Source organism: Ochrobactrum sp. RH2CCR150 (genome assembly GCA_014138095.1).
Lineage (GTDB): Bacteria > Pseudomonadota > Alphaproteobacteria > Rhizobiales > Rhizobiaceae > Brucella > Brucella gambitense.
The window spans coordinates 460,895-576,237 of sequence record JACGXE010000002.1 but is presented as its reverse complement, the minus strand read 5'-3'; the positions used below and the strand labels follow the sequence as shown (position 1 = coordinate 576,237).

The following is a 115,343-nucleotide window of genomic DNA, read 5'->3' as shown; positions in this document are numbered from 1 at the left end:
AGTTCTAAAGATCATGATGAGAACCAATTGATCTCGACTGCTTTTGGGATAACATTCCGCTATCCCTTCCTCTGATGAATCGTTCCCCATGACCGACACAGCTGCACCCGCTTCCGTCACCGTTCGCCCGTTTCAACAGAATGATCTGGAAGGCGTTTTCTCCGTCATTCTGCCGATCCAGCAGGAAGAATATGGCATCGCTATCACAGCGCAGGACCAGCCTGACCTGAATGCCGTCGACAGTTTCTATCGATCTGGCGCCTGAGAATTCTGGGTTGCGGAGCATGACGGACAGGTCGTCGGCACAATCGCGCTCAAGGATATCGGCAACAATGAAGCCGCCTTGCGGAAAATGTTCGTCGCTGCGCCCTATCGCGGTTCCGGCATCGGCACTGCAAGTAAACTGCTGTCAGCCCTGCTCGTCCACGCGGGAGAAAACAACATTCGCCGCATCTATCTTGGAACCACCGACAAATTTCTCGGCGCGCACCGCTTCTATGAGAAGAACGGCTTTACCGAAGTGGAGCGCAGCACCCTGCCCGAAAGTTTTCCCGTCATGGCCGTGGACTCGAAGTTTTATGCGATCACGCTATATTAGATCCATGCTCTATATTCGACCATGATCGAGAATAGCATGTTTTAAGCTTCGATCGTCGCAGATAACTTTTCAAGAAAAGAATTCTTCCTATAGAAAATCCATAAAAATTCCGCGATTGCTCAAGCAACGACACGAAATTGACGGATTATCAAACTTCTTGCAATTGCGATTAAACACAATATCGCACGTAAATTATTTTCGGCAAGAAAGTGCAATGGTCTTGTGCAGCGTAATACGTAACAACTTATGTCAGGAGCAACCGCAGCAATCACCCATTCAAATGGAGGAACGTTTGGCAAGCTGCTTTGACATGACTATGCAATGAAGAGAGGATGACAGCCATGGTCCCTAATCCGAAGACCAATCGTGCTGAAGCGCAAGAGGCCCAGCCTCGCATAGTGGTGAAGGCGCCCAGAACACGCGGTCCCAGCCCCGAAAAAACCGCGCGAACCCGCAAAATGATCATCCGGTCTGCGATGCGGGAGTTCCTCGACAAGGGCTATGCCAACGCGACCATGGCCGGTATCGCCGAGCGCGCGAGCCTCGCGAAAGGCACCGCTTATCGCTATTTCGACACGAAAGAGGACCTCTTTGCCGGTATCGTCCGCGATATCGTCACCAACCCGCTTGGCGAAATTGAAAACTTTCCCATCCGGCCAGACGAGCGGGTTTCCGACTATTGCAAACGCACGATGATCCCGGTGATGCGAACCATTGAAGACAAGGGACGCGCAACCGTGGCGCGGCTTGTACTCGCTGAAGGCCACGCCTTTCCCTATCTCACGGAAGTTTATCGCACCAAAGTCTACGAGCCGTTTCTGGAACGGATACGCTGGCTGATCGACGTGGCCGAAGAACGCGGCGAGCTGAAGGGCACTATCCTGAAAGCCTATCCCCACCTGCTCACCGCGCCCGTGTGGATGGGCATTGTCCATAACGGCCTGCTTGGACAGGACAACCTGATCGACACCGCAACCATGTTCGAGGCGCAGGTCGATCTTTTGTTCACCTGACGGGCGTCAAAAAACATTACGAAAAATTTATTTCGATATATCTTGTTTTTCGATATATCGAGATTTATCTTGTGGTCATGACAAACACAAGAAATGGCGATCCGGATCGCCGTCCAGAAAATCCGGAACAAGAAGAAACCCACCATCGTCACGGACGCCATGGCCACCATGGGGGCGATCATTGGGGCGACCCCAGAGGCGGGCGTTGGGGAGGTCCTTTTGGTGGACCTGGCCGTCATCGCGGCGATCATCCCCACGCCGAACACCCATTAGGCGAGCATGATGAACGTCGAGGCGAACGGCGTGGTGGCCGAGGCGGTCACCGTCGCGAACGCATCTTCGACTATGGCGATTTACGCCTGCTCGTCCTCTCGATGATCGCCGAACGGCCCCGCCACGGTTATGAGTTGATCAAGGATATCTCCGAACGGTTGCAAGGCGTCTATACGCCAAGCCCCGGCGTGATTTATCCGACACTCTCATGGCTCGAGGATATGGGTTACACCGTCACCGAACCGGGTGATTCAGGCAAAAAGCTCAATCGCATCACGGCGGAAGGCGAGGCCTTTCTGGTCGCGAACCGCGCCGCTGCCGATGCTCTGTTGAGCAGAATAAACAGCTTTGCCGAACACAATGGCGGCATGCCGCATGAGGTCATCCATGCGCTGAAAAGTCTGAAGGCGACCGTTCGTCAAAGACTGCATCGTGGTCCAATGGATGCCGCAAGCGCCGAAGCAATCGTGGCTGCTCTCAAGGAAGCCACGCGGATTGTGGAGGAAAGCTGATGAATGCTCCCCTTTCGACCAGTGCTGCCGCGGAATCCGCGGCAGCTATCGCGACCACTCACGCCAGCCGCTATTTACAGCAGCTTGCCAAGCACTTTGCGCATAAGCTGCCGGTCACCTTCGATCCGGAGGCGGGACAAATCAGCTTTCCCATCGGCGAATGCCGGTTGCGCGCCGATGACCAATTTCTGCATCTTGCCCTTACCTCGCCAGACCAGCCTTCGCTGTCGCAATTGCAGGATGTCGTCGAACGGCATCTGGTGCGCTTTGCCTTCCGCGAAGAGCTTGCCATCCAGTGGCGCAAGCTGACTGTTGGCGAGCATATGCTGGACAAGAAGGTACAGGCTGTCCTCGATGAATATCATGCGCGTCAGCGTGAGGAGCGTGATGAGCCCCGCATCGAAGCGACAGGCGGCCGCGATGGCGGGCAGGATATGCGCATGCGCGCTATCGGTCCCGACACGGGACGTTTTCTCAACACGCTGGCGCGAAGCCTGCACAAGCCGACTATCCTCGAAATCGGCACCTCGTTCGGCTATTCAGGCATCTGGCTCGGTGAAGCGGCGCGCGCCACCGGCGGCAAGCTGATCACCATGGAGCTCCACAGCTACAAGTCCGACTTTGCAAAGGAAATGGCAACGAAGGCTGGTCTGGCCGACCATATCGATTTCAGGATTGGCGATGCCGTCGCGATGATCGAAGCGCTACCGGAAAAGGTCGACCTTGTTTTCCTCGATCTTTGGAAAGACCTGTACGTTCCGTGCCTTGAAGCTTTCTATCCGAAGCTCAATAACGGCGCGATTGTCGTGGCGGACAATATGATCCGACCCGGCGGTGAAAATCTTCAACGCTATGGCGAAGCCATCAGGGCCAAGCCGGGCATCGGCAGTGTGCTTCTGCCAATCGGCACCGGACTTGAAGTCAGTCGCTTCGAAGCCTGATACGAAATAGCCCGCTATATGCCCGCCTTCTCGGCGGGCATAACATTTTAATCCCAGCCGCGATCCCAATCGGGCTCGCCGCGAAAACACTCCGCCAGATAGTCAACCAGAGTTCGCACCTTGATCGCCAGATGGCGCGCTGGCGGATAGACCGCATGAATGCCAAGCGGCTTGCTTTCAAATTCTCCCAAAACGCGCTGAACCCGCCCTTCGCGGATGGATGGACCGGCGATGAATGTCGGCACATGCGCAATGCCCAATCCGGCCAGCGCCGCATTGAGACAAGCCTCGCCATTGGAAAAATGCAAACGGCCTGTGACATTGACCGCCTCGGCATCGCCCCCGCTCTGCGGCGCGAAACGCCAGACATAGGGATCGCGGAAATTCGTATCGATTATGCAGCTATGCTGTGTCAGATCTTGCGGGTGAGCCGGCGCTCTGTGCTCGGCGAGATAGGACGGCGCGGCAACAAGAACCACCCGGGCATCGCATAGCCTGCGGGCAATGAGGCTGCTATCGAGCGGCTTACCGATCCGCACCCCGATATCGAACCCCTCATCAACCAGACTGACAACGCGGTCTGAAAAGCTAACATCGATCTGGATATCGGGAAAAGACTGCGCAAATTTCAGCAATACTGGCGTCAGCCTCAAGGTGCCGAATGACATCGGCGCTGTCAGCCTAATACGCCCGGTGGGGGCACCCGATGCGTTGCGCGCCGAGGCTTCGAGCGCGTCAAAGTCCTGTAACAGACCCTTCATGCGCTCATAATAGGCGTATCCAACCTCGGTCGGCGACAAGGCGCGCGTGGTGCGCTTGATAAGCTGAACGCCAAGATCAGCCTCCAGCCGTGATACGAGTTTGGATGCCTGACCGCTGCTTGTACCAAGCCGCTGCGCCGCCGCAGAAAAACTGCCCGTATCCAGCACAGCAACAAACATGCGCTCGCAATCAAGCCGATCCATTGATTACTTCCATTCCAGCTGTTTTCCGTCTCACAAGGCAGGAAAATAGCTTAATCTGGAAATTATCCAAGCTTCAAAACAGACCGCAAGAACGCGGCAGCCATGACCGCGCCTTCAGACGATATCGTATGCCCGACGCCGCGCAGAATATGGCAGGTGGAGTTCACACCGATACCGGCAAGGCGCGCATTTGCGCTTTCGGATTCGCTTGCCGGAATGACCGGATCGGCGCTGCCATGCACCAGCAGGGCCTGTGTCGCAAGTGTCGGTGTGAAAGGTTCCGGCGAAGCCAGTCTGCCGGAAAAGGCAACCACGGCGGCAACGGGCCAGCGACCCGAAACAAGCGCATCAAGCGACATGATCGCGCCTTGGGAAAAACCGACGAGCACTACACGGTCGAGCTTATCGGTAAAGCCATGCTCGCCAATGATCCGCGTCAGAGTTTCATCAAAAGCCGCACGCGCCTCGACAATTCGCTGCGGGCGATTGGCGGGCGTAACACCGCTGACGCTGAACCATTGACGCCCATTACCGCCCTGATCGAAGAGAAAGGGCGCATCCGGTGCTGCGAACGCCGCGCCGGGCAAGGCATCGGCCCAGAACTCGCCAAGCGAAGCGAGGTCCGCCCCGCGACTGCCGACACCGTGGAGAAAGATAATCAAAGAATGCATCTGTCTGTCATTCACTTTCAAATGTGAACCGGAGCCAACCCCGGCAAATCTGGCCCAAGCGGCACAATTCCGGTGGGGTTCAGCGCCTTGATGGAATAGTAGCCGCGCTTGATGTGATCGATATTGACCGTTTCGCGAATGCCGGGAATATCCAGAATGCGCGTCAGCCAGATGCTGAGCGCGGAGTAGTCAACCAGCCGCCGCAGATTGCACTTGAACAGGCCGTGATAGGCCGCATCGAAGCGCACCAGAGTAACGAACAGGCGGATATCCGTTTCGGTGAAGCGATCCCCGAACAAGAATGGTCCATCGCCTGAAAGGCGGGTTTCCAGCTCGTCCAGCGTGCGGAACACATCGCGGAAAGCTTCATCATAGGCAATCTGCGTGGTGGCAAAACCGGCCCGATAGACGCCATTGTTCAGGCTTGGATAGATATGCTCGTTCAGCGCATCGATTTCCGCACGCAAAGGCTCCGGGTAAAGGTCGACATCGTTATTGGCGAGATCGCCAAAGCCGGTATTGAACATGCGGACAATATCGGCAGATTCATTATTGACGATGGTTTTCGTCTTTTTGTCCCACAAAACCGGCACGGTGGCGCGTCCCGTATAGTGGGTGTCGGCTTTGGTATAAAGCTCATGCATATAGGTCGCGCCGTTGAGGCTATCACGGTTGGAACCCGGATAGTCACCGAAACGCCAACCCTGATCCGTCAACGCTGGCTCCACGACGGAGATTGAAATGAGCTTATCCAGCCCTTTCAGCTTTCGCGCGATCAGCGTGCGCGACGCCCAGGGACAGATATAGGCGACGTAGAGATGGTAGCGGTCGGGCTCGGCTTTGAAGCCCGCCTCGCCGGTCGGACCCGCGCTGCCGTCCGGGGTGACCCAGTTACGGAAGCCGGAAATCTGGCGCACGAAGCCGCCTTTTTCATCCTTGGCCTGGACCGGTTGCCAGTCTTCAGTCCATTTTCCGTCTACGAGCATGGCATGTATCCTTGATGATCGGGGGAAGTGCGGAGAGGAGCATAGGCCACCTCCCCGCATTGCGGAACAGTGCGTTTTGTTGTCAGTTTGCGGATGCGCCCGGCTTCAACGCAAAAGCGCCGTTGCCTGCAAGCGCCACCACGGCAAGACCGACAATCCAGAATGCCGGGAATTCCCAACCGCCATTGGCATTGGTGAAGAAGAAGCCGGCTGCGCCGTGGACCGTGAAGATCGCACCGAGCAGGATCGGGATCAGAGCAGCCGCCGCAACACGCGGATAGACGCCGATGATCAGCGCGACGGCACCGATAATTTCCCAGAGGATGGTGACATAGGCGAACCAGCCCGGCAGGCCGAGCGATCCGAAGAAGGCAGCCGTTCCGGCAGGGGTGAAGACGAAGAGTTTCAGACCCGCATGGGCCAGGAACAGAATGCCGAGTGCGAGACGCAGAATGAAGATCGCATAAGGCGCGGTACGATTGTCGATCACGATGAACCTCGTTTCAAAACAGTGATTGTTGAAACGGACAATCTCAAAAAAAGCGCTCGTTGATTAGTCGGGCAGAATGAAGCTAACTCCTTCCAATTTGGAAGGAATAACCAGACTTCGTGGATAATTTCCCCATAGTAAGGCGTAAAGGCACGTTTTTGACGTGCCCTAAAGCCCTTTCCAGAGACATGTGAAATCGATCAGGCGACGATCTGCAACTCGGTACAAATCCGGTTACGGCCCAGATCCTTGGCGCGATAAAGCGCGGCGTCGGCACGACGGAAAACGGTCTCAAACCCGGAATCAGCCGCCGTGAGGAAGGCGATACCCGCACTCGTGGTCGTGCTGAATGGATCGCGTGTCGTGTCGAACGAGGCAGCCGCGAAAGCCTTGCGAATTTTATCAGCAGTCGCGAGAACATTCACATTGGAGGTCTGCCGCAGGATAAGCACGAATTCCTCACCGCCGATGCGCGCAATAATCGCGCCCTGACCGGCATGGGCACGGATGATGCTTGCGAATTCCAGCAATACGCGATCCCCGACCGTATGACCGTGACTGTCATTGATCGACTTGAACGCATCCAGATCGAACACAATCACAGAATCGCCCGCACGCATCTCATCGACCGCCAGACAGTCGTAAAGCGCCCGGCGGTTGAGCAGGCCCGTCAGGCTGTCGGTGCGCGCTTCATTGGCATGACGCCGCGCAATACGCGATTGCGTGAAGGTCAGCGATAGCGCCCCGATGCCGGTAATGCCGATGAGCGCCATGATGGCATTGAAATCTTCAGCCAGATTGCTCGGCAGGCTGGTCATCACCCATTGCTGTTGAAAGACAATGACGGAACCGCACAGGAAAAACGAAACCGCTGTCAGCAGATAGAGCGTCATCATACCGACCACCGGAACCGGGGCCTCGTGATAGACCGAGCCATATTCCTTGGCCGTGATGTAGAGCAGAAATGCCGCGACAAAATTGAAGGTCGCGATGCCAACGCCCACGAAGCCTAACAGGATGGGCAGCACAACAATGCCAATTGCGACGATGGACAGCAAAAGGAGAAAACCTGTTGGCACCCGTCGGGCCGAAATCTGCTTTGCACCAACGAACAGAAAAACGAAACCGACGGTCATCAGGCTGAAAGCGATCACTGTAGAGGGAACGAGAGCGAGAAGACCCGAATAGCTGAGCACTGCGCCAGAGCCGAGCAGGATCATGCCCAGGCAGCCCCAGAGCAGGAACTTGTCCAAACGGTTCTGGTACCAGACGCTCAAAATCGTTAGCGCCACCGCAAGCGAACATAAGCCCGCTGCGAAAAATAGCGTGTTTTGGTCTAGCTCCAAGATTTAGCTCCGCACCCCTTAAAGCGCGTTCTGAACTGACCAAGTCAGACCGGCGCTCCAGCCACTTTTTCTCGCACACATTCTTCCCGGCAACCGCGTCTCGCAGTTTTCGACATGTGCTCTCGCCCATACAGACCCAGGAGTTTAGCGGCAGAACGTCAAAGAATCGATACTTACTTATTTAAGCTAAGGTCAAATTCTTACTTTCCTTGCAGGACTGGTTAAAATTCTTTACTTAATCTCGCGCGCTCTGCATACGCCGGAAGCGCATTCCTGGGCGTCCCGACTTCAATCTTTTCAATGGGTTTCAGTTGTTTCCGGATATTCAGCTGTTACAGCACGAACGTCCCGAAACCGTTGCCTCACTCATCTGAATCAAGGTCGAAACTACCTGAACAGGTGCCCCACCATCAGCGTCCGAGACTGCTGCGCGCAGTATCATGATAATTTCTATTGAAAATTATTACAGAAATTGCGTAGAAATTAGAAAAAATTACCACGAACGCAACCAGCGGTCCCGATAGAACGGAACCAAATAGTACGCCTGCTACACAGGCCCTTTATATAGAATGCGAGTACCCGCCATGTCGGATCATAACCCCAACTCTCTTTCCCCAAATCGTCGTCAGTTTTTGCTTGGAGCAGGCAGCGCGCTGGCGCTTGGTGCGACCGCCAATTTCTGGATGCCCGGTCAGGCGCGCGCACAGGACGCCGCGCCGCGCAAGGGCGGCCATCTGATCATGGGTCTCGACACGGCATCCAGTTCTGACCGTCTCGATCCGGCCTTTTATCCCGAAGCCTACATGTATTCGGTGGGTTTCCAGCTCTTCAACACCCTGCTTGAGCCGACGCCGGATGGCCGTCTCTACGGCGCGCTCGTCGAAAGCTGGGAAGCAACCAAGCCGGATGCATCGCAGTGGGTTTTCCGTCTCAAGAAGGGCATCCAGTTCCACAATGGCAAGGAACTGAAGGCCGAAGACGTCATCTACTCGCTGAACCATCATCGGGGCGAAAACAGCAACTCCGGCGGTAAGGGCTTTCTGCTCGCTGTCACGGAGTTGAAGGCGACCGATCCTTACGAAGTGACGATCACGCTCGACAAGGGCAATGCCGACTTCCCGGCAGCACTGACCGACGTGCATCTCGGCATTACGCCGCTCGATGCGGATTTCGATAAGGGCATCGGCACCGGCGCGTTCATTCTGGAAGATTTCCAGCCAGGCGTTCGCGCGCTGACGCGTCGCAACCCAAATTACTGGGCGCCGGATCGCGCCAATGTGGAATCCGTCGAAACCATCGCCATGAGCGACGCGACCGCCCGCATGGCGGCGCTGCTGAGCGGACAGGTGCATGTCGTCAATCGCGTCGACGCTCGTTCGGTAGGTCTCGTTTCATCACGTCCCGGCGTGCAGATTCTGAAAACGCCGGAAAACACCATGTACTGCCTGCCGATGCGGGTCGATACAGCGCCCTTCGACAATAATGATGTGCGTCTGGCGCTGAAATACGCCATCGACCGCGAAGAACTGCAGAAGAGCATTCTGGGCGGCACCGGCTCGATTGGTAACGACAACCCGATTTCGTCGTCGAACCCCTATTACTCCAAGGATATTCCGCAGCGCGCCTATGACCCCGAAAAGGCGACGTTCCACTTCAAGAAGTCCGGCTATAGCGGCAATATTCCGCTTGTCGTTTCGGAAAACGGTTTCCCCGGCGCGGTCGATGCGGCTCAGGTCTATCAGGCCGCCGCTGCCAAGGCCGGTATCACCATCGACGTGGAACGCGTCCCATCTGACGGTTACTGGGATGAAATCTGGCTGAAGCGTCCGTTCGTCGCCTCCAACTGGGCCGTTCGCCCGACCGCCGATGCGATGCTGTCGATGATCCTACAGTCGGACGCACCGTGGAACGAAACCGCCTGGAAGAACGAAGCCTTCGACAAGCTCCTTGCCGAAGCCCGCGTTGAACTGGACGAGGAAAAGCGCAAGAAAATCTACCATGACATTCAGGTCATCATGGTGGATGAAGGCGGCGAGATCATCCCGCTCTTCGCCGATAATCTTGCTGCCGCAACCGACAAGATCAAGGGCTTCACCCCGACGCCGTCCGGCGGCGATATGAGCGGCTATCGTCTGGCCGAAAAGATCTGGTTCGAAGAATAGTCGGGTCTGATTTAACAGCTTCAACGCTTTCTTGAGCCAAGGCCTCCTTGCTGACACATCAGCAAGGAGGCCTTTTCCGTTTCCCCAGCTCGCTTCCGTTACGACAGCAAACGACTTGCCCATCAAGCGTGTGTTTGCTTCTGCTAATGCAGGCGCTGATCTCGATTCGGAGCCGATTGGAATTGAGGGGCTTTACATGAAGATTAGTCTTGCACTGGCAGTGGCGGCATTTGCACCGCTACCCGCGATGGCGAATTGTATTCCGCCGTGGCAGACGCAATTTGCCTGCAATATTCCGGATCGCAACGCCCGCGCCGAGTTTTGTCGCATTGCCGACACCAAGGCCAATCCGGGCAAGAAGGAAGCCTATTACAGCTATGCGACCGGCTCTGGCCCGACAGAGCTTTATTTCGAGACTGACAACACCCTGTTCTCGACCAAAGACACCAATATCAATCATCCGACCGACATAACGATGGCGATTGGCTATGCGCGCGGTGACTATGTCTATGCTTTCGTCGTGACGGAAGACAACCGCATTCCAGACCGCATAAGGGATGCGGAAGTGCGCGTTTATAAAACCATCGACGCCTTTTCAAACGACAAGAAAGACACGGAGATCATGCGGCTTTATTGCGAGTCCGCCTCCATTCTAGCCGACCGCGACAGCATTCGACCCTGACGGGACCCTTATCTGCCCCGCATCTGCTCACCGGCGTTCTTGGCAAAACGCAGGTTCCAGAAAGTCGCTGTCAGCGAAATGCCGGTCACGACGAGAAATGCTGTCGAGAAATCGGACATGACGGGCACGTCGTGGGCATGCAAATTCACGGATGCATGAAGAACCAGCGCCGCCACGCAAACACCGACTGACAGCATGAGCTGCTGGAAGGTCGAATAGAAGCTGTTGGCCGAGCTCATCCGCTTTGCGTCCACCCTGTCATAGGCCACCGTGTTGTAAGCGGTGAACTGGAACGACATTGAAAAACCAGACATGGCAAGCACGATAAAGATCAGCCAATGCGGCCATTCCGGGGTGAAGAATGCGCAGATCGCATAGCTGCACGCGGAGAATATGCCATTCACCACCAGCGATTGCCGGAAGCCGAACCGCCGGATGATCCGCGGCGCAAAGGCTTTCATCGCCAGAGCGCCAAGCGCGGTCGCAAGCACCATATTGCCCGCAGCCACAGCCGACAGGCCGAAACCAATCTGAAGCATCAGCGGCAGCAGGAACGGGTGGGCACCCTGCGTGATGCGGGTGATCGACCCCGCAATCATCGATGTCCCGAAGCTTTCAATCCGCATCAGCGAGAAATCGAGCATTGGTGCGGGATGACGGCGCGAATGGACAATTGTGGCAACGCCGAAAACAACGCCAACGACAAACAGCTTCAGCGCGAGGTTCCCTTCCCCCGGATTGCTCGCCGTTTCCAGGCTGAACAGCAAAGCGCCAAGCGCTATCCCCGACAGGATCAGGCCTACGAAATCGAACGGCTCGCGCGTTTCGCTTTTATATTCACCGATATAAAGCGACACGAACACCATGCCCAGAATACCGATTGGCACATTGATGTAGAAAATCCAGCGCCAGTCCAGAAATGTCACGAACAGACCGCCAAGCGGCGGCCCGAGAATAGGGCCCATAAGCGCGGGCACCAGCATCCACGACATGGCCGCAATGAGATCCTTGCGTTCCACCGAACGGATCAGCACCAGACGGCCGACCGGCAGCATCATCGCGCCGCCTGCGCCCTGCAACAGCCGGGCCGCGACCAGACATGGCAGGTTTGGCGCTTGCGCGCAGAGCACGGAACCCAGAATGAAGATTGCAATCGCGAAACGGAAAACCGTGCGCGTGCCGAAGCGGTCGGCGATCTTGCCACTTGCCGGGATGAAAATCGCGAGACTGAGCAGATAGGAGGTCAGCGCAACACTCATTGAAGGCGCACCGACGCCAAAATCACGCGCCATGGTCGGGAGCGCAGTGGCCAGAATGGTTGCGTCGAGCTGTTCCATCAGCATCGCACTGGCAACAATCAGCGCAATGATACGAAAATTGCTCTTGCCCTCCGAAGCTGCGGCTTCGGCGGTTGAACTCTGGCTCTCGAGGCTGATACTCATGGCTATTCCAGCTCAGCAGGCAATAAACGGGCGACCGCCATCACATGCTGATGGCGGAGATTTCACGAACCTGGCTTATCTATCCGGGAAAGGTGATGCGCGCCTTTTGGAGATATCCATGCCGCAAACGACGGTCGGCTCAAACGAAACTGCGAGCAATAAACAATCTTGCTGACCGTTGACGGCATATATCACAGATAGCGGCAAAACAAAGCCGCTCAAGAGAATTTGACTTCGGATTCATTTATGGATCAGGGCGTTGTCGAGCTGGTGGTGCGTTTGAGCGACAGGCTCCGCTCCCGGAACATGGAGAAGAGACCCGCGCTGACAACAATGAAAGCGCCAGCGATGACGTTCCACGTCAGGGTTTCGTGGAAAACCAGCGTCGCGATAAAAGCGCCGATGACCAGCTGGAGATAGGTCAGCGGCTGCACCTCGCCTGCTTCCAGAATGTCATAAGCACGGATGAGGCAATAATGGCTGGAAATGCCACAAACGCAGAGCGCCGCCATCCAGAACCAGTCATGCGGTGCGATGGGCACCAGATAAAAGACACCCACGGCCGTGAGCACCACGACGCCGCCGATCCCCGTATAGAAGAAGCTGGTCATGGCGTCGTCGTCGCGGCTGACCGCACGCGTCGCAACCGCATAGATCGCGAACATGAAGGTTGCAGCGACGGAGAACAGAATATTGGCGTCGAAATGGGCCTTGACCGGATTGATGATCAAAAGCACGCCGCACAGGCCGACGATGATCGCCGTCCAGCGACGCCAACCAACTTTTTCGCCGAGAAAGGGCACAGATAGCATGGTGACCAGCAAAGGCGCGCCTTGAAACACAGACTGCGCCATGGCCATTCCGGCGCGGCTGAGGCCGAAGATGAAGGTGACGATTTCAGCAGCCAGGATCACGCCGCGAGTGATCTGCAGAAAGGGGCGTTTCGTGGATGCCGCCTTGGCAATGCCGCCAGAGCGAATGGCCAGCAGAATAACAAATGCGGCAAAAACCCAATAACGGATCATCGTGATGAAGATCGGCGAGTAATGCGTGCCAAGATATTTCGAAATGCCATCCTGCACCGCGAAAATGGTAACCGCGAGGATTGTGAAGAAGTAGCCTTGGCTCTTGGGGGTCATGCGCCATACTCGAAGCCACCCGAAACGGGCGACTGTCTGTCTTGAGGGGAATGACTGTGAGTAATCCGAACTTCGTTGGATTACTACAACAAAGCCCATTATTTTTCGCAAGCAACCGCGATTAAACGCGGTTTAGCTCACTTTTTCCGTTGAGGAAGCCTTACGCGCTTATCTCGCTCGAATAGCTTGCCTTTTGTACCGCCTGTCCGGTCAGGCACGGAGCGAATGTTGCAGCCTGTCGCATGATGTGCACGCGAAATAAGGAACCGACCCTGTGCGGGCCGGTTAACTCACCGCTGCGGGGCAAGCTAGAAAGTGAGACTACGACATGAAAAAGGCTCTTATTCTTACAACGGCAGCGTTTCTTGCGACCACCGGCCTCGCCGTCGCGCAAGATGCCGTCATTATCGAAGTGCCCCAGTCTGCACGTGATTATGTTATCGCCCATCCCGTTGACCCGGTCGTCATTCAAGATGATGTCGGTGAAGGTTATGTCGTGCCGGAGGCTGTTGTCGTGCGCCCTATCCCCGACAATCCGGACTTCGGCTATATCTATGTGAACGGTGAACCGGTTATCGTTTCGATGCAGAACCGTCAGGTGATCTATTATAACGAAGCGCCCAATGCAGGGCCGCCCGTACCCGTCGTACCGGACGATGTGGTCACCTTCGTGGAAAACAATCCGACACAACCAATTGCCATTGATGGCGATGTGACAGAGGGCATCGTGATCCCGGAAGATGTACCGCTGATGGCCGTCCCTGATCAGCCGAAATATTCCTATGTCTATATCGATCAACGTCCAGCGCTCGTGGAGCCGCAGACGCGCCGCGTTATCTGGGTGAAGTAACTCGCCTTCGATCCCCGCGCTTCCAAGCGCGGGGATTATCGAGTCTCAACCTGTTTTCGGCGACATCACGAACCGGCCCCCTAATCCTCTGCCGCCTTTATCGAAGTCTTTGGCCGCATCCACCGGATAAGCCTCGCGTTCTGCGGCTGGCGGCGTTTGGCCAACCACTTGCCCCACCCCAAACGGCGCACCTGCTCACAGCATACAATCATTAGCGACTTGCGCGATTACGCCCACATAAAATATAGATAATTTAAGAATCATATCTATTAAAATTGGGATGAGCAGCTATATGATTGAGATTAATGAGATAATCAGCGAAAAACAGGCCCCTGATTCAAGCGAACAACAAACCGAGTCGCTCAATCTTGCTAGAATTATCTATAATTTGCCATTCATACAGCTCGTCTTCCGCGCTCAGGAAATACACCGACAGCATTTCGATCCCGACGCCATTCAGATGAGCAGGCTGCTTTCGATCAAGACGGGCGGCTGTGCGGAGGATTGCGGCTATTGCAGCCAGTCGGCGCATTATCCAACCGGATTGAAGGCTTCCAAGCTGATGGAAGTCGAGCGTGTGCTGTCGGAAGCCCGCAAAGCGCAGGAAGGCGGCGCAACGCGCTATTGCATGGGTGCGGCATGGCGTAGCCCCAAGGACCGCGACATGGACATGCTTGTCGCGATGGTTGAGGGCGTCAAGGCAATGGGCATGGAAACTTGCATGACGCTTGGCATGCTGTCGCCCGAACAATCGGCCCGTCTCTCCGATGCCGGGCTCGATTATTACAACCACAACATCGACACGTCCGAACGCTTCTATCCCGAGATCATCACCACCCGCACTTTTGCAGACCGGCTGGAAACACTGGCAAATGTCCGCGATGCAGGCATCAAGGTGTGTGCAGGCGGCATTCTCGGCATGGGCGAAACCGTAGACGACCGCATTTCGATGCTGGTCACGCTGGCCAATTTGCCGACACCGCCCGAAAGCGTGCCAATCAATATGCTGATCCCTATTCCCGGATCGCGCCTTGCCAATGCCGAGCCAATCGACCCGTTCGATTTCATACGCACCATCGCGCTGGCCCGCATTCTCATGCCCACATCTTATGTGCGGCTCTCCGCGGGTCGCACCGACATGAGCGATGAAATGCAGGCGCTTTGCTTCTTTGCCGGAGCCAATTCGATCTTTGTCGGCGACACGCTGCTGACTGCCGACAATCCCGGCGAAGATCACGACAGCGCACTGTTCCGGCGGCTGGGCCTCAAGCCGATGACCCTGGAGCAGTTGCGTTGAGCGACCCGGCATTGGCCCGCTATCGGGCAACACTGGACGGCCTCGAGCGGAAATCCCGGCTGCGCGCCCTCTCTACGCAAACGGGCATTGATTTCACCTCGAACGATTATCTGGGGCTCGCCAACTCACCGCGCCTTAACGCCGCTATCACTGCCGCGCTCGACCGGGGCGTTCCGGTTGGCGCAGGCGGATCGCGGCTGCTGCGCGGCAACCATATCGAGCATGAGGCACTGGAAGCGGAAGCCGCAGCCTTTTTCGACGCTGCGAAGGTGCTGTATTTCGGCAGCGGTTTCGCGGCTAACACGGCGCTGTTCGCGACCCTGCCACAGCGCGGCGACCTGATCGTCTGTGACGCACTGATCCATGCCAGCGTCCATGAAGGAATTTCATCCAGCAAAGCGGACAACGTTTTTGCAGCGCACAATGATGTCGGTGCTTTCGACACGGCAATCAGCGACTGGCGGCGCAAGGGCGGCAAGGGACATCCGTGGATTGCCATCGAAAGTCTCTATTCCATGGATGGTGATACCGCCCCCATCGCAGAACTGGCCGCACTGGCAGATCGCCACGACGCATTTCTGGTCATCGATGAAGCCCACGCCACGGGCATTTATGGCTCGCAAGGACGTGGACTGGCGGCAGACCTCGAAAATCGCGACAATGTGCTGGTATTGCACACATGTGGCAAGGCGATGGGTTTGTCCGGCGCGCTGCTGCAATTGCCCGCCATGCTTGGTGACTATCTGGTCAACCGCGCCCGCAACTTCATCTATTCGACTGCACCGTCGCCCTTGATAGCGGCGGGTGTGCGTGAGGCATTGCGCATGATTGCTGACGAGCCAGAGCGTCGCCAGCGATTGCAAGACCTGACCGGCCTTGCCGGATCACTCGCGGCTTCGCTTCTGGGCCTCAGGCCGAGCGGCTCGCATATTATGCCGATCCTGATCGGTGACAATTTTCACGCCATGCGTATTGCCGAAGCGATGCGCGCCGAGGGGTTCGATATCCGGGCGATCCGCCCTCCGACCGTGCCGGAAGGAACCGCACGGCTCAGACTATCCATCACGCTTAATGTCAGTGAAAGCCAGATCCGTCAGATGTTCGACCGGCTTTCCATTGCAATGGGACAAGACAGACCATGACAACGCGCTTCGTCGTCTCCGGCACGGATACCGGCATCGGCAAGACGGTCTTTTCAGCCGCCCTCACCGCTGCCCTCGACGGTTACTATTGGAAGCCGGTGCAATCCGGTCTGGACGAGGAAACCGATAGTCAGGCGGTCGCACGGCTTGTCGGCCTGCCTCCAAGTCGTATCTTGCCGGAAGTCTACAAGCTCTCGGCACCGCTTTCACCGCATCAGTCGGCAGCGCTGGACGGCAAGGCGATTTCCGCCGATGCATTCGCCCTCCCCGCGACGGACCGCCCGCTGGTGATCGAAGGCGCGGGCGGCTTGCTGGTGCCGCTCTCGGACGATCTGGTTTTTGCCGACATATTCGCCCGGTGGAAAATTCCGGTCATTCTCTGCGCCCGCACCAATCTCGGCACGATCAATCACACGCTGCTGTCCGTCGAAGCGCTAAAGCATCGGCGCACGCCCCTATGCGGCATCGCCTTCATCGGTGACGAGAACATAGAAACCCAGCGCATCATCGCGAAAATGAGCGGGGTGCGCATTCTTGGTCGCCTGCCGTTCCTGCCCGAGCCTGGCGGAAACGCGTTACGACAAGCCTTTGAGGACAGCTTTGATCTGAGCCGTTTCGCGGAGGTATGGGCATGAAGCGGCAGACTGTCTGGCACCCCTTTACCCAGCACGCGCTGGAACCGGAGATGCAACGCATCGTATCGACTGAGGGCGCTTATCTGGTCGACGAAAGCGGCAAGCGTATCCTCGATGCAATCTCCTCCTGGTGGGTCATCACCCATGGCCATCGGCACCCGGAAATCATGCAGGTGATCCGCAGCGCGACGGAGAGCTTCGATCAGATCATTTTTGCCGAATATTCCCATGCACCTGCCGAACAACTGGCGGAAGGGCTGATTGAAATCGCGCCGCCCGGCCTACACCATGTCTTTTATTCGGATAGCGGTTCGACAGCGGTGGAAGTCGCGCTGAAAATGGCGCTCGGCTATTTTCACAATACCGGCCAGGTGCGCGACCGTATCGTGGTGATGGAACACGGCTATCACGGTGACACCATCGGCACCATGTCCACCGGCGAGCGCGGCGTTTTCAATGCCGCCTACGAACCTTTGCTGTTTGGCGTTGACCGGCTGCCCTTTCCGGAAAAGGGCAACGAGCAGCGCACGCTCGACATGTTTGAGGACCATTGCAGGTCAGGCCGCGTAGCGGCGTTGCTGATCGAACCGCTTATTCTCGGTGCGGGCGGCATGAAAACCTATCGCCCTGCCTTGCTGACGGCGCTGAAAGAAATCGCCGAACGTTTCGGCTGCCTGCTGATCGCCGATGAGGTGATGACCGGCTGGGGACGAACCGGAACGCTTTTTGCCTGCGAGCAGGCACGTATCACACCGGATATTATGTGCGTCTCCAAGGGACTGACCGGCGGGGCGCTACCGCTGGCGGCAACGCTCTGCACCTCGGCGATCTTCGATGCGCATCTTTCAACCGACCGCCGCAAGACCTTCTTTCACTCAAGCTCCTACACGGCCAACCCCATTGCGTGCGCCGCCGCCGTCGCCAACCTGGAAGTCTGGCGACAGGAACCCGTGCTCAGCCGCATTCGGTCCATCGAGGAGTTTCACGAACACAATCTGACACGATTTGCCGGAGACCGGCGCTTTGCGAATATCCGACAGGCGGGAACGATTGCAGCGCTTGACGTTGTCGTGCCCTCTGGCGGCTATCTCGCAGAAATCGGCCAGCACATGCGCAAACTGTTTCGTGAGCGCAACTTGCTGATCCGCCCGCTTGGCAATGTGCTTTATCTGATGCCGCCCTATTGCGTGACCAGCGCCGAATTGGCTCATATTTACGATGCGGTGGACGAAGTGGCCTCCATCGTGACGGGGCAACCGCAATGAGCCTTTGCCGGTCCTCCCGTATGGTCGGTTTCGGCCATGCCGTGCCTGAACGCTGCGTCGAGAACCGTGAGATCGAACAACAGCTCGGTCTGGAACCGGGCTGGATCGAACGCCGCACGGGCATCCGCACGCGCTATTGGGCAGGCGAAGGCGAAACTTTGAGCGGGCTTGCGTCCAAGGCTGGAGACATGGCGCTGGATAGTGCCGCCATTGCCCGCAAAGATGTTGCGCTGACTTTGCTTGCCACATCGACGCCGGACCATCTGCTGCCGCCGTCAGCCCCTCTGCTGGCGCACAAGCTCGGTCTTGCGCGGTCGGGCGCGATAGATCTGGCGGGAGCCTGTGCGGGCTTTCTTTATGCGCTGACGCTCGCCGACAGCTTTGTACGTGCGCATAACCGTCCGGTACTTGTGGTCGCGGCCAATATTCTGAGCCGCCGCATCAACCCGGCGGAGCGTGCAAGCGCCGTCCTTTTTGCCGATGCGGCAGGAGCGGTGATGCTCGCACCGGACGCAAACCCGCAACGCGGGTTCCTGTCCGCCGACCTGTCGTCAGACGGAAGCGGTTATGATTTGATTTCGATTCCATCCGGCGGTAGCAACCGGCCATTCTCGCCCGACATGGCGCCTGAACAATTTCTGATGTCGATGCAGAATGGTCGCGAAGTGTTTTCCCGTGCGGTCGATCTGATGACCGCCACCTCCAGAAATGTGCTGGAAACGGCTGGCATCGAAGCGACCCGCATTGACCGTTTTGTACCGCATCAGGCCAATGCGCGCATGTTCGATGCTGTTGCGCATAATCTGGACATCGATCCGGCTAAAACAGTGCGGACTATCGCGACCTACGGTAACTCCTCCGCTGCGACCATTCCGCTGTCGCTCTCGGTCGCCAATGAAACGCGACCCTTTGCAGAAGGCGAGACCTTTTTGCTGACCGCTGCGGGCGCCGGTATGATGGGCGGCGCAGCGGTCTATCTTGCCTGAGTCCCAGCTTAGGATTGCACAGTCTTCGCTGGAACGGCCTTATGTTCTTCCTGTGGAGCGGCGGCCTTGCGCGCCACAAGACTGTAGACCACCGGCACCACAAAGAGCGTCAACAGGGTGCCGAAGGACATACCGCCGACAATCACCCAGCCGATAGCCTGACGGCTTTGCGCGCCAGCACCGGTTGCAATGGCCAGCGGAATAGCACCGAGCACCATTGCGCCTGTTGTCATGAGGATCGGACGCAGACGCATCACAGCCGCTTCCGTGACCGCATCGGCAATGTCGCGCCCTTGGTCACGCATATGATTGGCGAATTCGACAATCAGAATGCCGTGCTTGGTGATAAGTCCCACCAGCGTGACCAGACCGATCTGGCTGTAGACATTCATGCTCGCCCCCGCAAACCAGAGCGCGAGCAAGGCCCCGGCTATCGAGAGCGGAACCGTGAGCAGAATGATGAACGGGCTGACAAAGCTTTCAAACTGGGCCGCCAGAACCAGATAGATGAACAGAATGGCCAGACCGAATACGAACAGAATGCTCGAATTGGAGCTGGTGAAATCGCGAGACTCCCCTTCCAGATCGTACTGGGCATAGGTCGGGAACATCTCATTGGCAGTGCTTTGCAGATAAGTCAGCGCCTCACCCAGCGAATAATCGGGAGACAGACCAGCGCTGATCGTCGCCGAGCGTAACCGGTTGAAACGATAGAGATTGGCTGGCTCGACACTTTCCTTAACGGTTACGAGATTGGACAGCGGGATAAGCTGCCCGGACGAGCCGCGCACATTGACGATGTTGATGGAATCCGGCGTGGCGCGGTCGCTGGCGTCAAGCTGGACAAGGACATCCGATTGTTCGCCGTCCCGGTCGATGCGCGTAACCTGACGGCTGCCGAACATGGTTTCCAGCGTATGGCCAACATCCGAAACCTGCAGACCCGCCTCACGGATCTTCTCGCGGTTCATGTTGATTTCCATGCGTGGCTTGTTGAGATCGAGGTTCGATTCAACATTCACCAGACCGGGGTTTTCCTTGATTTTCTCAACAAATGCGGTCGCGAGCTTGTTGAGGTCGTCGTAGCTGGACGAAGACTGGATCACAAACTGAACCGGATTATTGGCCCCGGCTCCGCTGCCGCGCGTCGTCGTCAGGGATGGCATATTGAACCCGAAGGCGCGCATACCCGGGATGGCGCTCATCTCCGGACTAATGGAGCGAATGATTTCCTGCTGGCTGCGGTCGCGCTCATCCCAGTCTTTCAGCAGCCCGAACGCACCAAAACCGGTAACCTGCTGTGCGCCATAAACCGAGAAATAAGTGCTGACCTCCGGAATGCTGGCCATGATTTCTTCAGCGGTCTTGCCGTAGCGTTCCGTAAATTGAAGTGTTGAACCTTCCGGAGACGTGCCTGCCATGCGAATGACCCCACGGTCCTCAACCGGAGCAAGTTCGCTTGGCAGATTGACATAAAGGAACCCTGCCAGAACCGCAGTTGCGGCAGCGCCAGCCAACACAATCAACTTGTTGCGCATGGCAAGACCGAGCACGCGCCGATAATGCTCGTTGAGACGATCGAGAAATCCTTCCAGAGCGCGTGATATCCGACCCTGATTTTCATTGTGACGCAACAGCTTGCCGCACATCATAGGCGTCAAAGTCAGCGCTACGAAGCCGGAAACCAGCACCGCCCCAGCGAGCGTCAGGGCAAACTCGATAAACAATTGCCCGGTTCGACCTTCGGTGAATGCAATCGGCACATAGACCGCCGCCAGCGTAAGCGTCATCGCGATGACGGCAAAGGCGATTTCTCCCGTTCCGGCAATGGCTGCCTGTATCGGGGTTTCCCCTTCTTCAATGCGCCTATGCACATTTTCCAGCACGACGATAGCATCATCCACCACCAGACCGATGGCCAGCACCATAGCAAGCAGCGTCAGTGTGTTGATACTGAAGCCGAAAGCAAACATGATTGCCAGCGTCGTGATAAGCGAAACCGGTATCGTCACGATGGGAATAAGGCTTGCGCGCACCGAACGCAGGAAGAAGAAGATCACCATGATGACGAGAACAATCGCCTCGCCAATCGTGTGGAAGACAGCCTCGATCGAGCGATCAATGAAGATCGACGTGTCATAAGTGACATCGGCCTTCATTCCGGTTGGCAGACTTTCCTGAACAGTCGGCAGCACGGCGCGCACGGCATTGGCAACCTCAAGCGGATTGGCGGTTGCCTGTTTCACCACACCAATCGAGACGGCTGTTTCGCCTTCCTTGAAGGTTGCCTGCCGCTCGTCGGCTGCACCCAGTTCAGTTCGCCCTATATCACGCAAGCGCACCGGATAACCGTTCACGACATTGATGATGATGTCGGCAAATTCTTCGGGCGTCGTCAGCGCCGTATTGGCAAGGAGCGTAAACTCGCGTTCCTTACTTTCAATACGCCCGGCGGGTACTTCGACATTCTGGCTTTCAAGCGCCGTTTCGACATCCTGAACCGTCAGGCCATAACCGGCCAGCTTGCGGGCATCAATCCAGACACGCATTGCATATTCACGCGCACCGAGAATGCGGGCTTCCGAAACGCCGGGCAAGTTCTGGATGCGATCGACAACCGTTCGATTGAGAACGTCAGTGATTTCAAGACCGGAATGGCGGTCGCTCGTGAAAGCGACATACATGATGGGCTGCGCATCCGCTTCCACCTTGGCGACAATTGGCTCGTCAATCTCATCGGGGAGATTGCGCCTTGCGCGGGACACGCGATCGCGAACCTCTGCGGCGGCCACTTCGGGATCGGTACCAAGTGTAAAGCGCACGGTGATAGCGCTTGTTTCAGCACGGCTCGTCGAGGAAACGACATCGATGCCGGCAATACCGGACAGCTGGGTTTCCAGAACCTGCGTGACCTGGCTTTCCACGATTTCGGCATTGGCGCCCGAATAGGTCGTGGAAACGGAAACCGTCGGTTCTTCGACATCCGGATATTCACGGGTGCTCAGTCGCTCATAGGACACAATGCCGAGCAGCACGAGAACGAGGCTAAGGACCGTGGCGAAAACCGGTCTGCGGACGCACATTTCCCATATGGACATCAGACCGAGCCCCCCGCAACTGCTTCCTGAACGCGAATTTTGGCTCCGTCTTGCAGTTTCTGCTGGCCCGCCGTCACCACGCGCGCATCCTTGTCGATGCCCGTGACGATCTCGACCATACCGTCAAGACGCTGCCCCAGCGTGACCGTAACAACTTCGACCGTATCGTCAGCATTGATGCGATAGACAGTCTGGGTTTCACCGCTCGGCACAATGGCGCTTTCCGGTACCAGCATCGCATCTGCCTTGGTGCCCGTGGTGACATTAACGCGAACGAAAAGCCCCGGGCGTAACTTCAGGTCGGGATTGGAGATCAAGGCGCGCATACGGATGGAGCGGCCGGTTTCATCGACAGATGGCTCGATGGCATAGACCTGCCCCTGAAACGGCTGGTCTGGCAGCGCATCGGCCACCACCGAAACCTGTTGCTGGGGTGAGATACTCGCCAGTGCCACTTCGGGCAGCGAAAACTCTGCGACCAATGGATCAATCTGATCGAGCCTGGCAAGATTGGTCGTACCCGCCGTTACATAAGCGCCAACACTGACAGAACGAAGACCGACCACGCCGTCGAACGGCGCTTTGATCGAAGTCTGCGCGAGCTGCGCTTCGGCAAGCGCCAGAGCAGCTTCCGTATTGCGCAGGTTCGCTTCCGCTTCTTCCAAAGCCTGCGTCGCGCTAATACCGCGCTTCGACAGAGCTTCGGTACGTTCGAAAGTCGACCGCGCAAGAACATTTGCTGCACGGGCCGACTGCACGGAAGCGTTCAGAATGGAGGTATCGAGCTGAAACAGAACGCTGCCTGCCTCAACGCGCTGGCCTTCCTGGAACAGAATTTGATCCACACGTCCGCCGATTTCCGAGGCCAGTGTGACCGATTCTTTCGCCCGCAGGCTACCAACAGCCGAGATAATACTGTCCAGATCGCGGGTTTGCACCGCAGCTGCTTCAACCACAGTGGCTTTTGGCTGCGCGGGAGCAATGGACGCCGTGGTCGTCTCAGCGGATGTTTCTTGCGTACCCCGCCATGCAAAAAAAGCTGCGATCAACGCCAGTCCCAATACAAGAACTAGTATACCTCGTTTCCTAAGTTTCATATGCTAGCCTTTCCGATGGGCCGGGCCGTGCGTTTGCGTCCCGGACCACCCAGCCGGGCCACACGGGGCAATGTTAAATATTAGCTTTCATAATATTTTACTTTACTGTAAAGTAAAATTAATCTTCTGTAATGTCAGAGTCTTGGCGTGCAGAGGAGGGAATGGGAGGGGTCAAAAAAAGCATGGATAGAAAAACAAACGTGAGCACCGAAACGGTTCTCGATGCTACACGTAAAATGCTGTCGAAGTACGGCTCGGCGGTTAGCCTCGAGCTGGTGGCCGCAGAAGCGGGTCTCACGCGACAGACACTCTACAACCGCTTCGGCAGTAAGCAAACTCTATTGCGCGCTGCATTCGATGATTTGCGGCAGCAAATTCATACCCGTCTCGATGATGCGCCATGGAACTCCACACCAGAAGTTCTCCTGCCAGTGATCGCGCGCATTGTGGCGGATAGTTTTCTGGATCTCGCAATGGCCAAGCTATTGCGCGCGATGATTCAGGCCGTGGAAGATATTCCGGAAATCGGCACCAGCCTCAGATCGGATCGAACAGGACAAGTTCTCCAGAAGCTGACCGAATATTTGCAGACCAAAACTGAAGCAGGAGAGTTCCACGTAGCCGACGCGGAAACTCAGGCCATGCTTTTTCTCGGTAGCATCAGCGGCTTTCTTTTTCCCCGCTTGCTACTCGGTACGGTCACGCCCGACGAAGAGGTCAACCAAAGGTTGATCGACACGTCCATCGCAAGCTTTCTCCGCATGTGGCGAAGTGCGGAGTAATGTCTTCCCAAATCGCCAACCCACCCTAGATGAAGCTCCCCAACAAGCCCCAAAAACGAGGCCTCCCCCCAATGAAAACCTCCATTATTGCCGCTTGCCTTGCCTCACTCCTCGGCGCAGTTGCCGTTTCCGCGCCCGCCTTTGCGCAGCAAACGCGCGACATCGCCAAAGAGGAAGCCAACCGTAAAATCGTGCTCGAGTTTTACGATGGCGTCTTCAACAAACATGAGGTGGAAAAATACTCCGAAGTGCTCGCCGAAGATTATATCCAGCACAATCCCGGCGTGCCGGATGGGAAAGCGCCTTTCGTGAATTTTTTCACCCAGCGCTTCAAGGATAATCCCCAGGCCACCGCGCGCATCGTACGCAGCGCTACGGATGGCGACCTCGTCTTCCTGCATCTCCAGTCAAAGATGAACGAAGCAGACCGCGGTCGCGCCATCGTCGATATTTTCCGCGTTGATAACGGCAAGATCGTCGAGCATTGGGATGTCATTCAGGCTGTTCCGGAAACAGCCAAGAATAACAACACGATGTTCTAAACTTTTCGGTCAGAACCGCGTCGGAAGCCAGCCATATCGGCTGGCTTTTTCAGTTTCACGGCATTCCCCCGACAAAAACTGTTCTTGTCGTCCGCTTCTGGCTTGTTTCCTTCAAAAAGCGATCCTACGATATCCCAATTCACCGGCCCACTGCGCCCTTCCCCAACAGATCAGCAGCAGTCACAGCGTATCAACGCTCGCCGGTGCCATGGGTTATAGTCGAAAGACACACGAATTAAGGACTTGAGAAAATGACCGACAAGCAGGCCTCGAAGGCAATGTGGACCTATTACAAGGGCGAGTGGCGCGAAGGCGACGTGCGCATTCTGGGCGCGGCTTCGCATGCGACCTGGCTCGGTTCTGCGGTGTTCGACGGTGCACGCCTGTTCGAAGGCGTCACGCCGGACCTCGACCGTCATTCGGCCCGCGCCAATGATTCCGCCCGTGCGCTCGGTCTGGAGCCGACGCTTTCAGCCAATGATATTGAAGCATTGGCGCTGGAAGGCTTGAAGAAGTTCGCCCCCGGCACAGATGTTTATATTCGTCCCATGTACTGGGCCGAAGAAGGCGACAGCAGCACGGTTGCACCGCTTGCGTCCTCGACAGATTTCGCCTTGTGCCTCGAAGCCATTCCGATGGTCGAGCCGAAGGGCTTCACCATCACCACGACCTCATTCCGTCGCCCCTATCTGGAAGTGATGCCGGTCAACGCCAAGGCGGCCTGCCTCTACCCCAACAATGGGCGCATGCTGCTCGAAGCCAAGGCCAAGGGCTTTCACAATGCAATCGTGACCGATGTGCTGGGCAATGTCGCGGAAACGGCGACCTCCAACATTTTCTTGGTTCGCGGCGGCGAAGTCTTTACGCCGGTTCCAAACGGCACCTTCCTCAACGGCATCACGCGCCAGCGCGTCATTGGGCTGTTGCGCGCGGCAGGCGTGACTGTGCATGAGACGACGCTTAAAATCGAGGATTTCCGTGAGGCAGACGAGATCTTCTCGACCGGCAATATGAGCAAGGTTGTGCCGATCATCGGCTTTGATGATCGCAAGTTTGAATACGGAGCCGTCACCAAGCGCGCCCGCAGCCTCTATTGGGAATGGGCGCACGCCTGATTTCCTGCAACGATATTCCACTTCCATAATACTCCGGGTCGTTCTGGCCCGGAGCCTTCCCTGACCGCGGCAGACGCATGATCGAACATACACCCCTGTATCTGGCAGTCGCTATTACCGCGGCGTTTCTGGTTGGCATGTCGAAAGGCGGCCTTCCCTCGGTCGGAACGCTCGCCGTTCCGCTGATGGCGCTCGTCATCTCGCCGGTCACAGCGGCAGCTTTGTTACTGCCGATCTATGTCATCAGCGACATGTTCGGGCTCTACCTTTATCGGCATCATTATTCAGCGCGCAATCTCGCCATCCTCACGCCAGCAGCCATTGTCGGCGTCGGCATTGGCTGGCTGTTCAGCTCGCATCTATCCAGCACTTTCATCGGCTTTCTGGTCGGGCTGGTGGGCATTCTGTTCTGCCTCAATGCCTGGATCGGCGCCCGCTATCGCAGGAAGGCCCGCAAGGCCGATATTCCGGGCGGTGCCTTCTGGGGCATTCTCACCGGTCTCACTAGTTTCGTATCGCATTCCGGTGCTCCGCCGTTTCAGATGTATGTCCTGCCGCAGCATCTGGAAAAGCTCGTCTTCGCGGGCACATCGACCATCCTCTTTGCCATCGTCAACGCCGTGAAGCTCGTTCCGTACTGGCAGTTGCAGCAGTTTTCCAATCTCGACCTGTCGATGGGCCTCTGGCTGATCCCTTCTGCAGTGATCGGCACTTTCGCGGGTGCCAAGCTGACACGGCTTCTGCCGGATGGGCCCTTCTTCCTGCTCGTGCAACTGACGCTGTTCGGGCTTTCCATCAAGCTGATAGCCGATTGGGTCATGCCGTATTTCTTTGGTTGAGACGCTTTCGCAGTTCTTGCCAGATGCCTTCGCTTCCGCCACCATGTGCGCGAAAGTAAGGGGAGGATGTGCGAGTGGCAGACGCGGATGCGATCATCATCGGCGCGGGGCTGGCCGGTTTGGCCGCAGCGAACGAACTGACCAGCGCGGGCAAAACCGTCATCCTTCTGGAACAGGAAGGCGAGAACTCCATCGGCGGTCAAGCCTTCTGGTCGCTGGGCGGCCTGTTCATGATCGATACCCCGGAGCAGCGCCGTCTTGGCATCAAGGACAGTTTCGACCTCGCCGCACAAGACTGGTTCGGCTCGGCGCAGTTTGACCGACCCGAAGATCTTTGGCCCCGGAAATGGGCCGAAGCCTATCTGCAATTCGCGACCGGTGAGATGCGACCATGGCTGCGCAACCTCGGCATGCGCTGGTTTCCCGTTGTCGGCTGGGCAGAACGTGGCGGCGCACTCGCCCACGGGCATGGCAACTCGGTGCCGCGTTTTCACGTCACATGGGGCACGGGCCCAGGCGTCGTAGCCCCATTTGAACAACGGCTGCGAGACGCAATGGCGAAAGGCCTTGTTACGCTGAAATGCCGCCACCGCGTCAGTCAGATCACCAGCGCGAACGGACGCATAACCGGCGTTTTCGGTGAAGTGCTCGCCCCTTCGACGGTTGAACGCGGTCAGCCATCTTCCCGAGAAGTTATTGGTGAATTCGCATTTGGCGCTGACAACGTTATCGTAACGTCCGGCGGTATTGGCGGCGATCCGGAGCGCGTGCGCCGGGCATGGCCGCGCGAGAGGCTTGGCAATCCGCCGAAGGAGATGGTGCTGGGCGTTCCAGCCTATGTGGACGGGCGCGGCATCGATATGGCGGTAGAGGCAGGCGGACACGTCATCAATGCTGATCGCATGTGGCATTACACCGAGGGTTTGCGCAACTGGAACCCGATCTGGCCCAATCATGGCATCCGCATCCTGCCCGGACCATCGTCGATGTGGTTCGACGCACGCGGCAACCGACTGCCAGCTCCCTATCTTCCCGGCTTCGATACGCTCGGCACACTCAAGCACATTCTCTCCACCGGCTATGACTATTCCTGGTTTATTCTGACCGAAAAGATCATCCGCAAGGAATTCTCACTGTCCGGTTCCGAGCAAAACCCGGACCTGACCGGCAAAAGCTGGAAATTGCTGCTGAAAAGCCGTCTCGGCAAAGCCCCGCCGCCTGTCAAAGCCTTTATCGACAACGGTGCGGATTTCATAACCGCCAAGACGATTGAAGAGCTGGTCGCGGGCATGAACACTTTGAGCGGCGAAAAACTGCTCGATGTGCGACGCATTCGCGACCAGATCGAAGCGCGGGACCATGAAGTGGTCAATCGTTACACGAAGGACGCGCAGATCATGGCGATCCATAATGCGCGTGCCTATATTGGTGACAGGCTGACGCGCGCCGTACCGTTGCATGCGCTGCTCGATCCGGCCAACGGCCCGCTGATCGCCGTCAAGCTGCATATCCTGACGCGCAAGACGCTGGGCGGCCTGCATACCAATCTCCAGTCGGCAGTTCTGGGCGAGGATGGCGAGCCGATCCCTGGCCTTTATGCGGCGGGCGAAGCTGCCGGTTTCGGTGGCGGCGGCTATCACGGCTATAATGCGCTGGAAGGCACATTTCTTGGCGGCTGTATATTTTCCGGGCGGGCGGCAGGCCGGGCAGTCGCTTCGATCTGAATCGTGAGGTAGCTTCCAAAAGGGCCGCCAACCAACTGATTTAATGTAATTTTCAGCCGTATCGTCTTCAACGAAGACCAATACGCGTTATGCTTTTTTCTATATGAGATTTTTATATCCCGGCCGGTTTCCCTGTCTCGAAACCCTATGCCGTAAGGTCACATAATCCCTGTATGGCAAAAAGCCTTCACAACAGGGAGCCCCGCAAGGGGACGAAATTATGGACATCGCCGTCCTGGCAATCGGCCTCGGCTTCTTCGCTCTGCTCTTCGGCTATCTGCGCGTCTGCGAAAAGCTTTGAGGGCGTAACATGCTGATCGAATACATCGCCGGCGCTTTGGTCGCCATCTTCATCGCGATCTATCTTCTTTATGCGCTCATTCGACCGGAGCGGTTCTGACCGGCCCCACGAATAGCGGCCCTGCAGGGGCTTGGGAAAAACCATGACAATCAATGGATGGATACAGATCCTCGTCTTTTGCGGGATCATCATTCTGCTCGTAAAGCCGCTTGGCGGTTATATAACGCGTGTCTTCAACGGCGACCGGACATTCCTTTCGCCGGTTTTCGTGCCTGTCGAACGCGGGCTATACCGTCTTGCGGGCACAGGCGAGCGCGAGGAACAGCACTGGACGAGCTACACCGCCGCCATGCTACTGTTCAATCTGGCCGGGTTCCTTCTGCTTTATGCCATGCAGCGGTTTCAGGGCGCATTGCCCTTCAACCCCATGGGCATGAGCAATGTGCCTGCCGATCTCGCCTTCAACACCGCCACCAGTTTCGTCACCAACACCAACTGGCAAAATTACGGCGGCGAAAGCACCATGTCCTATCTGACCCAGATGGCCGGACTGACGGTGCAGAACTTCGTCTCGGCTGCAACAGGCGTGGCAATCGCAATGGCGCTTATCCGAGCTTTCTCGCGTAAATCGATGAAAACGCTCGGTAATTTCTGGGTCGATCTCACGCGCTGCACGCTCTATATCCTGCTGCCGATCTGCATCGTGATGACGCTCGCCTTCGTCGCGCTTGGCGTGCCGCAAACGCTTGGCGCATATACGCAGGCCACGACGCTTGAAGGCGCACGGCAGGTCATTGCGCTTGGGCCAGTTGCCTCCCAGCTGGCGATCAAGATGCTCGGCACCAATGGCGGCGGCTTCTTCAACGCCAATTCCGCACATCCTTTTGAAAACCCGGACGCCATCTCCAACATGATCCAGATGGTTGCGATCTTCGCCATCGGCGCATCGCTAACCAATGTTTTTGGCCGCATGGTCGGCAATGAAAAGCAAGGCTGGGCTATTTTTGCGGCCATGGGCGTGCTGTTCGTCGCAGGCGTGGCCATCTGCTATTGGGCAGAAGCTGCGGGTAACCCGCTGATCCACGCGCTCGGCATCGACGGCGCGAATATGGAAGGCAAGGAAGCCCGCTTCGGCATCGCCATGTCCGCCCTTTTCGCCGTGGTCACAACTGCCGCATCCTGTGGCGCGGTGATTGCCATGCATGACAGCATGATGGCGCTTGGCGGCATGATCCCGATAATCAACATGATGCTCGGTGAAATCATCATTGGCGGTGTCGGCGCAGGTTTTTACGGCATCATCCTGTTCGTCATCGTGGCGATTTTCGTGGCTGGTCTGATGGTCGGTCGCACGCCTGAATATCTGGGCAAGAAAATCGAGGCCAAGGAAGTCAAGATGGCGATGCTGGCCGTACTCTGCCTGCCGCTGTCGATCCTCGGCTTTACGGCAATCGCCTCCGTCATTCCGGCAGGCTTGAGTTCCATTGCCAATCCGGGACCGCACGGCTTTTCGGAAATCCTCTATGCCTATACGTCGGGCACCGCCAATAACGGCTCGGCATTCGGCGGGCTCTCCGGCAACACGCCCTGGTACAACATCACCATCGGCCTTGCCATGCTGATGGGGCGCTTCCTCGTCATCGTTCCCGCCATGGCCATTGCCGGATCGCTGGTCGCCAAGAAAATCGCGCCGCAATCGGCGGGCACCTTCCCGACCTATGGTCCTTTGTTCGTGGGCTTGCTGATCGGCGTCATTCTGGTTGTCGGCGGGCTGATCTTCTTCCCCGCGCTGGCGCTGGGACCGATCGCCGAACACCTCGCTTTGATCCAGGGAAAGACCTTCTGATGCTGAAACCGTCGAGTTGCATTCTGTCGATCCTTGCCGTGATGCTCATCCTGTTTCTCGCCATCCGGCTGATCTGAGCGTCCGCTTCGCAAAACATCTACTGGAGCCTCGTTATGAGCCAGTCCAAATCCGCGAGCATTCTCGATGCCCGCATCCTTATCCCGGCGGTTGGCGATGCCTTCCGTAAACTGAATCCGAAAAGCCTTGCCCGAAACCCGGTCATGTTCGTCGTGGCCGTCGTTTCGGCCCTCACCACGGTGCTGCTTGCAAAAGACATCGCGACCGGTGGGGCCAATGTCGGCTTTTCATCGCAGATCGTGCTGTGGCTCTGGTTCACGGTGCTGTTTGCCAATTTTGCCGAAGCGGTTGCCGAAGGGCGCGGCAAGGCGCAGGCGGAATCGCTGCGCCGCACGCGCACCGAAACGCAGGCCAAGCTTCTGAACGGCGACAGCAAGACCGATTACAAAACCGTCGCCGGAACCAGCCTCAAGGTCGGCGATATCGTTCTCGTTGAAGCGGGCGACATCATCCCGTCCGATGGCGAGGTGATCGAGGGGGTGGCTTCAGTCAATGAAGCCGCCATCACCGGCGAATCCGCACCTGTCATCCGCGAATCCGGCGGCGACCGTTCCGCCGTCACCGGCGGCACGCAGGTCCTGTCCGACTGGATCGGGGTGCGCATCACGGCGGCTCAGGGCTCCACCTTCATCGACAAGATGATCAGCCTTGTGGAAGGCGCCGAGCGCCAGAAAACCCCGAATGAGATCGCGCTCAACATCCTGCTTGCGGGGATGACGCTGATCTTCGTTCTGGCTGTGGTGACGATTCCAAGCTTCGCGACCTATGCAGGCGGTTACATCCCGGTCATCGTTCTGGTTGCCCTGTTTGTAACGCTGATCCCGACCACCATCGGCGCTCTGCTATCGGCTATCGGCATTGCGGGCATGGACCGTCTTGTGCGCTTCAATGTGCTGGCCATGTCGGGCCGGGCGGTGGAGGCGGCAGGCGATGTCGACACTTTGCTTCTCGACAAAACGGGCACGATCACGCTCGGCAATCGTCAGGCAACCGCCTTCATGCCGGTGACAGGCATCAGCGAACAGGAACTGGCCGACGCCGCACAACTGGCCTCGCTTGCCGATGAAACACCGGAAGGTCGTTCCATCGTGGTTCTGGCCAAGGAAAAATACGCCATACGCGGTCGCGACATGCAGAGCCTGCATGCGACTTTCGTACCCTTTACCGCACAGAGCCGCATGAGCGGTGTCGATATCGACGGCTCGTCCATCCGCAAGGGCGCTGTGGATGCCGTGCTAAAACATGTGGGCCAGAACCGTGCGACCGAAGAAAAGGTCACCCATGAACTGCAAGCCACTGCCGATACGATTGCAAAATCCGGCGGCACGCCGCTGGCCGTGGTCAAGGATGGCAGGCTGCTTGGCGTCATCCATCTCAAGGATATCGTCAAGGGCGGCATTCGCGAGCGTTTCTCCGAACTGCGGCGCATGGGCATCCGCACGGTGATGATCACCGGCGACAACCCCATGACCGCAGCGGCTATTGCGGCTGAAGCAGGCGTGGATGATTTTCTGGCGCAGGCAACGCCGGAAAACAAGCTGGCGCTGATCCGCGAGGAACAGGCCAAGGGCAAACTCGTCGCCATGTGCGGCGACGGCACCAATGACGCGCCTGCCCTCGCACAGGCCGATGTGGGTGTCGCCATGAATACCGGCACCGTGGCGGCCCGCGAGGCAGGCAATATGGTCGATCTCGACAGCGATCCGACGAAACTCATCGAGATCGTTGAAATCGGCAAGCAGCTTTTGATGACACGGGGCGCGCTGACGACCTTCTCCATCGCCAACGATATCGCCAAATATTTCGCGATCATTCCGGCTATGTTCCTTGCGTTCTATCCGCAGCTCGGCGCGCTCAACATCATGAACCTTGCCACGCCGCAAAGCGCCATTCTCTCGGCCATCATCTTCAACGCGCTCATCATCGTGGCGCTGATCCCGCTTTCGTTGAAGGGCGTGAAATACAAGGCTGTCGGCGCAGGCGCCCTGCTCTCGCGCAACCTGCTCATCTACGGCCTCGGCGGCGTCATCGTTCCGTTCATCGGCATCAAGGCCATCGATATGGCCATCGTTGCCCTTGGCCTCGCATAAGGATTTTCACCCATGTTGAAGCAACTTCGCCCCGCATTGGTCATGATCGTCGCGCTTACCGTGATCACCGGGTTCATCTATCCGCTCGGCATGACCGGCATTGCCCAGGCAATCTTTCCGCAACAGGCCAATGGCAGCCTGATCGAGAAGGATGGAACGGTCATCGGTTCTGAACTAATCGGCCAGAATTTTGCCGGCGACCGTTATTTCCACGGTCGCCCATCCGGCGCAGGCAAGGATGGCTACGATGCATCCAGCTCGGGCGGCTCCAATCTCGGCCCCACCAATCCCGCTTTGATCGAACGGATCAAGACCGAGGCGGAAACTTTGAAACAGACAACGCCTGACACCGCGATCCCTATCGACCTCGTGACCACCTCGGCCAGCGGCCTCGACCCGCATATTTCGCCGGACGCCGCCCTTTATCAGATACCCCGTGTCGCCAAAGCACGAGGCATCAGCGAAGCCACGTTGCGCGGCATTGTCGAGCAGCAGGTGGAAGACCGTGAGCTCGGATTTCTCGGTGAACCTGTGGTCAACGTCCTGAAACTCAATCTTGTTCTGGACAGAACCGCAGCTAAATAAAGTAGAATACGGGCGGCGCAAACGATGCCGCCCGCTTCGCAGGAGCATTATCATTGATGTCGGACGTCATTCGCGCTGACAACACACGGCCCTCTCCCGATGCCCTGCTCGAACAGGCGGAGCGCGAAACGCGTGGGCGCCTCAAGATTTTTCTGGGCGCGGCACCCGGTGTCGGCAAAACCTATGAAATGCTGATGTCCGGCAGAGCGCGCGAGGCCGATGGCGTCGATATGGTGATCGGCGTGGTCGAAACCCACGGCCGTCGTGACACTGAAGCCTTGGTGGACGGGCTGGAAGTCATCCCCCGCGCCCTTGTTGCCTATCATGGCCACGAACTGGAAGAGATGGACATCGACGCCGTGCTGGCACGCCGTCCGCAGCTGGTTCTGGTGGATGAACTTGCCCATAGCAATGCGCCGGGCAGCCGTCACCCCAAGCGCTATCAGGATGTCGAGGAAATCCTCGCGCAGGGGATAGATGTCTACACCACGCTGAATATCCAGCATGTCGAAAGCCTGAACGATGTGGTGGCGCAGATCACGCGCATTCGCGTTCGCGAAACGGTGCCGGATAGCATTATCGACCGCGCCGACGATATCGAGCTGATCGACCTCACGCCCAGCGATCTCATCAAGCGGCTCAACGATGGCAAGGTCTATCTTCCCAAGACGGCCAAACGTGCAATCCGCAACTATTTTTCGCCCGGCAATCTGACGGCGCTCCGCGAACTGGCGCTGCGACGCACCGCGCAGCGGGTAGACGAACAGCTTCTCACCCATATGCGCGCCCACGCCATCGAAGGTCCGTGGGCCGCGGGCGACCGTATTCTCGTTGCCGTTGATGAACGGCCACGCAGCGCATCGCTGGTGCGCTATGCGCGCCGTCTGGCCGACCGGCTGCGCGCGCCCTGGGCGGTCATTCACATCGAAACGCCGCGCTCTGCCAATATGTCGGAGGATGAAAAGGACCGACTGTCGGCAACCATGCGCCTTGCCGAACAGTTGGGCGGCGAACCGATCATCATTCCCGGCCAGTCGGTAGCGGAAGACATTATCCGCTATGCCAGCACACATAATTTCACGCAGGTGGTCGCCGGAAAATCCGCCAAGCCGCGCTGGCGCGAAATTGTCGAAGGCTCGGTCGGGCACGACCTGATCCGCCGTGCAGGCGCCATCGATGTGCACATCACGGCAGGTATAGATCAGGAGGCGGCCAGCACCGCCCGCAAGGTCAAGACCGCCGCACCATCGGCAAGCCTGCAAATTCTGCCCTATGCGATTGGCACGGCAGTCGTCGCAGCCGCGAATGGCGTCGGGCTGCTGCTCGACCAGTTTCTTGATGTTCGCAGCATAGCGCTGGTCTTCGTCGTCGGCGTTCTCGGCGTTGCGGTTACGCTTGGTCTATGGCCTGCGTTGTTCGTTTCCATCATCAGCGCCTTCGCCTATAATTTCTTCTTTCTGCCGCCGCTTTACACGCTGTCCATCGCGGACCCGGAAAGCGTGGTGGCGCTCGTCTTCTTCCTCCTTGTCAGCTTTGTGGCCAGCAATCTGGCAAGCCGCGTGCAGCGTCAGGCGGCATCGGCACGTCAGCGCGCGCGAATGACCGAGGATCTCTATCTTTTCAGCAAGAAGCTCGCGGGCACCGGCTCGCTGGACGATGTGCTTTGGGCAACGGCATTCCAGATCGCATCCATGCTGAAAGTGCGTGCGGTTATCCTGCTGCCGGAGCGAGAGAGCATCGCAGTGCGCGCCGGATATCCGCCGGATGACACACTCGACGATGCCGATATCGCCGCTGCCCATTGGGCTTGGGAGCACAATCTGCCCGCTGGACGTGGTGCCGATACGCTGCCCGGCGCACGCCGTCTTTACCTGCCGCTGCGCACGGCACGAACTTCGGTCGGTGTCATCGGTCTCGATAATGACCGTCAGGGACCGATCCTCACGCCCGAACAGCAACGACTGTTCGAAGCGCTGGCCGATCAGGCCGCCATCGCCATCGAGCGCGTGCAGCTGGTGGAAGACGTCGAGCGCGCAAGGCTTGCTGCCGAAACCGACAAGTTGCGCTCCGCGCTTCTGACCTCGATCTCGCACGACCTGAAAACCCCGCTGGCGGCCATCATGGGCGCCGCGACCACATTGCGCGAATATCATGGTTCCTTGCCCGCTGAAGATCAGGCCGATCTCTATCAAACCATCGTGGACCAGTCGGAACGCCTCAATCGCTTCATCGCCAATCTTCTCGACATGACCCGCATTGAAGCCGGGGCTATGGAGCCCAACCTCTCTCCGCATTATGTCGGCGATATCGTCGGCGCTGCCTTGCACCGCGCCGCAAAAATTCTTGCGCGTCATGCGGTTCGCGTATCAGTGCCCGCTGATCTGCCGATGCTGCGGCTGGATGCAGTTCTGTTTGAACAGGTTCTGTTCAATCTTCTCGACAATGCCGCGAAGTACGCGCCGGAAGCCTCTGAAATTGCTATTGAAGCGCATATCAGCGGCACGCGGCTCGTTCTGGAGATCGCCGATCAGGGGCCGGGCATTCCCGCCGATGACCGGGAACGGATTTTCGACAGCTTCTATCGCGTTCGCAAGGGTGATCACGTGCAGGCAGGCACGGGGCTCGGCCTGTCCATCGCGCGCGGTTTTGTCGAAGCGATGGGCGGCACCATTTCCGCCCGCAACCGCAGCGACCACGACCATAATCGGTCTGGCGCGGTCTTCGTCATCTCACTGCCGCTACCATCTGGCGACGCTGAAACGGAAACAACGCAATGAATACGCAAAGCGTCAAAGTGCTGATTGTCGATGACGAACCGCCGATCCGCAAGCTCCTGCGGGTCGGGCTGACCACCGAAGGTTACACGACCGTTGAAGCCGCCAATGCCATTGAGGCGATGGAGAAGATCGAGGCTGAAAGCCCTGACCTTGTGCTGCTCGACCTTGGTCTGCCGGACATGGACGGCCATCGGCTCTTGCTGCAATGGCGGCAGGAAGGGCGCAACCTGCCCATCCTCATTCTTTCAAGCCGCACCGACGAGGTCGGCATCGTCAAGGCGCTGGAACTCGGCGCTGATGATTATGTGACCAAGCCCTTCGGCATGCGCGAACTTGCGGCTCGCATCCGCGTTGCGCTCCGTCACAAGCTGCAACAGCAAGGCGAAAAGCCGATTTTCCAGAGCGGCGGCCTTTCGGTTGATCTGGTGCGGCGCATCGTCAAGGTCGATGGCAACGACATCAAGCTGTCGCCCAAGGAATATGACATTCTCCGCCTTCTGGTGCAGCATGCGGGCAAGGTCCTGACCCACCAATATATTCTCAATCAGGTCTGGGGTCCGGCGGCAGATGTACAATATCTGCGCATTTATGTGCGCCAGCTTCGCCAAAAGATCGAAGCCCTGCCCGACCAGCCGCAATATATTCTCACTGAAACCGGTGTTGGCTATCGCCTGCGCGAAGCGGACGCCCTATAATCAGAAAGACGCTGAGAAAACCGGTAACGGAGGTATTCGATGGTCGAGCTGACGAACAATCTGGACAATCTGGAATTCATTATTGCGAAGGCGCGCGAATATGACGTGCAGGTGCCTGCAGTGGATGAAGATTCCGGGTCCAATCCCGGTGACGACAGAGACGTCGATATTCTCGATGCTTCGCTCGACAATCCGACCCGGAAAGAGCTTTTCGCCGCCATCCGCTCCCTGAATGAAGACCAACGCATCGAATTGCTTGCCTTGATGTGGGTTGGACGTGGCGATTTTTCGCCCGAGGAATGGGACGAGGCCCTGTCCACGGCAAGCGACCGTCATAACGGGCGCGAGGCAAAATACCTGATCGGAACGCCGCTTCTGGGCGACTATATCGAGGAAGGCCTTGTGTCGCTCGGCATCGATGTCGAAGCTTACGATAATGAATAAGAAAAATTGATGATCCCATCCGTCCTTCTGTTTTGACGCTGCCATATCCGGGCATTAAGGTTGCCCGCAAATGCATGCCGGTTCGATTTGGATCGGCTTGTAGAACAACATATGGGAATTCAAAAAACGACGGAGGAAAGCGCCATGCTTCAGAAGAACCTGGTTCAGAAAACGGATTTTTACATCGACGGCGCCTGGCGGGCTCCAATCGAGGCCAAGAGCATCGAAGTCATCAATCCGGCCAATGAAAAGCCCTATGCGGTGATCTCGGGCGGTTCGGCTGCCGATATCGATCTCGCCGTAGCTGCTGCGCGCAAGGCATTCCCGGCTTGGGCCGAAACGCCGGCGAAAGAGCGTATCGCCTATATCCGCCGTATCGCTGAAATCTACGATTCCCGCATGGATGAAATGGCCAAGGCCATTTCGCACGAAATGGGTGCGCCGATCACGCTTGCGCGTGAATCGCAGGCTGCCGTTGGCGTGTCACACATCAAGGCTTTTGTCGCTGCCTTCGAGAATTTCGAGTTCGAAGAAATTCTTTCTCCGAAATTTCCAAACCAGACCATCGTGCATGAACCTATCGGCGTTTGCGGCCTGATCACCCCGTGGAACTGGCCGATGAACCAGATCGCGCTGAAGGTTATCCCTGCGATTGCCGTTGGCTGCACGGTTGTGCTCAAGCCGTCCGAAATCGCGCCGATGTCGGCGATGCTGTTCGCCGAATTTGTCGATGCAGCCGGTCTGCCAAAGGGTGTGTTCAACCTCGTCAATGGTGAAGGCCCGGTGGTTGGCGAAGCCCTGTCGCAGCACCCGGATGTGGACATGATGTCCTTCACCGGCTCGACGCGCGCAGGCACGGCGGTTTCCCGCGCTGCCGCAGCGACCGTCAAGCGCGTGTCGCTCGAACTCGGCGGCAAGTCGCCGAACATCGTCTTTGCCGACAGCGATCTGGAAAAGACCATCCAGCGCAGCCTTGCCCATTGCTTCGAGAACACAGGTCAGTCCTGTAATGCGCCGACGCGCATGCTGGTTGAGCGCTCGGTCTATGACAAGGCCGTCGAATTCGCAAAGAAGGTGACCGAAGGCACCAAGGTCGGTGATCCTGCGGAAGAAGGCGACCATATCGGGCCGCTTTCCTCGTCGATCCAGTTCGAGAAGGTCCAGAAGCTCATCCAGAAAGGCATTGACGAAGGCGCACGCCTCGTTGCTGGCGGCACGGGCCGTCCGGACGGCTTCACGGAAGGCGATTTCGTCAAGCCGACCGTCTTCGCCGACGTAAACAACGACATGACCATCGCACGCGAAGAAATCTTCGGACCAGTGCTGGCCATGATCCCGTTTGAAACGGAAGAAGAAGCCATCGCCATCGCCAATGACACGCCTTACGGTCTGGCCGCCTATATCCAGACCGGCAGCCCGGAACGCGCCAAGCGCGTTGCGCGCAAGCTTCGCGCCGGCATGATCCAGATCAACGGCACGTCCCGCGCTCCGGGCAGCCCGTTCGGCGGATACAAGCAGTCGGGCAATGGTCGCGAAGGTGGTAAGTGGGGTCTTGAGGACTTCATGGAAGTGAAGCTCATCAGCGGCTGATCGTTACCAGCAAATGTGAAAAATGAAAAAGCGCCGCTAAGCGGCGCTTTTTCTTTATAAAACTTGCTCTTCGGGCCGGAGGATCAAGCAACCGGCGTGGATGGCAACAAGGCTTGCAAAGCATCGTAACACGCCAGCACCGTTTCCATTTGCGCGGTGTGGCCTTTGACAAAAGCGCTGCCATAGATCGTCTCATCCGGATATTCGGTGATGAGCGTCAGCGGTACCGTATGGCGATCATCGACGCCGACAAGGCACGGGAAGCCGTTGATGATGCGGAAGCCCGTTTCGCCTGCATGTTGCTCGAAAAGCTTGATCTGGGCATTGTTATAGGCAACCAAGCCGTCAATGGCGGCCAGATGTTTCGTTACGCGGTCGATCAGTTCTTCCGCTTCCTTTTCCCAGGAGGCATGGTGGCGGATGATCAGGAAAAAGCCCTTCGGCAGCGTCCACATGGCGAAGGAACGCGGCACATAGCCGGAGAGCGGGCGCGTCCATTCATGCGACGGATAACCGTGCAGGTTGACGTGTAGTTTTGCGTCCGTCCGCTTTTCCGCCTCGACGCGAATGGCCTTTTCGTAAAGCCCCTCACCGCTGCGATATTCCAGATCGTCACCGAGCGCCGTATAACGCGCGGCGTGATGCATGTGATGCGGCTGAAGTGCGCAAAGCCGTTTGTGTATCTCGTATCCGTCAGGGTTTTCCTGCGGGGAGATTGTGAAATGCGCGCCTTCGCGCGCCGCAAGCCGGTTGGCTGCGCGCAACGCCCCGACAACACCCGTCGTCTCATTGGCATGCTGACCGGCGCTGATCATCATCGCGGCATCGCTGCCGTTGCGATACGTCGCGCGCACCGTTCTTCCAGAACGGGTTTTCGCTTCAAATGGCTCGCCGCCCAGTCTGGCGATTTCACGGCGGATCTGATCGGCGGAAAGCGGCGCTTGCGCCGTTTCCAGAACTTGCTCTGCCGTCAATGCATCATCGGTGGAAAGCGGTCGTGTTTCCACTTTGACGGAAGGTTCGGCATCGCGGAAGCGGACTTCCGGTACAATCTGGCCCGGTTGCAAGCCACGGTCGCCAACCGGGCGACCCGACTTTTTCTGAAAAACTTCCAGCAACGAGAAATAGATATCCTCGTGCATGGCTTCGGTGAGGCTCAGCGTCTCCTCATCATAAGGCAGGCGGCGGTCGGTGATTGGCAGGCTGACGGCGATGTTCAGCTCATCGAAATAGGGTTCGCCGCGCTTCCAGTCATGGGCGGCGATGGTCGAAACCGTGTCGTGAAAGAGCTTTTCATAGGATGTCTCATAGCGCGCGCTTTCGGTCTTGCCGTCCTGTGTGACCGTCAGCCAGCCGGTTGGCGAGACCAGCGTTTCGCCGATGAAATCCACATGCACGCGGTTGGGCGCGAAAACGCGATGACTTTGGCTATGGCCATCGGCGAAGACCAGATCGACTTCATAATGAAAATCGTCTTTGCCCGAAGCTGCGAAATTAACTTCCGCCTCTGGCAGAAGCGCCGACAAGGGGTAGGTTTCGAGCAGGAAACGGTTCTGTACGCAGGCCTCATGACGCGGATAGCGGATCACCGCCGACTTCAGAGCCGCGCCATCCACTTCCTCCAGAAAGAAATGCAGGAGCGGCTTGTAAGCCGAATGCAGCCGTGCCTCGACGCCTGCTTCACGCAACTTCGTTTCGGCGGCAAAGCGGCTTGGCTGATCATCGAACAGCCATGCTTCCACCGTCGCGCCGCGCATTTCCGGTTTTAGAAAGTGTTCGACGAGCGCATGAACGGTGCGCGGATAGGTTTTCTCAAAAAGCACTCTCATCGGGAAGTCCTGCCAGTTGGGTCGAGGCTGTCACGCAGCCAGTCGCCAAGAAGATTGAGACCAAGCACGGTGAAGAGAATGGCGAGGCCCGGGAAAATGCTCACCCACCATGCGGTCTGGAGATAGGTGCGACCGTCGGCCAGCATGCCGCCCCAGCTTGGAATGGTCGGATCAACACCGAGGCCGAGGAAGGTCAGGCTCGATTCCAGCAAAATATTGTTGGCCACATTGAGCGTCATCAGCACGATGACCGGACCGAGCAGGTTCGGCAGCAGATGCTGGAAGATGATGCGCCAATCCTTCACACCGATGGCGCGAGCGGACAGGATGAACTCACGCTCGCGCAGCGACAACACCGAGCCGCGCACCAGTCGCGCATATTGCACACATTGCGAGACGATCAGCAAAATGATGGTGTTGAACAATCCGCCGCCCAGAATGGCCATGACCGTGATGGCAAGCAGGATGAACGGCATGGCCAGCTGAACGTCGACAAAGCGCATCAGCGCCATGTCCCAGAAGCCGCGATAATAGCCGGCGACGAGACCCATGATGGTGCCGATAACCACAGAGCCGATCACCGAAACGAAACCGACAAACAGCGAAATCTTGCCGCCTGTGATAACCCGCGCCAGCACGTCACGACCCAGCGGATCGGTGCCGAAAACATGGGCGGGATTGACGAATGGCGGCGTCAGGCGCGCCAAGAGATCAATCTTGTTGGCGCCGCCCGGAAACAGATAGCCAGAGAAAATTACTGCCAGACAAATACAGCCGGTCAGCACGACGCCGACAATGAATTCGAGGCTCGCAAAACGCGAAAACAGAACGGATGAGGTTTTGGTTGTCATGGGTCCTACTCCGTGCGGATACGCGGATCGACAAGGCCATAGGCGATGTCCACGAGAAGATTGACGCCGATGATCAGCATGGAAAGGATCGCGATGGTGGCCTGCAGGACAGGATAATCGCGCCCGGCAACGGCGTCGAAGGCCAGCGTGCCCATGCCCGGCCAGTTAAACACGCGTTCCACAACGACGATACCGCCGAGAAGACCGCCAAACTGAAGGCCGAGATAGGTAATCAGCGGAATGGCGCAATTTCGCAGCGCATGCTTGTAGAGCACCTTGTTCTCGCTCAAACCCTTGGCGCGCGCCACCATGATATATTGCGATTGCAGCGTTTCCAGCATCGCCGTGCGCACAAGGCGGACATTGGTAGCGGTCAGGATGATGCCCATGGTGAGCGCGGGCATGATGAAGCTTGCAATGCCGCTCATGCCGCTTGGCGGCAGCCATTGCAGCGTGATGCCGAACAGCAGAACCAGCATGGTCGCCAGCCAGAAGTTCGGGAAGGACAGACCCACCAGCGAACAGATGCGGATGAGCTGATCTGCCCATTTTCCACGCGACACGGCGGCCTTGATGCCAAGTGGCACGGAAATCACGATGGATACGAACAGGGAGGCAAAGGCCAGCATCAGCGTGGCGGGCAGAGCGCCTGCTACAAGTGTTGAAACCGGCGTACCGCCAAGGAAACTGCGGCCCAAATCCATGGTGAACAGTCCTTTGAGGAACTGCCAGTATTGAACGAAGAACGGCTGGTTGAGGCCGAGACCTTCGCGGATGCGTGCGAGATCGGCTTCGGTGATGCTGCCAGCGCCTTGCGTCAGCATCAATGCCGGATCGCCTGTCAGGCGGACCGCGAAAGCGACAAGCAGCGTCATCGCGACAAGCACGAACAACGCCTGCAAAATTCGTTTGATCAGAAATCCGGCCACCAGTGCGCCTCCGAAATGCTGCGGCAAGCCGGTCATATCCGGCTTGCCGTATTGTCATTCTTGCTTACTCGACAGTGACGTCCGTCAAACGCAGACGGCTGTCAGGCACCGGCACGAAGTTCTTCACGCGCTTGTTGACGCTGAAGATTGCCTTGAGGTTGTAGAGCGGCATTTCCAGTGCGCGGTCGGCTGCGTAATGCGCGATTTCCTGCAGCAGCTTCTCACGTTCACCGCGATCAATAACCGAGCGCTGCGCTTCCAGCATCTTGTCGAGCTTTTCGTCCTTGTCGTACGGGTTCCACTTTTCGCCCGAATGGTACATGGAATAGGCGGTGTTATCGTAGTCGAAGGTCCAGCCGCCCCAGGCCTGCTGGAACATTGCGCCGGTCTTGCCCTGCGGGATGATATCGTTCAGCAGAACATTGGTGTCGTAAGGCTTGATGGTTGCATTGACGCCGACCATCTGCAGGAAGCTTGCGATGGCCTGCGCCACTTCATTGAAGCTTGCATCCTGACCGCGCACGTCGATCTGCACATTTGCGCCGGGCTGAACGCCCGCTTCTTCGAGCAGCTTCTTCGCGCCTTCCGGATCGTAAGGCAGCGGCTTCATGTTCGGGTCGAAACCGAAGGACAGCGAACCCTGGAAGCTTGCAATCGGCTCTGCCTGACCAGCCAGAATGGACTGGATGATCGCATCGCGGTCAACCGCCATCGTCAGCGCCTTGCGCACGCGCTCGTCCTTGGTGATGCCGTCAGCCGTGTTGAAACGCAGCGCATAGACCGTCGGGCCTGCCGTTGTGACGAGTTCCAGCTTCGGATCGCTCTGAATGGTGGGGATCATACCAATCGGAATGGTCGGTGGAATGACCAGATCGACGCGACCAGCCTGAAGTTCGGCAACAGCGGTCGAAGGCTCGGTGATGAAGCGGTATTCGAGTTCGGAGAGCTTTGGTGCGCCGCCCCAATGATCAGCAAAAGCCTCAAGCTTGATGTTGACCTTCGGCTCATAGGACACGAATTTGAACGGTCCGGTGCCGACCGGATGGGTGTTGAAATAGTCGTCGCCCTTTTCCTGAATATATTTCGGCGGAACGATCATGCCGCCATAACCAGCCAGCTTGGTGATGAGGACCGGGTCCGGCGCCTTCAGATGGAAATCGACAGTCTTGTCGTCGATGACTTCCACCTTTTCGATGGCGATATAGTTGGAACGCTGCGGGCCTTTCGCGCCCTCGTCACCGAGCAGGCGATCAAAGGTGAACTTGACGGCTTCGGCATTGAACGGCTCGCCATCGTGGAACTTGACGTTCTCACGCAGATGGAAGCGAATACGCTTGCCGTCGTCCAGCTCATCCCACGAGGTTGCAAGCGCCGGAACGATCTTGAGATCTGGACCGCGATAGACAAGACCGTCGAAAATGTTGGTAGCAACAGAAGCCCAGTTGACGAGGAAAGTGTCGATCGGATCCCAGCTGCCCGGGTCCTGCGGCGACGAAACGGTCAGCTTTCCGGCAGCCAAAGCCGGAGCAGATGCAAACACTGCCGCCGAGAAAGCGGAAGCCATGAGAACGGCTTTAAGTGTCTTCCTTATCATTGTTTTTTCCCCTTTGGGTTTCTGTTGAACTTTATGCGTCAGGCGGTTTCGGCCACGAAATGTCCAGCTGCGACCTCGCGATGGCGATAGATCGGCGGCTTGTCATCAATCCGGCGCGTCGTGCTTGGAATTTCACCTTCCAGCGCAGGCCGGTTGGTGCGCGCCGACGGATCGGCAATCGGCACCGCCGAGAGAAGCCGCTTCGTGTAGTCATGCGACGGTGTTTCAAAAACCTGCTGCCGTGAGCCGAGTTCCATGATCTGGCCAAGATAAAGAACCGCAACGCGATGGCTCATCTTTTCGACCACCGCCATGTCGTGGCTGATGAAGAGATAGGCCAGCCCCTGTTCTTTCTGCAGGTCCATGAACAGGTTGATAACCTGCGCCTGAATGGAAACATCAAGCGCCGACAGGGCTTCATCTGCGATGATCAACTTTGGCTTGGAGGCGAGCGCCCGCGCGATGCAGACGCGCTGGCGCTGACCGCCGGAAAACTCGTGCGGATAGCGCTTCGCGTGCTCCGGGCCGAGGCCAACCCGCTCCAGCAATTCCGCCACGCGCGCATTGATTGCCTTGTCATTGTCGAGAAGACCATGCGTACGGATGGGTTCTGCAATGGAAAAGCCAACCGTCTTGCGCGGGTCGAGCGATGCAAACGGGTCCTGGAAAATATACTGCACTTCGCGGCGCATGGCGTAGCGCTCGGCTGCGCTCATGGCCGAATAGGCCTTGCCGTTGAAACGGATATCGCCGGAAAGCGGCGTCTGCAATTGCTGGATGGTGCGCCCAATGGTCGATTTGCCGGAACCGGATTCACCGACCAGCGCCAGCGTTTCGCCTGGATAAATATCGAAGGCGACTTTCGAAACTGCGTTGCAGACATGGGTCACCTTGCCGAACAGGTTCTTCTTGATCGGAAAGCGCACGTAAAGATCGTCCACGGAAAGCAACGGCTTGTCGCTATAACGCGCCGTGTCCTGAATGCGCTCCTCACCCGTCAGAACAGGCACACCGTCGCGCATGGTCATAACCGGCATCCGCTTGGGAAAGGCTTCCCCCGTCATGCTGCCAAGCTTCGGCACTGCCGACAGCAGCGTCTTGGTATAGGCATGTTGCGGCTTCGAAAAAATCTGCCCGACCGGGCCCTCCTCGACCTTCTTGCCCTTCCACATGACGACCACGTCATCAGCCATTTCCGCCACCACGCCCATATCGTGCGTGATGAAAATAACCGCCATTTCAAGCTCTTGCTGCAAATCCCTGATAATGTGCAATATCTGGGCCTGAATGGTCACATCGAGCGCCGTCGTCGGCTCATCGGCAATCAGCAGTTTCGGGCGACAGGCAAGCGCCATGGCGATCATGACGCGCTGGCGCATACCGCCGGAAAGCTGATGCGGATAGCGCTTCATCAGACCTGCCGCATCGGGAAGTCGCACCATTTCGAGAAGCCGCGTCCCTTCGGCAAGCGCTGCCTGCTGGGTCATGCCCTCATGCAGCATCAGCACTTCGGATAGCTGGTTGCCGATGGTGAAAACCGGATTGAGCGACGTCATCGGCTCCTGGAAGATCATGGCGATCTCCTTGCCGCGAATGCCCCGCATTGTCTTCTGATCGGCCTTAAGCAGATCGCGTTCGCCAAACAAAATACGGCCGGACGGGAATTTCGCACCGCTCATATCGGCAAGCCGCATGATGGAAAGCGACGTGATGGACTTGCCCGAACCGGATTCGCCCACCACAGCCAGCGTGCGACCGGGATAGACCGAGAAGCTCAGATCGTCAACGACACGGCTCGCACCAAATTCGACACTGAGGCCATCGACGGTCAGCAGAGGTTTTGAAACTGGTTCGCTCAACTCGGTTCCGCTCAAACTTTCAACCCTCTTAAAGTGTGATGGCAGACCGCGTGGCCTGATTGAATGCACCGGACATGAAACGCAGAAGGGCAGCCACTTCGGAAAGCGTTTCTTCCGAAGGGCGCGCATTGGCGGTGGAATCGACCAGAAGCCGCTCGCGAATCTGCGCATAGCGCGCGCAGGCGTCCGCGCCCTTGGCGGTGATCTTCACCGTCTTTTCCTTTGCCGCCTTGCCCGTCGTCAGCAAGCCCGCATTTTCAAGCTTGCGAATGGCATAGGTGGCAATATGCGTGTCTTCAATGTCGAGAACGAGGCAGATATCGGCAAGCTTCTTCTCGCGATCACGATGGCGGATCGAATGGAGAATCAGCACTTCGATGGGAGACAGTCCCGGCAATCCCGCCGCAGCCATGCATCGAACCATCCAGCGCGAAAAGGCGTGCGATGCGAGAATGAGGCCGTATTCAACCTCGGACAGGCCGGGCGAACCGCCTTCAGCCAGATGCGCGGATGAGACAATGGGGCCGATCGAGGCAACCGGGCGCAAATGCTTGGGCAGCGTGACTTCATCGAAGCCAGCCTCCTGCATTTCGTCTCCGATGTTAGGCTCTTCCTCAGAAGCCTTATCTTTACCCATTTTGACGCTCCCGCTTTTATGTGAATTTTATGTCATCATCTTATCGACATTTTGTCAATAAAATGTGACTATCAATTTCAGAAGTGTTTTCAGAATACACAACTCAATGCATCTGGAATTTTGTGTGAGGGAGCCAGCGATGAGCGGAACGGGACGCGGAGTATGGGACTTCTGGATCGACCGCGGCGGTACGTTTACGGACGTTATCGGGCGGGATCCGCAGGGCCAGCTCCATGCACGCAAGGTTCTCTCCGAAAACCCGTCTGCCTATAAGGATGCCGCCGTTCACGGCATTCGTCTGCATCTGGGCCTCAAGACCGGCGAAGCTGTTCCCGCCGGAATCATCGGCGAAGTTCGCATGGGCACCACGGTCGCGACCAATGCGCTTCTGGAGCGTAAGGGCGAGCGGCTGGCCCTTGTCACCACCAAGGGTTTTCGCGATGCGCTGCGCATTGGCTATCAGGAGCGCAAGAACATCTTTGCGACCGAAATCATCAAGCCGGAAGCGCTTTATGAAAAGGTCGTGGAGCTGCACGAACGCGTTCAGGCAGACGGCACAGTTGAAGCGGCGCTCGATCCCTCCGAGGCCGAAGCTGCACTGGTTGCATTGAAGGAACAAGGCTACAAATCCGTCGCCATCGCCCTCATGCATGCTTATAAGTTTCCCGCGCATGAGGCTGAAATTGCTCGCATTGCACGCGGTCTCGACTTCGAGCAGGTTTCTGTCAGTCACGAAGTTTCGCCGCTGATCAAGCTGGTCGGGCGTGGCGACACGACGGTCGTTGATGCCTATCTGTCGCCGGTTCTTCGCCGTTATGTTGCGCAAGTATCCAATGAGCTGGATGTCGAGCGCACCGGCGCGCGCGTCATGTTCATGATGTCATCGGGTGGTCTCACGGCAGCCGATCTGTTTCAGGGCAAGGATGCCATCCTGTCCGGCCCGGCAGGCGGCGTTGTCGGCCTCGCCCGTACCGGCGAAACGGCAGGCTTCCCGAAAGTCATCGGCTTTGACATGGGCGGCACCTCCACGGACGTCGCGCATTTCGATGGCGAATATGAACGGGCCTTCGAAACGGAAGTTGCCGGGGTGCGCGTGCGTGCGCCCATGATGCTGATCCACACCGTTGCCGCAGGCGGCGGCTCGATCCTGCATTACGATGCCGGACGTTTCCGCGTCGGCCCGGATTCGGCAGGCGCCAATCCCGGCCCGGCCTGCTACCGCAATGGCGGACCGCTCGCCGTCACCGACGCCAATGTCATGCTGGGTAAGCTGTTGCCGGAATTTTTCCCGCCGATCTTCGGTCCCGAACAGAACCAGCCGCTCGATGTGGAACGAGTGCGTGAACTCTTTACCGCGCTCGCAGCCGAGATTGGCGATGGCCGTTCGCCAGAAGCAGTTGCCGACGGCTTCATCCGCATTGCGGTCGCCAATATGGTCGAGGCTATTAAGAAAATTTCCGTCCAGCGCGGCTATGATGTGACGCGCTATGCGCTCAACTGCTTTGGCGGCGCGGGTGGTCAGCACGCCTGTCTCGTCGCTGATGCGCTTGGCATGAAGAATATTCTTCTTCATCCGATGTCCGGCCTGCTTTCCGCCTATGGCATGGGTCTGGCCGATATTCGTGCCACCCGTCAAAAGGCGCTCGGCGTCGCGCTCGATCCGGCTGCCCCCGCTGCCCTGAAGGAGCTGGGTGAAGAACTGGCGCAGGAATGCGTTGCCGAACTTCTGACCCAGGGTATCGAGGCCGCAGCCGTGCAGCGTCATCTGCGCGCCCACATCCGCTATGCGGGCACAGACACTGTGCTCTCCATTGAGGCCACCTTCCCCGCTGAGGACAATACCAACCGTCTTCGCGCCGAGTTCGAGGCGGCCCATAAGCGACGTTTCGGCTTCATTGCTGAGAACAAGGCTCTCGTTATCGATGCCGTGGAAGTCGAAGCCGTTGGCGGTGGTGCAGGCGAGACCGAAAGCGCCCAATCGCTCGACAGCGATCTGGAGGCTGAAACCGCCAAGCGGACCCGCTTCTTCTCGCAAGGCGCGTTGCACGATGCGGGCGTGGTCCTACGCGAGCAGATGCAGCGCGGCCAGACTGTAACCGGCCCGGCGATCATCATTGAGAAAAACCAGACTATCGTTATCGAAGATGGCTGGCAGGCCCGCCTGACCGCCCATGACCACGTGGTGCTGACGCGCATCAAGGCGCTGCCCGTGCGCACGGCCATTGGTACCGAAGCCGATCCTGTCATGCTGGAGATTTTCAACAATCTCTTCATGTCCATTGCCGAGCAGATGGGTGTGACGCTTCAGAACACCGCCTATTCAGTGAACATCAAGGAACGTCTGGACTTTTCCTGCGCGGTTTTCGACGCAGCAGGCAATCTTGTTGCCAATGCGCCGCATATGCCGGTGCATCTCGGTTCCATGGACGCATCGGTTGCCACCGCCATCCGCGAAAACAGCGACATCAAGCAGGGCGATGTGTTCCTCATCAACGCGCCTTATAATGGCGGCACCCATCTGCCCGACCTCACTGTCTGCACGCCGGTTTTCGATGACGATAATCGCGAAATCCGCTTCTGGGTCGCAAGCCGTGGCCACCATGCGGATATTGGCGGCATTGCTCCGGGCTCCATGTCGCCGCTTGCTGTCAATATCGAACAGGAAGGCGTCTATATCGACAATTTCAAGCTGGTGGATCGCGGCACCTTCCGTGAAGAGGCGCTCGCCGCTCTGCTGACTGGCGCCACCTACCCTGTCCGTAACCTGACGCAGAACGTCAACGATCTGAAGGCGCAGATCGCCGCCAACGAAAAGGGCGTTGCCGAACTGAAGAAGATGATCGGTCTTTTCGGCGAGGATGTCGTGAAAGCCTATATGGGCCATGTTCAGGACAACGCCGCCGAAAGCGTGCGCCGCGTGCTCGACAAGCTGCCGGACGGTCACTTCACCTATGAGATGGATCAGGGCTGCGAGATCGAGGTGCGCGTCACCATCGACAAGGAAAAGCGTGAAGCGACCGTCGATTTCACCGGCACGTCTGAGCAGCGTTCCGACAACTTCAATGCGCCGGAACCAGTCACCCGCGCGGCTGTGCTCTATGTCTTCCGCGTGCTGGTCGAAGGCGACATTCCGATGAATGCGGGCTGCCTGCGACCAATCAGGATCGTTGTGCCGGAAGGTTCAATGCTCTCGCCGCAATATCCGGCGGCAGTCGTGGCAGGCAATGTCGAGGTCAGCCAGGCCGTTACCAACTGCCTGTTCGGCGCGACCAAGGCGATGGCCGCCGCACAAGGCACCATGAACAATCTGACCTTCGGCAATGACGAGTATCAGTATTACGAAACCATCTGTTCCGGCGCGCCCGCCGGTCTTGGCTTCAACGGTGCCGATGCCGTGCACACACATATGACCAATTCGCGCTTGACCGATCCGGAAATTCTGGAAACCCGCTTCCCCGTCTTGCTGGAAGATTTCCATATTCGCGAAAATTCCGGCGGAAAGGGCAAATGGTATGCTGGCGACGGCACCAAGCGCACGATCCGCGCATTGAAGACGCTGGAATTCGCCATTCTTTCCGGCCATCGCCGCGTAGCGCCGTTCGGTCTGGAAGGCGGCGAGGCCGGTCAGACCGGCCGCAACGAAGTGCGCCGTAAGGACGGTTCGGTCGATGTGCTCGGCAATTGTGACCAGACTGTTCTGGAAGCAGGTGAAGCCTTCACCGTCATCACGCCGACCGGCGGCGGTTTTGGCAAGCCGGAGTAAATCGTTCTCCTAATCAGCCGTTTCATCTAAAAGTGAACCGCCGCCAGCTAAAATTCTGGCGGCGTTTTACGTTCCGACGTAGCAAAATCGCCCCACGGATAAGTGGCTAGCGAACGCTTTTTCCGCCCTTCCGATCCACACCGGAAAATGTTAGAATTATTCACCCAAATTATTCCAATAATTAGGAACACATCCTAATAATTATGCCTTAATGGTCGTTTTGGACGCATCTTTAGAATTAAATTTCTGCGATCAATAGAACATCAACCAGTTCACGGATACCGAAAATGAAATTCGCTCAGATCATCGCTACCGCAGGCATCATTCAGGCAGCTCTCTTCACCGGCGCAATGGCTGGAGAAAATCTCGACGCCATCAAGTCGGCGGGCGTTCTGAAGATCGGCACCGAAGGCACCTATGCGCCTTTCACCTATCACGACAAGGACAACAAGCTCGTCGGCTTCGACGTGGAAATCGGTGAAGCCGTGGCTGCCAAGCTCGGCGTCAAGCCGGAATTCGTCGAAGGCAAGTGGGACGGCCTGATCGCCGGTCTCGACGTCAACCGTTATGATGCCGTCATCAATCAGGTTGGCATCACCGAAGAGCGCAAGAAGAAGTTCAACTTCTCCAACCCTTATATCGTTTCCAAGGTTGTTCTGATCGTCAACGACAACAACGACACGATCAAGGATTTTGCCGATCTGAAGGGCAAGAAGTCGGCACAGTCGCTCACCAGCAACTACGGCAAAATCGCCAAGGAAGCCGGTGCGGAACTCGTGGCCACCGACGGTTTCGATCAGTCGATCCAGCTGGTTCTGACGGGCCGCGCTGATGCGACGCTCAATGACAGCCTGTCCTTCCTGGACTTCAAGAAGCATCAGCCGAAGGCTCCGGTCAAGATCGTGGCCGAGAAGGAAAACGCTGACGCTTCGGGCATCATCGTTCGCAAGGGCGACGACGATCTCGTTGCAGCGATCAACAAGGCGCTGGATGACATCAAGGCCGACGGCACCTACGACAAGATCGCACAGAAGTATTTCGGTCAGGACGTTTCCAAGTAAGCTCCTGAGCGCCGGAAATAGAGAAGCCGGAACGGGATTCCGGCTTCTTTTTTGTGTATGTAGAAATTTATTCCCAATAAATTTTCAAGTTCGCTTTCCATAAACTGTATAAGATGAGTGAACGTACCTTTCCGGTGCCTGATCATCTCGGTTTGAACCGACACTGCTTTTCGTTCAAAGGAGCCGAACCCGGTGCCTGACTGGCTACAACTCATGATCGAGTCGCTACCGACCCTTCTCTGGGCGGGGCTGATCTTCACCATTCCGTTGACCTTGCTATCCTTCATCTTTGGTCTGGCGCTGGCTCTTTTGACAGCGCTCGTCCGGCTTTTCGCTCCGGTCTGGCTTTCGTCGATTGCGCGCTTCTATGTCTGGATATTCCGTGGCACGCCGCTGCTGGTGCAGCTTTTCGTGATCTTCTATGGCTTGCCGAGTATGGGCATCTATCTCGATGCATTCCCGGCGGCGCTTATCGGCTTCACGTTGAATGTCGGCGCCTATAGTTCGGAAATTATCCGGGCAGTGATCTCATCGGTGCCCAAGGGCCAATGGGAAGCCGCCTATTCCATCGGCATGAGCTGGCGTCAGGCATTGATCCGCACCGTGTTGCCGCAGGCGACCAGAATCGCCGTGCCACCGCTTTCCAACACGTTCATTTCACTTGTGAAAGATACGTCGCTCGCCGCCGCAATCACCGTGCCGGAGCTTTTCCAGTCGGCACAGCGCATCGTCGCCACGACCTACGAACCGCTGATCCTCTATATCGAAGCCGCGCTGATCTATCTGGCGCTGAGTTCGATTCTGTCTGCCCTTCAGGTACGGCTTGAGCGACGCTTCGGGCGTTATGGCGGCACGCTGGAGACAAACGCATGATCGAGCTGAAACACATCGTAAAGCGTTTTGACGACGCTGTGATCCTGAACGACATCAATGTCACCATCTCTGAAGGCTCGGTGACAGCTCTCGTCGGCCCGTCAGGCGGCGGCAAGAGCACGCTTCTGCGCTGCATCAACCTGCTTGAAGTGCCCACGTCCGGCAGTCTGTCGCTGGGTGGGCAGACGCTGACGTTTGAGCCGGGACGTAAGCCAAGCTGGCAGGCGATCCAGTCCATCCGCCGCCAGACCGGCATGGTGTTCCAGAATTTCCAGCTGTTCCCACATCAGACGGCGATCCAGAATGTCATGGAAAGCCTTGTCACCGTGTTGAAATGGCCAAAGGCCAAGGCCCGCGAACGCGCCATGGAGCTGTTGCAGAAAGTTGGCATGGCGCATAAGGCCGACGCCTGGCCGTCGACCCTGTCCGGCGGACAGCAACAGCGCATCGCGATTGCCCGCGCTCTGGCGCCTTCGCCCCGCGTGTTGTTGTGCGACGAACCCACCTCGGCGCTTGATCCGGAACTCGCCTCGGAAGTGGTGGATGTGCTGAGCAAGCTTGCCAAGGAAGGCACGACGATGGTGATCGCCACCCACGATCTGCGCCTCGCCTCCAAGATTTCGCAGAATGTGGTGTTTCTGGAATCAGGCAATATTGTCGAAACCGGCTCTGCACACGATGTTTTCACGCGCCCGTCCCGTGAGCGCACCAAGCAGTTTGTGGCGACCATCAACGCCGCGCATAGTTACGATATCTGACCGACCATTTTGTCTTTCAGGAAAGGGCTTTCGCATTTGCGAAAGCCCTTTCGTTTTTTGCCTTATCGCAATTCATACGATCTTTTCGAAATTTTCCGCCGAGTCTCACCGGCCTGCCCCTTGGTAAAAGAGAAAACCGCTGTTACATTAAGGGCAACGTAATAAATCAAGCGTCCTGCTTGCGTCCTTTTGGTTCGCGCGGCGCTTATAAGGATCAGTACCTTGAAAAACCCCGAGGAGCGCCCCGTAGAAAAGGCGCAACAAGGGGCGTCCGGCGGACAATCGGGAAATGCTCAAGCCCGGAATCCGTCGACTAACGGCAAGCGCAAACCGCGCAAGGAAGCCGTTGCAGAAGCCGGGAATGTGCGTAGCGCACCCGATTCAGGACGCCCAAAGCCGCAAAGTGAAGCGGATGACAAGGGTTCCGGCAGCCAGCGGAAGCGTGCGCGCCGTCGTCACCGTGGCAAAGCGGCACGGCGACCGGAAGCGGCTGTTGCGCAGAAAGCTGCTGAAGATACCACTCTTCTGGAAGCCAAGTCCCCCGGCAAAATTTCGAATCGCCGCAGGCGCGCCCGCAAGAAGAAGCAGGCGCAGCAGCAGAACAATGCCGCACCGCGGACAGCCGAAAATACCGCCAAAAGTGCGCACGAAACGCCGCGTCGTGACAATCACGCGCAAGCATCGTCGCATGCCAAGCGGAAAAACGGCGCTGCGCAGCCGCCACGACACAACCACGCCGAAGCACCGCTTTACGCAGCGCTTGATCTTGGCACGAACAATTGCCGCTTGCTGGTCGCATCGCCGACCCGGCCGGGGCAGTTCCGCGTCGTGGATGCGTTTTCGCGGATCGTACGCCTTGGCGAAGGGCTGAGTGCTACCGGCAGATTGAGCGACAACGCCATGCAGCGCGCTATCGAAGCACTCAAGATCTGCCGCGACAAGCTGGCCGGCAAGAAGATCCGCCGTTCGCGCCTGATCGCGACCGAGGCTTGCCGTGCGGCTTCGAACGGCGAGGAGTTTCTGGAGCGGGTGCGCGAAGAAACCGGGCTTGAACTGGAAATCGTCGATCGCCAGACAGAAGCGCGCCTTGCCGTTTCCGGCTGCGGAACACTGGTTGCACGCGAAACCGAAGCGGTCGTTCTGTTCGATATCGGTGGCGGTTCCTCTGAAATCGCGCTGATCGACGTTTCGCAGCGTCGGTCTCCGCGTCTTGCCGAACATATCATGGCATGGACCTCCCTGCCCGTGGGCGTCGTGACGCTTGCCGAGCGTTTCGGTGGACGCAATGTCACGCAGGAAAGTTTCGAGGCGATGGTTGATCACGTGACCGAGCTTCTGTCCAGCTTTGCCGAACGGCACTGCCTTGGCCAGCTCGCTACAAGCCCGCGTTTCCATTTGCTCGGCACATCCGGTACGGTTACCACGCTGGCGGGTATTCATCTGGGGCTCGAACGCTATGACCGTCGCCGCGTCGATGGCATGTGGATGGGCTCGGAAGACGTGACGCAGATGACGAGCCGCCTTCTGTCCTGGGATTTCGACGCGCGCGTTGCAAATCCTTGCATCGGTGCAGACAGGGCCGATCTGGTGCTTGCAGGCTGCGCCATTCTCGATGCCATCCGCAAGGTCTGGCCAAGCGAAAAACTTCTGGTGGCGGATCGCGGCTTGCGTGAAGGCATCCTGACCGAACTAATGTCGCGCGACGGCGCATGGCGGCACAATCGCGCGCAATTGCGCCAATAAATGCGCTGTTGGCGCTAGAACAGGCAACTGAAAATGAGCAAAGCAGGCGGAAACAAGGGCGGCACGAAGACGGGCGCCAAAACTGGTGGGCGCGGTGGTGCAGGCACCAGCAATCTGCACGTGCGCGTGAAGAAAAAGGCTGGCACGATCAAGGAATCGTCGCGTCGCTGGCTGCTGCGTCACCTGAATGACCCCTATGTGCACAAGTCCAAGCAGGACGGCTATCGCTCGCGCGCGGCCTACAAGCTGATCGAAATCAACGATCGCTATGATCTGCTCAAGAAGGGCCAGAAGATCATCGATCTTGGTGCCGCACCGGGCGGCTGGTCGCAGATTGCAGCCAAGATTGTCGGCTCCACCGATGAAGACCCGCATGTTGTCGGCATCGACTATCTACATGTCGATCCATTGCCGGGCGTCACCCTGCTGGAGATGGATTTTCTCGACGATGAAGCGCCACAGAAACTGATGGAAGCGCTTGGCGACAAGCCCGATCTCGTTATTTCGGATATGGCTGCGCCGACCACCGGCCACCGCCGCACCGACCATCTGCGCACGGTACACCTATGCGAAGTGGCGGCTGAATTTGCGGTCGCGGTGCTCAAGCCCGGCGGTCACTTCCTGACCAAGACTTTTCAGGGCGGCACGGAAAATGAGCTTCTGGCCATGCTGAAGCAGAAGTTCCGCTCCGTGCACCACGTCAAACCGCCCGCATCGCGTGCGGAATCAGTCGAGCTTTATCTGCTCGCACGTGATTTCAAAGGCTAGCAATGCAAGATAGGAGCCAATCGGCTCCTATTTTATTCTCCAGCTGTGGAGTTAACCGGCTTGACGACGACCGTCGTCTTGCCCTTCTGGCGAGCGGCGGAAGGTTCGGACAGTTCGTGACCGGCATCGGGCGAAAGCCGCGCGAACCAGAAGAATGCGACAACTGACACCAGGGCCACGACAATAAAGCCAACATGAAAGTCGACCAGGGCCAGCGGTGCACCCCGCACGCCGCTGCTGATTTCCAGCACGCCGCCTGCAAGGGCAACGCCAATCGCCAATGAGACCTGTTGCGCAACGGCGGTGATCGGCGTCGCCTGACTGGTCTTTTCATCCGGTATTTCGGCATAGGCCAGCGCGTTGACGCCAGTGAAGAACAGCGACCGCGCAAAGCCGCCGACCAGCAGGAAGCCGAGGATGATCCAGATCGGCGTCATGGGCGTGAACAGGCTGTTGACCGCGATGAAGCCCGCCGAAATGATCGAGCCCGACATCAAGGCGCGCCGGAAGCCGATCTTCGCGAAAATCCGCTTCGCGCCAAACTTCATGCTGATCGCGCCGATGGCTGAAACGAAGGTTATCATGCCCGACTGAAACGGCGTGAAGCCGAAGCCAAGCTGAAACATCAGCGGCAGTAGAAATGGAATTGCGCCGATGCCAAAGCGGAAAATACTGCCCCCCAACACGGCCGACCGGAAAACCTGATTGTCGAACAGCCGAAGATCAAGCAGCGGGTCGGCACCGCGGCGGGCATGGATGATATAAAGTACCGAACTGACCAGACCGACCGCCACCGTCACGAAACCGATAGCGGGCGGCAGTGCAGGCAGGCTGACCACAGACAGGCCGAAGACCACGCCGGACATGGCAATGCCGGACAAAAAGAAGCCGGGCCAGTCGAGACGCTTGACGATGCGCTCGTCATTATCCGGCAAAAAGCGCGTGGCAAACCAGATACCAATAGCGCCGATGGGCACATTAATCAGGAATATCCAATGCCATGTGAGAAAGGTCGTGATGAAACCACCAACCGGTGGCCCGACCAACGGGCCAACCATAGCGGGGATCGTCAGCCACGCCATGGCGGAGACGAGTTCGCTGCGTGGTGTCGAGCGCACCAGCACAAGACGTCCAACCGGCGTCATCATGGCACCGCCCATGCCCTGCAAGAAGCGCGAAACGACAAAGGCAGTCAGTGAGTTGGCGGCTGCACAGGCAATCGAGCCGACGACGAAGACGGCGATTGCGGCCCGGAAAACATTTTTGGCACCGAACCGGTCGGCCATCCAGCCGCTGATCGGAATGAAAACCGCCAGCGCGACCAGATAGGCCGTCAGAGCGAGCTTGAGAGCAATCGGACTAGTGCCAATGTCGGCGGCAATCGCTGGCAAAGATGTCGAAATGACATTCGAATCCATCTGCTCCATGAAAAGAGCAATTGCCAGCACAAGTGGAATGATGCGGTTCACGGTGAATTTCCGAATAGGCCGTGCTTTTTCAAAAAGCTTACCAAAAGCTATGTCGTGCTTATAGGTAGATTGCTAGCCATTTTTTTCTCACATTGTGGTGACTTAGGCCCTGTTTCATCGATTTATCGGCTCAAAAGCCCTTCATTCAGCGTCCAGTTGAACAAAACACACCCATTTCTCACGACAGATTTCAATCGTTCACAATTGTGTAAAGCGGGGTTGCACATGCCGTAACGGACTGTTACATTCGGTAACAGTTTCACGAAGCTTCGAGTCTGGAATGGGTGGTCCCGGCTCAAGGAGGTAGGAAATGAACGATATTACGAGAACTGCACTAGTTTATGGCATGATGATCATTTCGCTGAACACGGCGCTTGCGATCGGTCTATTGGGACTGGATTTCCTGCACTAGGTTGGCCGCCCGATGAGGCTTGGCCAGTGTTTATGATGATCGCCTATCGAGTTTGATTTTGCCCTCCAGGCAAATTATGAAAAAGAGCGCTTCCGATTTATCGGAAGCGCTCTTTTCGTTTTGACTCGGTCTCTCAGGGCCGCAACCCTGGGCCCAACCGGGAAACCAGCCCAAGGGCTGATCTCCGCTATGGTTGATTGTATTCTACAGAATCCGTCCCTGACTAGTCGGATCGAAGAACACCGACTTGTCGAGATTGAAGGCAAGGCGTGAAGCTTGGCCTGCAACGATGCGCGCATCGGCGCGCAAGCGGGCAACCACATGCTTGCCGCCAAGGCGCGTCACCGCGAATGTATCCGATCCTGCCGGTTCGACCACATCGATCAGGCAGTCGCCTTCCACAACCGCGCCCGCATTGCGATCCGCGCCGTCGGGATCAGTCAAAGCTTCCGGACGGATGCCGAAAACAACCTGCTTGCCCACATAGTCTCCAAGAGCTTGCGGTGCGTTCTTCAACGGAAGTGTCAATGCCTGCCCGTCACCACGATCAAGCGAGATTGCATAATCCGAGCCATTCTTCTCGACAGCGACCGTCAGCAGGTTCATCGCTGGCGACCCCATGAAGTCCGCCACGAACATGTTGGACGGGTTGTTGTAGATCTCCGCAGGCGTACCGAACTGCTGCAAGACACCATCTTTCAGCACAGCAATCTTGGTCGCCAGTGTCATGGCCTCGATCTGATCGTGCGTCACATAGACGATAGTTGTCTTCATGCGACTGTGCAGGCGCTTAATTTCGGTGCGCATATCCACGCGCAGCTTCGCGTCGAGGTTCGACAGCGGCTCATCGAACAGGAAGACCTGCGGATTGCGCACAAGCGCACGGCCCATCGCGACACGCTGGCGCTGACCGCCGGAAAGCTGGCTCGGTTTGCGGTCGAGCAGATGGCCGATCTGCAGCATATCAGCCACTTCCTGAATGGCCTTGTCCCGCTCCGGCTTGGGGACTTTACGAATTTCCATGCCGAAAGCGATATTCCCGGCAACCGTCATGTTCGGATAAAGCGCATAGGACTGAAAGACCATGGCGATATCGCGCTGCGACGGATGCAGACCGGAAACCGACTTGCCTTTGATGGCAATGTCACCGGATGTGATCGGCTCGAGACCGGCAATCGTGTTGAGCAGTGTGGATTTGCCGCAGCCAGATGGGCCGACGAGGACCAGAAAGCCGCCTTCCTCAATCTCGATATTGATGTTTTTCAGGATCGAGACAGTGCCGTAGGACTTGTAGAGATCGGTAATTTTCAAAAACGACATAGTGAACTTATCCCTTGACGGCGCCGGACATCAGACCGCGCACAAAGTAGCGGCCGGACACGATATAGACGATCAGCGTGGGCAGAGCGGCCAGAATGGCGGCTGCGAAATGAACGTTATATTCCTTGACGCCTGTGGAAGAGGAAACGAGGTTGTTGAGCGCCACCGTCATTGGCGTGGAATTCGCGCCGGAGAAGGATGCGCCGAACAGGAAGTCGTTCCAGATATTGGTGAACTGCCAGATCACGGACACGACGATGATGGGCCCAGACGACGGCAGCAGAATGCGCCAGAAAATCTGGAAGAAACTTGCCCCGTCAATCTGCGCAGCGCGCACCAGCTCGGTCGGGAATGCTTCGTAATAATTACGGAAATAGAGCGTCGTGAAGCCCAGACCGTAAATGACGTGCACCATGATGAGGCCCCAGATCGTTCCGGCGATGCCGAAAAGTCCGAGCATGCGCGCCATGGGGATCAGCACGATCTGGAACGGAATGAAGCATGACAGCAGCAGCAGGCCGAAGAAGATATTCGATCCACGGAAGCGCCATTTGGTCAGTACATAGCCATTCAGCGCGCCGATAATGGTGGAGATTGCCACTGCGGGCACCACCATTAGAATGGAGTTGATGAAGAACGGCTTCAGGCCGGTAGGCTGCACGCCGATCTGCGCCGTCGACCATGCCGAAAGCCATGGCGCGATGGTCCATTGCTGCGGCAGGTTCAACATGCCGCCCTGACGGATTTCTTCCAGCGGCTTGAATGAGTTGACCAGCATCACATAGAGCGGCAACAGATAGTAGATGGCGAAGAGCAGAAGCGCGGTATAGATCAGCGCGCGCGTCAGCTTACCGCTGTTGATGGCGTTATCTTGCGACTGGGCGCTCATGACCGCGACCCTCCGCGAATTTCCGAATAGAGATAGGGAATAATGATCGAGAAGATCATCGCCAGCATGACAATCGCCGACGAAGCGCCGATACCCATCTGGTTACGGGTGAACGTATAGGAATACATGAATGTCGCCGGGAGTTCAGTCGCCTGTCCCGGTCCGCCGCCGGTCAGCGCGATAACAAGATCGTAGGCCTTGATCGCCAGATGGGCCAGCACCACGAAGGCCGACAGGAAAACCGGGCGCATCAAGGGAATGATGATGCGGCGATAGATCGTCCCGGTTGAAGCCCCGTCAATCTGGGCTGCCTTGATGATTTCATTGTCGACGCCGCGCAATCCCGCAAGGAACATGGCCATCACAAAACCCGATGATTGCCAGACGGCGGCAATCACCAGACAGTAGATCGCCATGGTGTTGCTCTTGATCCAGCCGAAAGTGAAGCTTTCCCAGCCCCACAGATGCATGGTGTTTTCAAGCCCGATACCCGGATCGAGAAACCACTTCCATGCCGTGCCTGTCACAATAAAGGACAGAGCCATCGGATAAAGATAGATCGGACGCAAAAAGCCTTCGCCGCGGATCTTCTGGTCGAGCAGTATGGCCAGAAACAGGCCGATCACCGAACAGATGATGATGTAGAGCGACGCGAAGATCGCCAGATTGGTGATCGCCCGCCACCAATGCGGCAGCGCCCAGAGTTTCTCATAATTGGACAATCCCACGAAGCCGTAGGATGGCAGCATGCGGCTGTTGGTCAGCGAAAGCACACCAGTATAAATGATAAACCCGTAGACGAAGACGAGGACGATCAGGAAGCTTGGAGCCAAGACCAGCTTGGGGATGAATTCCTGCAATCGGCTGTTACGCTGCATATTTGCGCCACCCAGTTTGCGCCGCTCGTGATGCCCGACGAACAGGCATTCGAGACGATCGTTTCAGCGGCATTTATGCATGACCGGAGAACGACCCGGCTGCAAAATGCGTTGGTCCAACGATGCCTTCAATGGTTCCGATGGAACCATGCGAGGCAACATCATGCAATGCTTGTTCTGAATTCCGAAATTGCTGATCCGGCTGGTTGCGAGGCCCACTCTGGAACCCCGGACCGGATAAAAAACGTCCGGGAGGTTTAAGCTCCCGGACGCCTGTTCAGCGCATTACTTCGCAGCAGCGACAGCCGAGACGAGTTCCTTGACAGCATCTTCAGAAGAGAGCTGTCCGTTGAACTCGCGGGTCACCACGTCGTAAATCGCGTTCTTGACGGCTGCAGGATTGGCATAGCCGTGCGCCATGGAACCGAGCATCGTGCCCTTGCCATCAGCTTCCTTCAGGTCGGCGATAGCCTTCTTGCCACAAGCATCGAAAGCAGTGTCCGGCACGTCGGTGCGTGCAGGAGCCGAGCCCTTGACCACGTTGAAGGCGGACTGGAAGGTCGGGCTTTCAACAGCCGAAGCCATTTCCATCTGAGCCGGGATCTTGTCGTCAGCAACCTTGAACATCGCGAACATGTCGGAGTTGAAGGTCACTGCGCCCTGCGTGCCCGGATAGCGCATGCAGACGAAATCTTCGCCCGGCTTCTTGCCAGCCTTCACGAATTCGCCCTTGGCCCAGTCGCCCATGAACTGCAGACCGGCCTTGCCTTCGATAACCATGGCCGAAGCCAGGTTCCAGTCGCGACCGGAGAAGTTGTCATCGACGTAGCTGCGAAGCTTGGTCATGCGGTCGAAAGCCTGCTTCATCGTATCGCTGCCCAGGGTTTCCGGGTCGAGATCGACAAAAGCCTTCTTGTAGAAGTCGGTGCCGAACGAAAGTACGACGGCGTCGAAGATCGTCGCATCCTGCCAAGGCTGGCCACCATGGGCGATTGGCGTGATACCCTGTTCCTTGAACTTGTCGAGAAGCGCGATCAGCTCATCCCAGTTTGCCGGTTCCTTGCCGCCTGCCTTGTCGAGCGCGGCCTTGTTGATCCACATCCAGTTGGTGGTGTGAACATTTACAGGTGCAGCAATCCAGTGATCTTCATACTTGGCGAATGCCTGCAACGGAGCGGGAATGACCTTGTCCCAGCCTTCCTTGTTGGCAACTTCATCCAGATTGCCCAGAGCGCCCTGCTCGGCCCAGTCACGAATGTCGAAGCCGAGCATCTGCACAGCAGTCGGCGCGTTGCCAGCGGTAACGCGAGCGCGCAGAACGGTCATGGCTTCAGTGCCGCCGCCGCCTGCAACAGGCATGTCGGTCCAGCTGATGCCCTTCTTTTCGAGGTCCTTCTTGAGAACGTCGAGCGCGGCAGCTTCACCGCCAGCGGTCCACCAGTGCAGAACTTCAACATTCTGCTTGGCATCAGCCGCGTTTGCGACAGGCGCCATTCCGGCGAGCAAAGCGCAGGCAGCCGTACCCATAGCGGCGAGTTTCAAAAGTTTATGCATGTCTACCTCCCGTAGAAACAAACGAAACTTGTTACACCGGATCGCCGCGCCGGGATTCCCGTCCCAACCGCACAGCTATCCGTTTTTGAATTTCCTTCGTCCTGTCCGCGCCTTGAGGCGCAAACTGAAACCGGTCGCTCCATACAACCGGCTCCTCCTCATTCACTGCCGCAACCCGGTGCAGAGAGATGATCTCCGCCGGATACCCCGGCCAACTGACGCGACGTGCTGCGATGTCCTCCAAACCATCTTTACGCCGCCTCACCCCGATTGACAACGTTGTCTTTTATGAATGAACCGCATCCACCAGACAAGATGTATTGCCTAGGATAGGCTGAAACCCGGGATAGGTGTCAATATCCCCGATATGATAAATAGCGAGAAATTTAATCGATTAAAATTTTAAGTCGTATTCCACGAGCAATTTCTTATGAGAAATGAAGTGTTTAGGCGCTTTATCGATGTTTAGCAGCCATCGTCTAAACCCTTGAATGCGCGTAAACCAAAAATGCCGATACCCGCTCTTTAATGGGATAAAAATCCTGTGAACCGACTGGACAATATCGCCGCGTCCACTTAATTTGAGTGTGCTTACGCAATAGTGCGTGGGCTTGTTCTCGGGGCGGGGTGAGATTCCCCACCGGCGGTATGGAAAGCGATTTCCGAGCCCGCGAGCGCCTGAAAGTTGAGGCTGATTCGCTTCATCGGTCAGGGTCAGCAGATCCGGTGAGATGCCGGAGCCGACGGTATAGTCCGGATGAAAGAGAGCAAAAGAGCGTGACCTATTGCGTCTTCCGACGCGAGTAATGCGTTCCTTTGTGCGCCCTGATTCTAGTTTCTTGAGGAACCTATGAACCAGAGCTATCCGAACAAGACTTCCTTCAAAGTAGCCTTCATTCAGGCTCGCTGGCACGCCGACATCGTCGACGAAGCCCGCAAGAGCTTTATCGCCGAACTGGCCGCCCAGACGGGCACCAATGTCGAAGTAGAAGTCTTCGACGTTCCCGGCGCTTATGAAATTCCGCTTCATGCCAAGACGCTGGCCAAGACCGGCCAGTATGCCGCCATTGTCGGCGCGGCTTTCGTCATCGACGGAGGCATTTACCGTCATGATTTCGTGGCGACAGCTGTGATCAACGGCATGATGCAGGTACAGCTTGAAACCGAAGTGCCGGTACTGAGCGTCGTTCTGACCCCGCATCATTTCCATGACAGCAAGGAGCATCACGACTTCTTCTTCAACCATTTCAAGGTGAAGGGCGTCGAAGCGGCTCATGCCGCCTTGCAGATTGTTGGCGAACGCAGCCGTATCACCGCATTGGTCTGATCGCTCACAGGAACGGCCCCGCCATGCGGGGCCGTATCTCAGTCGGCCACAATACGCTCGCCATGGGTATAGACGTCGAATTCCTCACCGCGCACGATGGCGACAAGAGTGAGATTGGCCTCATCCGCTGTCCGGATGGCAAGCGCCGTCGGCGCTGAAATAGCCGCCAGCACAGGCGCGCCGAGCTTCACTGCCTTTTGCACCATTTCAACGGATACCCGGCTCGTGATCACGGTAATTCCGTGTTCCGTTTCAGTGTTCGTACGCGCCAGCGCGCCGACCAGCTTATCCAGCGCATTGTGTCGTCCGACATCCTCGCGCGCAGCAATCAGGCCTTGCTGCGGCCTGTAGAAACCCGCAGCATGAACAGATTGGGTGGTCGCATTCAATTGCTGTTCGCGCCCGAGTGCGGCCATTGCCACAGCGATCGTGCTCGCCGAAAAACGATGCTTGTCCGCCTTGAGCGGCGTTACCGGGCGCAGAGCCTGCTCGATGGAATCAATACCGCACAGGCCGCAACCAACCGGGCCCGCCATGAAGCGGCGACGCGCCGCCAGCCGCTGTTCCGGCAATTCGGCAAGGCGCATCTGCACATCGACCCCTTGCGCGAAAGCGACAACCTCAATGCTTTCGATCTGACTGGCATCGTCGATAATGCCTTCGGTCAGACTGAAACCGACAGCGAAATCCTCCAGATCGGACGGGGTTGCCATCATGACAGCCTGTGTGGAACCGTTATAGCTCATCGCGACGGGCACCTCCTCCGGAACGGCGCGGTGCCCTTCCTGGAAGCCTGAAACGCGATGTGCAAGGCGCACCACATCCTGACTGATCTTGGGTATCGTCATGTCACTCGCCTGCTGTTTTCGCATCCCAATACATTGCTACAGTTTGATGTGGCATCATATCGGGTTTTCTGTATGGTGCCAGCGAACAGGCATGCAGCACAAAACATTTCGGCCCTAGCCGAATACAATTTTGTGAATGAAAGGCAGCGCCGATAGCGAGGATAAAATGGATATTCGCCAGATCGACGACAATTACTCAGTCTCGGGCCAGATTTCGCCCGACGACGTGCGCGACATTGCGGCAGAAGGCTTTCAGACCATCATCTGTAACCGTCCGGACGGCGAAGGCGGCCCGGAACAACCGGATTTTGCTGAAATTGCGCGTGTTGCAGAGAAAGCTGGCCTTGCCACCTATTACATTCCGGTGGTTGGCGGCCAGTTGACGCAGGATGATGTCGATGCCATGGCAGCGGCGCTCGACGAAGCGGAAGGTCCGTTCTTCGCCTATTGCCGCTCCGGCGCCCGTTCTACGAATATTTACGGGATCGTGCAGAGCCAAAAGCGCGGATAAAGAACGAGCGCAGGCTATACGGGCGGTGAGTACGCAAGGGCATTGTTTCAGTTCTTGCAAACATAAGGCTCACCGTCCCGAAAGTCGCGTACGGCGACCAAAGACGCCCTGCTGGTTATGTGCGCAGTACTGGCGGTAATAGGACAGACCGGCGCGAACCACAGTCGCGCCAACGCCACCGGCGACAAGCATCCAGCCAAGCGCCTGCACCCAATTGAACGTATCCAATCCACCGCTCAGCGCGACGACCACAACGCCGGCCCACAGAAGGGCAGCGGTGCGACGCCAGAACACCGGATTGAGTTCATCGAAAACCGCCTTCCACAGCGAGTGGACAAGGCAGGCGAAGAACAGAGCCGCGGCCAGCCCGATGTTGAGCAATTCGACCGGGAGCCATTGCTGCGAAGTAAGCATAATATCCATCATCCAACTTAAGCCGCGATACGTCGGGTTAAAGCCGCCACATGGCTTTTCCTTCCGAACCGAAGGTATTGTTTACGTTCATATCCAGGCATCGCGCTTTCCAACAAAAACCGATATTGTTTCTTGTCTGGTTTCTTGCCCGATGCTTCAGCCCCATTGAGCTGTCAATTTGTGGCTTCAACGTGTTAGAAGCACGGAAAGCTCCTTGTAATAAATTCACTTATTATTGCGATCACGCGAAATATCGTGTTGAAAACATTATACTATCCCGGCCGCCCTCCGACAGGTCAGGCACCGCAATCCCCTTGATAGTCTTGGACAATTCGCCTTCACGCAATGCGTGTGCAGGCAGGCGAAACGCGCTCCAAAAGCGCGTCACGCTACTGTCTTGTAACAGCGTTGTAACAATTTGGCAGAGTATTCAGCCTCGGAACCGGGGCCAAAACTTGGGGTTATTCACAGCGCCAAGCAAACAGGTTCGCTCTCACTCGTCCACCAGCTTCTTGTAGGGAACGTTATCCGACGGATCGGCGGCCCCCGGCGTGTGAGCAGGACGCCCGAACAGGAAGCCTTGCACCTGCGCGCAGCCTTCTTCAATCACCATGCGGTGCTGATGGAAATTCTCGATGCCTTCCGCCACGACCGGCAGATCGAGACTGCGCCCAAGCCCGACAATCGCCCGCACAATCGCATGGGAGCTGACATCGGTTTCCATCGTATTGATGAAGCTGCGGTCGATCTTGATCTTGTCGAATGGAAAGCTCTGGAGATTGTTCAGCGAAGAATAGCCGGTCCCGAAGTCGTCCATCACGATGCGCACGCCGAGCCTCTTGATACGGCGCAGCAATTCCAGTGTCGTTGGCCTGTCCTTGATCAGCGCTGCTTCGGTGACTTCCAGTTCCAGTCGATATGGCTCAAGCCCGGTTTCTTCCAGCACAGCAGCAACCGTTTCAGGCAAATTGGTCAGACGGAACTGGATCGGCGACACATTGACGGCGATCGTCAGATGACGTTCCCATGTCGCGGCTGTCCGGCAAGCTTCCCGCAGCACCCATTCGCCAAGGGCGATAATCACGCCGGTTTCCTCAGCAATCGGAATGAACACTTCCGGCGGGATCGATCCGCGCTCAGGATGCGTCCAGCGCAGCAGTGCTTCATAGCCCTTGCAGGAACCGTCGGCGGTTCCGATCAGCGGCTGGTAGGCGATGGTGATCTGACCGCGCGACATGGCCTGACGCAGATCAGCTTCCAGCTGCCGTCTCTCGGTGATTTCGCGATCCATTTCCGGCGAGTAGAACGCGACCATGCCCTTGCCGCTCGTCTTGGCGCGATAAAGCGCGACGTCGGCTGCATGGCGGAGCGTTTCGGCATCGCGGCCATCGGTCGGATAGATGGCAACGCCGATACTGACGCCGACCGCCGTCTGGTCGGCAATCATATTCATCTCCGCCTTGAATTCTTCGAGTATCCGCTCGGCAAGCTTGCGCGCGCCGGAAGGCTGCGGCACGCCCACTTGCAGGATGACGAACTCATCCCCGCCAATGCGTGCAGCCGTATCAACGCCGCTGATCGTGCGCCGCAAGATATTGGCTACGGTTTTCAAAACCCGGTCGCCTTGCGCGTGACCGAAAATATCGTTCACCGCCTTGAACCGGTCGAGGTCCAGCGCAAAGACCGCGCAACGCTGCTGCGAGCGCCCGCCGACTGCATTGGTCAGCCGCTGCTCGAAAAAGGCGCGATTGGGCAGGTCAGTCAGCGCATCATGGTTTGCCATATGTTCGATCTGGCGTTGCGCTGCACGCTTTTCCGTCAGGTCGCGCACAGCAAGAACCTCACAAGACTTGCCCTGATATTCAATCGTGTGGACCGCGAGTTCGAAAATCCGCTGGTCGTTTTCCTGACGGGGTTTTGCCTCGACCGCCGCCTGACGGGGTGCGGCGGCAGGCAGACCGTCCGCTGTCAGCAACAGATCTTCCGGCGAACGACCGACCAGCGCCTTTTCATTGCTGTTCATCAACCGGGAGAACCGCGCATTCACTTCGACGATCCGGTCATCGCGGATGACGGCGAGACCATCCAGCGTCGCATTCGCAAAGCCCTTCAAATCCGTCATGTAACGGTCGATGAACACGGCAGCGACAGTCATGAACGCAATAAAGCACGACACCGTCGCAACGGCGCCGACGATCCACATGCGGCCCGTGCCAAGCGGATCAGCCGCAGGCAGGCTTGGGTCGGGGATCAGTGTGGTTGACGACATGGTGGTGAAATGCAGAACGCAGATCGAACCGACGCCGAGAACCGTGGCCACAGAAATGCGCATCCAGCGCCCGGACAGGCGCATCACTTCGAAAGCGCCAGCAAGCATCAGCGTTGAGACAACAGCGCCGACAATGATCGGGACAAAGTCGAACTGCACGGTAGCAGCGGCGTTAACGGCAGACATGCCGGTGAAATGCATCGCCGCGATAACCAGTGCGCCGCAGAGTCCGGCCAGCAGATTTGATGTCGCGCTGTTGAAGTCGAACAGACGCAGCATGACCCAGAAACCGGCGATCGCAATGATCGCTGAAAGCGTTGTGATGATGAGATCGAACTCTATCGCCACCGTGCCCTGATAAGCCAGCATCGCCACAAAATGCGTCGCCCAAACGCTCAAGCCGCCCGCAAAAGCGGCGGTCGCAAGCCAGCTATCACGGCGATGATCGGCACATTCTCCTGCCCGCGCGAGCAAAAGGAAAAAGGCAAAAACACCAATGAGGGAAATGACCGCAGCCAGAACCACGATAGGTCTGTCATGCTGGACGGATATGCACTCTATAACTTTGAACATAACACGCCCCCGCTTTCATTTGCGCAAGGCCGCCGTCGGCCCGCACCGAAGCATTTTTGTGTTTTTGTTATACAACGCATAATTGTTTAGCCCAGACTACTTAAGCAATTATAAATCCGAGCCAAAAGCGCACCGGATACCAAAGTGTAAGGTCTATACTTAATTCTCTTACTATATTAGATAGTAGTAATATTATCGAGCTTATTTGCCAACCCTGCGGCCCACGCGGGCAAGCAGGATGACCGGCACAATGCCGATGACCACAATGGCGAGTGCGGCAATCGACGCTTCTTCATATGTACCGCGCGCGGCTTCGCCGTAAAGATGCGTTGCGAAAGTTTCCATATTGAGCGGGCGCAGCAGCAATGTTGCTGGCAACTCTTTGACGCAATCCACAAAAACCAGCAATCCTGCGGCAACAATTGCCGTTTTGGAGAGCGGGAGGTGAATGGAGCGGAATGTCGCCGTCACGCTTCGTCCAAGGGTACGTGACGCATGATCGAGCGATAGCGGAATACGTTCCAGCCCCGCATCGATGCCACCAGCAGCGATGGCCATGAACCGCACGCCGTAGGCATAGACCACCGCAGCGCCCGAACCGATCAGGATCAAACCGGCAGGCACGCCAAAGAAATATCCCGCCAGTTGATTGAAGACATGATCGAAGCTGCCCGAAACGACGAGAATACCAATCGCGATCACCGTACCGGGCGCGGCATAGCCCATGGTCGACAGACGATAGAACCAGCGGGAGGCGACGCCCGGAAACAAACGCACGGCGTAAGCCACCATCATGCCGCACACCAGCACGATCGCCGTCGCAATCGACGCCAGCAATATGGTGTTGAACGCTTCCCCGGCGAGACGGGGGGATATGCCCGCAAAGCGCGCGCGCTTGACTGCTTCAACCAGCAGATAGAGAGCAGGACCGACAAAGCCAATTATAACGGGCAACGACCCGAGAGCGAAAAGCCACAAGCCTCGAATGGATGAGACCTTCGACGGCTCGAACCCGCGCGAATGGCGGATATTGGAGGCGAAGCGCTGTTTGCGCCGCGCCCACCGCTCCAGCGAAACCAGCGCCACCACGATCAGCAGCAAGGCCAGCGCGAGTTGCGCCGCGCCCGGCAAATCAGAGCGCGTGATCCATGTTGTGTAGATGGATACCGTCAGCGTGCGAACGCCGAGGAATTCCGCTGCGCCAACGTCGTTTAGCGTTTCCATCAAGGCGAGGCTGACACCAACGGCCACAGCCGGGCGCGCCAGCGGAAGCGCCACCCGCCAGAAAATGCCGCGACGGCTGACGCCGAGCGTCCGCGCCGCATCCATGAGACTGGCCGACTGGGTGAGAAACATGGCCCGTGTCGGGATATAGACATAAGGATAGAGCACGAAGCCCAGCAGCAGAATGCAGCCGGTCATCGAACGGATATCCGGCAGGCGAAACTGACGCGGACTGTCAAAGCCCAGCACATAGCGGATAGCGCCTTGCACTGGTCCTATCGGATGAAGAATATCCAGATAGGCATAGGCCACAATGTAAGTCGGCACTGCAAGTGGCAGCAGCAGCGCCCATTCCAGAATGCCGCGCCCGCGAAAATCATAGGCCGTCACCAGCCACGCCATCGACGTTCCGACGAGCGCTGCAATACAGCCGACGCCGAGCAGAAGAATGACCGTATCGGCAAAGGCGGTCGGCAATAATGTGGAGAGCAGCTGCTGCCACAAGCCTGCCGAACCTTGCAAAGCCTCGCGAGCGAGCGCCAGAACCGGCAGGAAAACAAGGATTGCAATCACCGCCGAAGCCCAAAGCCAGACACGCCCCGCCTTTGCAGGCCGGAAGAGCGAATGTCGTGCTGTAGCGGGCATATTTGTCATCGTGCTCGTCATATTGAAACGCCGGCGCATGGAGCACCGGCGCATTGTTCATACAGTCATTTCGGTTTTAGTTGTCGAACCCAACCTTATCAACCAGTTCGCTGGCTTCCTTGCGATGGCTGACGATTTCAGTCAGCGGAACCTTATCGATCTTCAACTCACCGAACGATTTCACAATCGCATCGACCGGAGCGCCGGGCTTCACCGGATATTCGTAATTGGCTTCGGCATAGATCTTCTGTGCTTCGTCGGAAACCAGATACTCAAGAAGCTTGACGGCTTCTTCCTTATGTGGGGCATTCTTGGCAACCGCTGCGCCGCTGATATTGACCTGCGTGCCGCCGTCCTTGAAGGTCGGGAGAATAACCTTGATGCCCTCGCCCCAGCCCTTCTGCTCATCGCCGCCCTTACCTGAACGCATCAGGCCAACATAATAGGAGTTTGCAACGGCGATGTCGCAAATGCCGCCGACAATATCCTTGGCGCCATCGCGGTCACCACCGGCAGCCTTGCGGGCCAGATTGGCCTTCAGGCCGGTGAGCCAGGCTTCAGTCTTTTCAGCACCGTAATGGGCGATGTAATCGGCGAAGAGCGCGGTATTGTAAGGATGCTGACCGGCGCGAATGCAGATCTTGCCTTTCCACTTCGGGTCGGACAGGTCTTCGTAATTGATGGCGTCGAGTTCCAGATCCTTTGCGGCATATACAACGCGGGCGCGCAGCGACAGCGCATACCAGTTGCCCTTGGCGTCACGAAGCTGTTTCGGCACGGCTTCGTTCAGGGTCTTGGATTCGACCGGCTGTGTCAGCCCCTTTTCCGCGAGATCTACGAGATTACCCGCATCGACCGTCATGAGAATGTCGGCAGGAGAGCTTGCGCCTTCCGACGCGACGCGCTCGGCCAGACCGTCCTTCAGGAACACCGTATTGACCGTGATGCCCGTCGACGCCTTGAACGCGTCAAGCAGAGGCTGAATGAGGCCCGGTTCGCGCGTTGTGTAAATATTCACCTCATTGGCGGAAGCAGTTCCGGATAGAAATGTCGCTGCAACGAGAGCAAGGCCGGCACGCGCGAAAATGGGCATATTACCTCCGTTTGGAATAGTTCCAAATAAAATGATGAGTGATGCAATCAACTTATATTAGCTGTTTCTGATCCGGTCAATCGCCGCACCGCGCAAAAGCGAACCACTTGAAATCAGCTGTGGAAGATCAAGGCCTTATCGTGGTCGAAACGAACAAACACATGATTGACGGTGCTTGGTACACGGATGGGCGTGCGCAGACGCAAGCGCAATGGTGCAGCGTCGGCATGGAGCACCAGTTCCTCTGTTTCGCCGAGGAAGGTGCGCATCTCGATCAGGCAACGCAGATCACCGGAAACAGCATCGTCATCTGCAACGATATGCAGATCGCCGGGGCGCAGATAGACGGAGACGTCCTTCGTCGATTGCAGCGCTTTCGGCGCTTTGAACGAGCCGAAAGCAGTATCCACCATGCCGCTCTGCAAGGCACCGGGAATGACATTGAAATCGCAGAAGAAGTCTGCCGCATAACGGCTTTCGGGACGATCATGGAGATCGCGCGCGGTGCCGCTTTGGACGATCTCGCCTGAACGCATCAGCACGACGCGGTCGCCGGTCGAAAGCGCCTCCTCTGCCTCATGGGTCACGATGATTGCAGTTGTACCGAGCGCGCGCAAAAGGCTGACCGTCTCGCGACGCACCTTTGCCCGCAGGCCCCGGTCCAGATTGGAAAACGGCTCATCCATCAACAGAAGATGCGGCTTCGGCGCTAGCGCGCGTATCAGCGCCACGCGTTGCTGCTCGCCACCCGACAGCATGTGCGGATAACGCTCGGCCATATGCGACAGGCCAACAAGTTCAAGCAATTCGCGCACCCGCTCCTGTGCCGCATCACGGCGCATTTTGCGCAGACCGAACAAGACATTGTCGCGCACGCTCAAATGCGGAAACAGCGCGTAGTCCTGAAAGACCACGCCGATATTGCGCTTGTCGGGTTCCACGAAGGTGGTTGGAGAGGCAAGCACCTTGCCGCCCATACTCAGCGAGCCGCCATCTGGCGCGTCGATACCGGCAATAATGCGCAGCATGGAGGTCTTGCCGCAGCCGGAATGGCCGACGAGGCAGATGATCTCACCGGCCTGCACATCAAGCGACACATTGTTGAGCGCAAGGACAGAGCCAAACTGACGTGTAACACCCGAAAGCGTCAGAGCCGGACCAGATGCTCCGGCTTCTTCCTGCAATTGCTCAATCTGATTGCGCGCGTCCATGCCTGACCGGAATCCCCATATCCATTCCGTCGCATATAGACACTGTTTTTCTGCTTCGCCACTAAAACAGGACCGATTTTCTCAAGAACTGGATAAGCACCTCCATCTTTTTAAGAATTCGATGTTGCTTTGAGTATCAACTTGGTTGATTGCGGGCAAAAAGCGGAGCATGTTCGGCACTCTTCCGCATGCCCAATCACACTTCAGGAGAATGACCATGGGGCCCGTCACGGACAAGGTCGCGACAGCCGAACGCCTGCCGCAAGAAACGAAAATTGCCATTATCGGCGGCGGCGTCATCGGTGTTTCCACCGCCCTGTTTCTGGCCGAACGCGGCATTCCGGTCGCCCTGTTCGAGAAGGGTGAAATCGCTGGCGAGCAATCCAGCCGCAACTGGGGCTGGTGCCGTCGCACGGGCCGCGATACCCGCGAAATGCCGCTGATCGTTGAAAGCATGCGGCTTTGGGATGGAATGAACGAGCGCACGGGCCGCGAAACCGGCTTCCGCGTGACCGGCATTGCCTATGCGGCTGAAAAAGCCGAGCAGATGGCGAGTTACGAGCAGTGGATTGCCGCCGCCCGCGAACATGGCATTGAAACCGACATTCTGAACAGCCAGCAGGCCGAAGCACTGGCTCCCGGCCTGACCCGACGCCTCGCAGGCGGCATGATCACGCCGCTCGACGGTCGCGCAGAGCCGCAAAAGGCCGTGCCCGCCTTTGCCGCCAAGGCGCAGGAAGATGGTGCCGTCATCATGCAGAATTGCGCCGTGCGCGGCATCGAGACGACCAATGGTCGTGTCACTGCTGTTTTAACGGAAAAGGGCCGCGTGCGTTGTGAGGCTGTCGTGGTGGCTGGCGGGGCCTGGTCGCGTCTGATCATATCGGAGTTCAACGCCCGCCTGCCGCAGCTCAAAGTGCGCTCGTCGGTGTTCCGCACCACGCCGATTGAAGCCGGTGTCGAACCTGCCATCGCCTATTCGGACTTCGCACTGCGCAAGCGGCTCGATGGCGGCTATACGGTAGCAAGCCTCGGCGGCTCGATCGCTGATATCGTCCCTGACAGCTTCCGCTATCTGAAGGATTTTCTTCCGTCGCTGTCAAGCGGCGAGTGGTTCAATGTGCGCTTTCGTTTCGGACAGCGCTTTTTTGAAGAAGCTTTCCAGTGGAAGCTGCGTCCTGCCGATCAGGTCTCGATCTTCGAGAAAGTCCGCACGCTGGACCCGGAACCGCACCGCGCCGCCAATGCGGCCATTCTGGCAAAGCTGAAACAGGCGATCCCGGCCTTCGCATCTGTATCGATTGCGCAGGAATGGGCGGGGATGATCGACACCATGCCGGATATCATTCCGACCATTTCGCCAATCCCTGGTGTTGAAGGCCTGATCGTCGCAACCGGCTTCTCCGGCCACGGCTTCGGCATCGGCCCCGGTGCTGGCCGTCTGGTAGCGGATATGGTCAGCGGTGAAACGCCGGTGGTCGATCCATCACCGTTCCACATTTCCCGCTTTTCTGACGGCTCGAAACTGCGCATCGAGAACTGGGGCTAAGCCAGACGCAACACAATCCCCGGAGCCGACAACTCCGGGGCATTTTACGCGGACTATTCAATCACGCCGCAGGCAAAGCGTGCGCCACCGCCACCGAGTGGCTTTGGCTCATCCGAATAATTGTCGCCGCCGACATGGATCATCAGGGCGCGGCCCTTGACCTCATCCAGCGATTTGAGACGCGGCGAAACCACGCTGCCGGTAATCTTGCCGTCTGCATCCGCTTTCAAGAGCGGCAGATCACCCATATGGCCCTCGCCTTCCGGCCCCATATGGTGCTTGGTATGGTCCGGATCATAGTGACCGCCAGCCGCCTGTGCGGCAACGGTCTTTCCGTCCTGTTCCGCCGGTGCACAGCTTCCCTTCTCGTGGACATGGAAACCATGTTCACCCGCAGCTATGCCCTGGAGATTGGGTGTAAATCGCAGGCCGTCAGCGGTTTGCGAAATTGTTATCGTGCCGAGTTCCTTGCCCTGCCCCGTGGGCAGCGCTTCAAACATTTTCACGCTCACACCGTCCGCAAAGGCGGGCACGGTCGCAAGCGCCAGTATCGAACCTAAAATCAAACTGCGCATCGTCTCCTCCATCCTCAAATTCGTTTCTGATGCAGGACTAACGTGCGGATCGGCAAATTGTTCGGTTTTCGCATCGAGCGAATGATTGCGCGGCGGTGTTCCGCCGCGCAATCCGGCATCGGATCAGACAGTTACAAACTGTCCCATCATGCCAACATCTTCATGCTCCAGCACATGGCAATGGAACATGAACGGATGGCTGGGCACGGCTTCCCGGTCGAAGTGCACCAGAAGCTCCGCCTTGCCATCGATCAGCGCCGTGTCCTTCCATCCCGATTGATGGGCGGGGGGAGCCTTGCCATTCAACGTCAGGATACGGAAGGAGGCTCCGTGAATATGAAACGGATGCGCCATTTCCTTCGTGGTCAGCTCCCATATTTCCCAGGAGCCCATCTTGGCCTCGACATCAATGCGCTTCATATCGAAAGGTTCGCCTGCAATCGCCATGCGCACACCGGACGTCAGCGCATCCAGCGCCGGACCTGCCTCGGCAGATGTACGGCTGCCGTGCATCATATCGTGGTTCATCTCACCACCCTGCATAGCCCCCATATCCATCTTGCTCATATCCATGCTGCCCATGTCGTGGCCAGCATGTGGGTCTGCGGCAGGCTTTTGCATCATCAGCTTCATGTTTTCGGCCATGCGCTCATCAAAGAAGAATGAACGCCTGCGCACCGATTTGCCGGGGTCTGGCGCTTCCGGTGCTCCCAGATTTGCCGGTACGCTTTTGACCCTTCCCTCAAGCGCGCTGTCGATACCGAACCGCATCAGCATCTGGTCCTTACCGCCGTTATCATCGCTGGCGGTCAGAAGCTCAACACCCTCGCCGCCTGTCGAAAAGTCGACCAGCACCTCATAACGCTCGCCGGGGCTGATCGTTAGCCGCTCGACAGCTTCCGGCTTGCCGGTAAAGCCGCCATCGGAAGCAAACACATGCAGCGGACGATTGTCGCTGAAACGCACATGGAAATTGCGCGCATTGGCGCCGTTGAGAATGCGCAGGCGCACGACTGTCGCAGGCACTTTCGCTTCGGGCGAGATAACGCCATTGACGATCAGCCGGTCCCCGCGAAAGCCATGCATCAGATCCATGATATCAGGCTGATACACCTTGTCGCCTTCAATGACACGGCGGTCCTGAAGCACCAATGGAATATCGTCCACGCCATAGGTTTCCGGCAGGCCGCGCTCCGCATCCTTGCCGTCGCTGACGATCATCAGCCCGGCAATTCCCATATGCGCCTGACGGGCGGTGGAACCATGCAGATGCGGGTGAAACCAGTTGAACGATGCGGGCTGATTGACCGCTACCTTCGGCTCCCAGCGCCCTCCCGACGGAACGAGATTGTGCGGCCCACCGTCAAGGACCGATGGAACGAACAGCCCGTGCCAATGCAAGGTCGTCTCCTCATCCATGCCGTTCTCAACAGCGAGCGTGACGCTTTCGCCATTCTTGAGGCGCACGACGGGACCAAGATAGGTTCCGTTGATACCGGCGGACGCCGCATCACTGCCCGGCTCGAAAGAGTGGCGGCCTTTGCCGATCTTGAGCCTTACGACGCCCGAGGCATCGGGTTCCAGCAAGGGCGGTATGGGCAGGCTCTGGCCCTTGGCTGCCGGGGCCATTTCCATGGCGCCATGGCCCATATTCTGATGCGCATCCTGCGCAAAACCGGTCAAAGGGCGAATGGCGGCAAGGCTTGCCGCGCCCGCGCCAAGCGCGAGCAGACGACGGCGAGTTAATCCACGCATGGTGAAGTCTCCAAATAGAATTCCAGACAATAATCCTGACACCGCCGATGGATCGGCAGCGCATTCGGCGATTAGAGCGAGAGCGCTATTGGAGGTCGTAAAAGGTCGTGCCGGGGATTGCTGCTCATTGCAGCAACGAGCGGAGGAAGACCGAAATCCTGTGACGGTGCAAGCACACCAATATCGGCAGTCAACTGAACAATACAGCCGCAGGTCATCATCACACAGGCGACGGGCGCCTTTGCACCATGATCCGTGGGCGCTTGTTGCCCCGCATGATGAGACGCGGGCATCGTACTATCAGCGGACTGTTGTTCGCTCATGTGGCAGCCAACGGAAACGCCTGCCGTCGGCATATCATGCGCCATAGCATAGCAAAGCTGTGTGGAAACCAGAAACAACAGTGACAGAACCGCAACCAGCATACGCGACTGCACGTGCAGGACGGAAAGTCCCCACATGTTGTGTCTGCCACTGATGTTGCGTTTCATGAATTGCATATCCGCATCCGAGCTGATGCCCAACTGGTTATCGACCCGAATCTAGGGATGCCGTGCGACAATTGAAAGGCCTATTCTTGCCTCCCTTGATTTTGATCACACTTTCACTTTTGTTTCGAAAAGAAGAGTTCTGCGTTCATAAAATTACGCAAACACCCTTTTCCGCTTGCGATTCCGTATTGCAAGGTTTTAAAGAACCTCATCTTGGCTGCTCCCAATTATAACAGCCCACCAAAAACGGATAAGAAAAATGACTGTCGCTCAAGCGGTTGTTCCGCAGCAAAACTCCGCGCGCCGCGTTCTGGCCGCAAGCATGATCGGCACAACGATCGAGTTTTTTGACTTTTATATTTATGCAACGGCGGCGGTGATTGTATTCCCGCATCTGTTTTTCCCGGCCAGCGATGGCAATTCGGCTCTGCTGCAATCGCTTGCTACCTTTGCGATCGCCTTCTTTGCCCGCCCGATTGGCGGCGCGCTGTTCGGCCACTTCGGCGACCGGATCGGCCGCAAGGCAACGCTGGTTGCAGCGCTCATGACCATGGGTATTTCCACGGTCGCCATCGGCTTCCTGCCGACCTATGAATCCATTGGCGTCTGGGCAGCTCTCCTGCTGGCGCTGTGCCGTCTCGGCCAGGGCCTCGGCCTCGGTGGCGAATGGGGTGGCGCAGTGCTGCTCGCAACCGAAAACGCACCGGAAGGCAAGCGTACCTGGTACGGCATGTTCCCGCAGCTCGGCGCGCCGGTCGGCTTCATTCTGGCAACGGGCATTTTCCTGTTTCTGGCCGAAGTCCTCACCGAAGAACAGTTCTTCGCCTTTGGCTGGCGTGTTCCGTTCATTGCCAGTGCAATTCTCGTCGCAGTCGGCCTCTTCATTCGCCTGAAGATCGCTGAAACGCCGGAATTCCAGAAGGCCATCGATAAGGCAGAGCGCGTTGAAGTGCCGGTTGCCACGCTGTTCAAGCAGCACAAGCTGAACCTGTTCCTCGGCACCATTGCCGCAGTCGCAACCTTCGTGCTGTTCTATCTCATGACCGTGTTTTCGCTCGGTTGGGGCACGCGCGCGCTCGGCTATAGCCGTGAGGAATTCCTCGTTCTGCAGATGATCGGCGTCGTATTCTTCGGCCTGACCATTCCGCTGTCGGCTATCCTGTCCGACCGCTACGGCATGCGTCCGGTGATGATCATCGTCACGATCCTGATTGGCGCTTACGGCCTGATCATGGCTCCGCTTTTCATGGGCGGTACGGCAGGCGTTCTGGCCTTCCTCATCATCGGTTTCGGCCTGATGGGCATGACCTATGGTCCAATCGGCGCAGCACTTGCCGAGCCGTTCCCGACCTCGGTACGCTATACCGGCGCATCCTTGACCTTCAATCTGGCCGGCATCCTCGGCGCATCGGTCGCGCCTTATATCGCGACCTGGCTCGCCACCCACTATAGCTTTGACTATGTCGGCTATTACATGGTGGCTGCTGCCGTGGTCTCGCTGATCGGCTTTACCTTCATTTCGTTCAAGCGCGGTAGATAAGGCCACGCCTGAAAACAAACAAAAGCCCGCGTGGATCGCTCCACGCGGGCTTTTTGTTGTTCGATGCCGAAACCTTATTCGACGTCGGCAGCTTCCAGAGCGATTGCGACCGACTGGATGATCGACGCAAAACGTGCAGCCGTCTGAATGACTTCCGTCGTCACATTGGCCTTGCGCAGCACATCTTCATGCGCGTCAATGCACATGCCGCAACCGTTGATCGCCGACACGGCAAGCGACCAGAGTTCGAAATCGACCTTGTCCACGCCCGGATTGCCGATCACATTCATGCGCAGCTTGGCTGGCAGTGTGCGGTAATCCTTGTTGGAGGCCAGATGCACGAAGCGGTAATAGACATTGTTCATGCCCATAATGGACGCAGCCGACTTTGCAGCCTGAACCACCGATGCGTCAACCTTGCCAACAGCCTCGGCGGTCAGCGCCTTGCGCACCTCGGCATTGCGCGAAGCGATGCCGCAAGCCACGAACAGACCGTATTTCTGCTGCGGGGTCAGCGTTTCGTCGCTGGCCATGGACGACAGGTTGAGGCGGACATCCTTGGCGAAATCCGGGATTTTTGACTTCAGATCGTCAATCGACATGGAACCCTCTTAGTGCTTATTGCTGGATAAAAGAAAGGCGGGCCTTAACCCGCCTTTTGATTGGTTGTGCGAGGCAGATCAGGCTGCCTTCAGCGTGTCGCCACCGACTTCGCGGTTGCAAGGGCACAGTTCGTCGGTCTGCAGAGCATCGAGAACGCGCAGCGTGTCCTTCGGAGCGCGCCCAACATTGAGGTTGGTTGCGTAAACGTGCTGAATCGTGTTGTCCGGATCAACAACGAAGGTGTAGCGGTAGGCAACGCCATCTGGCGAACGAACGCCGAGGCCGTCAACCAGCGAACCATTGGTGTCTGCAAACGACCAGATCGGCAGCTTGTCGAGATCCTTGTGGTCGCGACGCCATGCCAGCTTCACGAATTCATTGTCGGTAGAACCGCCGAGAACAACAGCGTCACGGTCTTCGAAATCCGAAGCCAGACGGGCAAATTCTGCGATTTCGGTCGGGCAGACGAAGGTGAAATCCTTCGGGTAGAAGAAGATAACCTTCCACTTGCCTTCGAAGCTCGTTTCCGTCAGCTCTTCGAATGCCGAAACACCGTTTTCTTCGTGATGGTTGAAGCCGGGCTTTACGCCGGTGACCTTGAAAGAGGGAAGCTTATCGCCAATACCGAGCATCTTAACACCTGCCTGTAAATTCTATAGATATTCAGAAAGTTCAGAATTTTCAGAACTTTCTGCTTGCGAGTCATCTATAGTCGGCTTGCTCCTATCGGTCAAAGCGATTAAAGCGATTGTTCATATCGATTATAACGATAAGCCCTTCATTTCATGCTCAATATCAGCGTCCGCCAACTCCACTATTTTCTCTCGCTCGTACAGGCAGGCTCCTTTTCGCGCGCCGCTGATGCCGTTGGCGTAACCCAGTCGACATTAAGCGCGGCTATTCAGGCGCTGGAAGCAGAACTGGGCGTCACATTGATCGACCGTACGGGCCGACGCATGCAGCTATTGCCTGCCGGAGAGGATTTTCTGGCTCGCGCCCGTGATATTGTTGCGCGCATCGAAGAACTGCCCGAACATGCGCGACAGGCCGAGCGTCCGCTGACCACGCGCCTGCGGCTGGGCGTCATTCCCTCTGTCGCGCCCTTCTTCCTGCCGAAAGTTCTGCCTGCGACGGCCAAAGCCTTTCCCGAGCTGCAACTGACAGTTCGCGAAGGGCTGACGCGCAGCCTGCTGGAAAGCCTGCGCTCCGGCACGCTGGATGTCGCGCTCGTGGCGCACCCCTATGATCTCGACGAATTCGAAATGGCGGAAATCGGGCATGATCCGTTTTTCCTTGCCGTGCGTCGCGATCATGCACTCGCCAACCGGGATCACGTCGATGCCGACGACGTGCTGGACGAACCGTTTCTGCTGCTGGAAAGCGGCCATTGCCTGCGTGAACATGTGATGGCGGCCATCGGCTCAAAGCCTGCGCAAAGCGGCGGCGACGTGCACGCGACCAGCATCATGACGCTGGTTCAGCTCGTACAGTTCGGCATGGGCGTCACGCTGTTACCGGAGCTGGCGGTCAAGGCCAATGTGGCGCGCGGCACCGATCTCAGCATCGTGCCCTATGAAGGCAAGAACAATTATCGCTCGCTGGTTCTGGCGTGGCGGGCAAATGCGGCCCGGCGCAACGAATTCCAGTTATTCGCCAGCCATCTGCGTGACAACTGCATGGGCGGCGAAGCCTGACAGTGACTACAGAACACCCCAGGCGCGGAAACGACCGCGCCCCGTCATTTCCCGCAGGTTGAGTTCACTGACCAACTTCAACGCGCCCTGCTGCGTGACTTGCAATTCCTTCTCGATCATCTGGCTTGAAACCAGCGGATTGTTCAGGATCAGCTCCATCAATTGCGGCAAACGCGATGAGGAGCGGCGGCCCTTCAGCTTGCGCTGCAACTGCTCGCGCGCCAGCATCAGGCGGTCATGCTCCTTCATGCCCGCTTCGGCAGCTTCTTCGATTGCCGCCAGAAAAACCTTGAGGCGCATCAGCCGGTTCGGCGCACGGCGCTCATTGGGCTTTTTCGTCTGCAATCCGACACTGATCGCTGGCAGGTGATGGGCGGCAATGCCCGACTGGCTCAGGAACGACGCCGTCAACAGGCGGCCAATCCAGGATGAACGCTGCACCACCTGCATCGAAAACCAGGCGTCATGCATGATTGCGGCGCGCAAGAGCGGCGGCAAATGCCGGGTTGAATCGAAGATATCGCGCCATTCTTGCAGACGTTCGGCCTCGTCCCAGTCGTCTTCATAGATCAGCGTATCGCGTGGCAACGGCTTCGGCTTGCGGGCTTCACTCGTCACGCCTTTCAACAGGGCATCAGTCCGCGCCAGAAGCGCATCGATATCATCGAGCAGCGGATCACTGTCATCATCGTCGGACAGGATGGATGGCTCCGGCTCCGGTGTTTCGGCGATATCGGGGTTAAGCCCCAAGAGCTGCCGCATACCGACAGGGCTCATCGCCCAGCCTGCAGCACGGCTCGCAATCTGGCGGCGCATGCGCAGCACCGCATGGGCGACGGTCAGGGCATGGCTCGGCGTGCGGCTATCCATCAGCGCATCATGGAGTACGAGGTCTTCCAGATGCACCAGTTCGCCTTCCAGCCACATGGATGAAACGGCGTCATGCATATGCATGCGCCGTATCAATCCGTCACATATGGCAGAACGCGCCAGCCGCTCATCCAGCCGTGTCAGCGCGGCAGTCGCGCCAGTCACGGCCAGGAAAAGTTCCTCAAGCGGCAGGTCATCGATTTTGTAAGCCATATCCGCATATCGCAGCCTCGCGACCGGAAAGGCAAACGGAAATCAACGCTTAAGCCAGAACGTCCGCAACTTTCACCGTGCGCCCCTCTTTAACCGAGCGCAAAGCCGCCTCGGCCAGTGCCAAGGCCTGCAAGCCATCCTCGGCGGAAGGCGACGGCGCTTTGCCGCTATCCAGCGCATCGATGAAAGACGCGATTTCTGCCGCATAGGCCTGTGTATAGCGCGTCATGAAGAAATCGTGCAGCGGCGGGCGGGTGTAACCATCCTTCGAAGCCACCTCAATCGATACCGGACGCTGGTTTTCCGCCGATGCCGCACCCAGCGATCCATGCACTTCGATACGCTGATCGTAGCCATAGGAAGCGCGACGCGAATTGGAGATAACGCATTGACGACCGGACGCCGTTGTCAGGATGACGCTGGCACTATCAAAATCGCCAAGTTCTCCAATTTTCGGGTCCACGAGCACCGAGGCCGAAGCCGAAACGCTGTCGATCTCCTCGCCGAGAAGAAAACGCGCCATGTCGAAATCATGGATCGTCATGTCGCGGAAAATCCCGCCTGAAACCTTGATATATTCGGCTGGCGGCGCGCCGGGATCGCGGCTCGTGATCGTCACCATTTCGACCTTGCCGATCTGGCCGTCATCAATCGCCTTGCGGACGGCTGCAAAATGCGGATCGAAACGGCGGTTGAAGCCGAGCATCACCTTCGCGCCCGTCTCCTTGATAACTTTCAGGCAAGCGCGCACCCGGGCGATGTCGAGATCAATCGGTTTTTCGCAGAACACGGCCTTGCCCGCCCGCGCAAAGCGCTCGATCAGATCGGCATGGGTGTTGGTCGGCGTGCAGATCAGCACGGCGTCAACGTCATCCGACTTTTCGATCTCTTCGATTGTGCGCACTTGCGCACCGGCGGCGTCGGCAATGGCATGCGCCGCCGCTTCATTGGCGTCGGCGACCGCGACCAGTCTGGCGCGCCTGTCCGACGCTATCGCGCCCGCATGAACCTTGCCGATGCGACCTGCGCCAAGCAGTGCCAGACGTGTCACCATTGCCTTATTCCTCCCAGGAAACAGCCGTTGGACGGCTACAAAAATGCTTGATATTCCCACCGATGCATTTACCGCTAAATTGCCCCGTTTATTGGGGATCACGCGCAAGGCATATTGGAATATTTATTCTATTTTGCTAGAATGTAGCATAAAGATTGTCAAGATACCCTTTTGGAAAGTCCGCAATGGATAGTGTATCCGCTTCATCCCCAGCCCCGACGACCGTCAAGGAATTTGAAGCGCGTCTGCTGGAAGTTTCAGACCGTCTGCCGAAACGGCTCAAGCAATGCGCGGATTTTGTCGCAGCCAATCAGGACCGTATCGCGGTTTCGACAGTTGCGGAAATGGCCGACGGCGCGGGCGTTCAAAGCTCTGCCTTCATGCGGTTCTGCCAATTGCTCGGCTTTTCCGGCTTTTCGGAAATGCAGAAGCTTTTCCGCGAATCCTATGCCGGCGGCTGGCCGGATTACTCGACCCGCCTTGAACATCTGCGGGAGACGGCAGCCAACAGCGCACCTGCCTTGCTGGCCGAATTTGCCGAAGCCGGGCGCACATCACTTGAAAGCCTGCTCAAGACCATAGAACCGGAAGCGCTTGAAAGGGCCGTCGAGATTCTCGCGCGCGCAGAGACGATCCATCTGGTCGGTATCCGCCGCGCATTTCCGGTGGCAAGCTATCTCGCTTATGCGCTGGAAAAGATGCAGGTTCCGGCCATGCTGCACAGCGCTGTCGGCAAGCTGGAAAACATGCACGCCATCCGCAAAGGCGATGTGCTTTTGGCGATCACCTTTTCCCCCTACTCCGCTGAAACCGTCGAGATGGCGGAATCAGCCGCCGCACGCGGCATCGATGTCGTGGGTATCACGGATACCATCGTCAGCCCCCTGAGCAAGCTTTCACGCCAGACCTTACTGGTGTCCGAAGTGGATTTCGGCGCTTTCCGCTCTCTTTCCGCCACTCTCTGCCTCGCCATTGCGCTTGCAGTCGCAGTCGGCACCGCCCGCCAATCAGGCTAGAGCGGTTCCAGTTAAAGCGGAATCGTGGAACCGCTCTATCTATTTGTTTCTACGCATTGTCCTACGCAAAACCGCTACGCACTTTTGCTGGAAATGCTTGCATTCTATTTTTCGGTTGAAATGGAATAATAAATCCATTTTAATCAGAAATGGAATAACTGCTATGCGCACAGAATCGCATTGCGGTCATCATAAGAGGTGCCGAGGGAGGAAGCGCATTTCATGGAGAAGCCGCTCGACTTGATAACGATTGGCCGGTCTTCGGTGGACCTCTATGGCGCGCAGATCGGCGGCCTTCTCGAAGATATGGCCTCCTTCAACAAATATGTTGGCGGCTCACCGACCAATATCGCGACGGGCACCGCCCGGCTCGGCCTCAAATCCGCGCTGATCACGCGGGTCGGCGACGAACATATGGGCCGTTTCCTGCTGCACGAGTTGGAACGGGAAGGCGTGGACACACGCGGCATCGTCACCGATCCGCAACGTTTGACCGCACTCGTCATTCTCGGCATACGTGACCAGCAGCATTTCCCGCTCATTTTCTACCGCGAGAACTGCGCCGACATGGCGCTTTGCGAAGACGATATCGACCCGGATTTCATCGCTGAGGCCGGATGTGTTCTCGCAACCGGCACCCATCTGTCGCATCCGCGCACAGAAGCGGCGGTCCTCAAGGCGTTGCGCCTTGCGCGCCAGAATGGCAGCCGCACCGCGCTCGATATCGACTTTCGTCCCAATCTCTGGGGCCTGTCGGGGCATGGCGATGGCGAAAACCGTTTCATCGAGTCGGTAGCCGTCACGGCAAAGCTGCAATCGAGCCTGCCGCTGTTTGACCTCATCGTCGGCACGGAAGAAGAGTTTCACATTGCGGGTGGCTCGACCGACACGCTCGCAGCCCTCAACGCTGTTCGCAAGATCACCGATGCCGTCCTTGTCTGCAAACGCGGGCCGATGGGTGCGGTGGTTTTCGAAGGCGATATTCCGGACGATCTCGACAAGGGCCAAAGCGGCGAAGGCTTTCCCATCGAAGTTTTCAATGTGCTGGGTGCAGGCGACGGCTTTATGTCCGGTCTGCTGCGCGGCTGGCTGAAAGGCGAAGACTGGCCGACCAGCCTGAAATTCGCCAATGCCTGCGGCGCCTTCGCCGTCTCCCGGCATGGCTGCACACCCGCTTATCCAAGCTGGGAAGAAATGCAATATTTCTTCCGCACCGGCATTCGCGATCAGGCGCTTCGCAAGGATGCGCAACTGGAACAGGTGCACTGGTCCACCAACCGCAATGGTGAGTGGCCACATATGCGGGTCTTTGCTTTCGATCATCGCATACAGTTGGAAGAAATGGCTGCCGAAGCTGGCGTGGATAACACCAAGATCGGCGAATTCAAACGTTTGTGCCTCGACGCCGCCTTGCAGGTTTCCGGCGGAAGCGGCGGCTATGGCATTCTGTGCGATGGCAGGCTGGGCCGTGATGCGCTCTATCGCGCGGCTGGTTCCGGACTATGGATCGGACGACCAACAGAATGGCCGGGATCACGCCCGCTGAAGCTTGAACCGGACCTTGGCGCGGATTGCGGTGGGCTCGTGGAATGGCCGGTCGAGCATGTGGTGAAGCTCCTGTGCTTCTACCACCCAGACGATACCGCAGACATGAAGGCTGAACAGGAAGCCACCGTCAAACGGCTTTTCACGGCGGCGCGACGCAACCGGCTGGAATTCCTGCTGGAGATCATTCCTTCCAAGGCAGGCCCCGTCGATGACGAGACTGCGGCGCGCGTCATTCAGCGTTTCTACGATATCGGCGTCTATCCCGACTGGTGGAAGCTGGAACCGATGAAGACCAAGGCGGCTTGGGCCAATGCCTGTGAAGCCATCACCCGCAACGATCCATACACCCGTGGTATTGTCGTCCTTGGGCTTGACGCACCAGCGGAGGAGCTGGAATCGAGCCTCGCAATTGCGGCAGGCTTCGATCTTGTGAAAGGCTTTGCCGTCGGCAGAACCATCTTTGGTGACGCAGCGCGCAAATGGCTGAACGGCAAGATCAGCGATGATGAGGCCATTGCCGAAATGGTCGCGCGCTACAAAAACCTGTGCGATGTCTGGGACAAAGTGCGCAGACACTGATTCATATGTCGGGAGGAGACATGACAACCGTTCGACTGACCGCCGCGCAAGCGCTGGTGCGTTATCTCGCGAACCAGATGACGCCGGAAGGCGACACATTCATCGCAGGCGTCTGGGCTATTTTCGGGCATGGCAATGTGGCGGGGCTAGGCGAAGCGCTTTACGGCATCCGCGAGCAACTGCCGACATGGCGCGGCCATAACGAGCAGACCATGGCCCATGCGGCCATTGCCTATACCAAGCAGCTTGGCCGGAAGCGCGCCTGCGCCGTCACATCCTCCATCGGCCCCGGCGCGACCAATATGGTAACGGCGGCGGCATTGGCCCATGTGAACCGCCTGCCCGTTCTGCTCATTCCGGGCGATGTTTTTGCCAATCGCGGTCCTGATCCTGTGCTTCAGCAAATCGAGGATTTTGGCGACGGCACCATGACCGTCAATGACTGTTTCCGCCCGGTGAGCCGCTATTTCGACCGCATCACCCGACCGGAACAGCTTCTCACTGCCTTGCCCCGCGCCTTCCGCACCATGACCGACCCTGCCGATTGCGGCCCGGTGACGCTCGCTTTCTGTCAGGATGTTCAAACGGAAGCCTATGACTGGCCGCTGGAATTCTTTGTGCCCAAAGTCTGGCATTGGCGTCGCCCTCCACCGGATGAGCTGGAGCTGGCAACCGCCATCGCAGCCATAAAGAGTGCATCCAAGCCCGTGATCGTCGCGGGCGGCGGCGTGCATTATTCCGGCGCATATGAGGCTTTGAAACAATTTGCCGAAACGCACGGCATTCCCGTCATCGAAACGCAGGCGGGGAAATCCGCGTTGCCATGGGATCACGCGCTCAATTTTGGCCCGGTCGGCGTGACAGGTGCTGATAGCGCCAATGCCGTTGCCGCCGAAGCGGATCTGGTGATCGGCGTTGGCACCCGCTTTCAGGATTTCACCACCGGCTCATGGGCTCTGTTCAAGCATCCCGGACGCAAGCTGCTATCGCTCAACGTACAGCCCTATGACGGGTCCAAGCACAATGCGCTCCCTTTGGTGGCGGATGCGCGGATCGGGTTGCAGGCACTCGGAGCCGGGCTTTCTGGCTACAAGCGCCAGCCGGTAGACACGCGCTTGAAAGACAAATGGTTTGCCGATGCAGACCGGATCACCGCTGCGCCGGAGGAGGGCAATGCCCTGCCCACCGACATGCAGATCATCGGTGCCGTGCAACGCCAGTCACGCGACAATACGGTTGTCATGTGCGCAGCCGGTACGATGCCGGGCGAGTTGCACCAGCTGTGGAAGGCCGGGCGCGCCATGTCCTATCATATGGAATATGGCTTCTCCTGCATGGGCTATGAGATTGCGGGCGGCCTTGGCATCAAGATGGCGGAGCCGGATAGGGATGTCATCGTCATGGTTGGCGATGGCTCCTACATGATGGCGAATTCCGAACTCGCGACCGCCGTCATGCTTGGCCAGAAAATCACCGTTGTCCTGACCGACAACCGGGGCTTTGGCTGCATCAACAGGCTGCAGATGGCCACCGGCGGCGCAGAGTTCAACAATCTGCTCGACCATTCGGCCCATGTGAACCCGTCGCAGATCGACTTCGCCGCGCATGCCCGTGCCATGGGTGCGGATACGCGCAAGGTTACCTCGATCAAGGAACTGGAAGCGGCCCTTGCCGAAACGCGCGAGAGCCTGCGGACAAGCGTTATCGTCATCGATACCGACCCCTATCCGACGCCCGGCACCGGCGGCTGGTGGTGGGATGTCGCCGTGCCGGAAGTATCGGAGCGTGAACAGGTGCGCGCAGCCCGCCGTGACTATGAAGCCCAGCTCAAGGAAAGAAACTGACCGATGATCCTTTACGGCACCAATCCCATTGCCTGGTCCAATGATGACGACCGCAGCCTTGGCGCGCATATCACGCTGGACCAATGCCTTGATGAAGCAGCGAAAATCGGCTTCGACGGCATAGAAAAGGGCCATAAATTCCCGCAGGAGCCACAAGCCCTCAAGGCTGTACTGGAACCGCGCGGTTTGCGTTATGTCTCCGGCTGGCACTCGCTTAACCTGCTCGTCAATTCGGTCGAAGACGAGAAGGCCGCGATGCAGCCAGCGCTCGATCTTCTGAAAGCCATGGGCTCGAAGGTGATCATCGTCTGCGAAACCTCCAACGCCATTCATGGTGACAATGACAAGCCGCTTTCCGAGCGCCCTGTGCTGGAAGAGGCCCGCTGGGCAGCCTTCGGCGCAGGCGTTGAAGCGCTGGCTGCCCATGCGGCGGCACAGGGGATCGCGCTCGTCTATCACCACCATATGGGCACGATTGTGCAAAGCGAGGACGAAATCGACTTGCTGATGCAACATACCGGCCCGGCAACCAAACTCCTGCTCGACACCGGCCACTGCCTGTTCGGAGGCGGCGATCCTGAGCGCGCAGCAAAAAAGCATATGGCGCGCGTCGGTCATATCCACGCCAAGAATGTTCGCCCGACCATTGCAACCGAAGTCAGCGACCAGAGCCTGTCCTTCCTTGAAGGCGTGCGTCGCGGCGTATTCACGGTTCCCGGCGACAAGGACGGTGCAGTCGATTTCGTGCCCGTTCTGAAGCAAGCAGCCGGACACGGCTATCAGGGCTGGCTCGTCATCGAAGCCGAACAGGACCCGGATATCCGCAACCCGTTCGAATATCAGACGCTTGGGCTGAAATCGCTGAAAGCATTCGCCAGGGAAGCAGGGCTCGACAAGGGAGACTGAGACATGGCCAATCTGTTACGCAAGCCACAGGGCGCGCATGGCAAAGTCCACGACATCACACCGGAAAGCGCCGAATGGGGCTATGTCGGCTTCGGCCTCTACCGGCTGAAACCGGGCGACACGGTCTCTGAGCGCACCGACGACACCGAGGTCATTCTGGTTCTGGTGGAAGGCAAGGCCAGAATTACCGCATCCGGCGAAGATTTCGGCGATATGGGCGAACGCATGAGCGTTTTCGACAAGCTGCCGCCGCACTGCGTCTATGTTCCAGCCGAAAGCGACTGGATCGCCATGGCCACGACCGATTGCGTCCTCGCCGTCTGCACCGCGCCGGGCAAACCCGGACGCAAGGCGCAGAAACTTGGCCCCGAAGGCCTGACGCTGGAGCAGCGCGGCAAGGGCGCCAACACGCGCTACATCCACAATATCGCGATGGAAGGCCGCGACGTTGCCGACAGCCTGCTGGTTACGGAAGTGTTCACGCCACAGGGCAACTGGTCGTCTTACCCGCCGCACCGGCATGACGAGGACAATTATCCGGATATGACCTATCTGGAGGAGACTTATTACCACCGGCTCAATCCGGCGCAGGGCTATGGCATCCAGCGTGTCTTCACCGAAGACGGCAGTCTTGATGAGACCATGGCCGTTTCAGATGGTGATGTCGTGCTGGTTCCGAAAGGGCATCACCCCTGCAGTTCGCCCTATGGCTATGAGATGTATTATCTCAATGTCATGGCCGGACCGCTGCGCAAATGGCGCTTTAAGAACCATCCAGACCATGACTGGATTTATCAGCGCGATAATCCAACCTCATAGAAGGTGAGGGTAAAGATGGCAATGCTGCCAGCTTGATAGAACTTTATTAAAACCTCTAATTTGATTTACAAATGGTCAAGTTTAGAGGATACAATGGCAAGATTGGTAAGAATATATAACACAACCTACCGCAAGTATTTAGCATATCTTCCCGAACCAACAGACAATGGGACATATACAGTTCTATTGTTGGAAGACGACGCAAATATCAATGCTGACTATATATGGCATTTGAATCGGATGGCTGAAAACGTCTTCACTCTTGAAGTACCACATCTTGATGCCCAACTGATTCAGCTCGGCGACAACAACCCAAACATCCCTAACGGATCGTCTTGCGCGTGGCTTGTCAAACGGAGATCTCAATCGCCGATGGAGCTCATTTACGATCGCGATGCGGAGACTATCACCACCAATACTGGATCAGTCTCCGAGTATCTCTCTGGTATACCCAACGATCCATATGCCTATTTTGTTGGGCGAAGTGTTGACCAATGGGAAATCCAAGATGCCTAAAAAAAGCCCCGGATTTCCGGGGCTTTTTCTTATAGTCCAGCGACTTTCTTCAGATCATCCACTGCGCCGGGACCGGCAACGAAGACTTTGTTCCCCTTGGTGAGGTTTTCACCATCGGTCGGAAAAGGATGGGTGTAACCGCCAGCCTCGCGCACAAGGCAGATGCCCGCCATGCAGTCCCAAGCGCGCATAAAGGGCTCGTAATAACCAACGAGACGCCCTGCTGCCACATAGGCAATCATCAGCGCGCCAGAACCGTTGCGAATGAACGTGCCGCCTGCTTCAAGCAGGTTCTCGACTATCTTCGCAATCGTCTGCGGGGTGACGTGATGGTTTGCACCAATACCGGTAACCGCATTGCGAATGGTGCGCGACGGATCGAGCGTCAGCGTCTTGCCGTTGAGGGTCGCGCCCTGCCCTTCAGCTGATACATAAAGCTCGTCGAAGCATGGCGCATAGATGACACCGACAACGGGTTCACCATCCTTGAGAACAGCAATGGAAACGCACCAGCTCGGCATGCCATTGACGAAGGGGCTGGTGCCATCAATGGGATCGACCACCCAGGTATAACCGGAAGATCCCCCGTTCAGCCCGAACTCTTCACCGAGAAATCCGTCTTCGGCAAATTCATCCGAAACCCGGGCGCGAATGAGCTGCTCGACATCACGATCTGCGATAGACACCACATCCTGCAAGTCGCCCTTGGTTTCGATCACCAGCGTCTCGCGACGATTAAAATAATCCAGCGCCTTTGCACCCGCTTTTTGCGCGAGGGCCTGTGCAAGAGCAAGCCGCGTGTCGAGATCCTGTCGAGATTGCAAAGTCATGGCTGTTTCCCAGTGAGAATCGAACGAATGAACGTTCGATGCGCCTATCCTTCTCCGATGACAAATCTATGAACGCAAAGAAAAAGGCGGCACGAAAGCCGCCTTTTCCAAACATTCAAATGACAAGCAATCAGCCGATTGCCATCAGGCTGGCATTGCCGCCCGCAGCCGTCGTGTTGATCGAGGTGGAAACCTCTTCCAACAGCCAGTTGAGGCAGTAAGCGTCGTCCTTTGCGGCCAGTTCTTCCGTCGATGCAGCCTGCGTCAGAACCAACGGTCCCGGCAGCCCTGCGATCTTCTGGTTGACCTCCAGAATACGCGCGCTGTCGCCTTCAACAAGCGCACCGGCGAAAGGCGCATCCGCCTGCCAGTCCTTGCTCCAGCTGATGCGGGCAACGACACTGGCCGGAAGGTCTTTCAGGCTTGCCTGCAAGCCAGAAGCCGCATCGATCGCCGCCGTGTTGCCAGTAGCGAGTACTGCGGTCAGCTGGCGATAGAGACCGATTTCGGTCTGCGGAACCAGCAGTATGCGGCCGCGCGGATGCAGCGCATAGAGGTTGCGTTCGCCGACCGGACCCGGCAGCTCGATATCGAGACCAAGCGCCGAAACACTGCCCGTCTCACGCGCTGCCTGCGCCAGATCATTCATGCCGCGCTGACCAAGCCACTTTGCGAAATCTTTGAGCGCTGCGTCAGTGTGAACCGAGCTGTGACGCGGCGGGATCGGCGCGGTATCGACCAAGCGTCCAAGATAGAGCGGACCGCCAGCCTTCGGGCCGGTGCCGGACAGGCCCCGACCGCCAAAAGGCTGCACGCCGACAATCGCACCGATGACGTTGCGGTTGATATAGATGTTACCGACACGGATACGATCGGCGACATTGGCGATGGTTTCGTCAAGGCGCGTATGCAGACCGAAGGTCAGGCCATAGCCCGTTGCGTTGATATCGTCGATCAGGCGCTCCATGTCGTCGCGCTTGTAGCGCACCACATGCAGAACCGGGCCGAACACTTCACGCTTCAGATCGCGCAGTGTTTCGATTTCGATAATGGTCGGTGCAACATAGGTACCCTTGGCCGTTTCCGGTCCAAGCGGAAGCTGTTCAACCTTGCGGCCAAGCTCACGCATGCCCTGAATGTGCTTTTCGATGATGCCCTTGGCTTCGTCAGTAATGACCGGACCAATATCGACCTTCAGCTTGTCGGTGCGACCGATGGACAGTTCGCGCAGCGCGCCCTTCAGCATAGCCAGAATGCGGTCGGCCACGTCTTCCTGCAGGCAGAGCACACGCAGCGCCGAGCAACGCTGACCGGCGCTGTCGAAAGCGGAAGCGATAACGTCGAAGACGACCTGCTCGGCGAGAGCCGAAGAATCGACGATCATCGCGTTCTGGCCGCCGGTTTCGGCGATCAGCGGAATCGGCTTGCCATTTGGCAGCAGACGGGACGCAAGCTGGGCCTGAATGAGACGCGCAACTTCGGTCGAGCCGGTGAACATCACGCCACAGGTTTCCGGCGCGGCAACCAGTGCTGCACCGATACGGCCATCGCCTGGCAGAAGCTGAAGTGCATCAGCTGGAATACCGGCTTCATGCAGGATGCGCACGCCCTGCGCAGCAATCAGCGGCGTTTCTTCGGCAGGCTTCGCCAGAACCGGATTGCCAGCGACAAGTGCTGCAGCAATCTGGCCGGTGAAGATAGCGAGCGGGAAGTTCCACGGGCTGATGCAGACGATAGGACCGAGCGCCCTATGGGCAACGCCAAATGTGCGACGGGTCTGTTCGGCGTAATAACGCAGGAAGTCGATGGCTTCGCGCACTTCGGCAATAGCGTTCGGCATGGACTTGCCAGCTTCACGCATCACAAGACCAAGAAGCTCCGGCATGTCGCGCTGCATGATGTCGGCTGCGCGATCAAGGCAGGCAGCGCGCTCAGTGGGCGCAACCGCCGACCAGCTTGCAGTCGCAGTCTTTGCGACAGCCATCGCCTTGGCAACATCGGCGGCATCGATTTCCGTAACCGTGCCGACAACATCTTCGCGATCACCCGGGTTGAGTACCGGACGGCTTGCGCCCTTGACCTTAGCGCCTGCAACCTGCGGCTCGGATGTCCAGTTGCGATCTGCCGTTGCTTCAAGCTTCTTGCTCAGCGCATCGAGCGTCACTTCGTTGGACAGGTCGAAACCGGCAGAATTCTGGCGAGCGCCATAGAGGCCTTCCGGCAGCGCAATCTGGTCATGGCGCGCACCGACGACAGCCATGGAGCGCACGACCTCGACCGGATCGGCAACGAGTTCATCGACCGACACGTTTTCATCGCCAATGCGATTGACGAAGGACGAGTTTGCGCCATTTTCGAGCAGACGGCGGACCAGATAGGCCAGCAGCGTTTCATGCGTACCAACCGGCGCATAAATGCGGGCCGGACGGCCAAGCTTGGACGGGCCGACAACTTCGTCATAAAGCGGCTCGCCCATGCCGTGCAGGCACTGGAATTCAAACTGGCCGGTTTTGAAATCCTGTCCGGCAATGTGATAGATCGTCGCCAGCGTCTGCGCATTGTGGGTCGCAAACTGCGGGAAGACGGCATCGGTTGTCGCCAGCAGCTTGCGGGCGCAGGCGATGTAGGAAACGTCGGTGTGCACCTTGCGGGTATAGACCGGGAAGTCTTCCAGACCGTCCACCTGCGCGCGCTTGATTTCGGCATCCCAATAGGCACCCTTCACCAGACGCACCATGACGCGGCGCTTGTTACTCCGAGCCAGATCGATGATAAAATCGAGCACAAACGGGCAGCGCTTGCCATAGGCCTGCACCACGAAGCCAATGCCTTCCCAATCGGCCAGATCCGGATCTTCGATCAGGCTCTGCAACAGATCGAGCGACAGTTCCAGACGGTCGGCTTCTTCAGCATCAATATTGAGACCGATATTGTAGGACTTGGCGATTGCAGCAAGCGCCTTCACCTTGGGCAGCAATTCACCCATGACGCGTTCGCTCTGCGAGCGGACATAACGCGGATGCAGCGCCGAAAGCTTGATGGAAATGCCGGGACCGTCATAGATGCCACGCCCGGCAGAAGCGCGGCCAATGGCGTGAATGGCTGTTTCGTAATCCTTGTAGTAACGCTCGGCGTCGGCAGCGGTGGTCGCAGCCTCGCCCAGCATGTCGTAGGAATAACGGAAACCGCGCTCTTCCAGCGGCTTGGCGCGCTTCAGCGCTTCGTCGATGGTTTCGCCGGTGACGAACTGCTCGCCCATCATGCGCATGGCCATATCGACGCCACGACGGATGACCGGCTCGCCGCAGCGGGCGATAAGGCGCGTCAGCGCAGCCGAAAGGCCGCGATCGTTGACGGTGTTGGTGAGCTTGCCCGTGACGACGAGGCCCCAGGTTGCCGCATTGACGAACAGCGAACGACCGCCGCCAATATGGGACTTCCAGTCGCCATTGGAAATCTTGTCGCGGATGAGCGCATCGCGGGTTGCCATGTCCGGAATACGCAGCAGCGCTTCGGCAAGGCACATCAGCGCCACGCCTTCCTGGCTCGACAGCGAATATTCATGCACCAGACCTTCAACGCCGGTGCCCTTGTGCTTGGCGCGCAGCGCCTCGATCAGCTTGCGAGCGGTAGCACGAACGGATTTGCGGGTTTCTTCCGGGAGCGTCGCCTGCTCAACCAGAGCCGTCACACATTCCGCTTCCGAGCGGCGATAGGCGCTCGTAATAATCTGACGCAGAGCGCTCTGCTCGCGGATCGGCGGCGCAAAATTCTGGAAAACCGGATTTGTTGAAGCAGGAATTTTATCGGTCATGATGCAAGGCTCGCAAAAGAGAACAGGCCCGGGCGTAGCGCCCAGTTTACCTCTGTTTTATTTGGGTGCACACTATCATCGGCGCAAATTGCATTCTGCCTTGAATTGAACCATATAAAGGAAAAACGATCTTATTATCGCGATTTGTAAAGGCAAAATGAATGCGAAAAATAGAGTCTGTAGACGATCTGGATCAGTTCGACCGGCGCATTCTGGAAGTGCTCAGCGAAGATGGCAGAATTCCGGTAACCGAGCTGTCAAAAAAGGTCGGTCTTTCCAAGACGCCATGCCAGGCGCGACTGAAAAGGCTGGTTGATGAAGGCTATATTCTGGGCTTTCGCGCAGCGATCGATCCGGAAAAACTGGGTATCGATCACATCGCTTTTACGACCGTCAAACTGTCGGATACGCGCGAGGCGGCGCTCAATGCTTTCAACGTTGCCGTTCGCAAGATTCGCGAAGTTGAAGAGTGCCACATGATCGCAAGCTCGTTCGACTATCTTCTGAAAGTGCGAACGCCCAATATCCGTCGCTACCGTGAAGTGCTGGGCGAAAAGATTTCCAGCCTGCCCAATGTGGCAAGCACATCGACCTTCGTGGTGATGGAATCCGTCAAGGATAATCGGCCGGTGAGAGTCTATCCGGGCGCAATCTGACCAAAAGAAAATGGCGGGCAATGACCGCCATTTCCATTTTCCATTGCTGGAACTGATTAGTTCAGGCCAAGCGTGCCGCGCAGCGTGGACAGGTCTTCGGCCAGCGTCGTCACCGGACCGGCAAGCGCCTTGCGGTCGTCTTCCGACAGCTTGTCATAGGTCTCGTAACCGTCGCCCTTCTTGTACTTGGCAAGAATATCGTCAACGGTCTTGAAGTTGGCTTCAACCTTCTTGATCAGATCAGGATTTTCCTTCTCGATCAGCGGCTTGAACAGCTCGACAATCTTCTGCGCGCCATCGACATTGGCCTTGAAATCCCAAAGGTCAGTGTGGCTGTAACGGTCTTCTTCACCGGAAATCTTGCCAGCGGCCACTTCTTCCATGAGCGCGGCTGCACCACCCACGACCTTTTCCGGCGGAACGGTCAGATCCTTGACGCGCTTCTGGAGTTCTAGAACATCGGCATAGAGCTTGTCGGCAAAAGGAGCCAGGCCGTCGGTCGTGTTCTGTGCGAACAGACCATATTCGAGGCGATGGAACCCGGTGAAGTCGTCCGACTTCTCACCATTTTCATGATCGTCGGCGCGGCTGTCGATGGATGCATCGAGATCGGCGAAAAGCTCGGCAATCGGCTCGATCTTTTCATAGGAGACGCGCGAAGACGGATAGAGTTCCTTGGCCTTCGCCAGATCGCCAGCTTTGATCGCATCCGTGAAAGCCTTGGTATCCTTCACGAGAATGTCGAGGTGCTCCTGCACATAGACCTTATAGTCGGCAATCGGCTGGACGAGATCCAGCGGCGAAACCTCGGCCTTGGCAGCGCCGAAGCTGAGCGAGAGTGCAACGGCGCAGGCCGAAGCGAGCCCAGTAACATTCAGGGGCAGACGATACTTCATGTTTAGCCTCTCCATGATGATCGACAGAGCGTTCCGGCCTCAACCGTTCAAAAACGCTCTGTCATCTTGTTTATGCATTTCACCAAACAGCTTGGGCCAGTTGGGAAATGCCTCCACCTCACCCGCGGGCGTTTTGCGGCCCGCTCGCCGCAAGCAATCCACGTGCGTAATAGTCCTGATTGTCCTTCACGCCCGGCAGCGCGAAGAAATATCCGCCGCCGATGGGCTTGATATATTCTTCCAGCGGCTCGCCATTGAGGCGGTTCTGAACAGTGATGAAACCCTTTTCGAGATTGGCCTGATAGGCGATGAACAGAAGTCCCATATCGAGCTGACCCGACTTGGTGACGCCGTTCGAATAGTTGAAAGGACGCCGCAGGATCAGGTTCTCATGCGCCATTGCATCACGCGGATTGGCCAGACGGATGTGCGAATCCATCGGCGTGACCTTGCCTTCATGATCCTTGGCAAAATCCGGCACATCGGCTTCGGTCTTGCCGTCGAACGGCGCGCCGCTATCCTTGCGACGACCGAAAATCGTCTCCTGCTCCTGCAACGGCGTGCGGTCCCAACGCTCCACCATGTTGCGGATGATGCGCACCGCGACATAGCTGCCATCGGCGGCCCAATCAGGCTCGTCGCTTTCCTTCTGCACCCAGACGACCTGCTGCATCAGCTTCTTGTCGGAGGCATCCGGATTTGCCGAGCCATCGCGGAAACCAAGGAAGTTACGCGCGCTTTCCTTGGCTTTCGGTGAGTGCGGCGGCTGGACCGGCACAGTGCCTTCCTGCTTCCAGCGCACCATCAGCAAGTCCGGCATGTTCTTCATGATGTCGCGGAGCGCGTGAATATTGGTGTCCGGCGTGTTGGAGCAGAACTGGATCATCAAATCGCCGTGGCAGATATCCTTCTGCAAGGCGTCATTGGGAAAGCCGGTCATGCGCTGGAGCAGCTTGGGCTTCATCGGCTTCAGACCAAACCGGTCATCGAATAACGAGTGGCCGAGCGCAATCGTCACGGTCAGATTATCCGGCGTCACGGTCGGGCCGAGAATGCCCGAATCCGATGGGGGAAACTTCGCGTCAAGCTGCTGCGGCTCGCCGCCCTTCATCAGAAAGGCTGCGCGCTCGGTCAGGAGTTTGAACATGCGTTCGAGTTCACCACGATCCCGCGCCAGAACGTCGAAGGCCGCAACCAGACCAGCCGCCGGCCGTGCATTGACAATGCCCGGTTGGTGAACGCCATGGAAAGTCTGGCTTTCGTGAATTTTGTCGCTTTCCGGCGCATTGGTCACGCTGTCGGAAGACAGCGCATGGGCCGGTTGTGGGTTCAACACGCCCGCCACGGCGCCGGCAACGCCGGTTGCCCCGGCGCCGAGCAGCAATGCGCGGCGTGAAGGTGAAACAGGATTATCAGTTTTCAAAAATTTCTTGGTCATTAATCCACTCCCAATTGATCGCGGAGTTTAGAGAATTGGGCGGCGAGCGAAGCAGCGCCGTCCTTTATCTTCGCCTTGTCATCAGACGAGAGATTGTCATAGGCCTTGAAACCATTGCCTTCGGCATTGGCGCTCAAAAGAGCCTTCACCGCAGCCAGTTCCTTGTCGATGCCTTCAAATGCCTTCGCATCGACCTTGTCCACGATGGGACGCAACACATCAGCCGTCTTGGCCGCACCTTCAATGAGACCGGCAAAGGCTTGCAGGTCAGTATGGGCATAGCGGTCTTCACCTGTATCGCCTGCCGTGGAGGCGAAGCGATCAAGCGCCGATGCGGTGCCTGCCAGCATGCGATCAGGCGAAATACGCAGGGCGCGAATACGCTCCTTCAATGCACCGGCATCCTGTGCCAGCTTGCCTGCAACCGGGGCCAGACCTTCCGCTGATTTCTGCTCGAACAGGCCATATTCGATACGATGCAAGCCGCCGAAGGCGGGGTCCTGCTCACGCTTTTCGAAATAATCCGCACGGGCATTGATGGCCGTATCCAGATCGGAGAAGGCTTCCGAAACAGGCGCAATGCGGGCATAGGCAGCGCGGGCCGGACCATAGGCGGCCTGAGCAGTTTCAAGATTGCCACTAGCGACCGCAGCCGACAGATCGCCAGTCGCCTTCTGGAATTCCGCCACTTCGGTTGCGAGATAAATCTGATATTCCGCCAGCGCGCCGATGAAGGCGGTGAGCGGCAGTTTCTTGCCCTTTTCGGCATCGCTTGCGGCGGATGGCGTCACCGTCAGTTTGCCACGCGGATTGGACAACAGACCACAGGTGATCTGATATTCGCCGGGCGCCAGTTTCGCGGTGATTGTCTGCTTGAAACCGGGCGCGATATTCTCGCGCTCTTCCAGCACCATGACGCCGTCGAGAATTTCCCACTCGACCGTGCGATCAGACTTGTTGACGATCTCGAACACCGAGCGGCCAGCCGGAACGGTCAGTTCGTTCGGCTCACAGCTTTTCGCATTGATCGCCACCTGAATTTTGCCTTCAGCATCCGCATGGCGCGCCTTGTCCGAAACGCGCGAGGCGTAATAGAACGCTGCGCCCGCGGCCACGAGAAGCAGCACAGCCAGCACCAGTCCGATGCGAACCAGATTGCGGGAAAACGGTTCGGTGGCTTTAGGGTTCGTCATGAAAATCTCTTTGACTAGGCGCTATGCTTGATCTCAGCACCCTGAACGGGCGCAGACGACGGCATCAGGAAAAGGATGAGGGCCGGAACAAGGAAGGCGACATAGGCCACGACTTCGCTAACCGTCGGCGTGGCGATGTAGCCGAAGATACCGGCCAAAACCGAACCGAGCGTGCTGTCGAGCGGTAGAATGTCGCTTGCGTCGAAAACCACCGTCTGGAAATGATTCCAGAGACCGGCTTCATGCAGCGCCATGACCGAATTGGCCAGAATGCCAGCGGCGATGATCAGGATGAAAACGCCGGTCCAGCGGAAGAAGCGACGCAGGTTGAGTCTCAACCCGCCCTTATAGATGCAATAGCCAACGGCAGCGGCGAGCAGCACACCCAGCAGCGCACCAAGCGGCGCTGCAGGCCCTTCGCTTTGCTGGAACGCGGCCAGCAGGAAAAAGACCGACTCAAGCCCCTCGCGCGCGACGGCGAAAAACACCATCAGGATAAGGCCGACACCTTTATGCGTTGGCGTTTCGAAAGCCGCATCGATGGAATGGTGCAACTCGGCCTTGATCGAGCGTGCAGCCTTGCGCATCCAGAACACCATGGAGGTCAGCACGAAAACGGCGATCAAGCCAATGATGGCCTCAAACAGCTCCTGCGCCTTTTGCGGAAACTCCGCGCTCAGAATTTGCAGGATCGCGCCAACGGTGAGCGAGATGGCAAGCGCCAGAAGAATGCCGATCCAGACAACCGGCATCCAGGCGCTGCGCCCCGTCTGATGCAGATAGCTCGCGATGATGCCGACGATCAGCGCTGCCTCCACGCCTTCGCGGAACATGATGAGAAACGGTACGAGCATTTCGATCTATCCAAACAGACAGAGAAACCGGTCCGCCCCCTTCGATCAGGTCTCGGGCAAGTTCTCGATCAGCCTAAGCCTTCTTCAACGAAGTGCGCTGCACATCCGTCCGGCGCACAAAGCACGCTCTTAACTTTTCAATCCACGCGCCGTGCTTACAAAAAATCGCTTTCGATTTAAGTGCCGACGATTGGTCACCTTTTATAAGTAGCTCGCGCCCACTGCAAGACAAATGAACATGACTACGATAGGAATGTTTTAGAATTATTCTAATGATTTCATGTGTTTATGGGAGCAAATAAGGCAAGCCTGACAAAACGTGGAAATTTGATCCATCCCGACTCATGGGCTATCCTACGGAAATGATTTTGTAATTTAGCAATCGCAACCTGATCCGAAATGAAACACAACCCATGTTTGCATCGTTAGCCGCGACCATAAACGGGTGAAAAAGTTCATAATCTTCCGAAATCGTCAAAAAAAAGCGACTGAGGGGTTGAACATTCAGGCTGACTGATCCATATCGGGGTTACTTACCGCTGTGCCTCCTCCCATTGCGCGCGGTAAGTGTTCCCCTCTGGAGGTTTGCCCAAGTGGCACCTTCATAACTAAGCCGGACTTCTTAGTCCGGCTCTTTTTTTGCCCAAATTTCAGTTGCGCTGAATAAAAAGAAGCTCCACCGAAGTAGAGCTTCCGCATGAAAATCAACTTATGTTGGGAATCTACCAGATTCGGTCAGCATGTATGATTTCCATAAGAGTCTATGCAGCAACGTTTGGGAGGCGTACCCTCCCACCAACATTGTACTGGAGCATCAGGCCCATTGGGCGAAACTTCAGCTTGCGATTCAATTGAGGAAAATCCAGTATAAGTAAACGCGGCCAACGCAATCGAGATAATAAACTTCACAATTTCTCCGTATGATCGATATTTTACATCATTCAACACGTTGAATATATGCGCCAACTGGCACCGCTCCCGAAATCCCAAGTTACAATAAAGATATTGCCATTAAAAAAGCGCCGCGTTTCCGCGGCGCTTTCGTATTTTCAATCACCAGCCTGGTAATCAACCATAGGCTGCAACTGGTGGGCAGGAGCAGATGAGGTTTCTGTCGCCGCCGACATTATCCACACGGCTGACTGGCGGCCAGTATTTTGCCGTCGCGTCGAATTCGCCACCAAGGGCAATTGCCGGGAAAACCGCTTCCTCACGGGTGTAAGGATGCGTCCACTCGCTGGCCAGCGTGTCACCTGCCGTGTGCGGTGCATTGGCGAGCGGATTGTCATCGGCAGGCCAGACACCATCGGCAATCTTCTTGGCTTCACCCGCAATAGCGATCATCGCGTCGCAAAGACGGTCGATTTCCGACTTCGGCTCGGATTCTGTCGGCTCGATCATCAGCGTACCGGCAACCGGCCATGACATGGTCGGCGCATGGAAACCATAGTCGATGAGGCGCTTGGCCACGTCTTCCACAGTCACGCCTGCGCTATCCTTCAGAACACGCGTATCCACGATGCACTCATGGGCCACCCGATCATGCGCACCTGTATAAAGGATCGGATAAGCGTCCTTCAGACGATGCGCGATATAGTTGGCGTTGAGGATCGCAGCTTCAGTCGCCTTCTTCAGACCCGCACCACCCATCATGCGGATATACATCCACGTAATGACCAGAATGGACGCGCTGCCGAACGGTGCAGCCGAAACGGCATGCTTCGACCCAAGATCGACATGACCCGGCAGATAAGGCACCAGATGCTTTGCAACGCCAATCGGACCAACACCCGGACCGCCGCCGCCATGCGGAATGCAGAAGGTTTTGTGCAGGTTCATGTGGCAGACATCGGCGCCGATGTCGCACGGACGCGCAAGGCCGACGAGGGCATTGAGGTTTGCGCCGTCGAAATAGACCTGACCACCATTGTCATGAACGATGTCGCAGAAAGCCTTGATGCCTTCTTCGAACACGCCATAGGTCGACGGATAGGTGATCATGAAGGCGGCCAGATTATCGCGATGCTTCTCGGCCTTGGCCTTGAGATCGTCGATATCGATATCGCCATCCGGACGGCAATTGACCACGACAACGCTCATGCCTGCCATCGAGGCGCTGGCCGGATTGGTGCCATGCGCAGATGATGGGATCAGGCAGATGTTGCGATGACCTTCGCCACGCGACTGGTGATAATGGCGGATGGCCAAGAGACCGGCATATTCGCCCTGGCTGCCGGCGTTCGGCTGCAGCGAAACACCCGCAAAGCCGGTGATCTCGCAAAGCCATGCTTCGACATCAGCCGTCATTTTCGCATAGCCTTCGGTCTGTGCCGCAGGCGCGAACGGATGCAGATTGGCAACCGTGTTCCAGCTCACCGGCATCATTTCTGCCGCCGCGTTGAGCTTCATGGTGCAGGAACCGAGCGGGATCATCGCGCGGTCAAGCGCCAGATCCTTGTCGGCCAGACGACGCAGGAAGCGCATCATCTCGGTTTCCGAACGGTGCGAATGGAACACATCCTGCGTCAGGAAGCCTTCACCCCGAACTTTCTCATGCCCGTTGCCCGGAACGAGAACCGCGTCGCCTTCGACTGCCTTCGCGCCGAACAGAACGGCCAGTGCGGCCAGATCATCTTCGGTCGAGGTTTCATCGAAAGTCACACCAACCGTGTCGGCATCGATGACGCGCAGCAGACGACCGCCCTTGTCGGCTTCGTCGGCGATCTTCGCAGCCTTCCCAGCCACCTTGACCGAAACCGTGTCGAACAGGCTGTCACCGGCAATTTCGACGCCAGCGGCCTTGAGGCCAGCGGCGAAGCGGGCAGCAAGACCGGCAATGCGCGTTGCAATCGCCTGCAAACCAGCCGGACCGTGCCAGATGGCATAGGACACCGCCATATTGGCGAGCAGTGCCTGCGCGGTGCAGATGTTCGAGGTCGCCTTGTCGCGGCGGATATGCTGTTCGCGGGTCTGGAGCGCCAGACGATAGGCCGCGCGGCCATGCGCATCGACCGACTGGCCGACGATGCGGCCCGGAATGATGCGGGTGAGCGGCTCCGACACAGCGAGATAAGCTGCATGCGGACCGCCAAAGCCCATCGGCACACCGTAACGCTGCATGGAACCGACAGCCATGTCGGCGCCCCACTTGGCAGGGGCTTCCATGATGGTTAGCGCCAGCGGATCGGCAACGGCGATAACCAGCGCGCCCTTGGCTTTTGCATCGGCAATAACGCCGGTGAAATCGCCATAAACGCCCCTGGTATCCGGCCACGGCACGATGACCGCAGCGGTGTTGTCGTCAACAGTGCTGCCAGCTTCAACCAGCCAGCCGAGTGGCTCAGCGCGCGTATTGACGACGTCGACGGTATGCGGATGCAGATCGCCAGCCAGAAGCACGCGGCTGCGCTTGTCACGGTGATGACGGCAGGCAACGCCCACGGCTTCGGCAACAGCGGTTGCTTCATCGAGCAGCGAAGCGCAGGCAACGGGAAGACCGGTCAGTTCGGCAACCAGCGTCTGGAAATGGAACAGCAGCTCCAGACGACCCTGGCTGATTTCCGACTGGTATGGCGTATAAGCCGTGTACCAGGCCGGATTTTCAAACAGATTGCGCTGGATCACCGGCGGCGTGTGCACACCATGATAGCCCGCACCGATGAAGCTCTTCTTCACCACGTTGCGGCCCATGATTTCATTCAATTCGGCCAGTGCCGCATGTTCGCTCAACGGCGCTGGCAGATCGAGCGCGCGGTTGAGGCGAATGGACGCCGGAACAGCCTGCGTGATGAGGGTTTCCATGGAAGGAAGGCCGAGCGCGGCCAACATGGCGCGCTCGTCTTCAATTCTCGGCCCGATATGACGGGCAACAAAGGGAAGAACCTGCTGGGTCATCGCTTTATCCTACCAGTGCGTCGTAACCGGCCTTGTCGAGGAGACCGGAAAGCTGGCCTTCATCCGAAAGCTTCAGCTTGAACAGCCAGCCATCGCCTTCAGCAGCCTGATTGATCAGAGCCGGATCGGACGATACGGCTTCGTTGACTTCCACCACTTCGCCGTCAACCGGCGCATAAACGTCGGAAGCGGCCTTGACCGATTCCACAACCACGATGCCCTCGCCCTTGGAGGCGGTGCGGCCGACTTCCGGCAGCTCGACGAAAACGAGGTCGCCCAGCTGTTCCTGTGCGTGGATCGTAATGCCGACAGTGGCGACGCCGTTTTCGACGCTGATCCACTCGTGATCTTCGGTGAACAGGATTTTGGCCATGGAAATTATCCTTTGCGATAGCGATGCGGTGTGAAGGGAAGCGCCGAAACGTCAACGGGAACCTTGTTGCCGCGAACGTCAGCGAAAACACGTGTGCCGGGGGTAGCGAGGCTGGCCTCGACATAGCCCATGGCAACCGGGAAACCGGCGGAAGGACCGAAACCGCCCGATGTAACAGTGCCGATCTGGCGGCCGCTTTCATCGAACAGGTCTGCGCCGCCGCGTACCGGCTGGCGGCCTTCCGGCTTGAGGCCGACGCGCTTGGCGACGGCACCCTTGGCAATAGTATCAAGCACGGACTCGGCGCCGTTGAAGGCAGCCTTCTCGCGCACAGGCTTGGTGATCGCCCAGGTCAGACCAGCGGAAACCGGGTCGGTTTCCGGCGTAATGTCCTGACCATGCAGGCAAAGCCCGGCCTCAAGGCGCAGGCTGTCGCGGGCGGCAAGGCCGATCCACGCAACACGTTCGTCAGCGAGAAGCTTGGTCGCCAGCGCGCGCGCCTCATCGGCAGGCAGGCCTATTTCAAAACCGTCTTCGCCGGTATAGCCCGAGCGGGTCATGAACCAGCCCTGCTTGGGCTCAAACCCGCTCATGAAGGCGAGATCAGCAGCACCGGCCAAACCGGCATCGACGATAACGCTTTCGGCTTCTGGGCCCTGAATGGCGAGGAACACGCGGTCGAGCGGATTGACGGTGACCTGCTTGCCGGATGCGGCTTCATTCAGATGCTCAATGTCGGCATCGGCATTGCCTGCATTGGCGACGACCATAAAGCGGTCTTCGCCGAGGCGCGTGACGATGAGATCGTCAAGAATGCCGCCCTTGTCATTGAGGAAGAAAGTATATTTCGACTGGCCGGTCTTCAGCACCGCCGGATCGAGCGGGCAGGTTTCCGCCAGAAGTGCCGCAGCGTCGCTGCCGGAAACTTCGACCAGCTTCATGTGGGAAATGTCGAAGAGGCCCGCATGGTCACGCGTATGAAGGTGCTCCTTCATAACGCCCAGCGGATAGGTGATTGGCATGTTCCAGCCTGCAAAGCCGCCGAAGCGCGCGCCAGCCTGTTCATGCAAATCCTGCAAAGGCAGGGTATTCAAATGTGCGGTATCGCCCATAACAACTCCAGAGTCGCACGTGTGCCTTCCGCAAAATGCGGTAGCTTCGTGCCCCTCTGTCTCAGGCCTGAGAGACTCGCATAGCAAAGCGCTATACTTACACCTTCGGCGCGGAGTTTCCCCCGACTTTCCAGAGTTGTCTTACCCGTCTGCGGTTCCTTGTACCTGAGAGATTTCGGGCGATTTCCCCTTCGGCGGCCAATTGGCGCTCTCCCGCAGACAGACAGTGAAAAAGCATTTGTAAAACGCATGCTTCGGCACCCGACACAAATCCCTTAGCTCAATCCGCTTTGGGAGTCATGTAGAATTGTGGTCTTCAACCGACAAATTCCAGAACTTTTGCGACAAAACTTGAGCCGCTTCGCCAGCCACCCGAGGATTGGCCGTCATGCATGTATAAATCGGAGATTTTCACTAGCCATACGGAAAATGATAGCGACGGAGGCCGTTGAGAATCCAAAAAATGGTGATTTGGCCATGGAGAACACCAATTGTGATAACATAATGACCGATCTGCGTAAAAAACATGCAATCTCCAAGCTTAATTGCACATCAGCTATGCAAATCTGGCTCTCCTTTTTTAGATCGCACAAGCCTATATGCTGTTTGCAACACAGAGAGATAGATTTTACTAGGTGAGAGAAATGAACCTGATCCGCTCGTACAACAACTGGCGCCGTTACCGTACAACCGTAAACGAACTGAGCCGCCTGAGCCCACGTGAACTGAACGACCTCGGCATCCTGCCTTCGGAAATTCCGTTCGTCGCACGCAAGGCTGCTGCTCGCTAATCAGCGGGAAAAGCGCCATCAGAAGGCATAAGCCTTCTTTCAGGATCGCGACCTTCAAACCGCGCGATCCTTATAGTTTCCAGAGCATTCAATTGCTCAAACAAGTTATCGCCGGGGTTTCCTCCTCCCATTTTTCCCTGGCGATCAAAAGACCGGACGTCCTCCTCCCCTATTGTCCGGTCTTCCCCATAAGCACCCGTCGCTCCTCCCGCGACGGGTGCTTTTGTTTATACGGACCACGTGGGTGGCCGATCAGCCTTCCTGCGAGGCAAGCGTCGTCGCCGTTCCCCGATCCAGCAGCATCGAAATTCCGAAGACAACCAGACCGGCAAGAGCCAAGAACGCGCCGACCGTACCGGTCGATGTCCAGCCATAGCCCCATGCAATCGCCAGACCGCCAAGCCATGCGCCGAGCGCATTGGCGAGATTAAGCGCAGAATGGTTGAGCGCCGCCGCAAGCGTCTGCGCGTCAGCAGCCACGTCCATCAAGCGCGTTTGCAGTGCAGGCACCAGCGCAAAGCCGCCGCCGACCAGAAGCACATTGAGGAAGGCGGTGAGCGGATGCTGCATCAGCAGCGGGAATGCCAGCATCACCGCCATGTCGTAAAGCAGCACGATCCCGACGGTTCCCATGACGGAACGGTCAGTCAGCCGGGAGCCGACAATATTGCCCAGCACCATGCCGAGACCGAACATGACGAAGACCAGCGGCATCCATTTCACATCAATATGAGAAACTTCCGTCACGGTGGCGGCGACATAAGAAAAGACGGAGAACAGCCCGCCCGTGCCGATGGCCCCAATGGCAAGCGTGAGCAGCACCTGCCTGCGGCGCAGCGCGCCCAGTTCACGTAGCGGCGACGCGCCTTCAGCTGCGGGCAGCTTGGGCACATAAAGCGTCACCATCACCATGGTCAAAATGGCAATCAGCCCGACAGAACCGAACATGGCGCGCCAACCGGCCACCTGCCCCAGCCATGTCGCCAGCGGCGTGCCGCAGAGCGTGGCAATCGTCAGCCCCATCATCACACGTCCGACTGCTTGGGCGCGCTTGCCAGGTTCAGCCAACGATGCAGCAACCAGCGATGCGACGCCGAAATAAGCGCCATGCGGAAAGCCTGCGATGAAGCGCATCATATAAAGACTGGAATAGTCCTGCATGAAAGCGCTGGCGAGATTGCCAAAGGCAAACAGGCCCATGAGCAGGAAAAGGAGCTTGCGCCGGTCGAGCTTCGCACCGATGACCGCCAGAACCGGCGCGCCGATCAGCACACCCAGCGCATAGGAGCTGATGAGGTGCCCGCCCTGCGGGATCGAGACATTGAGATCGCGGGCAATATCGGGCAAAAGCGCCATGATGGCGAATTCGCCAGTGCCGATGCCGAAACCGCCAATGGCAAGTGCGAGTTCCGCCATGCGTTCGGACGAGCGCGGCGAAGGTTCCCGCATCGCAGCGGAAGACTGAAATTCTGACATGAACAGGCCTGAAGGGAGTGTAGGTTGTCCCGCACACCTACCACCCATTTCAGGCAAAGGCGATACGCCTTCTTGTCACGCGTAAAGTTCTATTTCGCAGCGACGACTTCGATCTCGACCTTGAATTCCTCACGGGTAAAGCCAGAAACGATCATCAATGTCGAGGCGGGCGCTGGCTGCGGAAACAGCCGGTCGCGCACGTCCATATAAGGGCGCATATGGGCGCGGTCCGTCACATAGGCGTTTATACGCACGACATTGGAAAGCTCCATGCCGCCATCGCGCAGGATGAGACGGATATTCTCGAAGCAAAGCTCTGCCTGCGCGCCTGCATCTTCCGGCACGCTTCCGTCCGGCGCAATGCCAAGCTGGCCCGAGCAGAACACCAGTTCGGCATCTGCTTTCACCTTCACGCCATGGCTATAGGCGGCAAAGGGTGCTGCCATATCGGCGGGCAGCAAATGTTGCAAAGTGCTCATCGAATATTCCTTATGATTTCGGGGCGCTGGCCAGAAGTTCCTTCAAACGCGGCGCACCCGCTGCAATATCGGCTTCCGTGGGGTTGATACCGGCAGCCAGCATACGCCGCGCAATCATGTGATCGGCCGGACGATTGATGGAATCGACCGCAACCAGCCTGTCACCGGCAAAATGGAAGACCGAAAAGGCATTATCATCGGGATTGCCCGAAAGAATATGACGGTCGGCTTCAAACGACAGGCCTGCCGTCTGGAGCTTCATATCGCCCTGATCGGACCAGAACCACGCCACTTCGCGGAACGGCGTGGCACGACCCACAATGCTGCGGGCCACATGTTTGGCCTGATCGGTCGCGTTCTGCACCGATTCCAGCCGCACACGACGACCAGCGTGAAAATGATCATAGCTCACGCAATCGCCGATGGCGTAAACATGATCCACTGAGGTGCGCATATGGTCGTCAACGACGATGCCGTTGTCGATGATAAGACCCGCGGCAGCAGCAAGCTCCACATTTGGCAGCGCGCCGGTGCCGATCACCACAATATCCGCCGGGAACACGGTTCCATTGCTGGCCTTCACGCCCGTTACACGGCCGTTTGCGCCCTCAATTGCCATCACACCAAGCCCAACATGCAGCGTGATACCGGCGGCGCGGCTGCGCGTTTCGACATGTGCGGAGATTTGCGTCGCGACCGAGCGACCAAGAACACGCGGAGCGGCTTCGATCAACACGGTGTTTTTGCCGAGCGCCAGCGCGCTATGCGCCATTTCAAGCCCGATAAATCCGCCACCGATGATCACGACATTGCTGATCGTCGGCATCAGATCAGCAATACGGCGCGCATCTTCCATGCGACGCAGTGTGACCACGCCGTCGAGATCGATGCCCGGCATATCGGGAATGCGCGCGCGGGCGCCCGTTGCAAAGACCAGATCGGACCAGTTCAGCACACGACCGTCATCAAGGGTCACCGTGCGCTCATTCAGCGATACGCCCTCGACCCGATACCCGAACAGCATCTCGATATTATTGTCGCGATAGGCGCTTTCCGGACGCAGCACCAGCCCGCCATGTTCCGGCGCTTTGAGATAGGATTTGGAAAGCGGCGGCTTATGATAGGGAATATCCGCCTCATCGTTGATGAGGACGATTTCTCCGGCATAACCTTCCTGACGAAGGCTGATCGCGGCCTGCGAGCCCGCATGGCCCGCGCCTATAATAATGCATCTCTCGTCCATAGGACCTCCGGAAATTTCCGCGCATCATAGTCATGTGCTGGTCTGTCGCGTGGCGCATCTACCACGGATTCACATCTTAATTGCACGCCGCCCGCGATTTTTAAACATTTAGTTTGACCAATCGGTCAGATTGTTTAGTAAGGTTCCTGCTTCAATACGCCAGAACAAACTTGGAGCGCCGCCTTGAAACGATATTGGTCCGATTACACGAGCGAGGCGTTTTCGCGTCTCGAGCGCGACAAGCTCGTGGCGGTGTTGCCCGTTGGCGCAATCGAGCAGCACGGACCACATCTGCCGATGTGTGTGGACGCAGCCGTCGCCGACGGCATGGTGGCGGAACTGATCAAGCGCTTGCCCGATACAAGCAATGTTCTGTTCCTGCCGACACAGGCCATTGCCAAGAGCAATGAACACAAGCGCTATCCCGGCACTTTGACCTTTTCAGTCGAGACCGTCATCCGCATGTGGTGCGAGATCGGCGCATGCGTGGCGGCAAGCGGCGTGCGCAAGATGGTGCTGTTCAACAGCCATGGCGGCAATATTCCGGTGATGGACATTGTCGCCCGTGAATTGCGCGTGCAGCACAATATGATGGTGTTCTGCCTCAACTGGTTCGGCCTTGGCATGCCCGATGGCGTTTACAGCGAGCACGATCTCAAGCACGGCATTCATGCTGGCGACATGGAAACATCGGTCATGCTGGAAATGCATCCCGATCTGGTCGTGATGGAAAAGGCGCAGGATTTCCGTACGCTGACCGAAGTTTTCGCTGACGAATACAAGCATATCAGCCTCGGCGGCGGCGCAAAGCCCGCATGGCAGATGCAGGACATCAATGCCTATGGCGCAGCCGGCAATGCATCGATTGCAACCGCTGAAAAGGGCCGCAAGACCATCGATTTCGCAGCTGACCGGCTAATTGAAGCGCTGGGCGAGATTGAGCGCGCGCCGCTCTCCTGGCTCAATAACCAACCTGCCTGGTAAGGACGATGAGCGTGGCCTCCAACTCGCAAAACCAGTCACCCCTGATCGACATCAACGGCGTCTACAAGCAGTACGGCACCGGCGTCATGGCCGTGAACGACATGTCGCTCAAGATCGAGCAAGGCCAGTTCGTCAGCTTTCTTGGGCCTTCGGGCTGCGGCAAGAGCACGGCTCTGCGCATGATCGCCGGACTGGAATCGGTTTCGGCTGGCGAAATTCGCGTCAATGGCCATGCTCCCGGCAAGGGTTCTTCCGGTGCGCAGGACATCGGCTTCGTGTTTCAGGAGCCGACGCTGATGCCTTGGGCCAGCGTCTACGACAATGTCTATCTGCCGCTGCGGCTTTCCGGTGTTTCGCGCAAGGAAGCCAAGCCTCGCATTGAAGAAGTGCTGATGCAGGTTGGCCTGTCTCGCTTTGCCAATGCTTTTCCGCGTGAACTTTCGGGCGGCATGAAAATGCGTGTTTCCATTGCGCGTGCGCTGGTGACGCGTCCGCGCCTGCTTTTGATGGATGAGCCTTTTGCAGCGCTCGACGAGATGACACGCTTCAAGCTCAATAATGATGTGCTGCGCCTTTGGCAGGAGCACGGGCTGACTGTGATCTTCGTGACCCACAGCGTTTACGAGTCGGTCTATCTCTCCAACCGCGTGATCGTGATGGCGGCGCGTCCGGGCCGTGTCGTGGCCGACATTCCGATCATCGGCACTTATCCGCGGGCCGAAAACTACCGCACCACGGATTCTTACGCGAAATATTGCGCCAAGGTTTCCGATACGCTGACCGCGACGCTTTCCTCTGAAGATATAGACCATTGAGGGCGAGAAGATGAACCAGATGCAAAACGAACTGCCAGTCCTCAATTCCGAACAGGATCGTCTCGCCCGGCGCGAGCGCACCCTGCGCATTCTCATGCCGACGCTGGCGATCATCATCGCGCTCGGCATCTGGGAAGGTCTGGTGCGCTTCTATGAAGTGCCGCATTACCTGATCCCGGCCCCGTCGCTGATTGCCGAAACGCTTTTCAAGGACGGTCCGTCACTCATGGCGTCCATGTGGTTCACCGTCAAGCTGACGCTGATCTCGCTGGCCTGCGCCATTATTGGCGGCGTTTTGCTGGGCATGGTGTTTGCGCTGTCGCGACCGATTGAAATGGCATTCTTCCCCTTTGCCGTCATCCTTCAGGTGACGCCGGTAATCGCCATTGCACCGCTTATCCTGATCTATGTACGCGATACTTTCTCGGCGCTGCTCATCTGCGCGTGGATTGTCGCTTTCTTTCCGATCCTGTCCAATACAGTGATCGGGCTTCGCAGCGCCGACCACAATCTGCGCGATCTGTTCAAGCTCTATCGTGCCTCGCCGTGGCAGCGCCTGCGCTATCTGCTGGCTCCAAGCGCTCTGCCGTATTTCATGGCGGCCCTGAAAATCGCTGGCGGCCTGTCGCTGATCGGCGCTGTGGTGGCTGAATTCGTCGCGGGCACCGCAGGACAGAGCACCGGCCTTGCATCGCGTATTCTTGAATCAAGCTTCCGCAATGAAATCCCGCGCATGTTTGCAGCGCTCTTCCTTGTTTCGCTGCTCGGCATCGTGATCTTCCTGATCACCAGCTGGCTGTCGCGCCTTGTCCTTGGACGCTGGCACGAAAGCGAAATCCGCAGAGATCGCTAAGATGAAGCCCGCTGACACGCTACAAGGCGTTGCCATCGCAGGCCGCCCGGGCCGATATGACCTGCATGTCGAGCATGGCCGCATTGCCGCGATCACGCCGTCGCAGGTAACCGGCGGCGGGTGTGTGACGCCGCTTTTGGCCGATGTACATGTGCATCTCGACAAGACATTCACGATCCAGCGCATCGCGCAGAACGGCGACACCAAGGTCGAATGCCTGTTCGACGCCATAGACCTGATGAATACCGACCGCCAGAACTGGCATGCCGATGATATCCGCGCCCGCGCCACACGCGGCCTTGAGGCGGCTTTCGCGCAAGGCGTCGGCGCTATTCGCAGCCATGTCGACTGGACCAGCCCGGAAGTTCCGACCGCATGGCCGGTTCTCAACGAACTGCGTCACGAATGGAAAGACCGCATCGACCTTCAACTCGCGGCCCTCGTGCATGGCGATCTGGTGCTGGAAGCCGGGCGCGATATCGCGGCCCGGGTGAAAGCCGATGGCGGCGTGCTGGGCGCGTTCTTCTATCGCAATGCCGATCTTGCCGCCAAGATCGAGGAAATGTTCCGTCTCGCTGTCGAAAACGATCTCGATCTCGACTTTCATGTCGATGAAGGGCTGGATGTTGAAGCCGACGGCTTTTCACTGATCGTGGACGCCGCCCGTCGCCATCGCATGGCGGGCCGCGTGCTGTGTGGCCATGCCTGCTCGCTTTCGCTGCGAACGGTGGAAGAACTGACGCGTATTCTCGATGCCGCCGCGCAAGCGGGCGTCGCGCTTGTCTCGCTGCCCACCACCAATCTCTATCTGCAAGACCGGATCGGCGGAAAATCGCCGCGCCTTCGTGGTGTAGCGCCGCTGAAAGAAGCGCGTCTGGCGGGTGTTGAAGCCATGCTTGGCTCCGACAATGTGCGCGATGCCTTCTACCCTTATGGCGACTATGATCCGCTTGCGATCCTGCGCCTTGCAGCGCCTGTCTGCCATCTGGAGCCGGAAGAATGGCTCGACAGCATCACCACCCTGCCCGCCCGCCTGATCCAGAGCGAGCGCGTGCAGGCGCTGTCAGCAGGTGGTGCCGCCAATTTCATCTGGCACGACGCCGAAGACCTCAACGATCTCATCAGCCGTCCCCAAGCCCTCCGCCGTATCTGGCGCGACGGCATTGTCTCGGACCATGTTTACGGGAGAAACCCATGAATTCTGTCGCCCCGCAGCGCATCTATGACTGGGCCGCATTCCGCGCCGAAATCGACGGCATCCGCATCTATGACGACCCCAAGCAAGTCGAGCTGCGCTCCCGCGATTACTTCTGGTACAGCCCGATCCTGACCGAAGATATCGGCCATTATGTCGGTGACCTCGTCGTTATTCCGAAGGATCAGGACGAAGTGCGCCGCGTGGCGGCAGCAGCCGCGAAACTGCGTATTCCGATCACGGTTCGCGGCGGCGGCACCGGCAATTATGGCCAGTGCGTGCCCCTTGAAGGTGGCGTCATTCTCGACATGACCAAGATCGACCGCATCATCGCCATTGAGCCGGGCAAAGTGCGCGTTGAAGGCGGCGCACGCATTTCGCGTCTTGACGATGCCGTGCGCGAAACCGGACAGGAACTGCTGATGTATCCGTCCACCCGCCGCATCGCCACCATTGGCGGCTTCTTCTCCGGCGGTTCGGGCGGCATCGGCTCGCTGCGCCACGGCATGTTGCGCGATGACGGCAATGTCTATTCGGTCAAGGTCCTGACTGTCGAGCCGGAACCGAAAATCATCGAGCTGACAGGCCGCGACATCCACAAGGTTCAGCACGCCTATGGCACCAATGGCATCATTCTGGAGCTGGAAATCGGGCTGACCAAGGCGACCGACTGGATCCATACCGCTGCGCTCTTCGACAGCTATGAAGCAACGCTGAACTTCTGCCTCAAGGCGCTGGAAGAAAATCTGGATTGCTATCTGCTGACCACCGTGGATCGGCGCTTTGCGCGCTTCTACACCAAGTTCGGCGATCTGTTCCCATCCGACAAGGATGCCGTTTTCGCCATGATTGCGCCGGAGGAGCGCGAGCGCTTCGCAGAACTCGCGACCGAATTCAACGGTCGGGTATCGTTCTCCATGACGCTGGACGAGTTGCACAAGGCTGGCCTTCAGCCTGCCTATGAATGCGGATGGAACCACACCACGCTTCAGGCCCTGAAGGCGGAACCGGGCTGGACCTATCTTCAGGTTGCCTATCCGCGCCCCTTCGACCCGGCATTGGTCAATCGCCAGATCGAACGTTATGGCGACACGCAATATATGCACCATGAAATGGCGCGCCTTGAAGGCGAAGTGCAGATTTTCGGCTTGCCGCTGGTGCGCTTCGAAACCCGCGACGCGATGTACAGCCTCATCGGCGAGCTTGAACAGGTCGACGGTTGCGACATCTACGATCCCCATGCCTATACCATCGAGGATGGCGGCATGAAGGAGATCGACGGCGTGCAAATCGAATTCAAGAAACTGGCCGATCCTTACGGTCTGCTCAATCCCGGCAAAACGCGCGGCTGGACCGCCGACATGGCACTTTCGAACTGATAACAGGGGAACGACAACAATGAAAAAAGCACTCTTTGCGGCAGTCGCCGCTTTCTCGCTTGGCCTTTCCGCACAGATGGCCTTTGCGCTCGACAAGGTGACGCTCGGCACCAACTGGCTGGCGCAGGCCGGTCACGGCGGTTTCTATCAGGCGCTCGCCGATGGCACTTATGAAAAATACGGCCTCGATGTGAAGATCGAGATGGGCGGACCGCAGGTCAACAACCGTCCGATGCTGGCCGCAGGCCGCCTCGACTTCCTGCTCACCGGCAACCTGCTTCTGTCCTTCAACAATGTCGCCAATGGCGTTCCGACCACAGTTGTGGCTGCCTTCTACCAGAAGGACCCGCAGGCCCTGATGGCGCATGACGGCGAATATAAGGACTTCAAGGATCTGGTGAACGCACCGACGATCCTGATTTCCAAGGACGGCCAGTTCTCGTTCTGGCCCTGGCTGGTGAAGGAGTTCGGCTTCAAGGACGAACAGCTTCGCCCTTATGGTTATAGCCTCGCCCAGTTCCTCGGCGACAAGAAGACCGTGCAGCAGGCCTATGCCACCGCCGAACCGCTTTATGCGGCCAAGGAAGGCGCAAAGGTCAAGACGTTCCTGCTCGCCGACGAGGGCTACAACACCTATGCGAACACCATCGAAACGCGTCAGGATCTGGTCGACAAGAATCCCGACCTCGTACAGCGTTTCGTGACGGCTTCCATCGAAGGCTGGGTCAACTTCATGTATGGCGATCACAGCAAGGCCTATGAGATGATCCTCAAGGACAATGCGGATATGAGCAAGGAAACGCTCGACGCAGAATTGGCCAATCTCAAGGAACTGCAACTCATCGATAGCGGCGACGCTCTCACCAAGGGCATTGGCGCAATCGACATGAGCCGCGTCAAGTCGTTCTACGAGCTGGCGCGCAAGTCCGGCATCGTCAGTGGTGAAGAACTCGACATGAGCAAGGTTGCAACCGACGCCTTCGTCAACAAGGGCGCAGGCCTCGACATCAAGAAGCAGCTGGGCCAGTAAGGCTCCCCACGAAAACGGAAAGTTGCCCGCATTTCTGAAATGTCTGGCGGCTTCCCTGCCACCACGGTTAAAGACATGACGATCGACGACGAGAATGATGACATCGAGCCGACCGGGCGGGACAAGGTTCTCGACCGCCGGCGGCGCATTCTCGGCGCGATCCGCA

At 57.6% G+C, this 115,343-nt stretch carries 96 protein-coding genes, 2 pseudogenes and 2 riboswitches (2 of these 100 running past the window's edge); of the genes and pseudogenes, 53 read left to right on the top strand and 45 right to left on the bottom strand.

The genetic code is table 11. From position 1 onward, the window contains the following. The 6 genes and pseudogenes from pqqE to FHW03_RS06255 form a co-directional block, all read left to right on the top strand. A protein-coding gene (pqqE, locus tag FHW03_RS06280) for a pyrroloquinoline quinone biosynthesis protein PqqE (RefSeq protein WP_182519840.1) crosses the window boundary here: on the top strand, nucleotides 1–8 show its 3' portion. Its footprint begins 1,108 nt before the window's first position; only the last 8 of its 1,116 coding nucleotides appear in the window; its start codon lies off the left edge, out of view; its stop codon occupies nucleotides 6–8. A gap of 80 nt (nucleotides 9–88) precedes the next feature. Next, a pseudogene (locus tag FHW03_RS06275) lies at nucleotides 89–598 on the top strand (GNAT family N-acetyltransferase). Nucleotides 599–939: 341 nt separating this feature from the next. Beyond that, nucleotides 940–1,611, top strand: coding sequence for a TetR/AcrR family transcriptional regulator (locus FHW03_RS06270; protein ID WP_182519839.1), 672 nt, complete (start codon nucleotides 940–942; stop codon nucleotides 1,609–1,611). Nucleotides 1,612–1,688: 77 nt separating this feature from the next. Further along, entirely contained in the window at nucleotides 1,689–2,396 is a 708-nt protein-coding gene (locus FHW03_RS06265) for a PadR family transcriptional regulator (RefSeq protein WP_182519838.1), read from the top strand. After that, nucleotides 2,396–2,686: pseudogene (locus tag FHW03_RS06260) on the top strand (DUF2218 domain-containing protein); the annotation flags it as partial. The gene FHW03_RS06265 and the pseudogene FHW03_RS06260, both read left to right, overlap by 1 nt. A 36-nt stretch (nucleotides 2,687–2,722) precedes the next feature. Continuing rightward, complete coding sequence (locus tag FHW03_RS06255) at nucleotides 2,723–3,337, top strand: class I SAM-dependent methyltransferase (protein WP_210277200.1); 615 nt, start codon at nucleotides 2,723–2,725, stop codon at nucleotides 3,335–3,337. A 47-nt stretch (nucleotides 3,338–3,384) separates the two neighbouring features. Here FHW03_RS06255 and FHW03_RS06250 read toward each other — a convergent pair whose 3' ends face one another. The 5 genes from FHW03_RS06250 to FHW03_RS06230 all read right to left on the bottom strand — a co-directional run bounded on the left by FHW03_RS06250 (nucleotide 3,385) and on the right by FHW03_RS06230 (nucleotide 7,795). Then, nucleotides 3,385–4,302 (bottom strand): LysR family transcriptional regulator, encoded by a 918-nt coding sequence (locus tag FHW03_RS06250; protein ID WP_182519837.1) that lies wholly within the window; start codon nucleotides 4,300–4,302, stop codon nucleotides 3,385–3,387. A gap of 62 nt (nucleotides 4,303–4,364) precedes the next feature. Beyond that, on the bottom strand, nucleotides 4,365–4,973 hold the full coding sequence (locus FHW03_RS06245) for a dienelactone hydrolase family protein (protein ID WP_182519836.1): 609 nt from the start codon (nucleotides 4,971–4,973) through the stop codon (nucleotides 4,365–4,367). 17 nt (nucleotides 4,974–4,990) lie between these two features. Continuing rightward, a complete protein-coding gene (locus FHW03_RS06240; protein WP_182519835.1) occupies nucleotides 4,991–5,959 on the bottom strand; it encodes a glutathione S-transferase family protein in 969 nt (322 codons plus the stop codon). 82 nt (nucleotides 5,960–6,041) lie between these two features. Beyond that, nucleotides 6,042–6,449, bottom strand: coding sequence for a DoxX family protein (locus FHW03_RS06235; RefSeq protein ID WP_182519834.1), 408 nt, complete (start codon nucleotides 6,447–6,449; stop codon nucleotides 6,042–6,044). Between the two features lie 200 nt (nucleotides 6,450–6,649). After that, on the bottom strand, nucleotides 6,650–7,795 hold the full coding sequence (locus FHW03_RS06230) for a GGDEF domain-containing protein (protein ID WP_182519833.1): 1,146 nt from the start codon (nucleotides 7,793–7,795) through the stop codon (nucleotides 6,650–6,652). Between the two features lie 584 nt (nucleotides 7,796–8,379). On the opposite strand from FHW03_RS06230, the gene FHW03_RS06225 reads away from it, so the two are divergent. Beyond that, nucleotides 8,380–9,957 (top strand): ABC transporter substrate-binding protein, encoded by a 1,578-nt coding sequence (locus FHW03_RS06225; RefSeq protein ID WP_182519832.1) that lies wholly within the window; start codon nucleotides 8,380–8,382, stop codon nucleotides 9,955–9,957. Between the two features lie 196 nt (nucleotides 9,958–10,153). Continuing rightward, on the top strand, nucleotides 10,154–10,639 hold the full coding sequence (locus FHW03_RS06220; RefSeq protein ID WP_182519831.1) for a hypothetical protein: 486 nt from the start codon (nucleotides 10,154–10,156) through the stop codon (nucleotides 10,637–10,639). Between the two features lie 8 nt (nucleotides 10,640–10,647). Here FHW03_RS06220 and FHW03_RS06215 read toward each other — a convergent pair whose 3' ends face one another. Next, nucleotides 10,648–12,081 (bottom strand): DHA2 family efflux MFS transporter permease subunit, encoded by a 1,434-nt coding sequence (locus FHW03_RS06215; RefSeq protein ID WP_182519830.1) that lies wholly within the window; start codon nucleotides 12,079–12,081, stop codon nucleotides 10,648–10,650. A 251-nt stretch (nucleotides 12,082–12,332) separates the two neighbouring features. Next, entirely contained in the window at nucleotides 12,333–13,220 is an 888-nt protein-coding gene (locus tag FHW03_RS06210) for a DMT family transporter (protein ID WP_182519829.1), read from the bottom strand. A gap of 328 nt (nucleotides 13,221–13,548) precedes the next feature. Between FHW03_RS06210 and FHW03_RS06205 the strand changes: the two genes are divergently transcribed. The 6 genes from FHW03_RS06205 (at nucleotide 13,549) to FHW03_RS06180 (ending at nucleotide 19,395) form a co-directional block, all read left to right on the top strand. Beyond that, nucleotides 13,549–14,070 (top strand): DUF1236 domain-containing protein, encoded by a 522-nt coding sequence (locus FHW03_RS06205; RefSeq protein ID WP_182519828.1) that lies wholly within the window; start codon nucleotides 13,549–13,551, stop codon nucleotides 14,068–14,070. Nucleotides 14,071–14,371: 301 nt separating this feature from the next. Continuing rightward, a complete protein-coding gene (gene bioB, locus FHW03_RS06200) occupies nucleotides 14,372–15,367 on the top strand; it encodes a biotin synthase BioB (RefSeq protein ID WP_377514362.1) in 996 nt (331 codons plus the stop codon). Continuing rightward, nucleotides 15,364–16,509: an 8-amino-7-oxononanoate synthase gene (locus FHW03_RS06195; protein WP_182519826.1), complete on the top strand. Its 1,146-nt coding sequence runs from the start codon at nucleotides 15,364–15,366 to the stop codon at nucleotides 16,507–16,509. The genes bioB and FHW03_RS06195 overlap by 4 nt, the downstream gene beginning before the upstream one ends. Beyond that, nucleotides 16,506–17,144 (top strand): dethiobiotin synthase, encoded by a 639-nt coding sequence (bioD, locus tag FHW03_RS06190; protein WP_182519825.1) that lies wholly within the window; start codon nucleotides 16,506–16,508, stop codon nucleotides 17,142–17,144. Before FHW03_RS06195 ends, bioD begins: the two co-directional genes overlap by 4 nt. Then, the gene (locus FHW03_RS06185; protein ID WP_182519824.1) at nucleotides 17,141–18,409 is read left to right on the top strand and encodes an adenosylmethionine--8-amino-7-oxononanoate transaminase; all 1,269 of its coding nucleotides are present in this window, start codon (nucleotides 17,141–17,143) and stop codon (nucleotides 18,407–18,409) included. The genes bioD and FHW03_RS06185 overlap by 4 nt, the downstream gene beginning before the upstream one ends. Then, the gene (locus FHW03_RS06180) at nucleotides 18,406–19,395 is read left to right on the top strand and encodes a beta-ketoacyl-ACP synthase III (RefSeq protein WP_182519823.1); all 990 of its coding nucleotides are present in this window, start codon (nucleotides 18,406–18,408) and stop codon (nucleotides 19,393–19,395) included. The genes FHW03_RS06185 and FHW03_RS06180 overlap by 4 nt, the downstream gene beginning before the upstream one ends. An 8-nt stretch (nucleotides 19,396–19,403) precedes the next feature. Here FHW03_RS06180 and FHW03_RS06175 read toward each other — a convergent pair whose 3' ends face one another. Beyond that, entirely contained in the window at nucleotides 19,404–22,493 is a 3,090-nt protein-coding gene (locus FHW03_RS06175; RefSeq protein WP_182519822.1) for an efflux RND transporter permease subunit, read from the bottom strand. Then, complete coding sequence (locus FHW03_RS06170) at nucleotides 22,493–23,542, bottom strand: efflux RND transporter periplasmic adaptor subunit (RefSeq protein WP_182519821.1); 1,050 nt, start codon at nucleotides 23,540–23,542, stop codon at nucleotides 22,493–22,495. Before FHW03_RS06170 ends, FHW03_RS06175 begins: the two co-directional genes overlap by 1 nt. Nucleotides 23,543–23,772: 230 nt before the next feature. On the opposite strand from FHW03_RS06170, the gene FHW03_RS06165 reads away from it, so the two are divergent. The 13 genes from FHW03_RS06165 (at nucleotide 23,773) to FHW03_RS06105 (ending at nucleotide 38,998) form a co-directional block, all read left to right on the top strand. Then, the gene (locus tag FHW03_RS06165; protein ID WP_182519820.1) at nucleotides 23,773–24,372 is read left to right on the top strand and encodes a TetR/AcrR family transcriptional regulator; all 600 of its coding nucleotides are present in this window, start codon (nucleotides 23,773–23,775) and stop codon (nucleotides 24,370–24,372) included. A 71-nt stretch (nucleotides 24,373–24,443) separates the two neighbouring features. Further along, the gene (locus FHW03_RS06160) at nucleotides 24,444–24,914 is read left to right on the top strand and encodes a nuclear transport factor 2 family protein (RefSeq protein ID WP_182519819.1); all 471 of its coding nucleotides are present in this window, start codon (nucleotides 24,444–24,446) and stop codon (nucleotides 24,912–24,914) included. Nucleotides 24,915–25,165: 251 nt separating this feature from the next. After that, nucleotides 25,166–26,029: a branched-chain amino acid aminotransferase gene (locus FHW03_RS06155; RefSeq protein ID WP_182519818.1), complete on the top strand. Its 864-nt coding sequence runs from the start codon at nucleotides 25,166–25,168 to the stop codon at nucleotides 26,027–26,029. Nucleotides 26,030–26,106: 77 nt separating this feature from the next. Beyond that, nucleotides 26,107–26,868 (top strand): sulfite exporter TauE/SafE family protein, encoded by a 762-nt coding sequence (locus FHW03_RS06150; RefSeq protein ID WP_182519817.1) that lies wholly within the window; start codon nucleotides 26,107–26,109, stop codon nucleotides 26,866–26,868. Nucleotides 26,869–26,942: 74 nt separating this feature from the next. Continuing rightward, nucleotides 26,943–28,592 carry an FAD-binding dehydrogenase gene (locus FHW03_RS06145; protein ID WP_182519816.1) on the top strand — a complete coding sequence of 550 codons (1,650 nt, stop codon included), beginning with the start codon at nucleotides 26,943–26,945 and terminating at the stop codon, nucleotides 28,590–28,592. A gap of 310 nt (nucleotides 28,593–28,902) precedes the next feature. After that, on the top strand, nucleotides 28,903–28,992 hold the full coding sequence (gene kdpF, locus FHW03_RS06140; protein ID WP_078336841.1) for a K(+)-transporting ATPase subunit F: 90 nt from the start codon (nucleotides 28,903–28,905) through the stop codon (nucleotides 28,990–28,992). 43 nt (nucleotides 28,993–29,035) lie between these two features. Further along, a complete protein-coding gene (kdpA, locus tag FHW03_RS06135; protein ID WP_182519815.1) occupies nucleotides 29,036–30,739 on the top strand; it encodes a potassium-transporting ATPase subunit KdpA in 1,704 nt (567 codons plus the stop codon). A gap of 113 nt (nucleotides 30,740–30,852) precedes the next feature. Then, on the top strand, nucleotides 30,853–32,907 hold the full coding sequence (kdpB, locus tag FHW03_RS06130) for a potassium-transporting ATPase subunit KdpB (RefSeq protein WP_182519814.1): 2,055 nt from the start codon (nucleotides 30,853–30,855) through the stop codon (nucleotides 32,905–32,907). A 12-nt stretch (nucleotides 32,908–32,919) separates the two neighbouring features. After that, nucleotides 32,920–33,492, top strand: a complete 573-nt coding sequence (gene kdpC, locus FHW03_RS06125) for a potassium-transporting ATPase subunit KdpC (protein ID WP_182519813.1) — start codon at nucleotides 32,920–32,922, stop codon at nucleotides 33,490–33,492. 56 nt (nucleotides 33,493–33,548) lie between these two features. After that, nucleotides 33,549–36,269, top strand: a complete 2,721-nt coding sequence (locus tag FHW03_RS06120; protein ID WP_182519812.1) for a sensor histidine kinase KdpD — start codon at nucleotides 33,549–33,551, stop codon at nucleotides 36,267–36,269. Continuing rightward, nucleotides 36,266–36,964: a response regulator transcription factor gene (locus tag FHW03_RS06115; RefSeq protein WP_182519811.1), complete on the top strand. Its 699-nt coding sequence runs from the start codon at nucleotides 36,266–36,268 to the stop codon at nucleotides 36,962–36,964. The genes FHW03_RS06120 and FHW03_RS06115 overlap by 4 nt, the downstream gene beginning before the upstream one ends. Nucleotides 36,965–37,003: 39 nt before the next feature. Beyond that, a complete protein-coding gene (locus tag FHW03_RS06110; RefSeq protein ID WP_078336835.1) occupies nucleotides 37,004–37,408 on the top strand; it encodes a DUF3775 domain-containing protein in 405 nt (134 codons plus the stop codon). Between the two features lie 144 nt (nucleotides 37,409–37,552). Further along, nucleotides 37,553–38,998, top strand: coding sequence for an aldehyde dehydrogenase family protein (locus FHW03_RS06105; RefSeq protein WP_182519810.1), 1,446 nt, complete (start codon nucleotides 37,553–37,555; stop codon nucleotides 38,996–38,998). Nucleotides 38,999–39,081: 83 nt separating this feature from the next. Here the strand turns inward: FHW03_RS06105 and FHW03_RS06100 are convergent, their stop codons facing one another. From FHW03_RS06100 to FHW03_RS06075, 6 genes are all read right to left on the bottom strand, one after another. Beyond that, a complete protein-coding gene (locus tag FHW03_RS06100; protein ID WP_182519809.1) occupies nucleotides 39,082–40,827 on the bottom strand; it encodes a peptidase M14 in 1,746 nt (581 codons plus the stop codon). After that, nucleotides 40,824–41,678 (bottom strand): ABC transporter permease, encoded by an 855-nt coding sequence (locus tag FHW03_RS06095; protein WP_182519808.1) that lies wholly within the window; start codon nucleotides 41,676–41,678, stop codon nucleotides 40,824–40,826. The genes FHW03_RS06100 and FHW03_RS06095 overlap by 4 nt, the downstream gene beginning before the upstream one ends. A 5-nt stretch (nucleotides 41,679–41,683) precedes the next feature. After that, a complete protein-coding gene (locus FHW03_RS06090) occupies nucleotides 41,684–42,607 on the bottom strand; it encodes an ABC transporter permease (RefSeq protein WP_113533509.1) in 924 nt (307 codons plus the stop codon). A 64-nt stretch (nucleotides 42,608–42,671) separates the two neighbouring features. Next, on the bottom strand, nucleotides 42,672–44,201 hold the full coding sequence (locus FHW03_RS06085) for an ABC transporter substrate-binding protein (protein ID WP_182519807.1): 1,530 nt from the start codon (nucleotides 44,199–44,201) through the stop codon (nucleotides 42,672–42,674). A gap of 38 nt (nucleotides 44,202–44,239) precedes the next feature. Further along, nucleotides 44,240–46,075, bottom strand: coding sequence for an ABC transporter ATP-binding protein (locus FHW03_RS06080; RefSeq protein WP_182519806.1), 1,836 nt, complete (start codon nucleotides 46,073–46,075; stop codon nucleotides 44,240–44,242). A gap of 13 nt (nucleotides 46,076–46,088) precedes the next feature. Next, nucleotides 46,089–46,697, bottom strand: a complete 609-nt coding sequence (locus FHW03_RS06075) for a winged helix DNA-binding protein (protein WP_182519805.1) — start codon at nucleotides 46,695–46,697, stop codon at nucleotides 46,089–46,091. 139 nt (nucleotides 46,698–46,836) lie between these two features. On the opposite strand from FHW03_RS06075, the gene FHW03_RS06070 reads away from it, so the two are divergent. The 6 genes from FHW03_RS06070 to FHW03_RS06045 all read left to right on the top strand — a co-directional run bounded on the left by FHW03_RS06070 (nucleotide 46,837) and on the right by FHW03_RS06045 (nucleotide 55,663). Beyond that, nucleotides 46,837–50,460 (top strand): hydantoinase B/oxoprolinase family protein, encoded by a 3,624-nt coding sequence (locus tag FHW03_RS06070; protein ID WP_182519804.1) that lies wholly within the window; start codon nucleotides 46,837–46,839, stop codon nucleotides 50,458–50,460. Between the two features lie 287 nt (nucleotides 50,461–50,747). Then, the gene (locus FHW03_RS06065; protein ID WP_182519803.1) at nucleotides 50,748–51,521 is read left to right on the top strand and encodes an amino acid ABC transporter substrate-binding protein; all 774 of its coding nucleotides are present in this window, start codon (nucleotides 50,748–50,750) and stop codon (nucleotides 51,519–51,521) included. A 192-nt stretch (nucleotides 51,522–51,713) separates the two neighbouring features. After that, a complete protein-coding gene (locus FHW03_RS06060; protein WP_078336826.1) occupies nucleotides 51,714–52,394 on the top strand; it encodes an amino acid ABC transporter permease in 681 nt (226 codons plus the stop codon). Further along, complete coding sequence (locus tag FHW03_RS06055; protein WP_078336825.1) at nucleotides 52,391–53,152, top strand: amino acid ABC transporter ATP-binding protein; 762 nt, start codon at nucleotides 52,391–52,393, stop codon at nucleotides 53,150–53,152. The genes FHW03_RS06060 and FHW03_RS06055 overlap by 4 nt, the downstream gene beginning before the upstream one ends. A gap of 222 nt (nucleotides 53,153–53,374) precedes the next feature. Then, nucleotides 53,375–54,895, top strand: coding sequence for a Ppx/GppA phosphatase family protein (locus FHW03_RS06050; RefSeq protein WP_182519802.1), 1,521 nt, complete (start codon nucleotides 53,375–53,377; stop codon nucleotides 54,893–54,895). 33 nt (nucleotides 54,896–54,928) lie between these two features. Then, nucleotides 54,929–55,663 (top strand): RlmE family RNA methyltransferase, encoded by a 735-nt coding sequence (locus FHW03_RS06045; protein ID WP_182519801.1) that lies wholly within the window; start codon nucleotides 54,929–54,931, stop codon nucleotides 55,661–55,663. A 32-nt stretch (nucleotides 55,664–55,695) separates the two neighbouring features. Here FHW03_RS06045 and FHW03_RS06040 read toward each other — a convergent pair whose 3' ends face one another. The 5 genes from FHW03_RS06040 to FHW03_RS06020 form a co-directional block, all read right to left on the bottom strand. Next, complete coding sequence (locus FHW03_RS06040; RefSeq protein WP_182519800.1) at nucleotides 55,696–57,132, bottom strand: DHA2 family efflux MFS transporter permease subunit; 1,437 nt, start codon at nucleotides 57,130–57,132, stop codon at nucleotides 55,696–55,698. Nucleotides 57,133–57,748: 616 nt separating this feature from the next. After that, on the bottom strand, nucleotides 57,749–58,864 hold the full coding sequence (locus tag FHW03_RS06035; RefSeq protein WP_182519799.1) for a sn-glycerol-3-phosphate ABC transporter ATP-binding protein UgpC: 1,116 nt from the start codon (nucleotides 58,862–58,864) through the stop codon (nucleotides 57,749–57,751). A gap of 7 nt (nucleotides 58,865–58,871) precedes the next feature. Next, entirely contained in the window at nucleotides 58,872–59,753 is an 882-nt protein-coding gene (locus FHW03_RS06030) for a carbohydrate ABC transporter permease (RefSeq protein WP_182519798.1), read from the bottom strand. Then, on the bottom strand, nucleotides 59,750–60,631 hold the full coding sequence (locus FHW03_RS06025; protein WP_182519797.1) for a carbohydrate ABC transporter permease: 882 nt from the start codon (nucleotides 60,629–60,631) through the stop codon (nucleotides 59,750–59,752). Before FHW03_RS06025 ends, FHW03_RS06030 begins: the two co-directional genes overlap by 4 nt. Before the next feature lie 285 nt (nucleotides 60,632–60,916). Then, a complete protein-coding gene (locus tag FHW03_RS06020; RefSeq protein ID WP_171058736.1) occupies nucleotides 60,917–62,185 on the bottom strand; it encodes an ABC transporter substrate-binding protein in 1,269 nt (422 codons plus the stop codon). A gap of 609 nt (nucleotides 62,186–62,794) precedes the next feature. Next, nucleotides 62,795–62,958, top strand: a riboswitch (FMN riboswitch). Between the two features lie 77 nt (nucleotides 62,959–63,035). Between FHW03_RS06020 and FHW03_RS06015 the strand changes: the two genes are divergently transcribed. After that, complete coding sequence (locus tag FHW03_RS06015) at nucleotides 63,036–63,512, top strand: 6,7-dimethyl-8-ribityllumazine synthase (protein ID WP_182519796.1); 477 nt, start codon at nucleotides 63,036–63,038, stop codon at nucleotides 63,510–63,512. 38 nt (nucleotides 63,513–63,550) lie between these two features. Here the strand turns inward: FHW03_RS06015 and fdhD are convergent, their stop codons facing one another. Beyond that, a complete protein-coding gene (gene fdhD, locus FHW03_RS06010; RefSeq protein WP_182519795.1) occupies nucleotides 63,551–64,360 on the bottom strand; it encodes a formate dehydrogenase accessory sulfurtransferase FdhD in 810 nt (269 codons plus the stop codon). A 166-nt stretch (nucleotides 64,361–64,526) separates the two neighbouring features. On the opposite strand from fdhD, the gene FHW03_RS06005 reads away from it, so the two are divergent. After that, entirely contained in the window at nucleotides 64,527–64,871 is a 345-nt protein-coding gene (locus FHW03_RS06005; RefSeq protein ID WP_078337067.1) for a TIGR01244 family sulfur transferase, read from the top strand. Nucleotides 64,872–64,940: 69 nt separating this feature from the next. On the opposite strand, the gene FHW03_RS06000 is transcribed toward FHW03_RS06005, so the two are convergent. The 5 genes from FHW03_RS06000 to FHW03_RS05980 all read right to left on the bottom strand — a co-directional run bounded on the left by FHW03_RS06000 (nucleotide 64,941) and on the right by FHW03_RS05980 (nucleotide 72,300). Beyond that, complete coding sequence (locus FHW03_RS06000) at nucleotides 64,941–65,294, bottom strand: hypothetical protein (protein WP_280993294.1); 354 nt, start codon at nucleotides 65,292–65,294, stop codon at nucleotides 64,941–64,943. A gap of 484 nt (nucleotides 65,295–65,778) precedes the next feature. Beyond that, entirely contained in the window at nucleotides 65,779–68,127 is a 2,349-nt protein-coding gene (locus FHW03_RS05995) for a bifunctional diguanylate cyclase/phosphodiesterase (protein ID WP_182519793.1), read from the bottom strand. A 201-nt stretch (nucleotides 68,128–68,328) separates the two neighbouring features. After that, nucleotides 68,329–70,005 (bottom strand): ABC transporter permease, encoded by a 1,677-nt coding sequence (locus tag FHW03_RS05990; RefSeq protein WP_377514235.1) that lies wholly within the window; start codon nucleotides 70,003–70,005, stop codon nucleotides 68,329–68,331. 67 nt (nucleotides 70,006–70,072) lie between these two features. Then, on the bottom strand, nucleotides 70,073–71,089 hold the full coding sequence (locus FHW03_RS05985; RefSeq protein ID WP_182519791.1) for a Fe(3+) ABC transporter substrate-binding protein: 1,017 nt from the start codon (nucleotides 71,087–71,089) through the stop codon (nucleotides 70,073–70,075). Nucleotides 71,090–71,202: 113 nt separating this feature from the next. Further along, complete coding sequence (locus FHW03_RS05980; protein ID WP_182519790.1) at nucleotides 71,203–72,300, bottom strand: ABC transporter ATP-binding protein; 1,098 nt, start codon at nucleotides 72,298–72,300, stop codon at nucleotides 71,203–71,205. Between the two features lie 217 nt (nucleotides 72,301–72,517). Between FHW03_RS05980 and FHW03_RS05975 the strand changes: the two genes are divergently transcribed. Then, the gene (locus FHW03_RS05975) at nucleotides 72,518–73,849 is read left to right on the top strand and encodes an FAD-binding oxidoreductase (protein ID WP_182519789.1); all 1,332 of its coding nucleotides are present in this window, start codon (nucleotides 72,518–72,520) and stop codon (nucleotides 73,847–73,849) included. 53 nt (nucleotides 73,850–73,902) lie between these two features. Here FHW03_RS05975 and sodC read toward each other — a convergent pair whose 3' ends face one another. The 3 genes from sodC to FHW03_RS05960 form a co-directional block, all read right to left on the bottom strand. After that, complete coding sequence (gene sodC, locus FHW03_RS05970; protein WP_182519788.1) at nucleotides 73,903–74,424, bottom strand: superoxide dismutase family protein; 522 nt, start codon at nucleotides 74,422–74,424, stop codon at nucleotides 73,903–73,905. A 123-nt stretch (nucleotides 74,425–74,547) separates the two neighbouring features. Beyond that, nucleotides 74,548–76,179, bottom strand: a complete 1,632-nt coding sequence (gene cueO / locus FHW03_RS05965; protein ID WP_182519787.1) for a multicopper oxidase CueO — start codon at nucleotides 76,177–76,179, stop codon at nucleotides 74,548–74,550. 71 nt (nucleotides 76,180–76,250) lie between these two features. Continuing rightward, the gene (locus FHW03_RS05960; protein ID WP_182519786.1) at nucleotides 76,251–76,679 is read right to left on the bottom strand and encodes a hypothetical protein; all 429 of its coding nucleotides are present in this window, start codon (nucleotides 76,677–76,679) and stop codon (nucleotides 76,251–76,253) included. Nucleotides 76,680–76,929: 250 nt separating this feature from the next. Between FHW03_RS05960 and FHW03_RS05955 the strand changes: the two genes are divergently transcribed. Then, nucleotides 76,930–78,210 (top strand): MFS transporter, encoded by a 1,281-nt coding sequence (locus tag FHW03_RS05955; protein ID WP_182519785.1) that lies wholly within the window; start codon nucleotides 76,930–76,932, stop codon nucleotides 78,208–78,210. Between the two features lie 74 nt (nucleotides 78,211–78,284). Here FHW03_RS05955 and FHW03_RS05950 read toward each other — a convergent pair whose 3' ends face one another. Together FHW03_RS05950 and FHW03_RS05945 are read right to left on the bottom strand one after the other, a co-directional pair. Continuing rightward, nucleotides 78,285–78,812 (bottom strand): carboxymuconolactone decarboxylase family protein, encoded by a 528-nt coding sequence (locus FHW03_RS05950; RefSeq protein WP_182519784.1) that lies wholly within the window; start codon nucleotides 78,810–78,812, stop codon nucleotides 78,285–78,287. 78 nt (nucleotides 78,813–78,890) lie between these two features. Then, nucleotides 78,891–79,445, bottom strand: coding sequence for a peroxiredoxin (locus FHW03_RS05945; RefSeq protein WP_078336808.1), 555 nt, complete (start codon nucleotides 79,443–79,445; stop codon nucleotides 78,891–78,893). A gap of 153 nt (nucleotides 79,446–79,598) precedes the next feature. On the opposite strand from FHW03_RS05945, the gene FHW03_RS05940 reads away from it, so the two are divergent. After that, on the top strand, nucleotides 79,599–80,507 hold the full coding sequence (locus tag FHW03_RS05940; RefSeq protein WP_182519783.1) for a hydrogen peroxide-inducible genes activator: 909 nt from the start codon (nucleotides 79,599–79,601) through the stop codon (nucleotides 80,505–80,507). 6 nt (nucleotides 80,508–80,513) lie between these two features. Here the strand turns inward: FHW03_RS05940 and FHW03_RS05935 are convergent, their stop codons facing one another. Both FHW03_RS05935 and iolG read right to left on the bottom strand, forming a co-directional pair. Further along, nucleotides 80,514–81,590 (bottom strand): RHE_PE00001 family protein, encoded by a 1,077-nt coding sequence (locus FHW03_RS05935; protein ID WP_182519782.1) that lies wholly within the window; start codon nucleotides 81,588–81,590, stop codon nucleotides 80,514–80,516. 49 nt (nucleotides 81,591–81,639) lie between these two features. Next, nucleotides 81,640–82,644, bottom strand: coding sequence for an inositol 2-dehydrogenase (gene iolG / locus FHW03_RS05930; RefSeq protein WP_182519781.1), 1,005 nt, complete (start codon nucleotides 82,642–82,644; stop codon nucleotides 81,640–81,642). Nucleotides 82,645–82,829: 185 nt separating this feature from the next. Between iolG and FHW03_RS05925 the strand changes: the two genes are divergently transcribed. From FHW03_RS05925 to FHW03_RS05900, 6 genes are all read left to right on the top strand, one after another. Further along, nucleotides 82,830–83,660: a MurR/RpiR family transcriptional regulator gene (locus FHW03_RS05925; protein ID WP_182519780.1), complete on the top strand. Its 831-nt coding sequence runs from the start codon at nucleotides 82,830–82,832 to the stop codon at nucleotides 83,658–83,660. Between the two features lie 222 nt (nucleotides 83,661–83,882). Further along, a complete protein-coding gene (gene iolC, locus FHW03_RS05920) occupies nucleotides 83,883–85,787 on the top strand; it encodes a 5-dehydro-2-deoxygluconokinase (protein WP_182519779.1) in 1,905 nt (634 codons plus the stop codon). A 20-nt stretch (nucleotides 85,788–85,807) separates the two neighbouring features. Further along, entirely contained in the window at nucleotides 85,808–87,631 is a 1,824-nt protein-coding gene (gene iolD / locus FHW03_RS05915) for a 3D-(3,5/4)-trihydroxycyclohexane-1,2-dione acylhydrolase (decyclizing) (protein WP_182519778.1), read from the top strand. Nucleotides 87,632–87,634: 3 nt separating this feature from the next. Continuing rightward, on the top strand, nucleotides 87,635–88,537 hold the full coding sequence (iolE, locus tag FHW03_RS05910; protein WP_182519777.1) for a myo-inosose-2 dehydratase: 903 nt from the start codon (nucleotides 87,635–87,637) through the stop codon (nucleotides 88,535–88,537). Nucleotides 88,538–88,540: 3 nt separating this feature from the next. Beyond that, nucleotides 88,541–89,356, top strand: coding sequence for a 5-deoxy-glucuronate isomerase (gene iolB, locus FHW03_RS05905; protein WP_182519776.1), 816 nt, complete (start codon nucleotides 88,541–88,543; stop codon nucleotides 89,354–89,356). Nucleotides 89,357–89,449: 93 nt separating this feature from the next. Next, nucleotides 89,450–89,872 carry a hypothetical protein gene (locus FHW03_RS05900; protein ID WP_182519775.1) on the top strand — a complete coding sequence of 141 codons (423 nt, stop codon included), beginning with the start codon at nucleotides 89,450–89,452 and terminating at the stop codon, nucleotides 89,870–89,872. A gap of 29 nt (nucleotides 89,873–89,901) precedes the next feature. Here the strand turns inward: FHW03_RS05900 and FHW03_RS05895 are convergent, their stop codons facing one another. Together FHW03_RS05895 and putA are read right to left on the bottom strand one after the other, a co-directional pair. After that, nucleotides 89,902–90,702, bottom strand: a complete 801-nt coding sequence (locus tag FHW03_RS05895) for an inositol monophosphatase family protein (RefSeq protein WP_182519774.1) — start codon at nucleotides 90,700–90,702, stop codon at nucleotides 89,902–89,904. A gap of 130 nt (nucleotides 90,703–90,832) precedes the next feature. Then, the gene (gene putA / locus FHW03_RS05890; RefSeq protein ID WP_182519773.1) at nucleotides 90,833–94,516 is read right to left on the bottom strand and encodes a trifunctional transcriptional regulator/proline dehydrogenase/L-glutamate gamma-semialdehyde dehydrogenase; all 3,684 of its coding nucleotides are present in this window, start codon (nucleotides 94,514–94,516) and stop codon (nucleotides 90,833–90,835) included. A 161-nt stretch (nucleotides 94,517–94,677) separates the two neighbouring features. On the opposite strand from putA, the gene FHW03_RS05885 reads away from it, so the two are divergent. Beyond that, entirely contained in the window at nucleotides 94,678–95,172 is a 495-nt protein-coding gene (locus FHW03_RS05885; protein ID WP_182519772.1) for an Lrp/AsnC ligand binding domain-containing protein, read from the top strand. Between the two features lie 56 nt (nucleotides 95,173–95,228). Here the strand turns inward: FHW03_RS05885 and efeO (FHW03_RS05880) are convergent, their stop codons facing one another. The 7 genes from efeO (FHW03_RS05880) to gcvT form a co-directional block, all read right to left on the bottom strand. Further along, entirely contained in the window at nucleotides 95,229–96,068 is an 840-nt protein-coding gene (gene efeO, locus FHW03_RS05880) for an iron uptake system protein EfeO (RefSeq protein WP_182519771.1), read from the bottom strand. Nucleotides 96,069–96,186: 118 nt separating this feature from the next. Beyond that, nucleotides 96,187–97,506, bottom strand: a complete 1,320-nt coding sequence (gene efeB / locus FHW03_RS05875) for an iron uptake transporter deferrochelatase/peroxidase subunit (RefSeq protein WP_182519770.1) — start codon at nucleotides 97,504–97,506, stop codon at nucleotides 96,187–96,189. After that, entirely contained in the window at nucleotides 97,506–98,699 is a 1,194-nt protein-coding gene (gene efeO, locus FHW03_RS05870; protein WP_182519769.1) for an iron uptake system protein EfeO, read from the bottom strand. The genes efeB and efeO (FHW03_RS05870) overlap by 1 nt, the downstream gene beginning before the upstream one ends. Nucleotides 98,700–98,713: 14 nt before the next feature. Beyond that, the gene (gene efeU, locus FHW03_RS05865) at nucleotides 98,714–99,553 is read right to left on the bottom strand and encodes an iron uptake transporter permease EfeU (protein WP_182519768.1); all 840 of its coding nucleotides are present in this window, start codon (nucleotides 99,551–99,553) and stop codon (nucleotides 98,714–98,716) included. Between the two features lie 1,068 nt (nucleotides 99,554–100,621). Continuing rightward, nucleotides 100,622–103,447, bottom strand: coding sequence for an aminomethyl-transferring glycine dehydrogenase (gcvP, locus tag FHW03_RS05860; RefSeq protein WP_182519767.1), 2,826 nt, complete (start codon nucleotides 103,445–103,447; stop codon nucleotides 100,622–100,624). A gap of 4 nt (nucleotides 103,448–103,451) precedes the next feature. Further along, the gene (gcvH, locus tag FHW03_RS05855; protein ID WP_078336790.1) at nucleotides 103,452–103,820 is read right to left on the bottom strand and encodes a glycine cleavage system protein GcvH; all 369 of its coding nucleotides are present in this window, start codon (nucleotides 103,818–103,820) and stop codon (nucleotides 103,452–103,454) included. Between the two features lie 5 nt (nucleotides 103,821–103,825). After that, nucleotides 103,826–104,932, bottom strand: a complete 1,107-nt coding sequence (gcvT, locus tag FHW03_RS05850) for a glycine cleavage system aminomethyltransferase GcvT (protein ID WP_182519766.1) — start codon at nucleotides 104,930–104,932, stop codon at nucleotides 103,826–103,828. A gap of 142 nt (nucleotides 104,933–105,074) precedes the next feature. Beyond that, a riboswitch (glycine riboswitch) is annotated at nucleotides 105,075–105,158 on the bottom strand. 418 nt (nucleotides 105,159–105,576) lie between these two features. On the opposite strand from gcvT, the gene FHW03_RS05845 reads away from it, so the two are divergent. Continuing rightward, the gene (locus FHW03_RS05845; protein WP_078336788.1) at nucleotides 105,577–105,723 is read left to right on the top strand and encodes a DUF1127 domain-containing protein; all 147 of its coding nucleotides are present in this window, start codon (nucleotides 105,577–105,579) and stop codon (nucleotides 105,721–105,723) included. A 252-nt stretch (nucleotides 105,724–105,975) separates the two neighbouring features. Here the strand turns inward: FHW03_RS05845 and FHW03_RS05840 are convergent, their stop codons facing one another. The 3 genes from FHW03_RS05840 to FHW03_RS05830 form a co-directional block, all read right to left on the bottom strand. Further along, nucleotides 105,976–107,199, bottom strand: a complete 1,224-nt coding sequence (locus FHW03_RS05840; protein WP_182519765.1) for an MFS transporter — start codon at nucleotides 107,197–107,199, stop codon at nucleotides 105,976–105,978. A gap of 89 nt (nucleotides 107,200–107,288) precedes the next feature. Beyond that, the gene (locus FHW03_RS05835; protein ID WP_182519764.1) at nucleotides 107,289–107,678 is read right to left on the bottom strand and encodes a RidA family protein; all 390 of its coding nucleotides are present in this window, start codon (nucleotides 107,676–107,678) and stop codon (nucleotides 107,289–107,291) included. Nucleotides 107,679–107,688: 10 nt separating this feature from the next. Continuing rightward, nucleotides 107,689–108,921, bottom strand: coding sequence for an FAD/NAD(P)-binding oxidoreductase (locus FHW03_RS05830; protein WP_182519763.1), 1,233 nt, complete (start codon nucleotides 108,919–108,921; stop codon nucleotides 107,689–107,691). Between the two features lie 183 nt (nucleotides 108,922–109,104). Between FHW03_RS05830 and FHW03_RS05825 the strand changes: the two genes are divergently transcribed. From FHW03_RS05825 to FHW03_RS05795, 7 genes are all read left to right on the top strand, one after another. Continuing rightward, complete coding sequence (locus FHW03_RS05825; RefSeq protein WP_151590795.1) at nucleotides 109,105–109,905, top strand: creatininase family protein; 801 nt, start codon at nucleotides 109,105–109,107, stop codon at nucleotides 109,903–109,905. A 5-nt stretch (nucleotides 109,906–109,910) separates the two neighbouring features. Next, on the top strand, nucleotides 109,911–110,720 hold the full coding sequence (locus FHW03_RS05820) for an ABC transporter ATP-binding protein (RefSeq protein WP_182519762.1): 810 nt from the start codon (nucleotides 109,911–109,913) through the stop codon (nucleotides 110,718–110,720). A 10-nt stretch (nucleotides 110,721–110,730) separates the two neighbouring features. After that, nucleotides 110,731–111,573: an ABC transporter permease gene (locus FHW03_RS05815; RefSeq protein WP_171058738.1), complete on the top strand. Its 843-nt coding sequence runs from the start codon at nucleotides 110,731–110,733 to the stop codon at nucleotides 111,571–111,573. A gap of 1 nt (nucleotide 111,574) precedes the next feature. After that, entirely contained in the window at nucleotides 111,575–112,771 is a 1,197-nt protein-coding gene (locus tag FHW03_RS05810) for an amidohydrolase family protein (protein WP_182519761.1), read from the top strand. Beyond that, on the top strand, nucleotides 112,768–114,147 hold the full coding sequence (locus FHW03_RS05805; protein WP_182519760.1) for an FAD-binding oxidoreductase: 1,380 nt from the start codon (nucleotides 112,768–112,770) through the stop codon (nucleotides 114,145–114,147). The genes FHW03_RS05810 and FHW03_RS05805 overlap by 4 nt, the downstream gene beginning before the upstream one ends. A gap of 19 nt (nucleotides 114,148–114,166) precedes the next feature. Next, nucleotides 114,167–115,177, top strand: coding sequence for an ABC transporter substrate-binding protein (locus FHW03_RS05800; RefSeq protein ID WP_182519759.1), 1,011 nt, complete (start codon nucleotides 114,167–114,169; stop codon nucleotides 115,175–115,177). A gap of 75 nt (nucleotides 115,178–115,252) precedes the next feature. After that, a protein-coding gene (locus tag FHW03_RS05795; protein WP_182519758.1) for a TetR family transcriptional regulator C-terminal domain-containing protein crosses the window boundary here: on the top strand, nucleotides 115,253–115,343 show its 5' end (the start). Its footprint extends 566 nt past the window's final position; the window shows 91 of its 657 coding nt (coding positions 1–91); its start codon is at nucleotides 115,253–115,255; the stop codon falls past the right edge of the window.

Coding starts and splice junctions, on each gene's coding strand:
- FHW03_RS06270 (WP_182519839.1), top strand. CDS start 940: ATGGTCCCTAATCCGAAGACCAATCGTGCTGAAGCGCAAGAGGCCCAG.
- FHW03_RS06265 (WP_182519838.1), top strand. CDS start 1,689: ATGACAAACACAAGAAATGGCGATCCGGATCGCCGTCCAGAAAATCCG.
- FHW03_RS06250 (WP_182519837.1), bottom strand. CDS start 4,302: ATGGATCGGCTTGATTGCGAGCGCATGTTTGTTGCTGTGCTGGATACG.
- FHW03_RS06245 (WP_182519836.1), bottom strand. CDS start 4,973: ATGCATTCTTTGATTATCTTTCTCCACGGTGTCGGCAGTCGCGGGGCG.
- FHW03_RS06240 (WP_182519835.1), bottom strand. CDS start 5,959: ATGCTCGTAGACGGAAAATGGACTGAAGACTGGCAACCGGTCCAGGCC.
- FHW03_RS06225 (WP_182519832.1), top strand. CDS start 8,380: ATGTCGGATCATAACCCCAACTCTCTTTCCCCAAATCGTCGTCAGTTT.
- FHW03_RS06220 (WP_182519831.1), top strand. CDS start 10,154: ATGAAGATTAGTCTTGCACTGGCAGTGGCGGCATTTGCACCGCTACCC.
- FHW03_RS06215 (WP_182519830.1), bottom strand. CDS start 12,081: ATGAGTATCAGCCTCGAGAGCCAGAGTTCAACCGCCGAAGCCGCAGCT.
- FHW03_RS06210 (WP_182519829.1), bottom strand. CDS start 13,220: ATGACCCCCAAGAGCCAAGGCTACTTCTTCACAATCCTCGCGGTTACC.
- FHW03_RS06205 (WP_182519828.1), top strand. CDS start 13,549: ATGAAAAAGGCTCTTATTCTTACAACGGCAGCGTTTCTTGCGACCACC.
- bioD (WP_182519825.1), top strand. CDS start 16,506: ATGACAACGCGCTTCGTCGTCTCCGGCACGGATACCGGCATCGGCAAG.
- FHW03_RS06185 (WP_182519824.1), top strand. CDS start 17,141: ATGAAGCGGCAGACTGTCTGGCACCCCTTTACCCAGCACGCGCTGGAA.
- FHW03_RS06180 (WP_182519823.1), top strand. CDS start 18,406: ATGAGCCTTTGCCGGTCCTCCCGTATGGTCGGTTTCGGCCATGCCGTG.
- FHW03_RS06175 (WP_182519822.1), bottom strand. CDS start 22,493: ATGTCCATATGGGAAATGTGCGTCCGCAGACCGGTTTTCGCCACGGTC.
- FHW03_RS06165 (WP_182519820.1), top strand. CDS start 23,773: ATGGATAGAAAAACAAACGTGAGCACCGAAACGGTTCTCGATGCTACA.
- FHW03_RS06160 (WP_182519819.1), top strand. CDS start 24,444: ATGAAAACCTCCATTATTGCCGCTTGCCTTGCCTCACTCCTCGGCGCA.
- FHW03_RS06155 (WP_182519818.1), top strand. CDS start 25,166: ATGACCGACAAGCAGGCCTCGAAGGCAATGTGGACCTATTACAAGGGC.
- FHW03_RS06150 (WP_182519817.1), top strand. CDS start 26,107: ATGATCGAACATACACCCCTGTATCTGGCAGTCGCTATTACCGCGGCG.
- kdpF (WP_078336841.1), top strand. CDS start 28,903: ATGCTGATCGAATACATCGCCGGCGCTTTGGTCGCCATCTTCATCGCG.
- kdpA (WP_182519815.1), top strand. CDS start 29,036: ATGACAATCAATGGATGGATACAGATCCTCGTCTTTTGCGGGATCATC.
- kdpB (WP_182519814.1), top strand. CDS start 30,853: ATGAGCCAGTCCAAATCCGCGAGCATTCTCGATGCCCGCATCCTTATC.
- kdpC (WP_182519813.1), top strand. CDS start 32,920: ATGTTGAAGCAACTTCGCCCCGCATTGGTCATGATCGTCGCGCTTACC.
- FHW03_RS06120 (WP_182519812.1), top strand. CDS start 33,549: ATGTCGGACGTCATTCGCGCTGACAACACACGGCCCTCTCCCGATGCC.
- FHW03_RS06115 (WP_182519811.1), top strand. CDS start 36,266: ATGAATACGCAAAGCGTCAAAGTGCTGATTGTCGATGACGAACCGCCG.
- FHW03_RS06110 (WP_078336835.1), top strand. CDS start 37,004: ATGGTCGAGCTGACGAACAATCTGGACAATCTGGAATTCATTATTGCG.
- FHW03_RS06105 (WP_182519810.1), top strand. CDS start 37,553: ATGCTTCAGAAGAACCTGGTTCAGAAAACGGATTTTTACATCGACGGC.
- FHW03_RS06100 (WP_182519809.1), bottom strand. CDS start 40,827: ATGAGAGTGCTTTTTGAGAAAACCTATCCGCGCACCGTTCATGCGCTC.
- FHW03_RS06095 (WP_182519808.1), bottom strand. CDS start 41,678: ATGACAACCAAAACCTCATCCGTTCTGTTTTCGCGTTTTGCGAGCCTC.
- FHW03_RS06085 (WP_182519807.1), bottom strand. CDS start 44,201: ATGATAAGGAAGACACTTAAAGCCGTTCTCATGGCTTCCGCTTTCTCG.
- FHW03_RS06075 (WP_182519805.1), bottom strand. CDS start 46,697: ATGGGTAAAGATAAGGCTTCTGAGGAAGAGCCTAACATCGGAGACGAA.
- FHW03_RS06070 (WP_182519804.1), top strand. CDS start 46,837: ATGAGCGGAACGGGACGCGGAGTATGGGACTTCTGGATCGACCGCGGC.
- FHW03_RS06065 (WP_182519803.1), top strand. CDS start 50,748: ATGAAATTCGCTCAGATCATCGCTACCGCAGGCATCATTCAGGCAGCT.
- FHW03_RS06055 (WP_078336825.1), top strand. CDS start 52,391: ATGATCGAGCTGAAACACATCGTAAAGCGTTTTGACGACGCTGTGATC.
- FHW03_RS06045 (WP_182519801.1), top strand. CDS start 54,929: ATGAGCAAAGCAGGCGGAAACAAGGGCGGCACGAAGACGGGCGCCAAA.
- FHW03_RS06035 (WP_182519799.1), bottom strand. CDS start 58,864: ATGTCGTTTTTGAAAATTACCGATCTCTACAAGTCCTACGGCACTGTC.
- FHW03_RS06030 (WP_182519798.1), bottom strand. CDS start 59,753: ATGAGCGCCCAGTCGCAAGATAACGCCATCAACAGCGGTAAGCTGACG.
- FHW03_RS06025 (WP_182519797.1), bottom strand. CDS start 60,631: ATGCAGCGTAACAGCCGATTGCAGGAATTCATCCCCAAGCTGGTCTTG.
- FHW03_RS06020 (WP_171058736.1), bottom strand. CDS start 62,185: ATGCATAAACTTTTGAAACTCGCCGCTATGGGTACGGCTGCCTGCGCT.
- FHW03_RS06015 (WP_182519796.1), top strand. CDS start 63,036: ATGAACCAGAGCTATCCGAACAAGACTTCCTTCAAAGTAGCCTTCATT.
- fdhD (WP_182519795.1), bottom strand. CDS start 64,360: ATGACGATACCCAAGATCAGTCAGGATGTGGTGCGCCTTGCACATCGC.
- FHW03_RS06005 (WP_078337067.1), top strand. CDS start 64,527: ATGGATATTCGCCAGATCGACGACAATTACTCAGTCTCGGGCCAGATT.
- FHW03_RS06000 (WP_280993294.1), bottom strand. CDS start 65,294: ATGGATATTATGCTTACTTCGCAGCAATGGCTCCCGGTCGAATTGCTC.
- FHW03_RS05995 (WP_182519793.1), bottom strand. CDS start 68,127: ATGTTCAAAGTTATAGAGTGCATATCCGTCCAGCATGACAGACCTATC.
- FHW03_RS05990 (WP_377514235.1), bottom strand. CDS start 70,005: ATGACAAATATGCCCGCTACAGCACGACATTCGCTCTTCCGGCCTGCA.
- FHW03_RS05985 (WP_182519791.1), bottom strand. CDS start 71,089: ATGCCCATTTTCGCGCGTGCCGGCCTTGCTCTCGTTGCAGCGACATTT.
- FHW03_RS05980 (WP_182519790.1), bottom strand. CDS start 72,300: ATGGACGCGCGCAATCAGATTGAGCAATTGCAGGAAGAAGCCGGAGCA.
- FHW03_RS05975 (WP_182519789.1), top strand. CDS start 72,518: ATGGGGCCCGTCACGGACAAGGTCGCGACAGCCGAACGCCTGCCGCAA.
- sodC (WP_182519788.1), bottom strand. CDS start 74,424: ATGCGCAGTTTGATTTTAGGTTCGATACTGGCGCTTGCGACCGTGCCC.
- cueO (WP_182519787.1), bottom strand. CDS start 76,179: ATGCGTGGATTAACTCGCCGTCGTCTGCTCGCGCTTGGCGCGGGCGCG.
- FHW03_RS05960 (WP_182519786.1), bottom strand. CDS start 76,679: ATGCAATTCATGAAACGCAACATCAGTGGCAGACACAACATGTGGGGA.
- FHW03_RS05955 (WP_182519785.1), top strand. CDS start 76,930: ATGACTGTCGCTCAAGCGGTTGTTCCGCAGCAAAACTCCGCGCGCCGC.
- FHW03_RS05950 (WP_182519784.1), bottom strand. CDS start 78,812: ATGTCGATTGACGATCTGAAGTCAAAAATCCCGGATTTCGCCAAGGAT.
- FHW03_RS05945 (WP_078336808.1), bottom strand. CDS start 79,445: ATGCTCGGTATTGGCGATAAGCTTCCCTCTTTCAAGGTCACCGGCGTA.
- FHW03_RS05940 (WP_182519783.1), top strand. CDS start 79,599: ATGCTCAATATCAGCGTCCGCCAACTCCACTATTTTCTCTCGCTCGTA.
- FHW03_RS05935 (WP_182519782.1), bottom strand. CDS start 81,590: ATGGCTTACAAAATCGATGACCTGCCGCTTGAGGAACTTTTCCTGGCC.
- iolG (WP_182519781.1), bottom strand. CDS start 82,644: ATGGTGACACGTCTGGCACTGCTTGGCGCAGGTCGCATCGGCAAGGTT.
- FHW03_RS05925 (WP_182519780.1), top strand. CDS start 82,830: ATGGATAGTGTATCCGCTTCATCCCCAGCCCCGACGACCGTCAAGGAA.
- iolC (WP_182519779.1), top strand. CDS start 83,883: ATGGAGAAGCCGCTCGACTTGATAACGATTGGCCGGTCTTCGGTGGAC.
- iolD (WP_182519778.1), top strand. CDS start 85,808: ATGACAACCGTTCGACTGACCGCCGCGCAAGCGCTGGTGCGTTATCTC.
- iolE (WP_182519777.1), top strand. CDS start 87,635: ATGATCCTTTACGGCACCAATCCCATTGCCTGGTCCAATGATGACGAC.
- iolB (WP_182519776.1), top strand. CDS start 88,541: ATGGCCAATCTGTTACGCAAGCCACAGGGCGCGCATGGCAAAGTCCAC.
- FHW03_RS05900 (WP_182519775.1), top strand. CDS start 89,450: ATGGCAAGATTGGTAAGAATATATAACACAACCTACCGCAAGTATTTA.
- FHW03_RS05895 (WP_182519774.1), bottom strand. CDS start 90,702: ATGACTTTGCAATCTCGACAGGATCTCGACACGCGGCTTGCTCTTGCA.
- putA (WP_182519773.1), bottom strand. CDS start 94,516: ATGACCGATAAAATTCCTGCTTCAACAAATCCGGTTTTCCAGAATTTT.
- FHW03_RS05885 (WP_182519772.1), top strand. CDS start 94,678: ATGCGAAAAATAGAGTCTGTAGACGATCTGGATCAGTTCGACCGGCGC.
- efeO (WP_182519771.1), bottom strand. CDS start 96,068: ATGAAGTATCGTCTGCCCCTGAATGTTACTGGGCTCGCTTCGGCCTGC.
- efeB (WP_182519770.1), bottom strand. CDS start 97,506: ATGACCAAGAAATTTTTGAAAACTGATAATCCTGTTTCACCTTCACGC.
- efeO (WP_182519769.1), bottom strand. CDS start 98,699: ATGACGAACCCTAAAGCCACCGAACCGTTTTCCCGCAATCTGGTTCGC.
- efeU (WP_182519768.1), bottom strand. CDS start 99,553: ATGCTCGTACCGTTTCTCATCATGTTCCGCGAAGGCGTGGAGGCAGCG.
- gcvP (WP_182519767.1), bottom strand. CDS start 103,447: ATGACCCAGCAGGTTCTTCCCTTTGTTGCCCGTCATATCGGGCCGAGA.
- gcvH (WP_078336790.1), bottom strand. CDS start 103,820: ATGGCCAAAATCCTGTTCACCGAAGATCACGAGTGGATCAGCGTCGAA.
- gcvT (WP_182519766.1), bottom strand. CDS start 104,932: ATGGGCGATACCGCACATTTGAATACCCTGCCTTTGCAGGATTTGCAT.
- FHW03_RS05845 (WP_078336788.1), top strand. CDS start 105,577: ATGAACCTGATCCGCTCGTACAACAACTGGCGCCGTTACCGTACAACC.
- FHW03_RS05840 (WP_182519765.1), bottom strand. CDS start 107,199: ATGTCAGAATTTCAGTCTTCCGCTGCGATGCGGGAACCTTCGCCGCGC.
- FHW03_RS05835 (WP_182519764.1), bottom strand. CDS start 107,678: ATGAGCACTTTGCAACATTTGCTGCCCGCCGATATGGCAGCACCCTTT.
- FHW03_RS05830 (WP_182519763.1), bottom strand. CDS start 108,921: ATGGACGAGAGATGCATTATTATAGGCGCGGGCCATGCGGGCTCGCAG.
- FHW03_RS05820 (WP_182519762.1), top strand. CDS start 109,911: ATGAGCGTGGCCTCCAACTCGCAAAACCAGTCACCCCTGATCGACATC.
- FHW03_RS05815 (WP_171058738.1), top strand. CDS start 110,731: ATGAACCAGATGCAAAACGAACTGCCAGTCCTCAATTCCGAACAGGAT.
- FHW03_RS05810 (WP_182519761.1), top strand. CDS start 111,575: ATGAAGCCCGCTGACACGCTACAAGGCGTTGCCATCGCAGGCCGCCCG.
- FHW03_RS05805 (WP_182519760.1), top strand. CDS start 112,768: ATGAATTCTGTCGCCCCGCAGCGCATCTATGACTGGGCCGCATTCCGC.
- FHW03_RS05800 (WP_182519759.1), top strand. CDS start 114,167: ATGAAAAAAGCACTCTTTGCGGCAGTCGCCGCTTTCTCGCTTGGCCTT.